The sequence below is a fragment of the Planotetraspora phitsanulokensis genome (genome assembly GCF_016863295.1).
Classification (GTDB): domain Bacteria; phylum Actinomycetota; class Actinomycetes; order Streptosporangiales; family Streptosporangiaceae; genus Planotetraspora; species Planotetraspora phitsanulokensis.
The window spans coordinates 1-96,522 of record NZ_BOOP01000042.1; the positions used below are offsets into that span (position 1 = coordinate 1).

76 protein-coding genes are annotated in these 96,522 nt (G+C 70.3%); 48 read left to right on the plus strand and 28 right to left on the minus strand.

All coding sequences use genetic code 11. The annotated features are described in order from the left end of the window. Positions 1 to 166 precede the first annotated feature (166 nt). Positions 167 to 1,321, minus strand: a complete 1,155-nt coding sequence (locus tag Pph01_RS36205; RefSeq protein WP_204077742.1) for an RtcB family protein — start codon at positions 1,319 to 1,321, stop codon at positions 167 to 169. A gap of 247 nt (positions 1,322 to 1,568) precedes the next feature. On the opposite strand from Pph01_RS36205, the gene moaA reads away from it, so the two are divergent. From moaA to Pph01_RS36220, 3 genes are read left to right on the plus strand one after another with little or no spacing between them, the layout of a single operon-like run. Beyond that, a complete protein-coding gene (gene moaA, locus Pph01_RS36210) occupies positions 1,569 to 2,558 on the plus strand; it encodes a GTP 3',8-cyclase MoaA (RefSeq protein WP_204077743.1) in 990 nt (329 codons plus the stop codon). Between the two features lie 19 nt (positions 2,559 to 2,577). Beyond that, on the plus strand, positions 2,578 to 3,300 hold the full coding sequence (gene mobA / locus Pph01_RS36215) for a molybdenum cofactor guanylyltransferase (protein ID WP_204077744.1): 723 nt from the start codon (positions 2,578 to 2,580) through the stop codon (positions 3,298 to 3,300). A 32-nt stretch (positions 3,301 to 3,332) separates the two neighbouring features. Further along, positions 3,333 to 3,590: a DUF6457 domain-containing protein gene (locus Pph01_RS36220; protein ID WP_204077745.1), complete on the plus strand. Its 258-nt coding sequence runs from the start codon at positions 3,333 to 3,335 to the stop codon at positions 3,588 to 3,590. 203 nt (positions 3,591 to 3,793) lie between these two features. Here Pph01_RS36220 and Pph01_RS43055 read toward each other — a convergent pair whose 3' ends face one another. Then, positions 3,794 to 4,069 (minus strand): DUF3099 domain-containing protein, encoded by a 276-nt coding sequence (locus tag Pph01_RS43055; RefSeq protein ID WP_239117282.1) that lies wholly within the window; start codon positions 4,067 to 4,069, stop codon positions 3,794 to 3,796. 130 nt (positions 4,070 to 4,199) lie between these two features. Here Pph01_RS43055 and Pph01_RS36230 point away from each other — a divergent pair, with 130 nt between their 5' ends. Further along, positions 4,200 to 4,415: a dodecin gene (locus Pph01_RS36230; protein ID WP_204077747.1), complete on the plus strand. Its 216-nt coding sequence runs from the start codon at positions 4,200 to 4,202 to the stop codon at positions 4,413 to 4,415. Positions 4,416 to 4,448: 33 nt separating this feature from the next. Here the strand turns inward: Pph01_RS36230 and Pph01_RS36235 are convergent, their stop codons facing one another. Continuing rightward, positions 4,449 to 5,819 (minus strand): metallopeptidase TldD-related protein, encoded by a 1,371-nt coding sequence (locus Pph01_RS36235; RefSeq protein WP_204077748.1) that lies wholly within the window; start codon positions 5,817 to 5,819, stop codon positions 4,449 to 4,451. Next, the gene (locus Pph01_RS36240) at positions 5,819 to 7,312 is read right to left on the minus strand and encodes a TldD/PmbA family protein (RefSeq protein ID WP_204077749.1); all 1,494 of its coding nucleotides are present in this window, start codon (positions 7,310 to 7,312) and stop codon (positions 5,819 to 5,821) included. The genes Pph01_RS36235 and Pph01_RS36240 overlap by 1 nt, the downstream gene beginning before the upstream one ends. A gap of 77 nt (positions 7,313 to 7,389) precedes the next feature. On the opposite strand from Pph01_RS36240, the gene Pph01_RS36245 reads away from it, so the two are divergent. Next, positions 7,390 to 8,094: a beta-ketoacyl-ACP reductase gene (locus tag Pph01_RS36245; RefSeq protein WP_204077750.1), complete on the plus strand. Its 705-nt coding sequence runs from the start codon at positions 7,390 to 7,392 to the stop codon at positions 8,092 to 8,094. A 39-nt stretch (positions 8,095 to 8,133) separates the two neighbouring features. Next, positions 8,134 to 8,898, plus strand: a complete 765-nt coding sequence (fabI, locus tag Pph01_RS36250; protein WP_204077751.1) for an enoyl-ACP reductase FabI — start codon at positions 8,134 to 8,136, stop codon at positions 8,896 to 8,898. Positions 8,899 to 8,904: 6 nt separating this feature from the next. Here fabI and Pph01_RS36255 read toward each other — a convergent pair whose 3' ends face one another. Further along, positions 8,905 to 9,927: a LacI family DNA-binding transcriptional regulator gene (locus tag Pph01_RS36255; RefSeq protein WP_204077752.1), complete on the minus strand. Its 1,023-nt coding sequence runs from the start codon at positions 9,925 to 9,927 to the stop codon at positions 8,905 to 8,907. Between the two features lie 176 nt (positions 9,928 to 10,103). Between Pph01_RS36255 and Pph01_RS36260 the strand changes: the two genes are divergently transcribed. Genes Pph01_RS36260 through Pph01_RS36285 form a run of 6 tightly spaced genes read left to right on the plus strand, consistent with a single transcriptional unit; the run spans position 10,104 to position 21,066 of the window. Further along, positions 10,104 to 11,390: an ABC transporter substrate-binding protein gene (locus Pph01_RS36260; protein WP_204077753.1), complete on the plus strand. Its 1,287-nt coding sequence runs from the start codon at positions 10,104 to 10,106 to the stop codon at positions 11,388 to 11,390. A 17-nt stretch (positions 11,391 to 11,407) separates the two neighbouring features. Further along, positions 11,408 to 12,394, plus strand: a complete 987-nt coding sequence (locus tag Pph01_RS36265) for a carbohydrate ABC transporter permease (RefSeq protein WP_204077754.1) — start codon at positions 11,408 to 11,410, stop codon at positions 12,392 to 12,394. Further along, positions 12,394 to 13,224, plus strand: a complete 831-nt coding sequence (locus tag Pph01_RS36270) for a carbohydrate ABC transporter permease (protein WP_204077755.1) — start codon at positions 12,394 to 12,396, stop codon at positions 13,222 to 13,224. The genes Pph01_RS36265 and Pph01_RS36270 overlap by 1 nt, the downstream gene beginning before the upstream one ends. Positions 13,225 to 13,272: 48 nt before the next feature. Beyond that, positions 13,273 to 17,544: a glycoside hydrolase family 38 N-terminal domain-containing protein gene (locus tag Pph01_RS43495; RefSeq protein WP_204077756.1), complete on the plus strand. Its 4,272-nt coding sequence runs from the start codon at positions 13,273 to 13,275 to the stop codon at positions 17,542 to 17,544. Next, the gene (locus tag Pph01_RS36280) at positions 17,541 to 18,284 is read left to right on the plus strand and encodes a DUF7158 domain-containing protein (RefSeq protein ID WP_204077757.1); all 744 of its coding nucleotides are present in this window, start codon (positions 17,541 to 17,543) and stop codon (positions 18,282 to 18,284) included. Before Pph01_RS43495 ends, Pph01_RS36280 begins: the two co-directional genes overlap by 4 nt. A 10-nt stretch (positions 18,285 to 18,294) precedes the next feature. Continuing rightward, complete coding sequence (locus Pph01_RS36285; protein WP_204077758.1) at positions 18,295 to 21,066, plus strand: discoidin domain-containing protein; 2,772 nt, start codon at positions 18,295 to 18,297, stop codon at positions 21,064 to 21,066. A gap of 102 nt (positions 21,067 to 21,168) precedes the next feature. Here Pph01_RS36285 and Pph01_RS36290 read toward each other — a convergent pair whose 3' ends face one another. After that, positions 21,169 to 22,047, minus strand: a complete 879-nt coding sequence (locus Pph01_RS36290; protein ID WP_204077759.1) for a hypothetical protein — start codon at positions 22,045 to 22,047, stop codon at positions 21,169 to 21,171. A gap of 577 nt (positions 22,048 to 22,624) precedes the next feature. Beyond that, positions 22,625 to 23,560, minus strand: coding sequence for an aldo/keto reductase (locus Pph01_RS36295; protein ID WP_204077760.1), 936 nt, complete (start codon positions 23,558 to 23,560; stop codon positions 22,625 to 22,627). A 35-nt stretch (positions 23,561 to 23,595) separates the two neighbouring features. Here Pph01_RS36295 and Pph01_RS36300 point away from each other — a divergent pair, with 35 nt between their 5' ends. The 6 genes from Pph01_RS36300 to mshC all read left to right on the plus strand — a co-directional run bounded on the left by Pph01_RS36300 (position 23,596) and on the right by mshC (position 28,575). Then, positions 23,596 to 24,414 carry an undecaprenyl-diphosphate phosphatase gene (locus tag Pph01_RS36300; protein ID WP_204077761.1) on the plus strand — a complete coding sequence of 273 codons (819 nt, stop codon included), beginning with the start codon at positions 23,596 to 23,598 and terminating at the stop codon, positions 24,412 to 24,414. Next, a complete protein-coding gene (locus tag Pph01_RS36305; protein ID WP_204077762.1) occupies positions 24,411 to 25,112 on the plus strand; it encodes a histidine phosphatase family protein in 702 nt (233 codons plus the stop codon). Before Pph01_RS36300 ends, Pph01_RS36305 begins: the two co-directional genes overlap by 4 nt. A gap of 9 nt (positions 25,113 to 25,121) precedes the next feature. Continuing rightward, positions 25,122 to 25,700 carry a DUF3090 domain-containing protein gene (locus Pph01_RS36310; RefSeq protein ID WP_204077763.1) on the plus strand — a complete coding sequence of 193 codons (579 nt, stop codon included), beginning with the start codon at positions 25,122 to 25,124 and terminating at the stop codon, positions 25,698 to 25,700. A 49-nt stretch (positions 25,701 to 25,749) separates the two neighbouring features. Continuing rightward, positions 25,750 to 26,511, plus strand: a complete 762-nt coding sequence (locus Pph01_RS36315; protein ID WP_204077764.1) for an SCO1664 family protein — start codon at positions 25,750 to 25,752, stop codon at positions 26,509 to 26,511. A gap of 82 nt (positions 26,512 to 26,593) precedes the next feature. Beyond that, positions 26,594 to 27,328 carry an NRDE family protein gene (locus Pph01_RS36320; protein WP_275412917.1) on the plus strand — a complete coding sequence of 245 codons (735 nt, stop codon included), beginning with the start codon at positions 26,594 to 26,596 and terminating at the stop codon, positions 27,326 to 27,328. A 35-nt stretch (positions 27,329 to 27,363) separates the two neighbouring features. Then, positions 27,364 to 28,575, plus strand: coding sequence for a cysteine--1-D-myo-inosityl 2-amino-2-deoxy-alpha-D-glucopyranoside ligase (mshC, locus tag Pph01_RS36325; protein WP_204077766.1), 1,212 nt, complete (start codon positions 27,364 to 27,366; stop codon positions 28,573 to 28,575). 6 nt (positions 28,576 to 28,581) lie between these two features. Here the strand turns inward: mshC and Pph01_RS36330 are convergent, their stop codons facing one another. Together Pph01_RS36330 and def are read right to left on the minus strand one after the other, a co-directional pair. Next, positions 28,582 to 29,451, minus strand: coding sequence for a peptidoglycan recognition protein family protein (locus Pph01_RS36330; RefSeq protein ID WP_204077767.1), 870 nt, complete (start codon positions 29,449 to 29,451; stop codon positions 28,582 to 28,584). 248 nt (positions 29,452 to 29,699) lie between these two features. After that, entirely contained in the window at positions 29,700 to 30,176 is a 477-nt protein-coding gene (gene def, locus Pph01_RS36335; RefSeq protein WP_204077768.1) for a peptide deformylase, read from the minus strand. 213 nt (positions 30,177 to 30,389) lie between these two features. Between def and Pph01_RS36340 the strand changes: the two genes are divergently transcribed. From Pph01_RS36340 to Pph01_RS36370, 7 genes are all read left to right on the plus strand, one after another. Continuing rightward, entirely contained in the window at positions 30,390 to 31,754 is a 1,365-nt protein-coding gene (locus tag Pph01_RS36340; protein ID WP_204077769.1) for an MFS transporter, read from the plus strand. Between the two features lie 179 nt (positions 31,755 to 31,933). Next, a complete protein-coding gene (locus tag Pph01_RS36345) occupies positions 31,934 to 34,048 on the plus strand; it encodes a molybdopterin oxidoreductase family protein (protein WP_204077770.1) in 2,115 nt (704 codons plus the stop codon). Beyond that, positions 34,045 to 35,448, plus strand: a complete 1,404-nt coding sequence (locus Pph01_RS36350; protein WP_204077771.1) for an FAD-dependent oxidoreductase — start codon at positions 34,045 to 34,047, stop codon at positions 35,446 to 35,448. The genes Pph01_RS36345 and Pph01_RS36350 overlap by 4 nt, the downstream gene beginning before the upstream one ends. Further along, positions 35,445 to 37,913: a nitrite reductase large subunit NirB gene (gene nirB / locus Pph01_RS36355; RefSeq protein ID WP_204077772.1), complete on the plus strand. Its 2,469-nt coding sequence runs from the start codon at positions 35,445 to 35,447 to the stop codon at positions 37,911 to 37,913. The genes Pph01_RS36350 and nirB overlap by 4 nt, the downstream gene beginning before the upstream one ends. Next, on the plus strand, positions 37,910 to 38,272 hold the full coding sequence (gene nirD / locus Pph01_RS36360) for a nitrite reductase small subunit NirD (protein ID WP_204077773.1): 363 nt from the start codon (positions 37,910 to 37,912) through the stop codon (positions 38,270 to 38,272). Before nirB ends, nirD begins: the two co-directional genes overlap by 4 nt. After that, positions 38,269 to 39,432, plus strand: a complete 1,164-nt coding sequence (locus Pph01_RS36365) for a uroporphyrinogen-III synthase (RefSeq protein ID WP_204077774.1) — start codon at positions 38,269 to 38,271, stop codon at positions 39,430 to 39,432. The genes nirD and Pph01_RS36365 overlap by 4 nt, the downstream gene beginning before the upstream one ends. Next, positions 39,429 to 40,220, plus strand: coding sequence for a sirohydrochlorin chelatase (locus Pph01_RS36370; RefSeq protein WP_204077775.1), 792 nt, complete (start codon positions 39,429 to 39,431; stop codon positions 40,218 to 40,220). Before Pph01_RS36365 ends, Pph01_RS36370 begins: the two co-directional genes overlap by 4 nt. A gap of 220 nt (positions 40,221 to 40,440) precedes the next feature. Here the strand turns inward: Pph01_RS36370 and Pph01_RS36375 are convergent, their stop codons facing one another. Then, entirely contained in the window at positions 40,441 to 41,193 is a 753-nt protein-coding gene (locus Pph01_RS36375; RefSeq protein WP_204077776.1) for a TetR/AcrR family transcriptional regulator, read from the minus strand. 120 nt (positions 41,194 to 41,313) lie between these two features. Between Pph01_RS36375 and Pph01_RS36380 the strand changes: the two genes are divergently transcribed. Beyond that, positions 41,314 to 42,693, plus strand: a complete 1,380-nt coding sequence (locus Pph01_RS36380) for a serine hydrolase domain-containing protein (RefSeq protein ID WP_204077777.1) — start codon at positions 41,314 to 41,316, stop codon at positions 42,691 to 42,693. Positions 42,694 to 43,120: 427 nt separating this feature from the next. On the opposite strand, the gene Pph01_RS36385 is transcribed toward Pph01_RS36380, so the two are convergent. Both Pph01_RS36385 and Pph01_RS36390 read right to left on the minus strand, forming a co-directional pair. Further along, complete coding sequence (locus tag Pph01_RS36385; protein WP_275412918.1) at positions 43,121 to 45,247, minus strand: prolyl oligopeptidase family serine peptidase; 2,127 nt, start codon at positions 45,245 to 45,247, stop codon at positions 43,121 to 43,123. Between the two features lie 572 nt (positions 45,248 to 45,819). Then, positions 45,820 to 46,674: a PAC2 family protein gene (locus tag Pph01_RS36390; protein WP_204077779.1), complete on the minus strand. Its 855-nt coding sequence runs from the start codon at positions 46,672 to 46,674 to the stop codon at positions 45,820 to 45,822. A 183-nt stretch (positions 46,675 to 46,857) separates the two neighbouring features. Here Pph01_RS36390 and metH point away from each other — a divergent pair, with 183 nt between their 5' ends. The 8 genes from metH to Pph01_RS36430 all read left to right on the plus strand — a co-directional run bounded on the left by metH (position 46,858) and on the right by Pph01_RS36430 (position 58,295). Then, the gene (metH, locus tag Pph01_RS36395) at positions 46,858 to 50,322 is read left to right on the plus strand and encodes a methionine synthase (RefSeq protein ID WP_204077780.1); all 3,465 of its coding nucleotides are present in this window, start codon (positions 46,858 to 46,860) and stop codon (positions 50,320 to 50,322) included. A 169-nt stretch (positions 50,323 to 50,491) separates the two neighbouring features. After that, on the plus strand, positions 50,492 to 51,133 hold the full coding sequence (locus Pph01_RS36400) for an HAD family hydrolase (RefSeq protein WP_239117283.1): 642 nt from the start codon (positions 50,492 to 50,494) through the stop codon (positions 51,131 to 51,133). Positions 51,134 to 51,404: 271 nt separating this feature from the next. Next, positions 51,405 to 51,878: a cellulose synthase gene (locus Pph01_RS36405; protein WP_204077781.1), complete on the plus strand. Its 474-nt coding sequence runs from the start codon at positions 51,405 to 51,407 to the stop codon at positions 51,876 to 51,878. A gap of 316 nt (positions 51,879 to 52,194) precedes the next feature. Continuing rightward, positions 52,195 to 53,187 carry an ABC transporter permease gene (locus Pph01_RS36410; protein WP_204077782.1) on the plus strand — a complete coding sequence of 331 codons (993 nt, stop codon included), beginning with the start codon at positions 52,195 to 52,197 and terminating at the stop codon, positions 53,185 to 53,187. A 53-nt stretch (positions 53,188 to 53,240) separates the two neighbouring features. After that, on the plus strand, positions 53,241 to 55,013 hold the full coding sequence (locus tag Pph01_RS36415; RefSeq protein WP_204077783.1) for an ABC transporter substrate-binding protein: 1,773 nt from the start codon (positions 53,241 to 53,243) through the stop codon (positions 55,011 to 55,013). 89 nt (positions 55,014 to 55,102) lie between these two features. Continuing rightward, positions 55,103 to 56,116, plus strand: coding sequence for an ABC transporter permease (locus tag Pph01_RS36420; protein ID WP_204077784.1), 1,014 nt, complete (start codon positions 55,103 to 55,105; stop codon positions 56,114 to 56,116). A 64-nt stretch (positions 56,117 to 56,180) separates the two neighbouring features. After that, entirely contained in the window at positions 56,181 to 57,206 is a 1,026-nt protein-coding gene (locus Pph01_RS36425) for an ABC transporter ATP-binding protein (RefSeq protein WP_204077785.1), read from the plus strand. 78 nt (positions 57,207 to 57,284) lie between these two features. Next, positions 57,285 to 58,295: an ABC transporter ATP-binding protein gene (locus Pph01_RS36430; protein WP_204077786.1), complete on the plus strand. Its 1,011-nt coding sequence runs from the start codon at positions 57,285 to 57,287 to the stop codon at positions 58,293 to 58,295. Positions 58,296 to 58,377: 82 nt separating this feature from the next. Here the strand turns inward: Pph01_RS36430 and Pph01_RS36435 are convergent, their stop codons facing one another. The 5 genes from Pph01_RS36435 to Pph01_RS36455 form a co-directional block, all read right to left on the minus strand. Continuing rightward, a complete protein-coding gene (locus tag Pph01_RS36435) occupies positions 58,378 to 60,918 on the minus strand; it encodes an ABC transporter permease (protein ID WP_204077787.1) in 2,541 nt (846 codons plus the stop codon). Continuing rightward, complete coding sequence (locus Pph01_RS36440; protein ID WP_204077788.1) at positions 60,915 to 61,721, minus strand: ABC transporter ATP-binding protein; 807 nt, start codon at positions 61,719 to 61,721, stop codon at positions 60,915 to 60,917. The genes Pph01_RS36435 and Pph01_RS36440 overlap by 4 nt, the downstream gene beginning before the upstream one ends. Positions 61,722 to 61,834: 113 nt before the next feature. Continuing rightward, on the minus strand, positions 61,835 to 62,518 hold the full coding sequence (locus Pph01_RS36445; protein ID WP_204077789.1) for a response regulator: 684 nt from the start codon (positions 62,516 to 62,518) through the stop codon (positions 61,835 to 61,837). A gap of 52 nt (positions 62,519 to 62,570) precedes the next feature. Then, positions 62,571 to 63,788, minus strand: coding sequence for a sensor histidine kinase (locus Pph01_RS36450; RefSeq protein ID WP_204077790.1), 1,218 nt, complete (start codon positions 63,786 to 63,788; stop codon positions 62,571 to 62,573). 133 nt (positions 63,789 to 63,921) lie between these two features. Then, positions 63,922 to 64,788 (minus strand): RecB family exonuclease, encoded by an 867-nt coding sequence (locus Pph01_RS36455; protein WP_204077811.1) that lies wholly within the window; start codon positions 64,786 to 64,788, stop codon positions 63,922 to 63,924. Between the two features lie 250 nt (positions 64,789 to 65,038). Between Pph01_RS36455 and Pph01_RS36460 the strand changes: the two genes are divergently transcribed. Further along, positions 65,039 to 66,208 carry a site-2 protease family protein gene (locus Pph01_RS36460; protein WP_204077791.1) on the plus strand — a complete coding sequence of 390 codons (1,170 nt, stop codon included), beginning with the start codon at positions 65,039 to 65,041 and terminating at the stop codon, positions 66,206 to 66,208. Between the two features lie 261 nt (positions 66,209 to 66,469). Next, positions 66,470 to 68,113 carry an FHA domain-containing protein gene (locus tag Pph01_RS36465; RefSeq protein WP_204077792.1) on the plus strand — a complete coding sequence of 548 codons (1,644 nt, stop codon included), beginning with the start codon at positions 66,470 to 66,472 and terminating at the stop codon, positions 68,111 to 68,113. Between the two features lie 39 nt (positions 68,114 to 68,152). Here Pph01_RS36465 and Pph01_RS36470 read toward each other — a convergent pair whose 3' ends face one another. After that, positions 68,153 to 68,752, minus strand: coding sequence for a TetR/AcrR family transcriptional regulator (locus Pph01_RS36470; RefSeq protein WP_204077793.1), 600 nt, complete (start codon positions 68,750 to 68,752; stop codon positions 68,153 to 68,155). A gap of 45 nt (positions 68,753 to 68,797) precedes the next feature. On the opposite strand from Pph01_RS36470, the gene Pph01_RS36475 reads away from it, so the two are divergent. Together Pph01_RS36475 and Pph01_RS36480 are read left to right on the plus strand one after the other, a co-directional pair. Further along, on the plus strand, positions 68,798 to 69,703 hold the full coding sequence (locus tag Pph01_RS36475) for a carbohydrate kinase family protein (protein ID WP_204077794.1): 906 nt from the start codon (positions 68,798 to 68,800) through the stop codon (positions 69,701 to 69,703). Between the two features lie 100 nt (positions 69,704 to 69,803). Further along, on the plus strand, positions 69,804 to 71,066 hold the full coding sequence (locus Pph01_RS36480; protein WP_204077795.1) for an aminotransferase class III-fold pyridoxal phosphate-dependent enzyme: 1,263 nt from the start codon (positions 69,804 to 69,806) through the stop codon (positions 71,064 to 71,066). 30 nt (positions 71,067 to 71,096) lie between these two features. On the opposite strand, the gene Pph01_RS36485 is transcribed toward Pph01_RS36480, so the two are convergent. Next, positions 71,097 to 72,203: a GNAT family N-acetyltransferase gene (locus Pph01_RS36485; protein WP_204077796.1), complete on the minus strand. Its 1,107-nt coding sequence runs from the start codon at positions 72,201 to 72,203 to the stop codon at positions 71,097 to 71,099. A gap of 194 nt (positions 72,204 to 72,397) precedes the next feature. Here Pph01_RS36485 and Pph01_RS36490 point away from each other — a divergent pair, with 194 nt between their 5' ends. The 5 genes from Pph01_RS36490 to Pph01_RS36510 all read left to right on the plus strand — a co-directional run bounded on the left by Pph01_RS36490 (position 72,398) and on the right by Pph01_RS36510 (position 79,435). Beyond that, positions 72,398 to 73,255 carry a tRNA (adenine-N1)-methyltransferase gene (locus tag Pph01_RS36490; protein WP_204077797.1) on the plus strand — a complete coding sequence of 286 codons (858 nt, stop codon included), beginning with the start codon at positions 72,398 to 72,400 and terminating at the stop codon, positions 73,253 to 73,255. A 210-nt stretch (positions 73,256 to 73,465) separates the two neighbouring features. Next, a complete protein-coding gene (gene arc / locus Pph01_RS36495; protein ID WP_204077798.1) occupies positions 73,466 to 75,229 on the plus strand; it encodes a proteasome ATPase in 1,764 nt (587 codons plus the stop codon). 396 nt (positions 75,230 to 75,625) lie between these two features. Beyond that, complete coding sequence (gene dop, locus Pph01_RS36500; RefSeq protein ID WP_204077799.1) at positions 75,626 to 77,143, plus strand: depupylase/deamidase Dop; 1,518 nt, start codon at positions 75,626 to 75,628, stop codon at positions 77,141 to 77,143. A gap of 30 nt (positions 77,144 to 77,173) precedes the next feature. After that, positions 77,174 to 77,734: a histidine phosphatase family protein gene (locus Pph01_RS36505; RefSeq protein ID WP_204077800.1), complete on the plus strand. Its 561-nt coding sequence runs from the start codon at positions 77,174 to 77,176 to the stop codon at positions 77,732 to 77,734. A 318-nt stretch (positions 77,735 to 78,052) separates the two neighbouring features. After that, a complete protein-coding gene (locus tag Pph01_RS36510; RefSeq protein WP_204077812.1) occupies positions 78,053 to 79,435 on the plus strand; it encodes a cobyrinic acid a,c-diamide synthase CobB in 1,383 nt (460 codons plus the stop codon). Positions 79,436 to 79,437: 2 nt separating this feature from the next. Here the strand turns inward: Pph01_RS36510 and Pph01_RS36515 are convergent, their stop codons facing one another. Then, positions 79,438 to 80,223, minus strand: coding sequence for a serine/threonine-protein kinase (locus Pph01_RS36515; protein WP_204077801.1), 786 nt, complete (start codon positions 80,221 to 80,223; stop codon positions 79,438 to 79,440). Positions 80,224 to 80,616: 393 nt separating this feature from the next. Between Pph01_RS36515 and Pph01_RS36520 the strand changes: the two genes are divergently transcribed. Next, positions 80,617 to 80,826, plus strand: a complete 210-nt coding sequence (locus tag Pph01_RS36520; RefSeq protein WP_204077802.1) for a ubiquitin-like protein Pup — start codon at positions 80,617 to 80,619, stop codon at positions 80,824 to 80,826. A gap of 49 nt (positions 80,827 to 80,875) precedes the next feature. Here the strand turns inward: Pph01_RS36520 and Pph01_RS36525 are convergent, their stop codons facing one another. The 7 genes from Pph01_RS36525 to Pph01_RS36555 all read right to left on the minus strand — a co-directional run bounded on the left by Pph01_RS36525 (position 80,876) and on the right by Pph01_RS36555 (position 90,332). Next, positions 80,876 to 83,602 (minus strand): glycoside hydrolase family 38 N-terminal domain-containing protein, encoded by a 2,727-nt coding sequence (locus Pph01_RS36525; RefSeq protein ID WP_239117284.1) that lies wholly within the window; start codon positions 83,600 to 83,602, stop codon positions 80,876 to 80,878. Next, the gene (locus Pph01_RS36530) at positions 83,574 to 84,725 is read right to left on the minus strand and encodes a Gfo/Idh/MocA family protein (RefSeq protein WP_239117285.1); all 1,152 of its coding nucleotides are present in this window, start codon (positions 84,723 to 84,725) and stop codon (positions 83,574 to 83,576) included. Before Pph01_RS36530 ends, Pph01_RS36525 begins: the two co-directional genes overlap by 29 nt. Before the next feature lie 119 nt (positions 84,726 to 84,844). Next, positions 84,845 to 86,098: a CehA/McbA family metallohydrolase gene (locus tag Pph01_RS36535; RefSeq protein WP_204077803.1), complete on the minus strand. Its 1,254-nt coding sequence runs from the start codon at positions 86,096 to 86,098 to the stop codon at positions 84,845 to 84,847. A gap of 2 nt (positions 86,099 to 86,100) precedes the next feature. Beyond that, positions 86,101 to 87,162, minus strand: a complete 1,062-nt coding sequence (locus tag Pph01_RS36540; protein ID WP_204077804.1) for an ABC transporter ATP-binding protein — start codon at positions 87,160 to 87,162, stop codon at positions 86,101 to 86,103. Continuing rightward, entirely contained in the window at positions 87,159 to 87,977 is an 819-nt protein-coding gene (locus tag Pph01_RS36545; protein WP_204077805.1) for a carbohydrate ABC transporter permease, read from the minus strand. The genes Pph01_RS36540 and Pph01_RS36545 overlap by 4 nt, the downstream gene beginning before the upstream one ends. A gap of 110 nt (positions 87,978 to 88,087) precedes the next feature. After that, positions 88,088 to 88,978 carry a carbohydrate ABC transporter permease gene (locus tag Pph01_RS36550; RefSeq protein ID WP_204077806.1) on the minus strand — a complete coding sequence of 297 codons (891 nt, stop codon included), beginning with the start codon at positions 88,976 to 88,978 and terminating at the stop codon, positions 88,088 to 88,090. Then, complete coding sequence (locus tag Pph01_RS36555; RefSeq protein WP_239117286.1) at positions 88,965 to 90,332, minus strand: extracellular solute-binding protein; 1,368 nt, start codon at positions 90,330 to 90,332, stop codon at positions 88,965 to 88,967. The genes Pph01_RS36550 and Pph01_RS36555 overlap by 14 nt, the downstream gene beginning before the upstream one ends. A 255-nt stretch (positions 90,333 to 90,587) precedes the next feature. On the opposite strand from Pph01_RS36555, the gene prcB reads away from it, so the two are divergent. From prcB to Pph01_RS36575, 4 genes are all read left to right on the plus strand, one after another. After that, positions 90,588 to 91,403 carry a proteasome subunit beta gene (prcB, locus tag Pph01_RS36560; protein ID WP_204077814.1) on the plus strand — a complete coding sequence of 272 codons (816 nt, stop codon included), beginning with the start codon at positions 90,588 to 90,590 and terminating at the stop codon, positions 91,401 to 91,403. A 28-nt stretch (positions 91,404 to 91,431) separates the two neighbouring features. Then, entirely contained in the window at positions 91,432 to 92,214 is a 783-nt protein-coding gene (gene prcA / locus Pph01_RS36565) for a proteasome subunit alpha (RefSeq protein ID WP_204077815.1), read from the plus strand. A gap of 73 nt (positions 92,215 to 92,287) precedes the next feature. Continuing rightward, a complete protein-coding gene (gene pafA, locus Pph01_RS36570) occupies positions 92,288 to 93,646 on the plus strand; it encodes a Pup--protein ligase (protein WP_204077808.1) in 1,359 nt (452 codons plus the stop codon). A 73-nt stretch (positions 93,647 to 93,719) separates the two neighbouring features. After that, positions 93,720 to 94,679, plus strand: a complete 960-nt coding sequence (locus Pph01_RS36575) for an FKBP-type peptidyl-prolyl cis-trans isomerase (protein WP_204077809.1) — start codon at positions 93,720 to 93,722, stop codon at positions 94,677 to 94,679. 107 nt (positions 94,680 to 94,786) lie between these two features. On the opposite strand, the gene Pph01_RS43500 is transcribed toward Pph01_RS36575, so the two are convergent. Further along, a complete protein-coding gene (locus Pph01_RS43500) occupies positions 94,787 to 95,884 on the minus strand; it encodes a chitosanase (RefSeq protein ID WP_275412920.1) in 1,098 nt (365 codons plus the stop codon). Positions 95,885 to 96,522: the final 638 nt, after the last annotated feature.

Consider the following 96,522-nt stretch of genomic DNA (forward strand, 5'->3'; position numbering starts at 1 on the left):
GACCCGTCGAAGCCTAGTGATGCTTTGTCCGGACTTAGTACCGCGAAAGGGGGGTGTCGGCAAGGCCTGCAGGGGTGCGGTGACCGAAGGGATCATTCAAGCGGCGGGAACGGGAGAGCGCCCCGCCGCGATCGCGACGGGGCGCTCGGCCGTTCCGGCCTGATGGTCAGCCCTTGTAGTTGAACACCTGGTGGAGGGTGTGGCGGATCTCGACCAGGTCCTTCTGGTCATCCATCACGCGGTCGATCGGCTTGTAGGCCTCCGGGTGCTCGTCGACCAGGGCCGCGGCCCGGCCGGCGTTCCACGTGCGGCCGCGCATCGCCTCCGCCAGCGACGTCGCCGTCAGCTCACGCTTGGCCCGGCCGCGGGACATCCTGCGCCCCGCCCCGTGCGAGCACGAGTTGTACGACGCCGCGCTGCCGCGCCCGCGCACGATGTACGACTGCGTCCCCATCGAGCCGGGGATGACGCCCTCGTCGCCGGTGTCGGCCTTGATGGCCCCCTTGCGGGTGATCCACAGCTGCTTGCCGTCGTGCTCCTCCTGCTGGGTGAAGTTGTGGTGGCAGTTGATCGTGCGGACCCGCCTGCCCTTGCCGGTGACCTGGAAGAGCGCATTGCTCAGCACCGTGTCCATCCGGGCACGCGAGGCCATGGCGTAACGCTGCGACCAGAGCATGTCCTCGATGTAGGCGGTGAACTCAGGCGTGCTCTGCACCAGGTACGCGAGGTCCGGATCCTCCAGCCCGATGGCCTGGCGCTTCATCGACTTCTTGGCGTCGGCGATGTGCCGGGTGGCGAGCTGGTTGCCGATCCCGCGCGAGCCCGAGTGCAGCACCGTCCAGACCCGGTCGCGTTCGTCGAGGCAGACCTCGACGAAATGGTTGCCGGATCCGAGCGTGCCGAACTGGACCGACACGGTCTTCTCCTGCTTGGGCGTGAGGTCGCTGTGCGGGCGTCCCAGCTCGCCCAGCACACGATCCACGGCGCGGTCCTCGTGACCCTTTCCCACGCCGGCCGGGATCCGCCGCTCCACCAGCGGCATCAGGGCGTCGAGCGTCTCGGGCAGGTCGGCGGCCGTCAGCGTCGTCTCGGTCGCGATCATTCCGCAACCGATGTCCACGCCGACGGCGGCGGGGATGATCGCCCCCTCGGTGGGGATCACGGATCCGACCGTCGCCCCGATTCCGACGTGCGCGTCGGGCATGAGCGCGACGTGGCCCGAGACGAAGGGCAGCCGTGCGGTCCGCGCGGCCTGCTGGATGGCACCTTCGTCGATCTCGCTGGCCCAGGACAGGAGGTTGGGCGCGACCTCGCTAGGCATGATGATCTCCTCTGTTCGTGGTCCAGTTTGCACACGTCACAGCTGAGTTCCCACTGATTTTCCGGGAAGGTGGGGGCAGCCGGGAGCAGTTCCCGCCACAAGCGTTTTCGCTCTCCGTCGCCGGATATTCTGGTTGATACGGTGACGCGCGGTGGTTGTCGGGAACAAAGCGTGATCAAGTCGGGTTGTCGCCAGGAAGACGCCGGGCCTTTAGGCTTGGATCTTCTCTCGCCATGGAGGTCCCCTCGTGCTGGTTGACTCGTTCGGTCGGACGGCGACTGATCTTCGGGTCTCGCTGACCGACCGGTGCAACCTGCGGTGCACGTACTGCATGCCGCCCGAGGGCCTCGACTGGCTTCCGAAGCCCGAGCTCCTGACCGCTGACGAGATCGTCAGGCTCGTGCGGATCGGGGTGGAAGGCCTCGGCATCACCGAGGTCCGCTTCACCGGCGGCGAGCCGCTTCTCCGGCGGGAGCTGGTGGAGATCGTCACCGCGACCGCCGCCCTGAGCCCGCGCCCCCAGGTCTCGGTCACCACCAACGGCATCGGCCTGGCGCGCCTCGCGGGGCCGCTCGCCGACGCCGGGCTCGACCGCGTGAACGTCTCGCTCGACACCCTCGACCGCGACACGTTCGTACGGCTCTCGCACCGCGACCGGCTCTCCGACGTGCTGGCCGGGCTCGCCGCGGCCGAAGCGGCGGGACTCAACCCGGTGAAGGTCAACGCGGTCCTCATGCGCGGCGTCAACGAGAACGAGGCGGTGCCCCTGCTGCGCTACTGCCTCGATCGGGGATACGAGCTGCGCTTCATCGAGCAGATGCCCCTCGACGCCCAGCACGGCTGGCAGCGCGAGAACATGATCACTGCCGACGAGATCCTCGGCGCTCTCAAGGACGCCTTCGACCTCACGGAGGACGACCCGGGCAAGCGCGGCAGCGCCCCGGCCGAGCTGTTCCTGGTCGACGGCGGCCCCCGGCGCGTGGGCGTGATCGGCTCGGTCACCCGGCCGTTCTGCGGCGCCTGCGACCGCGTCCGGATCACCGCCGACGGCCAGGTCCGCAACTGCCTGTTCGCCACCGAGGAGTCGGATCTGCGCGCCGCCCTGCGTGCCGGGGCCTCCGACGAGGATCTCGCCGAACGGTGGATGGCCGCGGTACGCGGGAAGAAGGCCGGGCACGGCATCGACGATCCGGCGTTCCTGCAGCCGGCCCGGCCCATGTCCGCCATCGGCGGCTGACGCGGTCCGGCGAGGCGTGATGAGCACGGCGCCGGAGGGCCCGGGCACGCGGGGCGTCCCCGTGAACTGCGACGCCGTGCCGTACGACGCCGTCATCCTGGCCGGTGGACGGGCCGAGCGTCTGGGCGGGCTGGACAAACCCGGCGCCCTCGTCGCCGGGCGCCCGCTGATCGAACATGTCGCCTCGGCCGTGTCCGGGGCCGGACGGCTGATCGTCGTGGGTCCCGCGCGCGACCTCACGCGTGAGCCCGCGATGGCGGACGGTGAGCCGCCGGCGGGGGAGCGCGGCGCGCTCCGCGGGGAAACCGCCGCGCTCGGCGCAGTGGTCTTCACCAGTGAGGACCCACCCGGAGGTGGCCCGGTCCCCGCCCTGCGCGCGGGACTCGCGGAGGTGCGCGCACGATGGCTGGCGCTGCTCGCCGCCGACCTGCCCTTCCTCGTCGCGGACCACGTCGCCGCACTGTTCCGCGCCGCGCGTGCGGGGGAGACGACGACGGCGGCGGCGGGAGCCGTTCTCGTCGACGACGGAGGCCGGGAGCAGTGGCTCACCGGCGTGTGGCGGACGGATGCCCTCGTCGACGCGCTGGACGCGTACGAGGGCCGGTCGCTGCACCGGCTGCTGGGACCACTCGAACCGGTGCGCGTTCATCTGCCCGCCGCGGAGGACGGGCGCGCGCCGTGGTTCGATTGCGACACGATCGACGATCTCGGCGCCGCACGCGAACGAGCAAGCGGTGCGTAAGTACGACGGACAGTCACGAACGAGGAGTGCGCATGAACGTGCTTGAGGAGTGGACCGCGCTGGTCTGCAGGGAACTCGGCATCGACCCGGCCCGGGTGGACAGGAACGCCGTGCTCGACCTGACGAGAGAGGTGGCGCACGGCGTCGCACGGCCGGCCGCCCCGCTCACGGCGTATCTGGTCGGTCTCGCGCAGGGAGCGGGGACCGCGCCCGACGACGCCGTCGCACGGTTGTCAAGCCTTGCGCGCGACTGGGAGAAGACGACCGGGGAAACATCCGGCGACGCTTAACGGACGCGTAGGGGAAGTCGGCGCGAAATCGGCCTGAATACAGAAAGGGCGACGCCGGGTGGTTACGGGGGCAAACCACCCGGCGCCGCTTTCATCGGCGTTCCGACGGGGGCCCGGAACGCCGGCACCAGCGCTCCGACGGGGGACCAGAGCGCTTGGTTATGACTCTACACCTCTGACCCATGGGTTGCGTCAAGACTTTGTCACGACCCGATCTCGCGTCGATGGCGTGGTATCTCGTTTTGGTTAGATTCCGTCATGTCCGAGGGCGGAATGACGTCCTGACCTCGTTGATTGGCCCCGACAACGGCAAGGTATGGCAAAAGGACCGCGCCCGCCACGAGGAGCGCCTTCACGGGCCACGGAGCCGGTACGGCGACGGCGAGAATGAGGCAGACGAGCCGGATGCCCATCTTGATGAGATAGCTGATCTCGCGGCGCCTGATGTCGTCGGACAGGGAGGGCTGGGCGTCCGTCACGCTGTGGACGACGGGGGCGCGCCTGAGCCTGCGCCATGGGTTCACACTTCCACGGTAGACCCAGCCGGGCTCGGGCACGTCGGCGCCGTGGCGATACGATCGCGCCCAGACGAGAGGCGAGGAGCATGCGATGACGGACCGTACGTACCGGGTGACGGAGATCGTCGGAACCTCTACGGAGAGCGTCGACCAGGCCATCCGCAATGGCGTTCGCCGGGCCGGGCAGACCCTCCGCCACCTCGACTGGTTCGAGGTGACCGAGGTGCGCGGGCAGATCGAGGACGGCGAGGTCGCCCACTTCCAGGTCGGCATGAAGGTCGGCTTCCGCCTGGAGGACGCCGGGTAGGCGCGGCCGGAGTCCCCGGCCGCGCCCGCGCCGTCAGTTCGCCTGGCTCACCGTCGACATGTTGAAGTCGGGAACGCGCATCGCCGGCATCACCGTGCGGGTGAAGTAGTCGTTCCACTCGCGGGGCAGGGTCTGCGCGCTCGCGCCGACCTCGGCCACGCGTCCGAGCAGGTCCACCGGAGACTCGTTGAACCGGAAGTTGTTGACCTCGCCGACGACCTCCCCGTTTTCCACCAGGTAGACGCCGTCTCTGGTCAGACCGGTCAGCAGCAGCGTCTGCGGGTCGACCTCGCGGATGTACCACAGGCACGTGAGCAGCAGCCCGCGCTCCGTCGAGGCGATCATCTCCTCCAGCGAGCGGCCGCCCTCGGGCCCCGTCATGATCAGGTTGTCGATCTGCGGGGTGGCGGCCAGGCCGGTCAGCTCGGCCGAGTGACGGGTCTGGAGCAGGTTCCGCAGCGTGCCGTCCGCGATCCAGTCCGTCGCGCCGAGCCGCGCGCCGTTGTCGAACACCGACTGCTCGCGGCTTGAGGCGTGCGCGACGACGAACGGCGAGCACTCGATGCCCGGATAGGCCGGGTCGCTGTACAGCCGCACCGGCAGCGGCGACAGCCGGTCGCCGACGCGGGTGCCGCCGCCGGTCCTGGAGAAGACCGTCCGGCCGTCGGCCGCGTCGCGCGCGCCCGCCGTCCAGTACAGATAGATCATCAGGTCGGCCACCGCCGTGGGAGGCAGGATCGTCTCGTACCGTCCGGCCTCGAGGTCGACGCGCCGCTTGGACCACTCGAGCCGCTGGGCCAGGCTCGCGTCGAGCGCCGCCACGTCGACGTCGGCGAAGTCGCGCGTGGCCACGCCCGTCCACGCGGACCTCGACATGTCCGCGGACTTGGCGTTGAGCTCGAGCCGTCCCGTCGGCTGGTCGTGCCGCAGCCGCAGGCCGGTCGACGAGCCGACGAACGTCGACGTCATGATGTGCTCGGCGAAGCCGTACAGCTTGCGGCCGGAGGTCTCCGCCGCCGCGAACGACTCGCCGAGCGCCGGGGCGAAGTCGCGGAAGATGTCGATGGAGGTCGGCTCGACCTCGCGGTCCCAGCCGTCCAGGGAGGTGCCCTCGATCAGCGGGCGCGCGTCGTCCGACGGCTGCGCGTCCCTGGCGGCCGCGTCCGCCGCGGCGACCACATCGGCGAGCTGGTCCGGCCGTACGGCGGCGCGGGACACCACCCCGACACCCTGCCCGGCGACGGAGATGACCGTCAGCTGCGACGAGCGGGCGACCCCGTTGGTCGTCAGCGTGTTGCCCGCGAAACGCAGGTTGGCGGTGGACCCCTCGTCCACGATCACGATGCAGTCGTCGGCCTCGCTCAGCGCGAGCGCCCGCTCGACCGTCTCCTGTGGCGTGCTCATCACTTTCCACCTTCCTGCACGGTGTTGAGGATCCGCACCCCGCGGAACAGGGCGGACGGCGTGCCGTGGCTGACCGGCGCCACCTGTCCCGGCTGGCCCTTGCCGCAGTTGAAGGCGCCCCCGAGGACATAGGTCTGCCGGCCGCCCACGGCCTCCATCGACCGCCAGAAGTCGGTCGTGGTCGCCTGGTAGGCGACGTCGCGGAGCTGCCCGGCCAGCCGCCCGTTCTCGACCCTGTAGAACCTCTGGCCGGTGAACTGGAAGTTGTACCGCTGCATGTCGATGGACCAGCTCTTGTCGCCAAGGACGTAGATGCCGCGCTCGACCCGGGAGATGAGCTCGTCGGTGGACGGCCCGCCCTCGGCCGGCCGCAGCGACACGTTGGCCATCCGCTGGATCGGCACGTGACCGGGGGAGTCGGCGAACGCGCACCCGTTGGAACGGCCGAAGCCCTTCATCAGCGCCATGCGCCGGTCGAGCTGGTAGCCGACGAGCGTGCCGTCCTTGACGATGTCGAACGACTGGCCGGCGACGCCCTCGTCGTCCCACCCGACGGTGGCCAGGCCGTGCTCGGCCGTGCGGTCGCCGGTGATGTTCATGACGGGGGAGCCGTAGTGCAGGCTGCCCAGCTTGTCGAAGGTCGCGAAGGAGGTCCCGGCGTAGGCCGCCTCGTAGCCGAGGGCCCGGTCGAGCTCGGTCGCGTGCCCGATCGACTCGTGGATGGTCAGCCACAGGTTCGACGGGTCGACGACCAGGTCGTAGGCGCCCGCCTCGACTGACGGCGCCTTGAGCTTCTCGGCCAGCAGGTCGGGGATCTCCGCGAGTTCGGCCGGGAAGTCCCAGCCGGTGCCGGTGAGGTATTCGTAGCCCCGGCCGACCGGCGGCGCGAGCGTCCGCATGTCGTCGAACCGGTCGCCGTCGGTCTTCATCGCGGTCAGCACCGGGTGGACTCTGACCCGCTGCTGCGTCGTGACGGTGCCCGCCGTGTCCGCGTAGAACTTCTGCTCCTTGACCTGCATGAGCGAGGCCGACACGTGGTCGACCGCGCCCAGCATGCCCGAGGACCACTCGCTCAGCAGGGCGACCTTGTCGCGGAGCGGCACGTCGAACGGGTCGACGTCGTAGGCGGACACCCAGGTGACGTCGGAGTACACCGGCTCGGGAGACAGCTCGATCGGTTCCCGGTTGATCGGCGCGCTCACCGCGGCCACCCTGACGGCCTCCTCGGCGGCGCGGGCGGCGGCCTCGGGCGTCAGCTCGATCCCCGACGCGAACCCCCAGGTCCCGTCCTTGATCACTCGTACGGCGAAGCCGAGGTCGTCGGCGTCCATGGACCCTTCGAGGCCGGCGTCGAACAGCCGCAGCGTCTCGGCGCGTACGCGTTCCAGTCGGAAGGCCGCGTGCTCGACGCCCAGGTCACGGGCGCGCTGGAGGGCCGCGTCCGCCAGGCGCCGAAGCGGCAGGGCGAGAAAATCGGGATCGATCTGGCGCATGTCCACGATCCTAACCCTGTGATCTTGTGCCTAGCGGACAAGTGGTTTACCGCCGGGTAGCCGATAGCGTCGATCGCATGGCTCGCTCTGTACTCGTGACCGGTGGAAATCGCGGAATCGGCCTCGCGATCGCTCGTGAACTCGCGGCCGCCGGAGACGCGGTGGCCGTAACCTACCGCTCGGGAGAGCCGCCGGAGGGTCTGTTCGGCGTCCGGTGCGACGTGACCAGCTCCGAGGACGTGGACGCCGCCTTCGCGAAGGCCGAGGCCGAGCACGGCCCGGTCGAGGTCGTCGTCGCCAACGCGGGGATCACCAAGGACACCCTGCTGCCGATGATGAAGGAAGAGACCTTCACCGACGTCATCGACACCAACCTGACCGGCGCCTACCGCATCGCGAAGAGGGCCGTCCGCCCCATGCTCCGGATGCGCCGCGGGCGGATCATCCTCATCTCCTCGGTGGTCGGCCTCCTCGGGTCGGCCGGCCAGACCAACTACGCGGCCTCCAAGGCCGGCCTCGTCGGATTCGGCAGGTCGCTCGCCCGTGAACTGGGCTCCCGTGGCATTACGGTGAACGTCGTGGCGCCGGGCTTCGTGGAGACGGACATGACCGCCGTCCTCGACGACGCCCAGCAGGAGGCGATCCGCAAGAGCATCCCGCTCGGCCGTCAGGCGAAGGCCGAGGAAGTGGCCCGCGTGGTCAGGTTCCTGGCCGGCGAGGACGCGTCGTACATCACGGGAGCGGTCATCCCCGTGGACGGCGGCCTGGGCATGGGCCACTGAGCCGCGCACCCGCGGACCGACGAGAGACTGGAGCTGAACATGGGTTTGCTGGACGGTAAGCGACTGCTGGTCACCGGCGTCCTGACCGACTCCTCGATCGCCTTCAACGTGGCGAAGCTCGCCCAGGAGGAGGGCGCCCAGATCGTGCTGACCGGCTTCGGCCGCCTCAGCCTCGTCGAGCGCATCGCCAAGCGCCTCCCCGAGCCGCCCCCGGTGATCGAGCTGGACGTGCAGAACACCGAGCACCTCGACACCCTGGCCGCCCGCGTCGGCGAGCACGTCGGGGGGCTCGACGGCGTGGTGCACTCCATCGGGTTCGCTCCGCAGACCGCGCTGGGCGGCAACTTCCTCAACACCTCGTGGGAGGACGTCTCCACCGCCCTCCACGTCTCGACGTACTCCTTCAAGTCGCTGGCCGTCGCCTGCCTCCCGCTGATGAAGGACGGCGGCGCGATCGTCGGCCTCGACTTCGACGCGACCAAGGCCTGGCCGGTCTACGACTGGATGGGCGTCGCCAAGGCCGGGCTCGAGTCCGCCTCGCGCTACCTCGCCCGCGACCTCGGCAAGCACGGCATCCGGGTCAACCTGGTCGCGGCCGGCCCGCTGCGGACGATGGCGGCCAAGAGCATCCCCGGCTTCAGCGAGTTCGAGGAGAGCTGGCCGGCCAAGGCGCCCCTCGGCTGGGACCTGGCCGACACCGCCCCCGCGGCCAGGGCCTGCGTCGCGCTGCTGTCGGACTGGTTCCCCGCCACCACGGGCGAGATCGTGCACGTCGACGGCGGCGTGCACGCGATGGGCACCTGACCGGCCTCACGGCCCCGGCGGGACCTCACCGGAACCCCGGACGATCAGCTCCACCGGCACGGTCACCTGACGCACCTCGGTCGCCGGGTCGGCGATGCGTGCCCGGAGCATGTCGATCGCGGTGCTGCCGATCGCATCGGTGTCCTGGGCGATCACGGTGAGGTCCGGCCGCAGCAGGGTGGCGAGCTCGGAGTCGTCGAAGCCGATCAGCGCCACGTCCACGGCGTCCGTGCCGAGGTGCCGGAGCACCTCCACGCTGAGCTGCGCGTTGCCCGTGACGATCGCGGTCGCGGGCGCCGGCCCGCCGAGGGCGGCCCGCACGGCCTCCCGGATGCGCCCGCTCTCGACCTGCCCCGTGTGCAGCATCGTGTCGAGGGTGCCGCCGTGCGCGGTGACGCACTCGCGGAAGGCCCTGGCACGTTCCCGCGCCGTGTAGATGCGCTCGTCGTCGCCGATGTAGGCGATGCGGTCGTGGCCGTGCCGTACGAGATGGCGGTAGGCCGTCTCTATGCCCGACCTGTTGTCGGACAGCACGCAGTCGACGTCGAGGCCGAGCACGGGACGGTCGACGGCGACCAGTGACAGGCCCGCCTCCAGCTCCGGAACCAGGTAGCCGTGGTCGTCGCCGATGGGCTCGAGCACGATGCCGTCGAACCTGCGGCGGCACATCGACTCGACGACGTGCCTCTCGAGGGTCTCGTCGTCCTCGGTGGAGGCCGCCAGGACCATCAGGTCGGCCGCCCTCGCGGCGCGTTCCACCGCGCGCAACACGGGGTTGACGTGGGACAGCTGGCGTACGGCCGCGCCGAGGGTTCCGGTGACGCCGAGGCGCAGATGCCGGGCGCGCTCGTCGGGGCGGTAGCCGAGCGTGGCGATGGCCGTCCGCACCCGCTGGACGAGCTCGGGACCCACGGTGGAATCCTGATTGACGACGCGTGAGACCGTCCGGAGCGCCACACCGGCCTCCCTGGCGACGTCGACCATGGTCGGTCTCCGGTTGCGGCGCGCGCCGCTCACCTTTCCCCCCATGAGCTCATCATCTGCATGATCGCCACTATCGGCCATTCCGGAGGTATTACGACTGTCGTGACCAACTTGTTGCAAGCCTCGCTCTTTGAAACGTCTGAGTAACACTCTACCTTTCGAGATAACGTTATCTCAGCTTGGCTTCGGGGAGCCCCTCATTGGCAAGGGAGGTCTGTGCTGTGCGCAGATCGATAGTATTTTGCCTGGTCACAACGCTTGCTGTGGCCGGATGCGGCGTCGGTGAGAAGCCGTCGGCGACGCCGGCGTCAGGCGGGAAGGTCGAGCTGTCCTTCCTGGTCTTCGAGACGCCGAACCTGAACGCGGCCTTCTGGGACGCGGCCATCGCGCGGGCCTCGGCGAAGGTCCCGGGGGTGACCATCAAGAAGCTGGTCACGCCCAACGTCGACCGCACCGGCTACGCCAAGCAGCTGGACGCCTCGGGCCACCTCCCCGACATCCTGCAGTCGGTCAACCCCGCGGGCTTCGCCGAGGCCGGGAAGCTCGCCGCCTTCACCGACGACGAGCTGAAGAACTTCATCGCCCCCACGGCGGGCGCGGTCGACGGCAAGGTCTACCAGCTGCCGTACAACACGCAGGTCATCCCGGTCGTCTACTACAACAAGGACGCCTTCGCGAAGGCCGGCATCACCGAGACGCCGAAGACCTACCAGGACCTGCTCGACGTCAGCGCCAAGCTCAAGGCGAAGGGCGTCACGCCGTTCGTCGTCGGCGGCGGCGGCGCGGACACCTGGGCCGACATGTACCCGCTGACCGGGACCGTCGCCACCGACGTCTACGCCAAGACGCCCGACTTCCTCACGCAGCGCAAGGACGGCAAGGTGAAGTTCGCCGACGCCGACTTCACCAAGGCCGCGCAGAAGGTCGCCGACCTGGCCAAGCAGGGCTACATCGACCCGGCGGGCCTGAGCCGCTCCTACGCCGACACCGAGCAGGCCTTCCGCGACGGCAAGGGCGCCATGTACCCGATGGGCTCCTGGTTCGCCACCTCGGCCGACAACAACAAGCCCGGTTTCGAGATCGGGGCCTTCCCATGGCCCTCCGACGACGGCACGCCGGTCACCCCCACCTTCACCGGTGGCGGCACGTCGGTCAGCGCCTCGGCCCCGAACGTGGATCTGGCGAAGAAGTGGGCGCTCGCGTTCGACGAGGACAAGGAGAACAACGACGCCTTCGTCAAGCTCGACGGCTCCATCCCTGCCATCAAGGGCTACACCCCGCCGACCGACATGGGCCCCGTCTACCAGGCGACCGTCGCCATCTACCAGCAGGGCATGAAGGACAACTCCATCGTCAACGCCTTCTCGCAGGAGACCGGTGACGGATCGTTGCCCCCCGGCCTCGCCGACAAGTCCGCCCTGGGCGTCCAGGACCTGATCACCGGCAAGAAGACGGCCGGGGAGTTCGCGTCCTACCTCGACGACCAGTGGACCAAGGCGACCCAGTAGGACCAGGCTCGCGTCTCATGACAGAAACCCAGCACGGCACGCGCGGCGAGGCTCGCCCCGCCGCGCCCCGTCCATCACAGAGCCCCCGGGCGGGAGGGCCCGCCGGCGCACGCCGGCGCTCGTCCGCCCGCATCGGGCCCAAGCTCGGCCGATTCAGCCTGTTCGCCCTTCCCGGGCTGCTGGCGTACGTGGTGTTCGTCCTGATCCCGATCGGCATGACCGGCTACTACAGCTTCACCAACCGCAACCCCTTCAACCCGCCGACGAAGTGGGTGGGGCTGCGCAACTACGGTGACCTGCTCGGCGACCAGGAGTTCCGCCAGGCCCTGGTCAACACGGTGATCATCACGGTGATCGTCGCGGTGTTCGCCAACGTGGGCGGCCTGCTCATCGCGATGCTGCTCGACCGGCCGACCAGGCTCTACGTGGCGCTGCGCGGCATCTTCTTCACGCCCGTGGTGCTCAGCGCGGTCGTCATCAGCGTCATCTGGCAGGCGGTGCTCACCGACGACGGCCTGCTGAACTCCCTGCTGCGCGGCGTCGGCGTCGACGACCCTCCCGGGTGGCTGTCCGATCCCGACCTCGCCCTGTACTCGATCGCGTGGATCATCACCTGGCAGATGCTCGGCTTCTGCGTCGTGGTCTACCTGGCCGGTCTCCAGGGCGTGCCGCGTGAACTGCAGGAGGCGGCGTCGATCGACGGGGCCGGACGGTTCGCCCGGTTCCGCAACGTCACGTGGCCCATGCTGGCCCCGGCCCTGACGATCAACACGGTGATGCTCCTGATCACCGGGTTCAAGGCCTACGACCAGATCCAGGTGATCACGAACGGCGGGCCCGGCACCGGCACGACCAGCACCATGGCGTTCCAGGTCGTGCAGACCGCCTTCAACGGCAACCACATCGGCTACTCCTCGGCGATGGCAGCGGTGATGCTCGCGCTGGTCGCGACCGTCTCGGTGATCGCGCTGAGGCTGCTGCAGCGACGCGAGGTGACGCAGTGATGGACGACCGTACGCACTCATGGCTGCGGCCCCTCGTGGCGGTCTTCGTCGGGGCGGTGTTCTTCCTGCCGCTCTATCTGGTGGTCGTCAACGTGTTCAAACCGGGCGCCGACATCGTGCCGCACCCGGCCGGCCTGCCCGTGCCGCCGACGTTCGACAACATCAGCGCCGTCCTGTCCCGGCCCGACAACCTCTTCACGTTCGGGCTGATCAACAGCGTCGCGGTCACCGCGCTGTCGATCACCATCCTGACGGTGTTGTCGGCCATGCTCGGCCACTACCTGGCCAGGTCGAAGCGCGTGCTCGCGAAGGTCGCCATGGTGACGCTGCTGTGCGGGCTGATGATCCCGGTGCCGGTGATCCTCGAGCCGATCACGGGCGTGCTGAAGACCCTGGGGCTGATGACCACCCTGCAGGGCCTCATCCTGGTCAACGTCGGCTACTACGTGCCGTTCGGCGTGCTGCTGTTCATGGGTTTCGTCAGGTCCGTCCCCCTGGAACTGGAGGAGGCCGCCGAACTCGACGGCGCGAGCAAGCTGCGCGTGTTCTGGCAGGTGGTCTTCCCGCTGCTGCGGCCGGCCTCGGCGAGCGTGCTCATCTTCCTCGGCGTGTGGATCTGGAACGACTTCCTGACCCCGCTCATCCTCCTCGGGCCCGACAGCGGCACCACCGTGACCGTCGGCGTCTACCGGGCCATCGGCCAGCACCAGTCGGACTTCGGCGCGGTGTTCGCCTTCATGTTCCTCGCCACGCTGCCGATCCTGATCTTCTACCTCGCCCTGCAGAAGAACTTCGTGAAGGGCCTGACCGGCGGCGCCGTCAAGGGATAGCTCCCGTTCCGCCGCCGTTACCCGTTTCCACTCGAGCAAAGGCCCTTCATGCTGACGATCGACGCCGTCGAGTCCACCGAGCTCTTCGTCGGTCCCGACGACGCCCCCCGCCAGGTCCTGCGCGTACGGACCTCGGCGACCTCGCCCACCGAGCCTCTCGACCTGACCGTCTCCGGCGGCGCCGTCGGCACGCTGTCCGGTGTGCCGGGAACGGGGACGCACGAGATCCCCGTGAGCACCGACGCGGCCCCGGGCAGCGTCGTGGAGGTCACGGTGGCGGCGGCGGGCGGGGAGGGCACGGCGTCGGGGCGGGGCACCCTCACCGTCGCGGAACCCGGCTGGACGGTGTTCCTGGTCTCCCACTTCCACTACGACCCGGTCTGGTGGAACACCCAGGCCGGATACGCCAGCGAGTGGGACGCGCTGCCGGACGCCCAGGACGTGCGGATGAGCTTCCAGTTCACCGCCTTCCAGCTCATCGACGCGAACCTGGAGCTGGCCAGGCGCGACGCCGACTACCGCTTCGTGCTCGCGGAGGTCGACTACCTCAAGCCCTACTGGGACGCCTTCCCGGAGAACCGCGAGATCCTGCGCAGGCTGGTCGCCGAGGGACGCCTGGAGATCATGGGCGGCACCTACAACGAGCCGAACACCAACCTCACCGGCGCCGAGACCACGATCCGCAACGCGGTCTACGGCGTCGGGTTCCAGCGCGACATCCTGGGCGGCGAGCCCGCCACCGCCTGGCAACTTGACGCGTTCGGGCACGACCCGCAGTTCCCCGGCCTGATGGCCGACGCCGGACTGACCTCCAGCGCGTGGGCGCGCGGGCCGTTCCACCAGTGGGGGCCCTCGCTGCAGATGGGCACCTACGACACCCCGCACGGCGACCCGTCCGGGATGCAGTTCCGCAGCGAGTTCGAGTGGATCTCGCCGAGCGGGCGCGGCCTGCTGACCAACTTCATGGCCGCCCACTACAGCGCCGGCTGGTCGATGGACTCGGCGCAGACACTCGCCGACGCCGAGGAGTCGGTCTACGGGCTGTTCCTGCGGATGAAGAAGGTGGCCGCCACGCGGAACGTGCTGATCCCCGTCGGCACCGACTACAGCCCGCCCAACAAGTGGCTGACCGAGATCCACCGCGACTGGAACTCCCGCTACACCTGGCCCCGCGTCCTGTGCGCGCTGCCCCGCGACTTCTTCGGCGCCGTCTCGGCCGAGCTGGCCGCCACCGGAGCCCGGCTGTCGCCGCAGACGCGGGACATGAACCCGGTCTACACCGGCAAGGACGTGTCCTACATCGACACCAAGCAGGCCCAGCGCGCCGCGGAGAACGAGCTGCTCGACGCGGAGAAGTTCGCCGCGCTGGCCTGCCTGGCGGGCGGCGCGGCCTACCCCGAGGCCGCCCTGGACAAGGCCTGGCGGCAGCTCGTGTACGGCGCGCACCACGACGCGATCACCGGGACCGAGTCCGACCAGGTCTACCTCGACCTGCTGGCCGGCTGGCGGGAGGCGTTCGATCTGGCCGGCCAGGTGCACGACGCCGCGTTGCGCCATCTCGCCGCGCGCGTCGACACCGGCGCCGGGTCCGGGGGCCGCGCCGTCGTCGTGTTCAACGCCATGGCCTGGCCGCGCACCGACGTCGTCCGCGTCACCGTGCCTGCCCCGTTCTATGGCCTGACGGACGAGGATGGCGCCGCCGTGCCCGTCGTCGTCGAGCGGCAGGACGACGCCGCGGCCGAGGTGGTGTTCGTCGCCGCCGAGGTGCCCTCCGTGGGCTACCGCACCTATCACCTGGCGGCGTCGGGCGCCCCCGAGGCCGCGGGCTGGCGGCCGCACGGCTCGCCGGTCATCGCCAACGAGCACCACCGGCTGACCGTCGACCCCGAGCGAGGGGGAGCCGTGCGGAGCCTGGTCGACCTGGCGACCGGCCACGAGCTCGTCACGCCCGGCGAGGTGGGCAACGAGATCGTCGTCTACGACGAGTACACCGAGCATCCCGTCTTCCGTGAGGGACCCTGGCACCTGGTGCCCACGGGGGTGTCGGCCGGATCGGCGTCCGCGCCGGCCATATCCGTCGTCGCCGAGCGTTCGGCGCTGGGCGAGCGCGTCACGGTCACGGGGGCGATCGGCACGCTCGGCTACACCCAGGTGATCACCCTGTGGCGTGGGGTGGGCCGGGTCGACTGCAGCACCCGCCTGGACGGCTTCGACGGCGAGGACAAGCTGGTACGGCTGCGCTGGCCGTCCCTCGTGGCCGGTGCGCGGCCGGTCTCCGAGGTCGGTCACGCGGTCGTCGGGCGTTCCTTCGCGCACCCCGACGTCGACGCCGCCCTGCACCCCTGGACGCTCGACAACCCGGCCTACCAGTGGTTCGGACTGAGCTCGATGGCCAGAGTCGTGCTGCGCCCCGGCGACGGCGGGCCGGTCAGGTCGCACGCCGTCGGCGTCGCCGAGATCGTGGTGCCGCGGGAGAGCGACGCCGCCGAGCTGGGCCGCGACCTCGCCGTCCGGCTCGCCCAGTCGGGCGTGACCGCGACGTGCACACACGCGGAGGGCAACAGGTACGGCCTGCTGTCGTTCGACTCCAACCTGCCCGACGCCCGGATCGTGGTGGGCGGACCCGCCGACAACGAGTTCACCGCCGCCGTCCTCGCGGCCGCGGACCCCCATTACGCCCGGGAACTCGAGCGCGCTCTCGAAGCCGAAGGACGGGCGCTGCTCTGGATCCCCGCCACCCGGCCGGTCACCGAGGTCTTCCACCCCGAGGCCGACCTCCGGGAGCCCGGCGACCTGCCGGTTCTCGTGGTGGCGTCGAGGGGCGACGTCCGGGAGGCCGTCGCGGACCTGGTCGCCGACCTCGCCGACAGCGTGATCGAGGTGAGCCAGCCGTCCGAGCTGTTCGGCGAGGAGGACCTCGACCACCGGACCGTCGCCGTGCTGAACCGGGGCGTGCCCGGATTCGCGGTCGACACGAGGGGACGCCTCCACCTGTCGCTCATGCGCTCGTGCACCGGCTGGCCCTCCGGCGTCTGGATCGACCCGCCGAGGCGGACCACCCCGGACGGGAGCGGCTTCCAGCTCCAGCACTGGACCCACACCTTCGACTACGCGGTCGCGTCGGGCACGGGGGACTGGCGGGACGCGGGCATCGTGGCACGGGCGCACGACTTCAACCACCCGCTGCGCGCCGTCGTCGAAGAGCCCCACGACGGGCGGCTGCCGTCCTCGGCCGCGCTGCTGAACGTGGAGGGCGGCGCCGTGCTGGCGGCCTTCAAGGCCGCGGGCAACCCCACCGCCCACGGCCGGGCGCGGCCGGCCGATCCGCGCGACGGCGTCACCGCCCGCCTGTACGAACCCCACGGACGCGAGGCGTCGTTCACCCTCGGCTCCCACGTGCCGTTCGCGGAGGCCGCGCTCGCCGACGTCCTGGAGGTCGAGACCGGCGAGGCCAAGACCCGCGACGGCGTCCTCCACGCCGACATCGGCCCCAGCCAGGTCGCGACGTATGTGCTGCGCGCCCGGCCGGACGACTCCGCGGAACCCGCAGGCCAGGCGGACGGGCCCGTGGAGCGGCTCGGCCCGGCGGCCGAGCCCGCCCAGCCGGTCTTCGCCCGGTTCTGGCTGCACAACCGGGGCTCGGCGCCGCTCGGCTACCAGCCGATGAGCGTCCACGTCCGCGCCGCCTCCGAGGACCCGCTCGCGGACGAACCCGCTCGGCTGCGCGTGACCCTGGCGAGCGACCTGACCGACGCGGCCGGAGAAGGGGAGGTGTCCGTCGTGGTTCCGGACGGCTGGGACGCCTCCCCCCGGGACCGGCCCGTACGGCTGGGCCCGGGCGGCTGGACGGAGTTCGACGTCGCGCTGACCCCGCCGGCGGACGCCGGGCCCGGTCCGTGGCCCGTGGCGGTCCGGCTCGAGTACGGCGGTCAGACGCACGAGGACGTCGTCTTCGTCGACGGGGACGCCCGCCCAGCCCGAGGCGGAGACGCCGGCCTGCTCGAGGTGGAGGTGCCGGCCGACGGGCTGGAGCTCACACCGGGGCGGCAGGGCTCGTGGACGGTCCGGCTGCGCAACCTGGCCGCCTTCGACATCAGGGGAGAGGCCCAGGTGATCAGCCCCTGGGGCACGTGGGACCTCGTCGGCCCCGGCGTCCATCCTGTGGAGGTGCCCGCGGGCGCCACCGCCGACCTCGTGATCGAGGCCGGCGCGCCGCTGGACGCGCGGCCCGGTACGTGGTGGGTCCTGGTGAAGTGCATGTGGTTCGGCCGGGTGTCGTACTCGCCCGCCGTCCCGTTGCGCGTGCGGGACGGCCGATGATCGCCGCGATCGTGGCGGGCAGCCCCATCACCGTCGAGGAGGTCGAGCGCCGTGTGACGCTGCTCCGCGACGGGCGGCGCGGCGACCTGCTGCCGGCGGACGGCACGACGGAGGGGCGTCAGCTCCGCCGCTGGGTGACCCAGATCATGGTCGCCGAGCGGGTGGTCGCGGACGAAGCTGCCAGGCGCGGCGTCGTCGCGACCCCGGAGACGCCGCCTCTTCGGCTCGACGCGGTCGCGAGGCTGGAGCTCGGCAGCGTCGTCGCGGCCGTCCTGTCGGAGGACCCGCTCGCCCAGGCGCTCTACCGCGACATGACGGCGGACGTCACCGTCCCCGAGCCGGACGTGCTCCGCTACTACGCCGAGAACCAGGACAGGTACCGGACCAGGACCGCCAGGCTGGTGACCCACTGGCGGGACGGCAGGCCGGTCAACGGAGGCCGGTGGTACACCGTGTCGCCGGGCGAACTGCCCGAACCGGCGGACCAGGCGGTCTTCTCCGCTCCCGAGGGCTCCCACGTGGGCCCGCTCGACGGCCACACCTTCACCGTCGGCCCGTTCCAGGGCCGCGAGATCGGCTTCGAAAAGGTGGCGCAGGCCATCAGGGCGTCGTTGCTCGCCGCGCGGCGGCGGCGGCACTTCGCCCTGTGGGCCGACGTCCACTGTGCCCGGGCGCAGCTCATGCCCGGTTTCGAACACCCCGGGGACATCGGCCACCCGGACCACACCCACCGCCATTGAGAGGCCCCCCATGAGAAGACCGCGAAAAGCAGTCTTAGCCGCAACTCTCACCGCCGCCCTCACCACCTCGCTGCTGACCGCCGGACCGGCCAGGGCCGCGACCCCCACGCCCGACCAGCAGTGGGCCCAGATCCAGCAGATCGTCGGCGCGATCAAGGGACGCTGGACCGACCAGGCCTACACCGGCGCGGTCAGCCGTTCGATGCCCGACACCGCGCTGCTCGGCAACGGCGATGTCGGCGTCACCTCCGCGGGAGGCGACGGCTACAAGACCTTCTACATCTCCAAGGGCGACTTCTGGACCGGGAATCCCAACCCGTCCTTCGTCGCGCTCGGCTCGGTGACGATCACCCCGGCGTCCGGCACGGGCGGCTCCGGCAACCTCGCGCTCGGCGCCACGGCGACCGCGTCGAGCTCCCACCCGTCCTTCCCGCCGTCCAGGGCGGTCAACGGCGGATGGGCGTCCGGCTACGAGGGCTGGGTGTCCGACATCGGCAAGCCGCAGACGCTCACCCTCGACCTCGGTACGGCTAAGACCTTCAACCGGTACGTCCTGCGGCACGATGCCGCGGCACGCCCGGCGGAGACGGCCAACAACACCAAGAACTGGACCCTCCAGGTCAGCACCGACAACTCGACCTGGACCACCGTCGACACCGTCACCGGCAACACCGCGAACGTCACCGACCGGACCTTCGCCACGCGGACCGCGCGGTACCTGCGGCTGAACATCACCGAGCCGACCCAGGGCACCACGACCGACTCGATCAACAACCCCCGCGGCCGCATCGGCCAGTTCGAGCTGTACAACGGGAGCGGCTCCACCACCCCCTCGGGGCCGTTCACCGAGGAGCAGAACATCCTGAAGGGCGACGTCGAGACGTCGATGACGATCGGCGGCACCCCCGTCTCGATGACGACCTGGACCGGCGCGACCGACAACCTCGTCGTCACCCGCATCACGTCGCTCGGCTCGTCGGCCGTGCGGCTGAAGGTGCAGACCGCGACCGGCTCCCCCGACGCGCGCTCCGGGTTCACGAGCACCTCGGGCGTCTCGGGCAACACCGTCTGGGCCACCCGCCAGACAGCGGCCGGATCGAGGTGGGTCTCCCGGGCGTCCCTCGCCAGCCGTGTCGTCGGCGGCAGCCTCGTGGGCGCGCCCACGGCTAGCGGCGCGGCGGGCACGTTCACCTTCGACCTGCCGGCGGGCCAGACGGTGAACATCGTGACCGGCGTCGCCGGAGGCGGTCCCAACCCGGCCGACCCCGCTCCGGCCGCCCGCTCACTGGCCGACGCCCAGAGCGCGGGCTCGCTCGACGGCCTCTACAACGGGCACGTCGACTGGTGGAAGCAGTACTGGCTCAAGTCGTACGTCGACCTCGACGACGACACGCTGGAGCGGTTCTACTACGGCTCGCTCTACCTGCTCGGCTCGGCCAGCCGGGCCGGCAAGACCGCTCCCGGCCTGTACGGCATCTGGGCGACGAGCGACTTCCCGCAGTTCAACGGGGACATGCACCTCAACTACAACTGGATGGCCAATTTCTACGGCGCCTACTCGAGCAACCGGCCCGAGCTCGCCCTGCCGTACTTCGACCTGGTGACGGCTTATCTGCCGGAGGCCAGGCGCAGGGCCCAGCAGGACCTCACGCGCGTCAAGCCCGACTACATCAGCAGGCGCTTCCCGAGCGGGGGCATGCCGAACGGCGTGCTCTTCCCGGTCGGCATCGCCCCGTTCGGCGCCACCGCCGACGACAACTACCACCAGCAGGTGGTGAACTCGCTGTTCACCGCGACGCAGTACATCTCCTACTACGACTACACCCAGGACCGGGCGTTCCTGCAGAACACGGCCTACCCCTTCATGAAGGAGGTCGCCGCGTTCTTCCAGAACTACCTGGAGTTCGACTCGGCCGCCCAGCGGTACGTGTTGTGGTCGGGGCCGCACGAGGGCACCTGGGGGAAGAACTCCAGCCCTGACGTCGGCCTGCTCAAGCACCTGCTGACCTCGCTGATCAACGCCAGCGTCGACCTCAACGTCGACTCCGGGCCGCGCACGACCTGGCAGGGCATCCTGTCCAAGCTGCCGCCCACGCCGAAGACCACCTACAACGGCCAGACCGTCTACGCGCTGGCCGACCCGGGCACGATCACCGGCGGCGACACCCGCGACATCCACCCCGGCGACAACACCGTCAACCTCGAGTTCGTCCACCCGGGTGAAGTACTCGGAATCAACGGGCCCGCCGCCGACAGGCAGACCGCCGTCACCACGCTCGACGTCATGAACTCCTGGGGCCAGGACAACAGCTTCCCCAAGGTGTTCACCCAGGCCGCCCGTGTCGGCTACCCCGCCCAGAGTCTCATCGACAAGCTGAAGGCCCAGATCAACGGCAAGATGGCCGCCAACCTGCGGATCCGCGATCCCTTCCACGGCCTGGAGAAGACCGGGGCGATCGAGGCGATCGACGACATGCTCCTGCAGACCGACGGCGGCGTCATGCGGGTCTTCCCCGTCTGGCCGTCGTCGAAGAACGGCTCCTTCGTCAAGCTCCGGGACAAGGGCGGCATGCTCGTCTCGAGTGCACGCGCCGGAGGGCAGGTGAGCTACGTCGACATCACCAGCCTCGCCGGCAAGGCCGTACGTCTCCAGAACCCCTGGCCGGGACGCGCGGTCCGGGTCGCCAGGGCGGACGGTTCCACGGTCGCCTTCACCACGGCCAACGACCAGATCAACTTCCCCACCCAGCAGGGGACGACCTACACCGTCACGCCGGCCTGACCTTCCAGAGGAAAGGCCGCGGACGAGCCCCCGGCCGAGGAAGGTGATGCCTCCTCGGCCGGGCCCTCACCGGCGTCCCGCCTGTGCGCCGCCGAGTGACGCTCAGGCGAGACGATGCCGCCCGGACGTCCGCGCCGGGCGGACACCACCCTCGAACGGGATCGACTCGAGCTGCTCCATCCGGGCCCGCCGCGCCGAGACCACACGCGTGGCCAGCACCGCCGACAGGAGGAGCGCCGCCGTCAGGGCCGTTCCCGCCGCGTCGTACGGCTGGGACGGACGCACCGGATCGGACTTCAGCCCGCCCTTGAGCCCGGGGATCTCCTGGTTGCCTGGCCACAGGAGGGGGATGGCGCCGTCCTCGTCGAGGTTCACACGCGGGTCCGGCGCGACGTCCTTGCCGCCCGCCGGGGTGAATCGCGGCAACTCGATCGTCCGGGCCGGTTCGGATGGAAGCGTTCCCGCGGGCGTCCTGGCCGGGGGCCGGTCCGCGGGCCGAGGCTTCGCGGGCGGCTTCGCCGGCGGCGGCGCGGCCTGCTCCCCGTCGCAGTCGCCGCCGAGGACCGGCAACTCGATGCACGCCCCCGGGGTCGGCTCCGCCCCCTCGCCGGGCGTGCCGCCGCCGGATCCACCGGAGCCCGAGCCCCCCGACCCTCCGGAACCTCCGGACGTGCCGGTCAGCGGGTCCGTCACCTTCTTGACCGTTCCCCCCACCACATCGACGGTGGAGTCGACGGTGTCGTCGACCGCCTCTCCGACCCCGCTGACGGCGCCGCCCGTCCCTTCCGTCACCCCGCCGACCACGTCGTCGACGCCCTTCGTCACGGGTGCCGTCAGACCGCCCGTCGCACCGTCGACCACGTCCGTCACCCCGTCGACCGTGTCGCCCACGCCGCCGAGGATCGAGCACAGGCCGCCCGTCACCGAGGAGATCAGGCCGCTCCCCGTGCAGTCCATCGCCTGCGCCGGTTGTGCCGCCACCAAGGGAATCCCACCAGTGAGAGCGAACGCCAATGCCCCGGCGGATATCGCGGAGGCATTACGTGCGATCCCCATCTGTCCCCTTCCGTCCCACAAACTTCGTCTCGCGCTACTCTTGCCACTCTTCGCCGGAGCACCAAGTTATGCAGCACCAAGTTGCGATTCGGTATCGATGCGTGATACGTGAGGCCGTCTCTCGTTTTTGATTGCCGCGCCTCCGGCGCGGCGGGCTCGGGGCGCCCTTTAGGCCGGGACTTCCCTCGTCACGTCCTCGCTGCGGGCGTTCCTCAGTCCAGCTCCCGGCCGCGCCCCTCGCATGATCCTGGAGCTCGATCCCCCCGGAACCCATTGCAAACGGGTCACGAAGACCTGCCTGCGGTGCGCAACCGTCACGCGAGGGGCGCGGCGGTGTCTGGACTGAGGAGAGAGTGGGGAGCGAGGAACGAGCGACCCCGAACGACGAGGGAAGACGCCGCCAAAAAGGGCGCCCCGAGCACGCGCGAGCGGAGCGAGCGCCATCAAACACTGCGCCCCGAGCCCGCCGGACCGGAGGGCCGGCAATCAAACACGAGCGCAATTAGACACTCACGTCGTCGAGGGCGTCGCGGATCTCGCGGGGGAGGGTCAGGTGCTCGGCCTCGAGCACGCCGAGCAGTTGGGCGTGGGTGCGGGCGCCGACGATGGCCGACGACACGCCCGGGCGGTCGCGGACCCAGGCGAGGGCGACGGCGAGGGGAGACACGCCCAGGCCATCGGCGGCGGTGGAGACGGACTCGACGATGCTGCGGCCGCGTTCGTCGAGATAGGGCCGGACGAACTCGGCGAAGTGCGGGGTCGCGGCCCGGGAGTCGGCGGGGATCCCGGTGCGGTACTTCCCGGTCAGCACGCCACGCCCGAGCGGCGACCAGGCCAGTACGCCCGCCCCGACGTGGTCGGCCGCGGGGAACACCTCCACCTCCGCCTCGCGGGCCAGGAGCGAGTATTCGACCTGGGCTCCCACCAGGGGTGCGCGGGACTCGCCCGCCCGCTGCCAGACCGCCGCGGCCGCGAGCTGCCATCCGGCGTAGTTGCACACCCCGGCGTATGCCGTACGGCCCGTGGAGACGGCGTGGTCGACGGCGGCGAGCGTCTCCTCCAGGGGGATGCGCGGATCGAACGCGTGCATCTGCCACAGGTCGACCTCGTCGAGGCCCAGCCGGGCGAGCGAGGCGTCGAGCGCCCGGATGAGGTGGCGGCGGGAGCCGTCCGCGCCGCCCTCGGAGGTCAGGACCGCCTTGGTGGCGATCACCAGTTCGTCACGGGGGACCACGTCGCGGATCAGCCGGCCGATCAGCCGCTCGGCGTCGCCCCCGCCGTAGACGTCGGCGGTGTCGATCAGCGTGCCCCCGGCGTCGGCGAACGCGGTGATCTGAGCCGTGGCCTCCTCGGCGGACGTGTCGCGGGCCCAGGTCATCGTGCCGAGGCCGATGCGGGACACGGTCAGACCGCTGCGCCCGACAAATCGCTGATCCATTGCGGGGTAAGACTAGCCGATAGGCTGTCCGGACCATGGACGTACTTCAGGCCACCATTCTCGGCATCGTCCAGGGGCTCACCGAGTTCCTGCCGATCTCGAGCTCAGCGCACTTGCTCATCGTTCCCAAGCTCGCCGGCTGGGCCGACCCGGGAGCCGCGTTCACCGCGGTCATCCAACTCGGGACCATGGCGGCAGTGGTGATCTACTTCTGGCGCGACATCATCCGGATCTTCACGACCTGGTTGCGCAGCCTGTGGACGCCCGAGCTGCGTCAGGATCTCGACGCGAGGATGGGCTGGTACATCGGCCTGGGCACGGTCCCCATCGGAGTCGCGGGTCTGGTCTTCAAGGACGCGATCGAGGGCCCCGCGCGCAACCTGTGGCTGAACGCGGCCATGCTCATCGTCTTCGGCCTCCTTCTGCTGCTCGCCGACCAGTTCGGCCGCAAGAAGAAGGAGCTCGGCGACCTCACCATGCGCGACGGCCTCATCATCGGCGCCTGGCAGATGCTCCCGCTGATCCCCGGCGCCTCGCGCTCCGGCTCGACGATGACCGGCGCCATGTTCCTCGGCTACACGCGTGAGGCGGCGGCGCGGTACTCCTTCCTCCTGTCGATCCCCGCGGTGGTCCTCTCCGGGCTCTTCGAGTTCCGCCACTTCGGCGACGGCGGTGGGGTGCCCGTGACCCCCACGGTGATCGCCACCGTCGTCTCGTTCATCGTGGGGTACGCCTCGATCGCCTGGCTCCTGAAGTACGTCGCCAAGCACTCCACCAACATCTTCGTCATCTACCGGGTCTTCGCCGGGACCTTCCTGCTCACTCTGCTGAGCCTGGGCGTGATCTCCTCGTGACGACCGTCCTGCTCGTACGGCACGGCCTCACGGCCATGACGGGGCCCGTGCTGGCCGGGTGGACCCCCGGCGTCCATCTGAACGAGCGCGGGCGCGAGCAGGCCGAGGCGCTCGGCCGGCGCCTGGCGTCCCTGGAACTCGACGCCATCGTCTCCAGCCCGCTGGAGCGCTGCCAGGAGACGGCCGCCGCGGTCGCCCGGAACAGGGCCGTGCCGGTGCAGACCGACGACAGGTTCGGCGAGTGCGGCTACGGCGACTGGACGGGCAGGCCGCTGAAGGAACTGGCCGAGGAGCCGCTGTGGCGGGTCGTGCAGGCCCATCCCAGCGCGGCAGTCTTCCCGGGCGGCGAGGCGCTCGCCGACGTCCAGAGCCGGGCGGTGCGGGCCGTACGGGACTGGAACGAGCGGCTGGGCGAGAAGGCGACCTATGTCGTCTGCAGCCACGGTGATGTGATCAAGGCGATCGTGGCGGACGCCCTCGGGTTGCACCTCGACCAGTTCCAGCGGATAACCGCGGACCCGGCGTCGCTCACCGCGATCCGCTACACCCCCTTGCGTCCCTTCCTGCTCAGATCCAACGACATCGGGGGAGATGTCGCCGATCTGATGCCTCGCGAGGAGGTTGCGGGAGAGTCAGACGGGGGAGAAAACCCCACCGGGAGCGACGCCGCTGTCGGCGGTGGACCAGGGACGACATAGGGTCGGGCTATGCCGGTCTTCGACTATGATCCGCCTGACAGGTTCGTGGCCGGTGCCGTCGGGCAACCGGGTGCACGGGCCTTCTTCCTGCAAGCCCGAGGTCAGGGCAGGGTCACGACCGTGGCGCTCGAGAAATTCCAGGTGGCCGTGCTCGCCGATCGGCTGGACGAGCTGCTGGACGAGGTGCTGCGCCGCAGCGGCGGCCGTGCGCCCGTGCCCGCCATGGCCCCGGCCGACCTGACCGACGAGGGCCCCCTCGACCTGCCCATCGACGAGGACTTCCGGGTGGGGACCATGGCGCTCGCCTGGGACCCCGAGACCTCGCAGGTCGTGATCGAGGCCCAGGAGGCCACCGAGGGCGACGAGGACGACGAGCCGTTCGTCATGGAGGTCGACGACGACCGCCTCGAGCCCGCCATTCTCCGGGTCCGGATCAGCCCCGCCGCCGCGCGCGCGTTCAGCCGCCGGGCCCTCGACGTGGTGGCGGCCGGGCGGCCTCCGTGCCCGTTGTGCGGCCAGCCTCTTGACCCCGACGGCCACATCTGCGTGCGCCTCAACGGCCACCACCCCGGGGGGCTGTCGGTGTGAGCGAGACCACGAGGATGGCCGCCCGCGGGGCGGCCGGGCAGGGAGCCGGATGACGGCTGAGGGCGAGCCGACCCCCGGCGACCTCGACGGGTCAGGGCTGGACGACGAGACCGCCATGCGGCTGCTGCGCGACGGCACGCTGGACGTGGCCGGCCGGCTCGTCGAGGCGACGAACATGACGTTGTACTGCTCCATACGCCTCGGCCGGCAGGTGGCCGCGTGCGTCTACAAGCCGGTGCGCGGTGAGCGCCCGCTGTGGGACTTCCCCGACGGCACCCTTGCGGCGCGCGAGGTGGCGGCCTACGAGGTGGCGGCGGCCACCGGCTGGCGGATCGTCCCGCCCACGGTCTACCGCGACGGCCCGTTCGGCCCGGGCATGGTCCAGTTGTGGATCGACACCGATCCCGAGGCCGACCTGCTGGCCCTGGTCCGCAGCCGGCACCCGGGGCTGCGGCGGATGGCGGTCTTCGACGCGGTGGTCAACAACGCCGACCGCAAGGGCGGCCACCTGCTGCCGCTGGGGGACGGGCATGTCTACGGGGTCGACCACGGTGTGTGCTTCTCGGCCGACGACAAGCTGCGCACGGTGTTATGGCAGTGGCGGGGCAAGCAGTTGTCCCGCGACGCGGTGACCATGCTGACGGGCCTGGAGCGCGACCTCGAGCGCGGACGGCTGGGCAGGCGGCTGCGTGAACTGCTGACGCCCGCCGAGGTGGAGGCCACGTGGTTGCGGGTCAAGCGGCTGCTCCAGACCGGCATCCATCCGTATCCGTCAGAGGACTGGCCGGCGATTCCATGGCCGCCGATCTAGTACTTGCGATAAATGCTCTGATTGTGCACTCTGCAGGAGTCTCTACCGATTCTGGAGGGAACGCACGTTGTGTACGGTCATCGTGAGTGTGGAGCCGGAAGCCGAGGTTCCGGTGCTCCTGGTCGGGGTGCGTGACGAGTTCGTCACGCGGCCGTGGCTGTCTCCCGACCGGCACTGGCCGGATCGGCCGGGGCTGATCGGCGGCCGGGACCTTCAGGCCGGCGGCACCTGGCTCGCGGTCGCCCCCGCCGCCCGGCGGGTGGGCGTGCTCCTCAACGGCCACGGGGTCCCCGCGCCCGAGGAGCTCCGCCGCACGCGCGGCGACCTGCCCCTCGAGGCGGCCGAGGCGGGAGAGCTCCCGCGCATCGACCTGTTCCGGTACGACCCCTTCCATCTCGTCGTCGCCGGTCTGGACGGCGTACGGCTGTGGAGCTGGGACGGTGAGCGGCTCGCCGAGGACAAGCTGCCGCAGGGTGTCCACATGCTGGTCAACAGCGGCTGGGAACGGGGCGACGATCATCCCCGGGTCGCGGCCTTCCGCCCCGCCTTCGCGTACGCGCAGCGCCCGCGATGGCTGAACGGCGGCTCCCCTGATCGATTCTGGGGAGAGTGGCTGGAGTTGGCGTCGGGCGCCGGGCTGGCCGTCGACGACCCCAGGGCGCTGATCTTCCGGCAGCGGCTGGAGGACGGCCGGGTCTTCGCGAGCCTGTCCGTCAGCCTCGTCGCGGTCGCCGAGGAGGGCGTGCGCTTCGACTTCTGGCCCACGCCGGGGGACCCCTCGTCCTGGTATCGGGTGGATACGGGTGATCCCGCCTGAGCCCAGCCCGCGGTCACGCGGATAGGCTGCACAACATGCGATCGTGGTCTGCGCCGAACATCCCCAAATTGCCCGGTTCGGGCGTTCCGCTCCGTCTGTACGACACCGCCGCCCGCGACGTTCGCGAGACCAGGCCGTCGGGACAGGCTCGGATGTACGTCTGCGGCATCACGCCGTACGACGCCACCCATCTGGGGCACGCCAACACCTATCTGGCCTTCGACCTGGTCAACCGGGCATGGCGGGACGCCGGCCACGAGGTCCACTACACCCAGAACGCCACAGACGTGGACGACCCCCTGCTCGAGCGCGCCCAGGCGACCGGCGTGGACTGGCAGGACCTGGCCGACCGTGAGATCGACCTGTTCCGTTCCGACATGGAGGCCCTGCGCATCCTGCCGCCCCGTGAGTACGTCGGGGTGACCGAGGTCGTCGACGAGATCGCCGCCCTCGTGGGCAGGCTCACCGAGCGGGGCGCGACCTACCGGCTCGACGGCGACGTCTACTTCTCGGTGGCCGCCGCGCCCAAGTTCGGCGCGGTGTCGGGCTACTCGGAGGAGCTGATGCTGGAGCTGTTCCGCGAGCGCGGCGGCGACCCCGACCGGCCGGGCAAGCGCCATCCGCTCGACTGGCTGCTCTGGAGGGCCCAGCGGCCCGGCGAGCCGTCCTGGGCGTCGCCTTTCGGCCCCGGCCGTCCCGGCTGGCACGTGGAGTGCACGGCCATCGCCCTGCGGAACCTCGGCAGTGGGTTCGACGTGGCGGGCGGCGGCTCCGACCTGATCTTCCCGCACCACGAGATGGGCGCGTGCGAGGGCCACGTGGCCACCGGAGAGTGGCCGTACGCCCGGGCCTACGTGCACGCGGGCATGGTCGCGCTCGACGGCGAGAAGATGTCGAAGTCCAAGGGCAACCTCGTCTTCGTCTCCAAGCTCCGCCCCGCGGCCGATCCCATGGCCGTACGGCTGGCGCTGCTGGCCCACCACTACCGGTCCGACTGGGAGTGGACGCAGGAGCAGCTCGAGCAGGCCGAGGAGCGCCTCGCCCGGTGGAGGGCGGCCGTGGGCCGCGCGTCCGGCCCGGACGGCCTGGCGGTGCTGGCCGCGGTCAGGGAGCGGATCGCCGACGACCTCGACGCCCCGGGGGCCCTCGCGGTCATCGACGAGTGGGCCGAGGGGGAGGGCGCCGACACGACGGCCCCCGCCCTGGTGCGGGACGTCGCGGACGCCCTGCTCGGCGTCGAGCTCTGAGCGGGTTCAGGAAGGCCGGGGGCCCGTCCACGGATGATCGTGCGGGCCCAGCCCCGGGCCGTGGTCGTAGGCCCTGAGCGGCCTCTGTAGATGCGCCTGTCCTTCGATGATGAGGCCGGGCGCGGCGAGCAGGGCGGGGTCCGGCACGGCGGGGTCCGGCAGGGCGAGGCGTGCGTCGTCCGACCGGGCCCGCCCGCCGAGCCTGCGGGCCACGTCCTCGCGGAGCTGGGGGAGGTGGGCGTAGAGGCGGTCACCGGGACACGAGGTGGCGTTGAGGTCCCGGTGCCCGATGATCGCCTTGGCGGGGTCGAGCTCGTAGACCCCGCACAACCAGGCCAGCAGGCTGGTCAGGGAGGCGAGCTGGGCCTCGGTGGGCAGGTCGTCCGTGTACGTGCCCTCGGTCTCGATGCCGAGGGTGTGCCGATTGTGGTCGGCGACCTGAGCGCCCATGACGTGCTTGCGCTCCTCGATGGCGGGCAGCGTCCTGTTGCGGCCCTCCATGATCTGGCCGCCCCGGCCGACGGTGAACTGCTCGCCGATGTCCGCCCAGTCGTTGTGGTGCATGTGGTAACGCTGGATCGCGCGTGACAGCCGGAACGCGGCGTCCAGGCTCTGGTCGCTCGTGTTGGGTGTGGCCGTGTGATGGATGACGAGCCGGTCGGGAGTCCGGTTGAGGATCACCGCCTTGGTCTTGGGCGGCGCCGCGTGCCACTCGCTGCGCGTGTAGATGCGCGGGCGGGCCGGCCCTCCGGAGAACGCCTGAGCCGACGCTCCGAGCAGGAGGCCGCCGGCCAGCCCGGTTCCCGCGAGCAGAAACGCCCGGCGGGTGACGGGCGTTTCGCGCAGCCTCGGGCCGGACTGTGAGAACGCGGGCATGACCCTCCCATGTGAGCGGTGGACTTCGGGGGTCCACATCCGGCGGGAGGTTGCGTCGATATCCCCGGCCTCTGCGCTCGCTATTCCTCTCCGCAGAAAACCGGTCCTTTGTCAGCCGATATGTCCTGGAAATATTACCGACGCCGAATATCCTGTCGTCCTGATCGCACGCTGAATACCCGGAATGGTCTCTCGTGCACATTTCACGCAGCCATTGTCCGGTAATGGGGCCCTGCGGCCGGATCGGCTCAGGGGATGGCGGCCAGGAAACGCCGCTGGTCCTCGTCGGGCAGGGCGTCGATGAACAGCACGCCGTCCAGGTGGTCCGCCTCGTGCTGCAGGACCCTGGCCAGGAGTCCGATCGCCCTCACCGTGATCGGCTTGCCGTACATGTCCCTGCCGCGGACGACCACAGAGAACGACCTGGCCCGCGGCCACCACATGCCCGGCGCGGACAGGCAGGCCTCGTCCGCGACGATCATGCGATCCGACGGTTCGAGACGCGGATTGACGATGTGCCCGGACTTGCCGTCCAGATCGAACGCGAGCACCCGGAGCGGGACTCCGATCTGGGGAGCGGCGAGCCCGGCGCGTCCCGGGCCGGCTCGCATGGTGGCGGTGAGTGACCGGACGAGGTCCCTGAGGGACCGGTCGAAGACGGTGACGGGTTCGGCTACGCTCCGTAGCACTGGATCTGCGAACATCCGGATCTGACGGACAGTCATGCACGCTCCCCGCGGCGAAGACGACACCACAACGAAAGTCCCCAGTTTGGCGTTGTACCAACCTTTGTTAAATCCGTATTGCATGGGTGATAGGTATATTTCGTACGTTACGCAGGTGCGCCACATGTAACGCCCGCACGGTCACAGAGAGTCAATGTGCGTAACGCGCCCCTCCTAGCTTCGTGATCCTCCCGATCCGACGCAGGAGGAACGATGACCGTGACCGAGGCAGCGGGGACCGCCCCGGCGAAGGGGCGCTGGATCAGCGACTGGCGTCCAGATGATCCCGGTTTCTGGGAGGGCACGGGCGCACGGGTCGCCCGGCGCAACCTCGTCCTGTCGATCCTGGCGGAGCACCTCGGCTTCACCCTCTGGACCGTGTGGAGCATCGTCGCAGTCAAACTCGGGGCGTACCGGTTCTCCACCGACCAGCTGTTCTGGATCGTCGCGCTGCCCAATCTGGTGGGGTCGGCCCTGCGCGTGCCCTACACCTTCGCGCCGGCCGTGTTCGGCGGCAGGAACTGGACGGTCGTCAGCGCGCTGCTGCTCCTGGTCCCCGCCGTCCTCCTGGCGGTGGCGGTGGGCGACTCGGGCACGCCGTACTGGGCGTTCCTCGCGATCGCGGCCACCGCGGGCCTCGGCGGGGGGAACTTCGCCTCCAGCATGGCGAACATCAGCTACTTCTACCCCCAGTCGAGACAGGGGTGGGCGCTCGGCCTCAATGCCGCGGGCGGCAACATCGGGGTCAGTTCGGTGCAGCTGCTCATGCCGATCGTGATCGGCGCCTTCGGGCTCGCCGCCGCAGGCCTGTTCTGGGTGCCGTTCATCCTCGCGGCGGCGGTCGGGGCCTTCGCGTTCATGGACAACCTGACCGTCGCGAAGAACGCCCCGAGGGAACAGCTCAAGATCATCGGCAGAGGGCAGACCTGGATCATGTCGATCCTCTACATCGGCACCTTCGGCTCGTTCATCGGCTACTCGACGGCCTTCCCGCTGCTGATCAAGTCGCAGTTCCCCGGCGAGACGTCGCTCGTGACGTACGCGTTCGCGGGCTCGCTCCTCGGCTCGCTCGTGCGCCCCCTCGGCGGCAGGCTGTCCGACCGGCTCGGGGGCGCGCGGGTGACGTTCGTGAACTTCGCCGCGATGGCCGGCGCGCTGTTCCTGGTCTGGAGCGGGCTCGAGGCGCACAGCCCCGGCCTGTTCTTCGGCGCCTACCTGCTGCTGATCGCCACGTCCGGCGTCGGCAACGGCGCGACCTACCGCATGATTCCGGCGATCTTCCGGGCGAAGGCCCTGGCGGAGGTCGCGCCGGGCGACGAAGACGCGCGCCGGGAGGCGCTGGCGACCGGGCGCAGGGACGCGTCGGCCGCCATCGGGATCATCTCGGCGGTGGGGGCGTTCGGCGGGTTCTTCATCAACCGGGGATTCGGCGCGTCGATCGCGTCCACGGGCGGCGCCGGCGCCGCGCTCATGGCCTTCGCCGCCTTCTACGCGGGATGTCTCGCGCTGACGTGGTTCTGCTACCTGCGGACCGTGGGGCTGCGGCTCGCCCCCAGCCTCGCCGCCGCGCGCCCGTGACCCCAGGCCCAGGCCTGGCCGCGGCGCGCCCGTGATCCCACGGCTTCCCGACGTCGCCGCGGCGCGCCTCGAAGGGCTCACAACCGGCCGGCCGCACGGTGAGCGCGGTTAGCGGCTTGTAGCACAGCAGTAACAGAAGGGACCCCGCTGTGAAACCGCCTGAAAGCACCATCGGACCCATGCCGATCTCACTGTCGCCTCCGGGGCCTGTGATGCCCCAGGACCAGATGAGGACGGCCACGCACTGCCCGTACTGCGCGCTGCAGTGCGGCATGCACGTCGTGGACGGACGCGCAGGAGGCGGGGGGATCGGCGTCGAGCCCCGTGAGGACATCCCCGCCAACGCGGGGAGCCTCTGCCAGAAGGGCTGGACCGCCGCGGGGCTGCTGGATTCGCCCGAGCGCCTGACCTCGCCGCGCCTCCACGGGAGACCGGTCGGCTGGGACGAGGCGCTGGACTTCGTGGCCGGGCGTATCCGCGCCGTCCAGGAGCGGTACGGGCCCGACGCGGTCGCCGTGTTCGGAGGCGGCGGGCTGACGAACGAGAAGGCCTATCTGCTCGGCAAGTTCGCCCGCGTGGTCCTGCGGACGAGCCAGATCGACTACAACGGCAGGTTCTGCATGTCGGCGGCGGCCGCCGCCGCGAACCGGGCGTTCGGCATGGACCGGGGACTGCCGTTCCCGATCACCGACATCGGCCGGGCCGGCGCGGTCCTGCTCGCCGGGGTCAACGTCGCCGAGACCATGCCGCCGTTCGTCAGGCACCTGACGAGGATGCGGGAGGGCGGCGGCCGGCTGGTGGTCATCGACCCGCGGGCTACGCGGACAGCCAAGCTCGCCGATCTCCACCTGAGGCCCGCGCCGGGGACGGACCTCGCGCTGGCCCTTGGCCTGCTCCACGTCGCGATCGCCGACGGCCACGCCGACCTGGACTATCTGGCGGGGCGCACGACCGGGTTCGAGCCGGTCCGCACCTCGGTCGCGGGCTGGTGGCCCGAGCGCGCCGAGCGCGTGACCGGCGTGCCGGTGGCCGCCATGCGCGAGGCCGTGCGGATCCTCGGTGAGGCGGAGCGCGCGATGATCCTCACCGGACGCGGCGCCGAGCAGCACGCCAAGGGCACCGACACCGTCACGTCCTTCGTCAACCTCGCGCTCGTCCTCGGCCTGCCGGGCAGGGAGGGCTCCGGGTACGGGTGCGTCACGGGCCAGGGCAACGGCCAGGGCGGCCGCGAACACGGGCAGAAGGCCGACCAGCTTCCCGGCTACCGCAAGATCGACGATCCGGCCGCGCGGGCCCACGTCGCGTCCGTCTGGGGGATCGATCCCGGCGACCTGCCGGGACCGGGCAGGTCCGCGTTCGAGATGCTCGACGCGCTCGGCACCCCCGGCGGCCCGCGGGCGCTGCTCGTGTTCGGCTCCAATCCCGCCGTCTCCGCTCCGGACGCCGCGCGGGTGGCCCGCGGGCTCGGCGCGCTCGACCTGCTCGTGGTCTCCGACATCGTGACGTCCGAGACCGCGGCGATGGCCGACGTGATCCTGCCGACCACGCAATGGGCGGAGGAGTCCGGCACGGTCACGAACCTGGAGGGGCGGGTGCTGCTGCGCCGGAGGGCGGCCGATCCGCCGCACGGCGTGCGCAGCGACCTGTCCATCCTGTCCGGCCTCGCCGAACGGCTGGCGCACCGGGAGGGCTTCCCCGCGGACCCCGGGACGGTCTTCGGCGAGCTCCGCCGGGCCTCGCAGGGAGGGATCGCCGACTACTCGGGCGTCACCTACGAGCGGATAGCAGCGGAGACGGGCGTGTTCTGGCCGTGCCCGGCGGAGGGGCCGGGCGAGGCGGCCCATCCGGGAACCCCGCGTCCCTTCCTTGAGCGCTTCGCCACCCCGGACGGCCTGGCCCGCCTCGTGCCCGTGGACCACCGGCCGCCCGCCGAGGACGTCGACGCCGACTTCCCGATCTACCTGACGACCGGCCGGGTCCTGGCGCACTACCAGTCCGGAGCTCAGACGCGCCGCATCCCCGAGCTCAACCAGGCGTCCCCGGAGGTGTTCGTCGAGCTGCACCCCGACCTGGCCGAACGGCTCGGCGTCGAGCCCGGCGGCAGGGTCCGCGTGCGGAGCCGGCGCGGTGCCGTCGAGGCCGTGGCCAAGGTAAGTCCGGTGGTCCTGCCGGACACCGTGTTCATGCCCTTCCACTGGGAGGGCGTCAACAGGCTGACCAACGCCGCCCTCGATCCGGTGTCCAGGATGCCGGAGTTCAAGGTCTGCGCGGTCGCGGTGGAGCGTGTCGCGTGAGGCTCGTGGTGGTGGGCAACGGGATGGCCGGGTCACGCCTCGTCAGCGAGGTGCGCTCGCGGAGCCGGGACGTCCGGATAGCGGTCTTCGGGGCGGAGGCGCGGCAGCCGTACAACCGGGTGCTGCTGTCCAACGTGCTGGCGGGCACCTCCACCCCCGACCAGGCCCGCCTGGTGGACCCCGCCTGGTACGGCGAGCACGACGTGACCGCGCGCCTGGGGGTCCGGGTGACCGCGATCGACCGGGATCGCAAGGCGGTCCTCGCGTCCGACGGGACGCGTGAGCCGTACGACGTGCTGGTGCTGGCCACCGGCAGCGAGCCGGTGGTGCCGCCGATCCCCGGAGCGGAGCGCGCGATGCCGTTCCGGACCCTGGACGACTGCGATCGGATCAGGAACGCGGCGACGTCGGCGCGTGGCGTGGTGGTCGTCGGAGGCGGCCTGCTGGGCATCGAGGCGGCACGCGGACTCGCCGGGCGGGGCGTTGCGGTGACGCTGCTGCACCTGGGCGATCACCTGATGGAGCGGCAACTCGACGCGGAGGCGGGCCTGGTCCTGCGGCAGACCCTCGGGGCGCTCGGCGTCCGGGTGCGCACCGGAGTGACGGTGAGCGCCGTACACGAGCACCGGGTGGACCTGTCCACGGGCGAGTCGATGGACGCCGACCTGGTCGTCCTCGCGTGCGGCGTCCGGCCGGTGGTCGGCCTCGCCCGCGACGCCGGGCTGGAGGTGGACCGCGGCGTCGTCGTCGACGACGAACTGCGCACGGACGATCCCGCGATCTTCGCGATCGGGGAGTGCGCCCAGCACGCCGGCATGGTCTACGGGCTCGTCTCGCCCGCCTGGGAGCAGGCGGCCGTCGCCGCCGACGTCATCACGGGGGCCGACCGGACCGCGCGCTACCGCGGATCTCGCATGGTGACGCGGCTCAAGGCCAGGAGCGTCGAACTGGCGGCGATGGGGGAGACCCACCTGACCGACGAGCAGGCGGAGATCGTCAGCTTCAGCCACCACAGAAACGGCACCTACCGCAAGCTCGTCATCCGGGACGGCCGGCTGGTCGGGGCGATCCTGCTGGGCGAGACGCCGGCCGTCGGCACGCTGACCCGGCTGTTCGACCGGGGAGGACCACTCCCCGCGGATCGGGCCGGGCTGTTGTTCCCCGGCGTCACAGCCGATGTCGCGGTGGCGCAGAGCCCGGTCAGGATGCCCGACTCGGCGCAGGTCTGCCACTGCAACAACGTGACGAAGGGCCAGATCAGGGCTTGCTGGGAGGCCGGCGCACGGGATCTGCCGGCCGTGACGGCCGCGACGGCGGCCACCACCGGATGCGGCGGCTGCCGTGACGCGGTGGAAGGAATCGTCGGGTGGTTGTCGGAGCAGGAAGGGGTAAGCGCATGACCTCCGCACCCGGGACCCGGGTCGTCGTCGTGGGATGCGGGCCCACCGCGCACCGGCTGGTCGAAACCCTCGTCGCCCGCGGATTCCCCGGGCCGATCACCGTCTTCGGGGAGGAGCCGCGGCCGGCGTACGACCGGGTCGCGCTCACCTCGTACCTCCAGGGCAGGAGCGCCGAGGACCTCACCTATCCCGTCCCCGACGGCGTCACGCTCCAGCTGGGCAGCAGGGTGACCGGCATCGACCGGGACGGCCTCACCGTCGTCACGGACACGGGACAGGCCGAGCCGTACGACGTCCTGGTGCTCGCCACCGGATCGGCGCCGTTCGTGCCGCCCGTGCCGGGGCGCGACCTGCCGGGTTGCTTCGTGTACCGGACGCTCGACGACCTGGACGCGATCAGGGATGCGGCGCGGGAGGCCACCTCCGGGGTGGTCGTCGGGGGAGGGCTGCTCGGCCTGGAGGCCGCGGACGCCCTGCGCGGGCTCGGGCTGCGCACCCACATCGTCGAGATGAGCGACCGGCTGATGCCCCGGCAGGTCGACGCGGGCGGCGGCGCCGTGCTCCGCGGCCACGTCGAGGCGCTGGGCCTGGCCGTCCACGCGGGCAGCGGGGTGCGGGCGATCGAGCCGGGCCCGGACGGCAGGGCCGCGCGGCTGGTGCCGCCGCAGGGCGACGCGATCGAGGCCGAGGTCGTGGTGTTCTCCGCGGGAATCCGGCCTCGCGACGAGCTGGCCCGCTCGTGCCGGCTGGACGTCGGCGAGCGCGGCGGCATCGTCGTCGACGCGGGGATGCGGACCTCCGACGAGCACATCTACGCGATCGGCGAGTGCGCGCTCGCGGGCGGGGCCGTGTACGGCCTGGCCGGGCCGTGCTTCACCCAGGCCGAGGTCGCCGCCGACCGGATCATGGGCGGGACGGCGTCGTTCGAGGGCGCGGACATGTCCACGAAGCTCAAGCTGCTCGGCGTCGAGGTGGCCCAGTTCGGGGAGATGTCCGGGGCGCTCGACGTGACCTACCTCGACCCCGTCGCGGGCGTCTACAAGAAGCTGTTCGTCAGCGACGACGCCAAGACGCTGCTCGGCGGCATCTGCGTGGGCGACGCGGCGCCGTACGACACGTTGCGGCCGTTCGTCGGCAGGGCGCTGCCCGGGTCCCCGAGCGACCTGCTCTTCGCTGGCGCCGGCGCGTCCGTCGAGCTGCCGGACGACGCGCAGGTCTGCTCCTGCAACAACGTCAGCAAGGGCAAGGTCCGCACCGCCATCGCGGAGGCCGGGCTGACCGACGTTCAGGGCGTCAAGGACTGCACGCGCGCCGGGACCACCTGCGGCAGCTGCGTGCCGATGCTCAGGCGCATCCTCGCCGAGTCCGGAGTCGACGTCGGGAAGGGACTGTGCGAGCACTTCGCCCTCAGCCGGGCGGAGCTGTTCGACATCGTCCTCGTCCGCGGGATCACCACGTTCTCCCAGCTCGTCGCCGAACACGGCACGGGACGCGGCTGCGACGTCTGCAAACCCGTCGTCGCCTCGATCCTGGCGTCGCTCGGCAACGGCCACATCCTCGACGGCGAGCAGGCGGCGCTGCAGGACACCAACGACCACTTCCTGGCCAACATCCAGAAGAACGGCACCTACTCGGTCGTCCCGCGCGTCCCCGGCGGGGAGATCACGCCGGACAAGCTCATCGTCATCGGCGAGGTGGCCCGCGACTTCGGGCTCTACACGAAGATCACCGGGGGCCAGCGCATCGATCTGCTGGGCGCCCGCGTCGAGCAGCTGCCGGGCATCTGGGCGCGGCTCGTGGCGGCCGGGTTCGAGTCCGGCCACGCGTACGGCAAGGCGCTGCGCACCGTGAAGTCCTGCGTCGGCTCCACCTGGTGCAGGTACGGCGTGCAGGACTCGGCGGGCCTGGCGGTGGCCCTGGAACTGCGCTACCGCGGCCTGCGCTCCCCGCACAAGCTCAAGGCCGCCGTCTCCGGCTGCGCCCGCGAGTGCGCGGAGGCGCGGTCGAAGGACTTCGGGATCATCGCGACGGAGCGGGGCTGGAACCTCTACGTGGGCGGCAACGGCGGGTTCACGCCCCGGCACGCCGACCTGCTCGTCGCGGACCTGCCCGCCGACGACCTGGTCCGGGTCATCGACAGGTTCCTGATGTTCTACATCCGCACGGCCGACCGGCTCCAGCGGACGTCGGCGTGGATCGAGGGGCTCGAAGGCGGCCTCGACTACCTCAGGGCGGTCGTCCTGGACGACTCCCTCGGCATCTGCGCGGACCTCGAGGCCCAGATGGAGCGGCACGTCGAGTCCTACGTCGACGAGTGGCGCGCCGCCATCGAGGACCCCGACAAGCTCCGCCGTTTCGTCAGCTTCGTGAACGCCCCCGGCATCCCCGACCCCACGATCGTGTTCGAGACCGAGCGTGACCAGATCCGGCCGGTGCCGGTCGTCCTGGAGGGAGTACGCGCATGACCTCGCTCGCCGTGACGCACGCGCCGGCCGAGGCCGGCACGTGGACGCGGGTCTGCCGCCACGCCGACCTCATCGCCGAACGCGGTGTGGCGGCCCTGATCGGCCCGCACCAGGTGGCGGTCTTCCTGACGTTCGACGGAGGGCTGTACGCGCTCGGGAACCGGGACCCCTACAGCGGGACCCACGTGATGTCCCGGGGGATCGTCGGCACCAGGAACGGCGAGCCCTGCGTGGCGTCGCCCATGCACAAGCAGGTCTTCTCCCTCGTCACGGGTGCCTGCGTGGACGACCCCTCCGTCGTCGTCCCGACCTATCCGATTCGCGTCAACGACGAAACCGTGGAGGTGAGCGTGGCATGACCGCGCTTTTGGACGATCCCCTGGTCGCACCGGAGACGGCGCCCGACGCGCTGGCCGGGTTCACCATCGGGGTGACCGCGACGCGGCGTCGCGAGGAGTTCTCCGCGCTGCTGGAGCGCCGCGGCGCCCGAGTGGTCCAGGCCCCCGCCATCCGCCTGGTGCCCCTGGCCGAGGACACCGGCCTGCTCGCCGCCACCCGGGCCTGCCTGGAGGCTCCGATCGACTACGTGGTGATCACCACGGGTGTGGGCTTCCGCGGGTGGATGGCCGCGACCGAAGGGTGGGGGCTGTCCGCCGACATCGCCCTTCACTTCGAGGCCGCCCGGCTGCTTCCCCGGGGGCCCAAGGCGCTCGGGGCGGTCCGCGCGGCCGGGCTGACCGACTTCTGGACGCCCGCCACGGAGTCGTGTGAGGAGGTGAAGGACTACCTCCTGGCCCAGGACCTCCGCGGCCGCCGCATCGCCGTGCAGCTGCACGGCGAGCCGCTGACCGGGTTCGTCGCCGCGCTGCGCGAGGCCGGCGCCGAGGTCATCGAGGTGCCCGTCTACCGATGGCTGCCCTACCGCGACACCTCGCCTCTGCGCCGCCTGGTGAGCCAGACGGTGACGGGCTCGGTGGACGCAGTGGCGTTCACCAGTGCCCCCGCGGTGATCGCGATGCTGAACGCCGCCCGTGCCGAGGGCCTGGAGGATGCGCTGATCGCGGCCTTCAACACGCACGTGGTCGCCGCCTGCGTGGGCTCGGTCACCTCCGCCCCACTGGAGGCCCGCGGCGTCCGGGTCGTCCAGCCGGAACGGCCCAGGCTCGGCGCGCTCGCGCGCACCCTCGCCCGTCACCTGCCCGTGAGCGGCGTCACGCGGATCGTCGCGGGCGGCCACGATCTGGAGATCCGCGGGCACGCGGTGGTCGTCGACGGCGAGCTCAAGCCGCTGCCTCCAGCGCCGATGTCGGTGCTCAAGCGGCTCGCCGAACGACCGGGCCACGTGGTCGCACGCGCGGAACTGCGCGTGGTCCTGCCCGGTGGCCCGTCGAGAGACTCGGCCGAGCACGCGGTCGAGATGGCGATCACCCGCCTGCGCCGGGCGCTCGGCCCCTCCGGCATCGTGGAGACGGTGGTCAAGCGGGGCTACCGCCTGGCCGTCGCGCGGGACGAACGATGACGACCACCCTCGTCCTCGCTGCGCACGGGGCCCGCGGCGAGGAGTGGGGGGCCGTCATGCGCGACCTCGCGGAGCTGGTGCGGCGCGCCCGCCCCGGGCGGCCGGTGGAGCTCGGCTTCCTGGAGCTCAGCTCGCCCGCCCTCACCGACGTGCTGGCCGCAGTCCCCGGGCCCGTGGTGGTCGTCCCGCTGCTGCTCGCCGGGGGCTACCACGTGCACATCGACCTGCCGTCCGTGATCGCGCGGACCCGCCCGGACGCGCGGGTCACCGGGCAGCTCGGGCCGCACCCGCTGCTGACCGCGGTGCTCGCCCGGCGGCTTGTGGCCGCGGGTCTCCGGTCGTGCGACGCCGTAGTCCTCGGGGCGGCAGGCTCGTCGGACCCCGCCGCCCTCGAGGACGTCCGGGCCGCCGCGCGGCTGCTGTCCGTACGGCTCTCGCGCCCGGTGACGGCCGCCTTCGCCTCGGCGGGGAGCCCCACGGTGTCCCAGGCGCTGGACCGGATCAGGTCCGGGCCCGCCCCCCGTGCCGTGATCGCGTCCTACCTGCTCGCCCCGGGGCTCTTCCACGAGCGCCTGATCGCTTCGGGGGCCGACGCGGTCAGCGCCCCCATCGGCGCCGACGAGGACGTGGCCGCGCTGGTGTGGCGGAGGTTCGACGAGGCCGTCGCCGCCGGGCGCTCCACGTCGCCGCGCCGGACGGTCCAGGCCCCATCCGTGCCGAGCCTGTCCCTGATCGCGGATTCCCCGTCGCCGGGCGGATCACGCGTCACGGGCGCATCTGACGCGTGACGGCCGGGTCGTCAGGGACCTGAACCGCACCCGATCGGTCGTGATCCGCAGGGAGTTGCCTCTTCCTGTGGCGTCGCGCTCGAGGTCGTCACGGCAGAGCAGGCCGGCCGACGTGGTGACTGGCTCCCCTTGGCAAGCAGGAAGTCAGGGGTTCGAATCCCCTGGGCTCCACCCGGAAGGCGTACCCGAACGCGGTCCGAGACGCAGGGGCAGGCGCACGTCAGACGTCGCCAATCCGCGCATGTTCGGCGGATGCATCGCCGCCTGCTGCGGACGGGCTTGCCAGGTCGCTTGGTGTGCTGTGGGCGCCGAGTTGGGCTTCGAGGCCGTCGAGGATGGCTTGGAGGCCGAACTGGAAGGTGTTGTCGGGGGTCGCGGCGTAGTCGGTGGCGGCTGTGTCGAGGCGGGCGCGCAGCCGTGGGAACTGCGCCGCGATCTCGTGAGCCTTTGCCATGCTTTCGTGCATCAGCGCCTCGGCGTTGCCGCCGTCGCGGCCGAGCTTCTTGGTGAACGAGGCGGCTGCGGCCGGGACGAGGGCGTTGCCGAGTACAAAGGTGAAGACGGTGGCTGCCGCCTGATCGGCCTGCGCACCGGTGAATCCGGCCGCCTCGTAGACGGCGTAGCCGTGGTCGTCGTGGCGGGCCTTGCCGGGGCCGAAGATCATGTACGAGCCGAAGGCCTGCACCAGCCAGGAGTGGCGGGTGAGCATCGCGTGCAGGTCGGTGGCCATCTGCGTGGCGGCTGTCCGCCAGTCCATCGTGGCCAGGTCGGGTAGCGCGATCTGGTGCCATACCTCGTCGCCGGCGAGGGTGATGAGGTTGTCCTTGCTGCCCACGTGCCAATAGACGGCGGTGGCCGCAGAGCCCAGCCGCTTGCCCAGCGCGCGCATGTTCAGGCCTTCCAGGCCTTCGTCGTCCAGCAGGTCGATGGCTGCCTTGACGATCTGTTCGCGGGTCAGCGTGTCACGCGGCATCCGCCCACCATATGCCACCCGACTCGTTTTTGCACAATGTTCAAGAAGCCACTTGCACAGCGTTCAAGTATGAACTAGCGTCCTACTTGAACGCAGTGCAAGTCGCTGAACGGAGATGAGATGTCACAGAACACGCTGGCGCAGTTCGTCGACACGACGGCCACCAAGTTCGGTGTTCCCGGCGTCGCCGTCGGGGTGTGGGTGGGCGGGCGGGAGTTGTACGCATGTCACGGCGTGACGAGCGTCGAGAACCCGCTGCCCGTCGACGCCGACACAATGTTCGTGCTGGGCTCGGTCACGAAGTCCTTCACCGCGACCGCGCTGATGCGCCTGGTCGCCGAGGGGCGGGTCGAACTGGACGCGCCGGTCAGCCGGTATGTCCCGGAGCTCGTGCTGCCGGACGAGCGGGCCGCGGCGGAGATCACCGTGTTGCAACTGCTCAACCACACCGCGGGGCTGGACTGGAGGATGAGCGCCGAGACCGGCGAGGGGGACGACGCCCTGGCCGCGTATGTGGCGCAGATGGCTGAGTCGGAGCTCATCGCGCCGCCCGGTGCCCGGGCCTCCTACAGCCAGGTGGGGTACAACCTCGCCGGGAGGATCATCGAAAAGGTCACGGGTCTGACCTATGAGCAGGCCGTCGCCTCGCTCCTGTTTGAGCCGCTGGGGCTGTCGCACAGTTCCTTCGCAACCAACGACGTCATGACCCGGCGGTTCGCGGTGGGGCACAACCTCGGCGAGGACGGAACGCCGGCCGTCGCCCGGCAATGGAAGGACACCCGCGCCAACAACCCCGGCGGTGGCGGCGCGTCCTCGGTGGTGGACCAGCTTCGATGGGCCCGGTTCCATCTCGGTGACGGTCGCGCGGAGGACGGTGCCCAGGTGCTGCCCGCCGAGGTGCTGCAGCAGATGAAGGAGCAGACGGTCGAACTGCGGGGCAGCACGCTCGGCGACGCCTTCGGCATCTGCTGGTTCCTGCGCGACGTGGACGGCGTTCGCACCGTCGGGCACGGCGGATCGGCCAACGGCCAGTTCGCCGAGCTTCTCATCGTGCCCGAACGGGACTTCGCCGTCGTCGCGCTGTCCAACGCGGGCCCAGACGGAGGCCTCGCCTTCAACCAGGCCGTCGTCCGCTGGGCGCTCGAGCACTACCTGGGGGTGGTCGAGCGGGACCCGGAGCCGCTTCCCTTTGACGAGGCCCGGGCCCGGGAGGTTGTCGGAAGCTACGACAACGACTTGATGACGCTCATCATCGCCACGAATGGGACCGGATTGACGATCGAATGCAGGATCAAACCGGAAATCCGCGCGGCCACGGACACCGAACTTCCCCCGGATCTCCCGCCGGCCGATCTCGGCCTGCTGGCCGGCGACGAATACATCGTCACCGAGGGCGGTCTGAAAGGTCAGCGCGGCTTCTTCACCCGCGACGACGGCACGGTCGTCGGAGGAGGACTCGCCGGCCGGTTGTTCAAGCGCGCCCCGGCGGCCTCCGAATAGCAGCGGTCGCGGTCGGTGCCGGGCCGTACCCGCCTGGCACTGTCCGGCGGGTGCGACCCGGCGACCAGCCACTCACACCCGACTGACGTGCCGTTCGCGCGCGCGAGCCGCAGGTCGAGGCCGGTTCCGATCATCGGAACCGGCCTCTGTAGTTCTCTGAGCCTGGATCCACCGCGATCCACCGTGAGCCACCGGTTGCCTGGCCTGACCCGCCCGAACCTCGGTCACTGCACCTCGACGGCCTTGCCGGTCACCAGCGCCTCCGGGCGTGCATCCTCACCCTTGACCCGATGATCACGTGGACAGGCCGCGACCCGCGCGCGGCGGGTCCGTCACGCCCTCCACCCCGCGGCCGAACGGCGGAAACGCTCTCGTACAGGAATCGGACCCAGAAACGATCAGCCGAGATCAAACCGTGGATCCAGGCTCAGTGTGCTTCCGCGGCGGTCTCGTGAATACGCGTGGTTGTCGTTTCCAGTGATAGACCGGTGTATTTTCCGGCGAAGGCCAGGATGTCCGCCGCCAGGGCGCGTTCTTTACTCGCGGGAAAGGCGGCGTGGGCGGTGTCGGGTTCTCGGCGCATGAGAATCGGCCGGTCGCTGCTGGTGGCATGTTGAAGGGCCGCGCACATTTTGGTGACGTGGGCCTCTCCGGTCTGCAGATCGGTTTCCGCGCCGGCAAAAAGAAAGGCGGGATAAGGAGCTCCGGGCGTGACGTTGTGGTAAGGCGAGTAGGAGAGCAGCCATTGGAGTTGTTCGGATTGGGAGGCGGTGCCGAATTCGTCGGTCCATGTGCATCCCAGGCCGAAGTGTTCGTAGCGCACCATGTCACAGAGGGGGCCTTCGGCGATGACCGCGGCGTACAGGTCCGGTCGCTGTGTTGCGGCGGCGGTGACCAGTAGTCCGCCGCCCGATTGTCCATGGATCGCCAGTTGGTCGCGGGTGGTTCGGCCGGTGTCGATGAGCCAGGTCGCGGCGTCGTTGAAGTCGCTCACCGCGCGGTGTTTGTGTGGTCCGCGGCCGGCGTCGTGCCAGCGTTGGCCTTCTTCGCCGCCTCCCCGTACACAGGCGACCGCGTAGGTGCCGCCCGCGCCGACCCATGCCGCTGCCATGGGGGAGAACCATGGGCGCATCGGCATGCCGAAGCTGCCGTAGCCGTACAGGAGGGTGGGCCGGGGGCCCTGATCCTCTTCAGCCGGGGTGAAAAGGAACAGCGTGATCTCGGTACCGTCGCCGGCACGATAGCGAACGCTGCGACTGCGGATTTCTGGAGTATGCCCGGCTGTTGTGGCGCCGGCTTCCTGCTCCGTCTTTCCGCTCGTGGCGTCATAGCGGTAGATGGTGGGGGGCGTGGTCGCGTCGCAGTAGCTGAACCATGCGTGACGTCCGTGCGGGATGGTCGTGCGCAGGGATGACACGACGCCCGCGCCGGGAAGGGGCAGTTCGCCGAGCATTCGGCCACTGGCCAGGTCGTGCAGTGTCAGGGCGGAGCTGCCGTGGCGGGTGCGTGCCACCAGAAGGAGGGGCTGCGCAAGTGCCGGGTCGTCCAGGACCAGGCACTCGTCCAAGGGAGCTTCGGGATCTTCGGCGACGAGCGTGCGCCATGCAGCCGGGTCGGTGTCGTGCCGGTGCGCCGTACAGATGCGGCCGCACGGGGCCTGGTAGTCGGTGACCAGCAGCAGATCGCCGTCCGCGAGGAAGCGTGGGAGAGTACGGGCGCGTATGGCGGGCCCGTCCACGATCTTGACGAACTGCGGGGCTTCCGGGTCGACGAGCTCCGCCACGTACACGTCGTTGTGTGAGGCGGGCCCGGACGTCGCAGTGATCGCCAGATGACGTCCGTCGGCGCTGACCGTGAGCCCGTAATAGTGGTCCGGGGCATCGTCGCCGCCGAACACCACCGTGTCGGCCTGCCAGGGCGAACCGATCCGATGCAACCTCACCCGCCGGTGCAAGCGCAGGTCGCCGGGGGCCAGTTCCTCATCGGGAACACGGCTGACGTAGTAGAACGCGTCTCCTCCCGGCAGCCAGGCGAGCGAGGTGTTGCGGGCGCGTGGCAACGGCCCGTCCACCACCTCGCCGGTACGCACGTCCAGCACCATGATGTCGCTGCCGGGCTGCTCGGCGACCTCCATTTGGACGGCCACACGCTCGCCCTCGCGCGATGGCCACCAGGCGTACAACCCGGTATGGCCGGACGGATCGATCTCCACCGGATCGACCAGCACCCGCCTGTTTCCCTCGGCGTCGACGACGAGCAGGCGCTGTTGCTCGTCCCCGCGGAGCTGCTCGGCGAGGAACATGACCGAACCCCGCGCCATCGGAGGCTCCGAGACGCCGAAGGAGGACACCTGATCCACCAAGGACGCCCACGATTGCTTCTCGTGCCATCCGGTGCGATGCGTCTGGAAGAGACGATCCTGGGCCGCCGCCCAGTCCTGCACGCACGCATCATCGCCGTCTTCCAACCACCGGTAGGGATCGGAGACCGGGAACCCGAACAGATCCTCCACCACATCGCTGCGCCGAGCGGCAGGGTAAGACAATCGCGCCACGAACGCCCCCAATGCATCGCCCGTCTGACATAGGTCGAGGTACTGCGGCCCATGCGGACCGCAGTACCCCGGCTCATTCAGTTACGACTGGCCGCGAAGAATGTCGGCCTGCCAGCCGCGCACGCCCCCGATGCGGGGAGCCGGACCGGAATCGCGATACGGTAGGTGTCCATACATGTCGGCCTCCCGAATGCGCCGATTCGCCCGGAATGGGCGATTACGAGAGCAATGTCCCCTCGGCTGCGATCGATAAACAGAGGCGTCATTCTCGACGGTGAGCGCCGAACCTCCTGGATCATCGGCACGTGCGGCGGAGAACCGGCCCGGCCATATCGGCAATTCTTCCTGTTAAATTTCGTGCAAGAGGAGAAGGCGTCCTGGTATGCCGTGTGCAGATCAATCTCGCGCAGAAGTAATTCGGCGCCTTTCGAGATAGATCCCAGGGCATCGGCCGGGCGAGCCTCAAGACGCCACGTGGTCCCCTGCCGCTGGGGCTGCCCGCGAACATCGCAAGCAGGCCGGCAAGATCTCAAGAGATCGCGCGTACCCGAGCGACATCCACGGGACACTCCCTAGCCGTCGGTGCCGCGGTCCCGGCGTCGCAGGTACCGCTCGAACTCGGCCGCGATGGCGTCGCCGCTCGCCTCGGGCAGCTCGGCCGCGTCCTTGCGCTCCTCGAGCTCCTTGACGTACTCCGCGACCTCGGAATCCTGGGACGCCAGCTCGTCGACCCCGTGCTCCCAGGCGCGGGCCTCCTCGGCCAGATCGCCGTACGGCATGGGGATGTCGAGCATGTCCTCGATCCGGCGCAGCAGCGCCAGCGTGGCCTTCGGGTTGGGCGGCTGGGCCACGTAGTGGGGGATCGACGCCCACAGCGACATGGCCTGCAGCCCCGCGGAGCCGAGCGAGTGCTGGAGCACTCCGACGATACCGGTGGGCCCTTCGTACTTGGTCAGCTCGAGGTTGAGCGCCCGGGCGAGACCGGGATCGCTCACGGACCCGGCGACCGGGACCGGACGGGTGTGCGGCGAGTCGTTGAGCAGCGCGCCGAGCAGGATCGCGAAGTCGACGCCCAGATCGTGGCAGAGCCCGACGATCTCGGCGCAGAACGACCGCCAGCGCATGTTGGGCTCGATGCCGCGCAGGAGCACCACGTCGCGCTTGGCGCCCGGCGGGCGGGCGAGCAGCAGACGGGTGGTCGGCCAGATGATCGACCGGGTGAGACCCTCGCCGAGCTCCACCATCGGCCGGGTCACCTGGAAGTCGTAGTAATCCTCCGGGTCCAGCTCGACGAGCGGGATCGCCTTCCACATCGTCTCGAGGTGTGCGATGACGCCGCTGGAGGCCTCACCTGCGTCGTTCCACCCCTCGAACGCGGCGATGAGCACCGGGTCGACGAGCTCAGGGAGCCCTTCGAACTCGATCACGCGCCGCCTCCCTAACTGGGCCACTGATTTATCGTTCAACCCAAGACTATTCGGTGAGGGTACCCGGGCGTCACCCACGAACATCACCGGGCCTTCGTTGTGCCCGGAAACACAGGGGACACGAGGCCTCCAAGGGAGATCATGTGGAATATGTCGTGACACCCAGCCGATAGGCTTTGACGCATGACCAGCAGACCCTCCTTCCGCGAAGCGCTGTCCGAGCGAGTCTTGGTCGCCGACGGGGCGATGGGGACGATGCTGCAGTCCTACGACCCCACCTTGGACGACTTCCAGGGCCACGAGGGCTGCAACGACGTGCTCAACGTGAGCCGTCCCGACATCGTCAAGGCCGTGCACGACGCGTATCTCGCGGTGGGCGTCGACTGCGTCGAGACCAACACGTTCAACGCCAACCAGGCGGCCCTGGGCGAGTACGGCATAGCCGACCGGATCTTCGAGCTCTCCGAGGCGGGCGCGCGCCTGGCCAGGGAGCAGGCAGACACGTGGTCGACGGCCGACCACCCCCGGTTCGTCCTCGGCTCCATGGGGCCGGGCACCAAGCTCCCCACCCTCGGCCACCTGCCGTACATGACCCTCCGCGACGCCTACGCCGATAACGCCGCCGGCCTGATCGCGGGCGGGGCGGACGCGCTGATCATCGAGACGTGCCAAGACCTGCTGCAGGTCAAGGCCGCCGTCGTCGGTGCGAAGCGGGCCGTCGCGGACTCGGGGCGGGATGTGCCGATCATCACGCAGGTCACCATCGAGACCAACGGCGCGATGTTGCTGGGCTCCGAGATCGGCGCGGCGCTGACCGTCATCGAGCCGCTGGGCGTCGACCTGATCGGCCTCAACTGCGCCACCGGGCCGGCCGAGATGAGCGAGCACCTGCGCTACCTGGCCAAGCACGCCCGCCTGCCGCTGTCGTGCATGCCGAACGCGGGCCTTCCCCAGCTCACCTCCGACGGGGCCTACTACCCCCTCACGCCCGACGAGCTCGCCGACGCGCACGAGGGCTTCACCCGCGACTACGGCCTCGCACTGATCGGCGGGTGCTGCGGCACGACGCCCGAGCACCTGCGCAAGGTCGTCGAGCGCAACGCCGGCAAGGCCCGCGCCGTGCGGCGGCCCCGCCCGGAGGCGGGAGCGGCCTCGCTCTACCAGCACGTCCCCTTCCGCCAGGACACCTCCTACCTCGCGATCGGCGAGCGGACCAACGCCAACGGCTCCAAGGCGTTCCGTGAGGCGATGCTCGCCGGGAACTACGAGGAGTGCGTGGAGATCGCCAGGGCGCAGGCCCGCGACGGCGCCCACATGCTCGACCTGTGCGTCGACTACGTCGGCCGCGACGGCGTGACGGACATGAAGGAGCTGGCGTTCCGCTTCGCCACCGCCTCGACGCTGCCGATCGTGATCGACTCGACCGAGCCCGCGGTCATCGAGGCCGGCCTGGAGATGCTCGGCGGCCGCGCGGTCGTCAACTCGGTCAACTACGAAGACGGCGACGGCCCCGACTCCCGCTTCACCAAGGTGATGCGGCTGGTCAAGGAGCACGGCGCCGCCGTGGTCGCGCTGACCATCGACGAGGAGGGCCAGGCCCGCACCGCCGAGTGGAAGGTCCGCGTCGCCACCCGGATCATCGAGGACCTGACCACGAACTGGGGGACGAAGGTCGAGGACATCATCGTCGACTGCCTCACCTTCCCCATCGCCACGGGCCAGGAGGAGACCCGCCGCGACGGCATCGAGACCATCGAGGCGATCCGCGAGCTCAAGCGGCGTTATCCGACGGTCCAGACGACGCTCGGCCTCTCGAACGTGTCCTTCGGCCTCAACCCGGCCGCGCGGATCGTGCTCAACTCGGTCTTCCTCAACGAGTGCGTCAACGCCGGGCTCGACTCGGCCATCGTGCACGCCTCCAAGATCCTCCCGATGGCGCGGATCCCCGACGAACACCGCCAGGTGGCGCTCGACCTGGTCTACGACCGCCGCCGGGAGGGCTACGACCCCCTGCAGCGGTTCATGGAGCTGTTCGAAGGGGTGGACGCGGCCGCCATGAAGGCCGACAAGGCGGCGGAGCTCCTCGGGCTGCCCCTGTGGGAGCGGCTCAAGCGGCGCATCATCGACGGGGAGAAGAAGGGGCTGGAGGGCGACCTCGACGAGGCGCTGACTCAGCGGCCGGCCCTGGAGATCATCAACGACGTGCTGCTCGACGGCATGAAGACTGTGGGCGAGCTGTTCGGCTCCGGCCAGATGCAGCTGCCGTTCGTCCTCCAGTCCGCCGAGGTCATGAAGACCGCGGTGGCCCAGCTCGAGCCGTATATGGACCGCATCGACGGCGCCACCAAGGGCCGGATCGTGCTCGCCACGGTCAAGGGCGACGTGCACGACATCGGCAAGAACCTGGTGGACATCATCTTGTCCAACAACGGCTACGAGGTCGTGAACCTCGGCATCAAGCAGCCGGTGTCGGCCATCCTCGAGGCCGCCGACGACGAGAAGGCCGACGTGATCGGCATGTCCGGACTTCTCGTGAAATCGACGGTCATCATGAAGGAGAACCTCGAGGAGATGAACTCCCGGGGCATCGCGGACAAGTATCCGGTTCTCCTGGGTGGAGCCGCCCTGACCAGGGCGTACGTGGAACAGGACCTCGCCGATCTCTATCAGGGCGAGGTCAGGTACGCCAGGGACGCGTTCGAGGGGCTGCGGCTGATGGACGCCTTCATGGCGGTCAAGCGCGGCGAGGAGGGGGCGCAGCTGCCCGCGCTGCGCGAGCGCCGGGTGAAGACCGGCGCGGTCCTGCAACGGACCGCCGTCGAGGACCTGCCGTCCCGCTCCGACGTCGCGGCCGACAACCCCGTGCCGACGCCGCCGTTCTTCGGCGACCGGGTGGTCAAGGGCATCCCGCTTGCCGAATACGCGGCCTTCCTCGACGAGCGGGCCACGTTCATGGGCCAGTGGGGGCTCAAGGGGGCCCGCGGCGACGACGGGGCCTCCTACGAGGAGCTCGTGGAGACCGAGGGCCGGCCGAGGCTCCGCATGTGGCTCGACCGGCTGCAGACGGAGAACCTGCTCGAGGCCGCCGTCGTGTACGGATACTTCCCGTGCGTCAGCGAGGGCGACAACCTGATCATCCTCGACGAGGCGGGGAACGAGCGGACCCGGTTCACCTTCCCGCGCCAGCGGCGCGACCGGCACCTGTGCCTGTCGGACTTCTTCCGGTCGCGCGACTCCGGAGAGGTCGACCTCATCGCCTTCCAGGTGGCCACAATGGGCAGCCGGATCAGCGAGGCGGCCGCGGAGCTGTTCGCGAAGGACGCCTACCGCGACTACCTGGAGCTCCACGGACTGTCGGTGCAGCTCACCGAGGCCCTCGCGGAGTACTGGCACGCCAGGGTCCGGTCTGAGTTGGGCATCGGCGGCGACGAGTCCCTCGCCGACATGCTCAAGGTCAACATCGCGGGCTGCCGCTATTCCTTCGGGTACCCGGCCTGCCCGAACCTGGAGGACCAGGTTCAGCTCATGGAGCTGCTCGATCCGTCGCGCATCGGCGTCACCCTGTCGGAGGAGTTCCAGCTCCACCCCGAGCAGGCCACGTCGGCGCTGATCACCCATCATCCCGAGGCGAAGTACTTCAACGTCTAGCTTTTCGGGCTCACGCGGAATGCGGGCCGAGGCGGCGGTGTTGACGCCACCCCGGCCCGGGCCGTCCTCCTCCCGGCTCCCCGGGGTGAGGAGGGCTTCGGGGAGACCTCTACCATGTTGGGTCCCCCCTCTTGCTCGACGGAGGCGCTCAGCCGGGGGAAGGGGTCTTGTGGACGCTGTGCTGTTCGACATGGACGGTCTGCTCGTCGACACCGAGCGGGTCTGGTTCGAGGTCGAGGAGGAGGTCGTCGGCCGCCTCGGCGGAACGTGGGGGCCGGAACACCAGGAGCAGCTGGTCGGGGGGTCCTGGGAGCGGACCGTCGCCTACATGCTGGCGCTGACCCGGACCGACGTCGATCCGGCCATCGTGGGGGAGTGGCTGATCGAGGGCATGGAGAGCCGCCTGTCCACGGGGGTCGTGCTGATGCCGGGGGCCGTCGAGCTCCTGCGCAGCCTCGGCGACCACGGGATCCGCACCGCGCTGGTCACCTCCTCGCTCCGGGTGATCGCCGACGCCGTCCTGAAGAGCGTCGGCCGGGAGCACTTCGAGGTGATCGTGACGGCCGACGACGTCTCGCGGACCAAGCCTGACCCCGAGCCCTACCTGACCGCGGCCGCGCTGCTCGCGGTGAATCCGGCGCGGTGCGTCGTCCTGGAGGACTCGCCGAACGGCGTGGCCTCGGCGACGGCGGCCGGCTGCCGGGTCGTGGCGGTGCCGAGCGTGCTCCCGATCGCGCCGGGCGAAGGCCGGCTCGTCATGCCCTCGCTCCTGGACGTGAACGTCGATCTGCTGCGGTCGCACATCCTCTGATCGCGGGAGCCGTACGGGCCGCTTGACGCCGCGCGCCCCGATTCCGTGCATGATCACGAATAGTGTTCGTGCCGGTCACGTCGTGTGCGGCCGGATGCGCATGATCACGGTCGTGCTGACGAGATGGCGTGCGGCCGAATGTGTACATGATCACGGCCGAGGGCTGTGAGGGCGCGCGGAGGTGTAGTTGATCATCCCCGCGCGGAGCGGCGGGCCGCGTGCCAGGATGGAAGGTGCCGTGATGTCCGGGCCGTGACTTAGGGGAACCGCCATGACCTTCGACCAGATCGCCTGGCTGCCACTCAGCGCCGGGGTGACCGCGGTGGGGATCGCGCTGAGCTATCTGGCCTTCCGCCGCAGGGGCCTCGCCGCGGGGTTGCGCGCCACCGCCTGGTCGCTGCTTCCCCTGGCGGCCTACCTCACCGGAGCCCTCAGGACGGTGTGGAACATCGGCTCCGCCGTCGTGGGCTTCGTCACGGGTCTCGTCTTCTCCCCGATGGTCTGGGCGGGCGTCGCCGTCACCGGTGTGTCGGTTCTGCTCTTCTTCGTCTCAGGCGGGATGCGGGGCCGGGCCCTGTCCCGAGCACGCGCCGGGGGCGCCGACCCGGAGGCGGCCACGAAGGCGGCGCCGCGGAAGCAGGCCAAGCCGGCCGGGCCGCAGCCCGTCGAAGGGGGCGCCAAGCCCGCGCCCGCCGACGATTTCTCCGACATCGAGGACATCCTCAAGCGGCGTGGGATCAGCTGAAAATCTCAGATGTCAGGACTTGTTACACCCATCGACGTTCTGTCACGGATCTGCGACACAACTGAAACGAGACCCCGACAATCCTTCCAAGATCAACACGAATGAGTTTCGCATGAATCACAGTTGAACAACAGGCGGCCTCAGAGTCCTGGTCACTGCAGCTCAGCGCATACATTGTGCGTTCCAGAGGCACCACACACCGGGCCTCACGCACAATGTCGTCTGCGATCCAGGGGGCCCCGACACCCATGGCCGCGCGTAGCAAGGTCAGTAAGGAAGTCAGCACCTTGGTCATGGGACCGCGCAAGGAGGGTCTATGACCGCGCCGCTGGACGTGCCCGGCTCCGAGCTCGAGGCCACGCCGGAATCCGCACTCGCGGCGGGTGAAGCCAAGGCCATTCAGGGCCGGTCGCTCGGTCAGATCGCCTGGATGCGCCTCAAACGCGACAAGGTGGCGCTCGCCGGCGGCTTCGTGGTGATCTTCCTGATCCTGGTGGCGATCTTCGCACCGGTGATCGCCGGAATCTTCGGCCAGGACCCCACGCAGTTCAACTCCGATCTCATCGACCCGGCCACGCTGGTGCCCAAGAGCGGTACGGGCATAAGCGCCGACCACCTCTTCGGGCTCGAGCCCGTCAACGGCCGGGACATCTTCAGCCGCGTCGTCTACGGCGCCCGCATCTCGCTGCTGATCGCCTTCCTCGCGACGTTGTTGTCCGTCGCCATCGGCACGCTGCTCGGTGTCACGGCGGGATATTTCGGCGGCATCGTCGACTCGATCATCAGCAAGGCGATGGACGTCTTCCTGGCCTTCCCGATCCTGGTCTTCGCCATCGCGCTCGCGGGCGTCGTCCCGGACACCGCGTTCGGCCTGACCGGCGACACTCTGCGGGTCTCCCTCCTGATCTTCATCATCGGCTTCTTCAACTGGCCGTACATCGGCCGCATCATCCGCGGGCAGACGTTGTCGCTGCGTGAGCGGGAGTTCGTGGACGCGGCCCGGAGCCTGGGCGCCCGCGGGCCGTACATCATCTTCCGCGAGATGTTGCCCAACCTCGTCGCGCCGATCCTGATCTACGCGACGTTGCTGATCCCGACGAACGTGCTCTTCGAGGCGGCGCTGTCGTTCCTCGGCGTCGGTGTCAGGCCGCCCACCCCCACGTGGGGCGGCATGTTGTCGGACGCGGTCCGGTTCTACACGGTTCCGCACTTCATGTTCTTCCCCGGCATGGCGATCTTCATCACCGTCCTGGCGTTCAACCTGTTCGGCGATGGCCTGAGGGATGCCCTCGATCCGAAGGCTCGATGAATTCTCTCGATTTCCGGTAAGTTCCCCGGCTCTACCAATCAAGGGATCCGTAGATGCAGAAAACAACGAGACTGGGCGTGGCCGCGCTGAGCGCGGTCCTCGCTCTCGGCCTCGCCGCCTGTGGAGGCGGTTCGAGCAGCACGCCGCCGGCGTCCGGTGGGGCGACGGCGGCCGGAGCGACGGGCGAGTTCAACGGCGCCCTCACCGCGGTGGTCAACCCGTCGGACAAGAAGGGGGGCATCCTCAAGTTCGCGAACGCGGGTGACTGGGACTCCCTCGACCCGGGCGACACGTACTACGGCTACTCCTGGAACTTCATCCGGCTCTACGGCCGCTCGCTGGTGATGTTCAAGTCCGCGCCCGGCAAGGAGGGCAACGAGCTGACGCCCGACCTCGCCGAGGGCCTGGGCACGCCGAGCGACGACGCCAAGACCTGGACCTACAAGCTCAAGGCCGGCATCAAGTTCGAGGACGGCACCCCCGTCACGTCCAAGGACGTGAAGTACGGCGTCGAGCGGTCGTTCGACAAGGAGGTGTTCCCCGACGGGTACACCTACTTCAACGACTTCCTGAACTGGCCCAAGGACTACAAGGGCGCCTACAAGTCGAAGGACGTCAACACCGACAGCGCCATTGAGACGCCGGACGACCAGACGATCGTCTTCCACCTCAAGCAGCCGCTGAGCAACTTCGACTACTTCGCCCAGCTTCCCGCCACCATCCCCGTCCCCAAGGACAAGGACACCGGCGCGAAGTACAAGGAGCACGTGATCGCCACCGGGCCGTACAAGTTCGACAAGAACGAGATCGGCAAGGGCTTCACGCTCGTCCGCAACGACCAGTGGGACCCGGCGACCGACCCGAACCGCAAGGCGCTGCCCGACGGTTACGACGTCGCCACCAACGTCAACGCCGACGACATCGACAACCGGATCCTCGCCGGTGACCTCGACGTCGACATCGCGGGCACCGGTGTGCAGCCGGCCGCCCTCGGCCGCGTCCTGCCCGACCCGGCTCTGAAGGCCGGCACGGACAACCCGACCGGCACCCGCCTCTGGTACACGTCGATCAACGGCAACGTCCCGCCGCTCGACAACATCGAGTGCCGCAAGGCCGTCGAGTACGCGGCCGACAAGACGGCGCTGCAGACCGCCTGGGGCGGCGAGTTCGCCGGTGGTCAGATCGCCACCAGCCTGCTGCCGCCGTCGATCCCCGGCCACGAGGACTTCAACACCTGGGTTCCGGGCGCCGACAACAAGGGTGACGTCACCAAGGCCAAGGAGGCGCTGACCGCCTGTGGCCAGCCGAACGGCTTCGAGACCAACATCTCCTACCGGGCCGAGCGTCCGAAGGAGAAGGCGGCCGCCGAGGCGCTCCAGCAGTCGCTGGGCCGCGTGGGCATCAAGCTGACCCTGAAGCCCTTCCCGCAGGCCGACTACTTCGCCCTGTACGCCGGCAAGCCGGGCTACGCCAAGGACAACAAGCTCGGCCTGGCCATGAACGGCTGGCAGTCGGACTGGCCCGACGGCTTCGGCTTCCTCCAGCAGATCGTCGACAGCCGTGTCATCCGTGACACCGGCGGTTCCTCGAACGTCAGCGTCCGCGACCCCGAGGTCGACAAGCTGATCGACCAGGCGATGGAGCAGACCGACGCCAACGCCCGCAACGGCATCTGGACCCAGATCGACAAGAAGGTCATGGATGACGCGTACATCCTGCCGAACGTCTGGGCGAAGGCTCTGCTGGTGCGCAGCAAGAACGCGACGAACGTCTTCGTCAACGACGCGTACGGCATGTACGACTACCTCGGCATGGGCGTCAAGTAACAACCCTGCACATCCGATAGATCCGCGCTACGCGTGAACGCGGCAAGGGGGCCGGCTCGTGAGAGCCGGCCCCCGGAGCCGGGGGGACTGTGGTCACATACATCATCCGGCGGCTGATCTGGTCGGTCGTGATGCTCTCCATCGTGAGCATCATCACGTTCGCCATCTTCTTCCTGGTGCCGCGCCTGGCCGGCGCGACATCGGAGGATCTCGCCGCCCGTTACGTCGGGCGTACCGCCTCGGCGGAGCAGGTCAAGGTAGCCGCTGAGAAGCTGGGCTTCAACGATCCGCTCGTCGTGCAGTACGGGCGCTTCGCCAAGGGCATCGTGGCCGGCGCCGACTACGACTACGGCCCCGGCGTCGAGCACTGCCCGGCGCCCTGCTTCGGGTACTCCTTCCTCACCCGGCTGCCGGTCTGGCCGGACCTGCTCGACCGGCTCCCCGTCACGGTCTCCCTGGCGATCGGGGCCGCGGTGATCTGGGTCATCGCCGGAGTCGCCACCGGCGTGCTGTCCGCGCTGAGACGCGGCAGCTTCTTCGACCGGGCGGCGATGGGCATCGCCCTCGCGGGCGTGTCGCTACCCATCTTCTTCACCGGAATCGTGTCGCTCGTGGTGTTCAGCTACGGCCTGCACATCACGGCACCGGGCAACACCTATACGCCTTTCCTCGACAACCCGGCCACGTGGGCGTACAACCTGCTGTTGCCGTGGATCACGCTCGCCTTCCTGTACGCCGCCGGGTACGCCCGGCTCACCCGGGCGGGCATGCTGGAGACGATGGGCGAGGACTACATCCGGACCGCGCGGGCCAAGGGCCTGCCGGAACGGGTCGTGGTCGCCAAGCACGGCCTGCGCGGCGCGCTCACCCCCATCCTTACGATCTTCGGTCTCGACCTGGGACTGCTGCTCGGCGGCGCGGTGCTCACCGAGAGCACCTATTCCCTGCCGGGCATGGGCAAGTACGCCATCGACGCCATCAGCCATCAGGACCTTCCCCAGGTCATGGGCGTGACGCTCGTCGCCGCGTTCTTCGTGGTCTTCGCGAACCTGGTCGTCGACCTCCTGTACGCCGTGGTCGACCCGAGGGTGAGGCTCGTGTGAGCGAGCGAAGCGAGCGAACGAATAAGCACGGGAGCCCGCGAATGAGGCCGACGAAGGAGGGCTCGTGAGCTTTCTTGAACTGAAGGACCTGAAGGTCCACTTCCCGACCGACGACGGCCTGGTCAAGTCCGTGGACGGGCTCTCCTTCTCGCTCGACCGCGGCAAGACCCTCGGCATCGTGGGGGAGTCCGGCTCCGGCAAGAGCGTCACCTCACTGGGCATCCTCGGCCTGCACAAGGGCGGGCGCGCCAAGCTCGGCGGCGAGATCTGGCTGGACGGCGAGGAGCTGGTCAGCGCCAGCGCCGACCACGTGCGGACGCTCCGCGGCAAGAAGATGGCGATGATCTTCCAGGATCCGCTGTCCGCGATGCACCCGTTCTATACGGTGGGCGCCCAGATCATCGAGGCGTACCGCATCCACAACAACGTCAGCAAGAAGGTCGCGCGCAAGCACGCGATCGACCTGCTGGGCCGGGTCGGCATCCCGCAGCCGGACCGCCGGGTGGACAGCTACCCGCACGAGTTCTCCGGCGGCATGCGGCAGCGGGCCATGATCGCGATGGCGCTGAGCTGCGACCCCGAACTGCTGATCGCCGACGAGCCGACCACGGCCCTCGACGTCACCGTCCAGGCGCAGATCCTCGACCTGATGCGTGACCTCCAGCGCGACTTCAACGCCGCCCTGATCATCATCACGCACGACCTGGGCGTGGTCGCCGAGCTGTCCGACGACATTCTGGTCATGTACGGCGGCAAGTGCATCGAGTACGGCACCGCCGAGGACATCTTCGAACGGCCCGAGCACCCCTACACCTGGGGTCTGCTGGGCTCCATGCCCCGGCTCGACCGCGATCGGACCGAACGGCTCCTGCCGATCAAGGGCTCGCCGCCCTCGCTGATCAACGTGCCGGCCGGGTGCGCCTTCCATCCGCGTTGCACCTTCGAGGACCGCACGGACGGCAAGGCCAAGAGCGAGGTCCCGCAGCTCGTGGAGACCGAGGGTGGTCACCTGGTGCGCTGCCACATGCCACGTGACATGCGGCGCTCCATCTGGGAGACCGAGATCAAGCCGAGCCTGGAGGCGTCATGAGCCGGCGCGGTGAGCGAGACACGACGAACGCGGCGTCCCGCCGGAGCGGAGCGCGAGTCGTCACGCGAGGAGAGACCCATGAGTGAGCCCCTGCTGTCCGTCCAGGGGCTGGAGAAGCATTTCCCCGTGACCAAGGGGCTCCTCCAGCGCCAGGTGGCGGCGGTCAAGGCCGTCGACGGCGTCAGCTTCGACGTCGTCAAGGGCGAGACGCTCGGCCTGGTGGGCGAGTCGGGATGCGGCAAGACGACGACCGGGCGGCTGATCACCCGGCTCATCGAGCCGACCGGCGGGAAGATCGTCTTCGAGGGCAACGACATCACGCACATGTCCCAGGGCCGGATGCGCCCGCTCCGCCGGGACGTGCAGATGATCTTCCAGGACCCCTACAGCTCGCTCAACCCCCGGCACACGGTCGGCGCCATCGTCGGCGCCCCGTTCCGGATCCAGGGGATCAAGACCGAGCAGGGCACCAAGAAGGCGGTCCAGGAGATCCTGGAGCTGGTCGGTCTCAACCCGGAGCACTACAACCGGTATCCGCACGAGTTCTCCGGCGGCCAGCGGCAGCGCATCGGCATCGCCAGGACCCTGGCGCTCAAGCCGAAGCTGATCATCGCGGACGAGCCGGTCTCCGCGCTCGACGTGTCGATCCAGGCCCAGGTGGTCAACCTCCTGGAGGACCTGCAGGGCGAGCTCGACCTGACCTATGTGGTGATCGCGCACGACCTGTCGGTGGTCCGGCACATCAGCGACCGGGTCGCGGTGATGTACCTCGGCAAGATCGTCGAGCTGGCCGACCGCAAGAGCCTGTACGAGTCGCCCATGCACCCGTACACGAACGCGCTGCTGTCCGCCGTGCCGATCCCCGACCCCAAGGGGCGCGGGCGGGAGCGCATCCGGCTCCAGGGCGACGTGCCGTCCCCGCTCAACCCGCCGCCCGCCTGCCGGTTCCACACCCGGTGCTGGAAGGCCCAGGAGATCTGCAAGACGGTCGAGCCGCCGCTGGAGACGGTCGCCACCGGCCACCAGGTCGCCTGCCACTTCCCGGAGAACACCACGGCGGCCGCGGAGCCCGCGGCCACCACCGCCTGACCGGACGGCGGCCCGAAGGGCTTCCGGCGGTACGGCTCCCGCGCCCCCCCCGAGCGTGGGAGCCGTACCGCCGGATCTCCGGTCACTGCGTGGCGATCGCCCGCAGCACGTCCATTCTGGCCGCCCGGCGCGCCGGCCAGACCGCCGCGAGCACGCCGACCAGTGCCGCCGCCGCCAGATAGGCGCCGAGCCGGCCGGCGGGCACGGCGAGGACATCGATGCCCTGGCCGGCGAGCGCACGCTGGACCGCCCAGCCGAAGCCGATTCCGACGGCGATCCCGAGCAGCGCGCCGAAGACCGAGATGAGCACCGACTCGTAGCGGATCATCCGGCGCAGCTGGCGCCTGCCCATCCCGACCGCCCGGAGCAGCCCGATCTCGCGCGTCCGCTCGATCACCGACAGGGCGAGCGTGTTGATGATGCCGAGGATCGCGATCACGATCGAGAGCACCAGCAGGGCGGTGATCATCGTGAGGAGCTGCCCGACGCTCGCGCGGGCCTGCTCCTTGATGTCGGACCGATCCTGCAGCGTCAGGTTGGGATAGGCCGCCAGGGAGGACTCCAGACCCCTGCGGACGGCCGCCGCGTCGGCGGCGGGGGCCTTGACGACGAGGACGGTGGAGACCCGGGAGTCCGGATAGTGGGCCGCGTGGGTGGCCTCTCCCAGAAGGTACGGCCCGGCCATGGGGTTGTCCGCGTAGACACCCGCGATCCTGATCGTCGCGAAGGCGCCGTCGGCGTACTGGGCCCGCACCGCCGACCCCGTCGTCCAGCCGCCCGCGGCGGCCGTCCCGGCGTCGACCAGGATCTCGTCGGCGCCTGCGGCGAGCGTGCCCGACTCCATCTCGAGCCCGAACGGCCCGGCCAGCTCGGCGGGGTCGCCGACGGCGGCGAACACCTGCTGATCGCCCAGTCTGACCTGGGCGTACGTCATCGGCGTCGCGCTCTTCACCCCCGGCACGGCCGCGAGGTCCGCCGCCACCGACGGGTCGAACGACCCGGGCGGCCCGAAGCCGCCGCCGGCCGACACCTGGAAGTCGGCGCCCAGCGAGCCGTCGAGCGACTTGTCGATGGAGGCCGTCATCGAGGCCGCGAGCACCGACACCGTGGCGATCAGAGCCATGCCGATCATGAGGGCCGCGGCAGTGGCGGAGGTTCGGCGGGGGTTGCGCTGCGCGTTCCCGCTGCCGAGCCTGGCCGTCGTGCCGAACAGGCGCACGAGGGGCGCCCCCAGCAGCCGGGTGACCGGCCGCGCGAACAGCGGGCTCAGCATGGCGACCGCCAGGAACACCAGCAGCGCGCCGGCCCCGACCAGCGCCAGCGGGTCCCCGCCGTCGCCCGTGAGGCCGGTCGCGAGCAGAGCGCCTCCGGCGGCGCCCAACAGCCCGCCGGCCACGGCGCGGGCGCGCAACGACCGGACCGGGGGCGCCACGTCGTCCCGCAGCGCCGCCACCGGCGGCGTCTTCGCCGCACGGCGAGCCGGGAAGAACGCCGCGACCAGGGTGACGGCGACGCCGACCGTGAGGGTCCACACGACCGTCGACGGCGCGATGACCAGGCCGGTCGTCGGCAGGTCGGCGCCCACCGCGGAGAACAGGCCACGCAGCCCGACCGCCAGCCCGGCCCCCGCGAGCAGGCCGGCGATCGAGCCGAGCAGTCCCACCCCGAGCGCCTCGCCCATGACCGCGAGGGTCACCTGGCGGCGGGACGCCCCGACGGCGCGCAGCAGCGCCAGATCCCTGGTCCGCTGCGCGACCAGCATCGAGAACGTGTTGAAGATGATGAACGAGCCCACGAAGATCGAGATGACGCCGAAGGTGAGCAGGAACGTGCTGAGGAAGCCGAGGAGCTCCTTGACGTCGCCGGCCGCGTCGTCGGCGGCCTGCTGGGCCGTGATCGCCTCGAATCCCGCGGGCACGACCGCGTTCACCCGCCCGGCCAGCTCGGCGGGGGAGACCCCGTCCGCCGCCTTGGCCACGATCCCGGAGAAGGCGCCCGGCTCGGCCAGCAGCCGCTGCGCGGTGGAGGGCTCGAACGCGGCGTAGGTGACGCCGCCCGTCTGACCTTTCGCGCCGACCTTGAAGACCCCGACCACCTCGTACGGCTCTGCCGGGCCCTTCGCGACGGCCTTCACCTGGTCGCCGGTCGTGTATCCGGTCTTCTGGGCGGTCACCGAGTCGAGGGCGACCTCATCGGGTGCCGCGGGGCCCCGTCCGCTGACGAGGGTGTAGTCCGACAGGGACGACGGCCAGCCGATCCCCATCTGCGGCGGGCCGTTCCCTCCGACGATCTTCCCGTCCCTGCCGACGATCGCCGCGAAGCCCGTGATCTGGCCGCGGGCCTCGGCGACGCCGTCCACGCGGCGGACCTGGTCGAGGACGGAGGCCGGAACCGGCTTCGCGGCGAGGTCGTCGGTTCCGCCCGTGAACGCCCGCGTGCCCTGCACCGTCACGTCAACCGTTTGCGTGCCCTCGGCGAACAGCTCGTCGAAGGCCTTGTCGGTCGTGCCGGAGAAGATCAGGGTTCCGGCCACGAACGCCGTGCCCAGCACCACGGCGAGCGCCGTGAGGCCGAGACGCAGCTTGTGCGCGGCGAGGTTCTTCAGGGTCAGCCGGAGGATCATCGGTCCAGGCCCTTCATGCGCTCCAGCACGCCCTGAGCGGTCGGCGCGGCGAGCTGGTCGACGATGCGGCCGTCCGCGAGGAAGACGACGAGGTCGGCGTAGGAGGCCGCCACGGGGTCGTGGGTCACCATGACGACGGTCTGGCCCATCTCCCGCACCGAGTTGCGCAGGAACGACAGGACCTCGGCGCCGGAACGCGAGTCGAGGTTCCCGGTGGGCTCGTCGGCGAAGATGATCTCGGGCTTGCTCGCCAGGGCGCGCGCGCAGGCCACCCGCTGCTGCTGGCCGCCGGACAACTCGGACGGCCGGTGCCGCAGCCGGGGGCGCAGCCCCACCGTGTCGATCACCGCGTCGAGCCAGGCCTGATCGGGCCGCACGCCCGCGATGTCCATCGGGAGGGTGATGTTCTCCAGTGCGGTCAACGTCGGGATCAGGTTGAAGGACTGGAAGACGAATCCGATCCTGTCGCGGCGCAGCCGGGTCAGCCGCCTGTCGTCCAGGCGGGTCAGCTCGACGTCGCCGACGAACACCTCGCCGCCGGTCACGCTGTCCAGGCCGGCGAGGCAGTGCATCAGGGTCGACTTGCCCGATCCGGACGGACCCATGATCGCGGTGAATCGCCCACCGGGGATGCCCAGGGTCACTCCGTCGAGCGCGGACACGCGGGCGTCGCCGGTGCCGTACACCTTGGTCACGCCGACCGCCCGTGCGGCCAGCGGGCCTGCGGACCGGATCTCGTCATCGGTCGTGGGCGCGGGGCCGGTGAGGTCTCTGTACGCGGAGGTCGTCAGGGGGAACGTCATGCTTCGACGCTATGGGCGCCCGTGCGCCGGGGGATCGGCCTCCGGGACCGACTCGACCTGCCCCTGCGGCAGGAGAACCCCGACCGGCCCCTACTCCCCGAGGAGTAGGCCTCTCAGGGCAGCGCGCCCGGGGTGATCAGGCCCGTCTCGTACGCGAGGACGACGGCCTGGACCCGGTCGCGCAGGCCCAGCTTCGTGAGGACGTTGCCGACGTGGGTCTTGACGGTCGTCTCGCTGACCACCAGCTCGGCGGCGATCTCGGCGTTGGACATGCCCTTGGCGATCAGGCGGAGGACCTCGAGCTCCCGCTCGGTCAGCCGGTCGACCCGGGCCGGCGTCGACTGCTGGTGCGCCGAGGGCAGCCGCATCGCGAAGCGGTCGAGCAGGCGGCGCGTGACGCTCGGGGCGACGATCGCGTCGCCCGCCGCGACCACCCGGATGGCCTGCACGAGCTCGTCCGGCGGGACGTCCTTGAGCAGGAAGCCGCTCGCGCCCGCCCGTAACGCCTCCACGATGTACTCGTCGAGGTCGAACGTGGTCAGCACGAGCACCTTCGGCACATGAACGCTCGGCGCCGCCTCCCGCACGATGCGCCGGGTCGCCTCGATGCCGTCCATGCCGGGCATGCGGACGTCCATGAGGACGACGTCCGGCAGGAGGGCGCGCGACTGGTCCATGGCCGTCGACCCGTCCCCGGCCTCCCCGACGACGGTGACGTCCTTCTCCGCCTCGAGGATGAAGCGGAAACCCGTGCGCAGCAGCGGCTGGTCGTCCACCAGCAGGACCCGGATCGTCATGATCCGGCCACCGGCGGCGCGGGGTGCCGGAGGGAGGGGGTCACCCTGTTCGTCATGCTCTGTCCTTGAGGGGGAATCGGGCCCGGACCTCGAATCCGCCACCGTCGCGGGGGCCGATCCTCAGGACTCCACCATAGAGCGCCACCCGCTCCTTGATGCCGACGAGGCCGTGACCCGTTCCGTTCGACGGCTGGGCGAGCTCCGCCGCGGCACCTCTGCCGTCGTCCTCGACGTGGACCGTCAGCTCCCCGCCCTCCTGGCGTACGGTGACCCAGGCACGGGCGGTGGGGCCGGCGTGGCGGAGGCTGTTGGTGAGCGCCTCCTGAATGAGACGGTAGGCCGCCAGGTCGAGGCCGGGGGGCAGGCCGAGCCGCTCGCCCTCGACCCAGAGCTGGGTGCGCAGGCCCGCCTCCCGCATCTGCTCGACCAGCGTGGGGAGGTCGTGCATGCCCGGCTGCGGCTCGCGCTCCGCGGGACCGTCGGTGCGCAGGACGCCGACGATGTTGCGCATCTCCGCCATCGCGGTGCGTCCCATCTCCTCGATCGCGGTGAGCGCGTCACGTGCCACGTCGGGATCGGCGTCGAGCATCCTGCGCGCGGCGGAGGCCTGGACCGTCATGACGCTGACGTGGTGGGCGACCACGTCGTGCAACTCGCGCGCGATCCGCGAGCGCTCCTCGGCCCTGGCGGCGCGCGTGTCGGCCTCCCGCGCCCGCTCCAGCCGGTCGGCCCGCTGGGTCAGCTCCGCCAGATAGGCCCGGCGCAGCCGTACGCTCCGGCCGATGACCCAGCACAGCATCATCACCACGAGGACCACCAGCTGATCCATCCACGACAGCGGCTGGGGCCCGATGGCTATGGTGACGGCGGTTCCGATGACGAAGACGGCGACCGCGGCGAGGCTCAGCGCGAGACCCCGGTAGGCCGCCACCGTGTAGAGCAGGACGAGCCCGCCGATGCCGCAGAGCCCGGCGTTGTAGCCGAGCCCGTTCAGCACCGCCTCCGGCACGCCGGTCAGCACGAGCAGCACGAACGGCCAGCGTCGCCGGAAGGCCACCGGGAGCGTGCACAGGGCCGCCGCGAACAGGCTGAACCAGTCGGGGGCGCGTACCGGCACGGGGGGCGCCCCCTGCCAGTTCGCGACCCCCTCGGTGCCCGTCAGCAGGATGAAGAACAGAGAGGCCGCCGTCAGCACCACCGCGAGGACCGAGTCGCTGATCGGAGGAAGAGCTCGGATCCAGGACCGCGGATTCACGGGGGTGGTGCGCACGTATCAAATTTAGGTCGTGACGGGACGGAGCAACCCTGCGCGCGGCGGATATCGGCCTCCTTCGCACGGAGGAGACGCGCATCACAGGCCGGGCGGCGGGCCGCCGCCGGTCCCTGCGCCGCGGCGGACCGGCCTACAACTCGTCCGTGGCGGACCGCGGCCTGCCACGTCCTCGCGAGGACGTGCCGGGCCGGTGCTCGGGCACCGGCGGGGGCGTGCCGCCGTACTCGGGGCACAGCGCCTGGTGGTCGCACCAGTCGCACAGTCGCGAGGGGCGGTGCCGCCACTCCCTGGTGCGGACGGACCGCTCGATCGCCTCCCACAACGCCTGCACCTTGCGCTCGGTGGCGCGCAGGTCGGCCTCGTCCGGCGTGTAGCGCAGGATCTCCCCGTTCCCGAGGTACATCAACTGGAGCATCCTCGGCACGGTCCCGTTGAGGCGCCACAGGGCCAGCGCGTAGAACTTCATCTGGAACAGCGCCTTGGCCTCGAAGTCCTGCCGGGGCGCCGTGCCCGTCTTGTAGTCGACCACGCGGATCTCGCCGGTGGGCGCCACGTCCAGGCGGTCGATGTAGCCGCGCAGCATCAGGCCGCTCTCGAGCACGGTCTCCACGTACATCTCACGCTCGGCCGGCTCGAGCAGCCGCGGGTCCTCGAGCGTGAAGTAGCGCTCGACCATCGTCCTGGCCTGCGCGAGCCACTTGCCGCGCTCCTCGTCGGTCTCGAACAGCCCGGCGTACTCCGGCTCCTCCGTGAGCAGACGCTCCCACTGGGGCTCCAGGAGGTCCTGCGCGGCCGCGGTCGTCCTCGCCTCGGCCGGCAGGTCGTACAGCCGCTCGAGGACCGCGTGGACGAGCGTGCCGCGCACCGCCGCGGGGGAGGGCCGCTCGGGAAGCTGGTCGATCACCCTGAACCGGTAGAGCAGCGGGCAGGTCATGAAATCACCGGCACGCGAGGGGGACAGGGCGCCGATGATCGAGCGCTCTTCGGCGAGGGTCATGCCCGCACTGTAGGCCACGCGGCCGACAACCACGGAGTCGACAAGCACGGAGCCGACAACCACGGAGTCGACAAGCACGGAGCCGACGAGCGGGAGCGGGAAGACGAGGACCGAATCGGGCGCCCGGGGAGCGCGTGCGACGAGAGACGACCCGAGTGGCGGCGCGGGTTCGCGCAGAGCGCCTGAACTCATAGGCTGATCTCACCTCGGCGCCGCGTAGCATCGAGGTCGAGGAGAGAAGGCGGCCAACATGAGTACACCTGCCAACCAGTCCCCGGGTCTGCGGATTGGCAGCCCGTTCGGCATTCCGGTGTACATATCGCCCACGTGGCTGATCGTGGCGGCCTTCATCGCCTTCAGCTTCCAGGACGTGTTCGCCGCGAGCCTTCCCGGCTACGGGGACGCCGGCGCCATCGTCGTGGCGCTGATCTTCGCCGTACTCCTCTACGCCTCGGTCCTGCTCCACGAGCTCGCCCACTGCGTGGTCGCCAAGCACTACGGCCTGCCGGTGCGGCGGATCGTCCTCTACATGCTCGGCGGAGTCTCCGAGATCGAGCGCGAGCCGGAGACGGCGGGCCGCGAGTTCAACGTCGCCGTCGCCGGTCCGGTGCTGTCCCTCGGGCTGGCCGTGATCGGGTACGCGGTCTCCGCGGCCCTGTTCGTCGAGGGATCGATCAACCCGTTGCACATGGCGGTGCATCCTCCGGTCGGGCTGATCCCCGTGCTGATCTGGCAGCTCTGGTTGTCCAACCTGATCGTCGGGATCTTCAACCTGCTGCCGGGCCTGCCGCTCGACGGCGGACGGCTCCTTCGCGCGGGCGTGTGGAAGGCGACCAAGGATCCGGGCCGCGGCACCCTCGCCGCCGCCTGGGGAGGCCGGACCGTCGCCGTGGTCATCGTGGCCCTGTCCCTGCTGCCCTACGTCGCCGCCGGGCAGATGCCGACCGGTTTCTCCTGGCTCTGGTCGGTGGTGCTGGCGGCCTTCATCTGGCTCGGAGCCTCGCAGTCGCTGCGGGTGGCGCGAGTGCGGGCCAGGCTGCCCCAGCTGCGAGCCCGGGTCCTGGCGCGCAGGGCACTTCCCGTGACCGCGGAGACCCCGCTCTCGGAGGCGCTCCGCCGCGCGGGCGACGCCGGGGCGGGCGCGATGGTCGTGGTCGACCACGACGGGCGGCCGGTCGGGATCGTGAACGAGGCGGCCATCAACGCCACCCCGGAACACCGCAGGCCGTGGGTCAACGTCGGCTCGGTGTCGCGGACGCTGGAGCCGTCGCTGGTCCTGGGGGCCGATCTCGAGGGGGAGTCACTCCTCGAGGCGATGCGCGGCACCCCCGCGGCGGAGTATCTGCTGGTCGAGCAGGGTGGCGAGATCTACGGTGTGCTGTCCACGGCGGATGTCAACCGTGTGTTCACCGGGGTCTGACGGCTCGGTAGTGAGATCGCGCCGTCACGGCCGCCTGACCCCCGGGCCCGTTCTGCCCACGGGTCCGGGCGGCGTAGATTCAGGAACGGCGTTCACCATTGGTTTGCTACGTTCTGGGATGATCGATCCGGTGCCATCAGCCGCCGCGTTCCGTGTCCCGTGGGGTGTCCCACGGGACGGATGCCGCGACGACGGCCGGTGGTCCGGGCCGGGTACCGATGGTCAGGTGGCGATTCCGGGGTATCCGGGAGGGAGAGTTCTGTGACGGAACAGGGCGTGGGTTTGATCCGCCCGATGCCGGGAGAGGGCGTGGTCGCCCATCTGAACGGCTTGCTGCTCGTCTGCGCCGCGGCCGAGCAGGAGGTGGGGGAGTTCCTGGCGGCGCTGCGGGAGACCGCGGCGACGGGCGGGGACGGCCGGGCTCTGGCCCGCCGGGTGGCCCAGGTCCTCGCCAGGGCGATGGACAGGTCGATCGCGGGGGAGCCGGTCCCCTGCGCGGTCGCCGGGCCCGCGGGAGGCGGCGTGGCCGTGCTCGTCAGCGGGGCCGCGACGGCCACCGTGTCCGCGGGGCCGGACGGAGACGTCCACCTGGCCGGCCGGGAGGCGCTCACCTGGACCGATCGGCTCATCGGCGGTCCGATCGCCAAGATCGAGCTCCGGCTGCCGGGTGCGGGGCAGGCCAGCCCCTTCGCCCGGCTCGACAGCGGGGTGGTGCCCGGCGCTGGCATCGAGCTGGATCTCACGCAGCGCGGCGACTCCGCGGTGGTTCCGCCGCTGCCGCAGCGCACGCCGCATCTGACGGCCCCGCCCCCACAGCCGGCGCCCCACATGCCGCCGCCCCACCTCCAGCCGAACCCGTTCCCGCCGATCGGGCCTCCGGACCCGCTCCCCGCGCGGGAGCCCGTCGTCCCGCCGCCGCTGCCGCCCCTTCCGCCGCTGCCGCCCGGTCCTCCGCCGGGGCCGCCTCCGGAGCCGGTGCCGAGTTCGCAGGGCCAGGGACCGGCCGGTCCGCCCGTGCCGAGCCCGCTCGACCCCCTGTCGGGCCCCTCGCTGATCTCACCGGTGTCCTCGTTGCCTCCGCTTCCCCCGCTGCCCTCGCCGGGGTCTTCACCGCTCTCCGACCACTGGACGCCCCTCGACGGGCCGCGCGACGAGGGACGGCACGGCCAGCGGTCCGAGCTCCGGCAGGACGGCCCGCCGAGCGGGCCCTTCGACCTGCCCGGGCCCGAGGCCGGCCGTGAGCAGCCGCCCCAGGAGTTCGGCCGGGAGATGCCGCAAGGCCTGGACATGGCCCAGGGTCGGGACATGGCCCAGGGTCGGGACATGGCCCAGGGTCGGGACATGCCTCAGGGTCGGGAGACGCCCCAGGGGGTGCAGGACGTCACGCAGCTCGACACCTCTCCGGATCCCGGCTCCGAGCCCGGCGCAGGGCCCATGGTCTTCGGCGTCGACTGCAAGAACGACCACTTCAACGACCCGCGCGTGCCGTACTGCGCGGTCTGCGGCATCGCGATCGACCAGCGTTCGGTGGTGCCGTACCAGGGGTCGCGGCCGCCGCTCGGAGTGCTCGTTCTGGACGACGGGATGACCCTGCAGCTGGACTCCGACTACGTGCTCGGCCGTGATCCCGAGCGTGCCGCGGAGGTGCAGACCGGCAGGGCCCGGCCGGCCAGGGTGACCAGCCCTGACGGCTCGGTGTCCCGCCGCCACCTGCGGGTCGCTCTGGAGGGCTGGGACGTCAACCTCATCGATCTCGGTTCGGTGAACGGCACCCAGATCCAGCCGCCCGGCGATCCGAACTTCTACGACATCCCTCCGGACGAGGAGGTGGCGATCCACCCGGGCACGACCGTGCGGGTCGGCGTCTCCCGGACGATGCGCTACGAGGCCCATCGGGGGGCGTGACGTGGACGGCCCGGGGACGGAGCGCGTCCCCGGGCCGCCTCAGCGCTGCTGAGGCCGGAGCCGGTCCAACTCGGCGAGGATGAGCCGTTCCAGGCGTTCCTCGGTGATCCGGGCCGGATAGAGCAGCCGGTGCACGCTCAACCCGTCGACGAGCGCGAGCAGCCGTTCGGCGACGTCGTCCAGGTCCTCGTCCGTGCGGATCTGCCCGGCCTCGGCGGCCGACTGCAGCAGGCTCACCACCAGGTAGCGCAGCTCGGCCGCCTCACGACGCTGGACCTCCAGCAGTTCGGGGCTGGTCAGGCTCCGCCCCCAGAACCCGATCTCCAGGCCGGTCTCCATCGCCCGCTCCTCGTCGAGCGGCACGTTGTCGACGAGCACCTCCCGCAGCGCCTCGAGGCCGCCGAGGCCCGACAACTTCCGCGCGAGCCGGTCGGCGATCCGCCGGTGGGAGGACTCCAGCGCCGAGAGCAGGATGTCGTCCTTGTCGGCGAAATAGTGGGTCAGCACGCCGTTGGAGTATCCGGCCTCCTTCGCGATGGCCCGGGTGGTGGCGGCCTCGATGCCGTCGCGCAGGATGATCCGGCGGGCCGCCGCGACCACCTCGTCGCGCCGCTCCTCATGATTGACGATCTTCGGCATGCGCCCCCCTGTTGTTTTAGTCGGTCGCCCGTCTATTATCCGCACATGTCGGTTGTCACGCTTGGCGTTCACATCGTGGACGTCCTGGCGCGTCCGGTGGAGTCCATCCCGGAGGGCCAGGACACGCATCTGGTGGAGCAGATCCGCATCACCGCCGCCGGCGCGGCCGCCGGCACGGCGGTCGATCTGGCGAAGATAGGCGTCCCCGTCGTCTCCCTCGGCGCGGTGGGCGACGACGACCTGGGCGACGTCCTCGTCATGATCATGAAGCGGCACGGGGTCGACGTGAGCGGCGTCGTGCGCAAGCCCGGCGAGCAGACCGCCGCCTCCATCCTGCCGATCCGGCCGGACGGCGGCCGTCCGTCCTTCCATGTCCCCGGCGCGAACCTGGGGCTGTCCCTGGCCGATCTCGACCAGGAGCGGATCGCGGGAGCGGAGATCGTGCATCTCGGCGGCATGGACGTGACGTGGGGCCTGCACGACCCGGCGTTCTTCGCGCTCCTGGACAAGATCCGGGAGAACGGGACAGTGGTCACAATGGACCTCCTGTCCAATATGCCCGACCTGATGCCGGCGGTGCGGGCCTTCCTGCCGCACGTCGACTACTTCCTGCCCAACGAGGAGCAGGCGCTCATGCTGAGCGGCGCGGACACGCCGGAGGCGGCCGCGCACGCGTTGCTCGGCGAAGGGCTCAAGGGCGCGCTGATCACGCTCGGCGGGCAGGGCAGCCTGGTCGCCACCTCGTCCGGCCACACGAGCGTCCCCGCGCTCGACGTGCCCGTCGTCGACACCACCGGATGCGGCGACGCGTACTGCGCGGGATTCGTGGCGGGCCTGCTCGGCGGCCGTGACGTCGTCGGCGCCGCCAGGCTCGGAACGGCGGTCGCCGCCCGTGTGGCGGGCGGCCTCGGCTCCGACGCGGGCCTCGACGGGCCCGTCGAGGCGCCCTGACCGTGACCGGCCGGGCCGTCCGCGTCGTCGTACGCCGGGGGCGGTCCGATCGGGCACACCTTTCACAGTGAACCATCGCTTCGAAGAGGAGAGCCGTCCCATGAGTGAGTTGTCCCGCGACGTCGCGCCTGGCCACGCGGCCGCCGGCGACGCCTCCCTGCGCGCGCGTGCCGCGAAGGTCATCCCCGGCGGCATGTACGGCCACCTCAACGCGGCGCTGCACGGCGAGAAGTACCCGCAGTTCTTCGTGAGGGCCGAAGGCGCCCGCCAGTGGGACGCGGACGGCAAGGAGTACGTCGACCTGATGTGCAGCTGGGGCCCGATGATCGTGGGGCACCGCAACCCGCGGGTCGAGGCCGCCGCCGCCGCGCAGCAGGCGTCGGGCGACTGCCTCAACGGGCCGGGTCCGGTGATGGTGGAGCTGGCTGAGCTCCTGGTGGACCTCATCCCGTCGGCCGACTGGGCGATGTTCTCCAAGAACGGCACCGACGCGACGACGCAGGCCCTGATGGTGGCCAGGGCGGCCACCGGGAGGACCAAGGTGCTGGTCGCCCACGGCGCCTACCACGGCGCCGACCCCTGGTGCACGCCCGGCCTCTCCGGGGTGACCCCCAACCAGCGGGCCGACACCATCGAGTTCACCTACAACGACCTCGCCTCCGCCGAGGCCGCGGCGGCCCAGGCCGAGGGGGACGTCGCCGCCGTCCTCGTCACACCGTTCAAGCACGACTCGTTCGAGGACCAGGAGCTGGCCGAGGCGGAGTTCGCCCGGGGGATCCGCGCCCTGGCGGACCGTCTCGGCGCCGCCCTCGTCATCGACGACGTCCGCGCCGGGTGGCGGCTCGACCTCCGGGGCTCGTGGGAGCCGCTGGGTGTGCGCCCCGACCTGACGGCCTGGAGCAAGGCCATGGCCAACGGCTTCCCGATCGCCGCGGTCACGGGCGCCGAGGCGCTGCGCGGCCCGGCGCAGACCCTGTACTCGACCGGCTCGTTCTGGTTCTCCGCGACCGCGATGGCCGCCGCGACGGCGACGATCGAGATCCTCAGGGAGACCGACGGGGTCGCCCTGATGCACCGGGCGGGCACCCGGCTCCGCGAGGGGCTCGCGGCGCAGGCGGCGTCACACGGGTTCGTCGTGAAGCAGACCGGTCCCGTGCAGGTGCCCTGGTTGTCCTTCGAGGGCGACGAGACCCTCGAGAAGGCGATGCACTGGGCCGGAGCCTGCCTGGACGAGGGCGTCTTCCTCCACGCATGGCACAACTGGTTCCTGTCGGCCGCCCACACCGACGTGGAGATCGACCGGGCGCTCCAGGGCACCGACGCCGCCTTCGCCAAGCTCAGGGCGGCGTACGGCGCCGACTGATCCCCGTCGTACGGCGGGCGCGGACGCCGGTCAGCGGGTCCGCGCCCACTGGACGTCGTCGATCCGCGTGCCGTCCGGGCCGGGGAGCAGATCCTTGACCAGCAACTCGCGGACGAACCCCGCGCGCTCGAGCACCCGGTGGGAGGCGCCGTTGTCGGAGGCGGTCCCCGCGACGAGCCTGCGGATCCCCGTGTGCTCGAACGCCCAGGACGCCAGGAGGTCCACCGCCCGGGTCATCACACCCCGCCCCTGGTACTCCGGCAGGAGGCTGTACCCCACCATGGCCTGGCCCAGTGGGGGCACCACGGCCGTGAGCTGGAGATGCCCGGCGAAGGCGCCGGTCTCGGCCCAGCGCACGGCGAGCTCGACCCGCTCGCCGGACAACCACCACATCCCGGCGTACCGGCACCGCATCGAGCTGTCGGCATGGGACGGCGGCTCCGGCGGGACGCTGAACCTGTACATCTGCGGGTCGGACTGCATCGTGTGGTAGTCGTCGGTGTCGCCGGGCAGAAGCGGCGTGAGCCGTACGACGCCGTCGGCCAGCGAACCCGAGGGGAAGCCGCCGGGGAAGAACGGCAGGAAGGGGTCGATCGGGTCGCCATGGTCGCCCGCCAGTCGCGCGAAGGCGATCGAGTCGTGCCGGACGCCGTCGCGAGTCGCGTATTCCCCGCGCAGCACTCCTTCCCATGCGAACCCGGACCGATACGCCACCAGTTGGCTCGCGATGTTCTCCACGTCGGTGATCAGCCCGATGCGGGGCACGCCGTGCGCGAAGCCCCACTCGGAGAGGGCGCGGACCGCCGCCGTCGCGGCTCCTCGGCCCCGGCCCCACGGGGCCAGCAGGTAGCCGACCTCGCTGTTGCCGAACCGGTCGGGCTGCTTCAGCACCGTGGCCCCCAGGACCTCGCCGGTGTCCCGATCGGCGATCACGAACTCGGCCCCGCCCTCGTCCCACACGACCTGCGCCGCCGAGATCCAGTTCAGCGCGTCCTCGCGGTCGTAATCCGGCGGCACCATCGGGACGAACCTGGCGACCAGCGGGTCGGCGTGCGCCCGCGCGACGGCGTCGGCGTCCTTCTCTTCGGGGATGCGGAGGATCACGGGGCCGGCCTGGATGACTTCGCGGGGGAACATGCACCATTGCTACCAGTGGGGCGCCGAGGGGGGCCAGCCGGTATCCGGTTCGGGCGCATTCCGGGCCGCGTGTGCCGTCGGTGTCTGTCGGTGTCTGTCAGTCTCCGACAGTCTCTGTCGGTATCCACGCATATCGGCGTATATCCGGCTTGCGGGCGGCAGCCGCGCCGGCAATGCCCGATAGCCTTTTCACCATGGGTTTTCGCAGGCACGGCCCGTTCCAGGCCGGAGATCAGGTTCAGCTCACCGACACCAAGAACAAGCGGCACACGGTGACGCTCAAAGAGGGCGGAGTCTTCCACACGCACAAGGGGTCGATCCCGCACGACGAGCTGATCGGCCGGCCTGAGGGCTCCGTCGTCCGGTCCTCGGGCGGCACCGACTATCTGGCGTTCCGCCATCTCCTGGCCGACTACGCCCTGTCCATGCCGCGCGGCGCCGCGGTGATCTACCCCAAGGACGCCGCGCAGATCGTGGGCATGGCCGACATCTTCCCCGGCGCCCGCGTGGTCGAGGCCGGAGTCGGCTCGGGGGCGCTGACCTGTTTCCTGCTGCGCGCGGTCGGTCCCGAGGGCTCGGTCACGTCGTACGAGCGCCGGGAGGACTTCGCGGAGGTCGCGACCAAGAACGTGGAGAAGTTCTACGGCGGACCCGTGGACCAGTGGCGACTGGTCGTGGGCGACTTCGTCGACGCGCTCGACGAGGTGGACGTCGACCGCGTGATCCTCGACATGCTCGCCCCGTGGGAGTGCGTCGACGCGGCCGCCAAGGCCATGACTCCCGGCGGGGTTATTTGCTGTTATGTAGCAACCACTACGCAGATGTCCAGAACCGTGGAAACGCTCAGAGAACACGGGAGTTTCACCGAGCCCCACGCGTGGGAGACCTTGGTTCGCGACTGGCATGTCGAGGGCCTCGCCGTACGGCCGGACCACCGCATGGTCGGCCACACGGGGTTCCTCGTCAGCGCCCGTCGCATGGCGGACGGCGTCACGCCCCCGCCTCGGCGCCGGCGTCCCGCGAAGGGGGCATATGGGGAGGGTACCGAATGAGGGTGACGATTCAGCTACAAACGGGCAAAGCCCAGTGACACGGGAACATAAGGGTGTGTTCCTTATGCTGCGAGAATAAACGCTCAATTAGGTATCAAACGGCGAACACCCAATGTAACTACACGAACACTGCCCGGCCAGGTTACGTACAGCGCCAAGATAGGTAGGGTCTTGAGTAGTCGTTCTCGACGGGGAAGGAGGTGACGGGGCGTGGCAGCTCGCGACGACGCTGAGGCTCGGGCCGCGCAGCGCGAACGGGAGGTCGCGGATCTCACAACACAGGTCTCCTTCCTGCAGGAGGAGATCACCGCGTTGCGCCGGAAGCTGGCCGAATCACCCCGGCAGGCCAGGGTCATCGAAGAGCGGCTTCATGAGGCACAGGCCCAGGTGGCGGCCCTCACGAGCCAGAATGAGCGTCTGGTCTCCACCCTCAAGGAGGCCAGAGACCAGATCGTCGCCCTCAAGGAGGAGGTCGACCGGCTGGCCCAGCCGCCGTCCGGCTTCGGAGTGTTCCTCGAGGCCAGAGAAGACGGCACGATCGAGGTGTTCACGGGCGGCCGCAAGCTGCGGGTCAACGTCAGCCCCGCCGTCGAGGCCGAGTCGCTCAAGCGTGGCCAGGAGGTCATGCTGAACGAGGCGCTCAACGTCGTCGAGGCCCTCGGCTTCGAGGACGTCGGCGAGATCGTCATGCTCAAGGAGCTCCTGGAGGACGGCGAGCGCGCGCTCGTCATCTCGCACGCGGACGAGGAGCGCGTGGTGAAGCTGGCAGAGTCCCTCCTCGACCAGCCGATCCGCGCCGGCGACTCCCTCCTGCTCGAGCCCCGTTCCAACTACGTCTACGAGCGGATCCCCAAGTCCGAGGTCGAGGAGCTCGTCCTCGAGGAGGTCCCCGACATCTCCTACGAGGAGATCGGTGGCCTCAGCAGGCAGATCGAGCAGATCAGGGACGCGATCGAGCTGCCCTACCTGCACGCCGACCTGTTCAGGGAGCACAAGCTCCGCCCGCCCAAGGGCGTGCTGCTGTACGGCCCTCCCGGGTGCGGCAAGACGCTGATCGCCAAGGCGGTCGCCAATTCCCTCGCCAAGCAGGTCGCCGAGAAGACCGGCCAGTCCGGCAAGAGCTTCTTCCTCAACATCAAGGGTCCCGAGCTTCTCAACAAGTACGTCGGCGAGACCGAGCGGCACATCCGCCTGGTCTTCCAGCGGGCCCGGGAGAAGGCCTCCGAGGGCACACCGGTGATCGTGTTCTTCGACGAGATGGACTCGATCTTCCGTACCCGCGGCTCCGGCGTCTCCTCCGATGTCGAGAACACCATCGTCCCCCAGCTGCTGTCGGAGATCGACGGCGTCGAGGGCCTGGAGAACGTCATCGTCATCGGCGCCTCCAACCGCGAGGACATGATCGACCCCGCGATCCTGCGGCCCGGCCGTCTGGACGTGAAGATCAAGATCGAGCGGCCGGACGCCGAGGCGGCCAAGGACATCTTCTCGAAGTACATCATCAGCGAGCTCCCGCTCCACGCCGACGACCTGGCCGAGCACGGCGACAGCCGTGACGGCACGATCGCGGGCATGATCCAGCGGGTCGTCGAGCGGATGTACACCGAGAGCGAGGAGAACCGCTTCCTCGAGGTGACCTACGCCAACGGAGACAAGGAAGTCCTCTACTTCAAGGACTTCAACTCCGGAGCCATGATCCAGAACATCGTGGATCGCGGCAAGAAGATGGCGATCAAGCAGTTCCTTGAGACCGGGCAGAAGGGTCTGCGGATCGCGCATCTGCTGGCCGCCTGCGTGGACGAGTTCTCCGAGAACGAGGATCTGCCCAACACCACCAACCCCGACGACTGGGCCCGAATCTCCGGCAAGAAGGGTGAGCGGATCGTCTACATCCGCACGCTCGTCCAGGGCAAGCAGGGCACGGAGGCCGGCCGGTCGATCGACACGGTGGCCAACACCGGTCAGTACCTCTGAGCACGACGACCTCAGAGGAAGGCACAGGCACTTCGGCAACAACCGTCAGCCGGCGAAACTCGCGGCGTCAGGAGCGGCGCGGTCCCTCAGGGGGCCGCGCCGCTTCGCGTCCTGACGCGTGGTCCGGCCGGGCCCAAGCGGCCGGCTGAGCGGGATCGGGCCGGCCGTCCAATCCGCTGGTCAGCGATCGGGCGGAGGCCCTGGGAGCGGGTCCGGTCGGCCGCCGGCGTCGGCGCCGAATGGGCGGGCGGAAAGCCGCCTTCCCCCTCCAGCCGCTTGTTCCGGTACAAACTCCCTAGGCATCGGTGCCGTAACTGTCTGGCAGCCGGGCATAGAGAAGGGGCTAGGCTCGGGGATATAACGGCGGAACGACAGCCTGAAACAGGCGGGGTGCGCATGACGGTTCGGCGGGTGATGGGCATCGAGACCGAGTACGGCATCGCCGTACCCGGGCAGCCAGGGGCCAACGCGATGGTGACCTCCTCACAGGTCGTCAACGCGTACCTGGCGGCGTCGGCCGCGAGGGCCCGGCGCGCTCGATGGGACTTCGAGGAGGAGAACCCGCTCCGTGACGCCCGTGGGTTCGACCTGGCCCGTGAGGTGGCCGACCAGAGCCAGCTGACCGACGAGGATCTCGGCCTGGCCAACGTCATCCTGACCAACGGCGCGCGGCTCTACGTCGACCACGCCCACCCCGAGTACTCCACCCCCGAGTGCACCAACCCCCGGGCAGCGGTCATCTGGGACAAGGCGGGGGAGCGCGTCATGCACGACGCCGCGGTCCGCGCCTCGGCGATGCCGGGCAACGCCCCCATCCAGCTCTACAAGAACAACACCGACGCCAAGGGCGCCTCCTACGGCTGCCACGAGAACTACCTCATGCGCCGGGCCACCCCGTTCGCCGACATCGTCCGCCACCTCACCCCGTTCTTCGTGTCCCGTCAGGTCGTCTGCGGCGCGGGCAAGGTTGGGATCGGGCAGGACTCGCGCGGCGAGGGTTTCCAGATCAGCCAGCGGGCCGACTTCTTCGAGGTGGAGGTCGGCCTCGAGACCACGCTCAAGCGGCCGATCATCAACACGCGCGACGAGCCGCATGCCGACCCGGAGAAGTACCGCCGCCTCCACGTCATCATCGGCGATGCCAATATGTCGGAAATTTCGACGTATTTGAAGCTGGGGACCACGGCGCTCGTCCTGGCGATGATCGAGGACGGCTTCCTCACCAACGACCTGTCGGCGGAGTCGCCGGTCGCGGCGCTGCGGGCCGTGTCCCACGACCCGACCTGCAAGTACGAGATCGCGCTGCGGAACGGCCGGAAGATGACCGCCGTCCAGCTCCAGATGGAGTATCTCGAGCAGGCCCGCAAGTACGTCGAGGACCGCTACGGCTCCAGCGTCGACGAGATGACCAAGGACGTGCTCAACCGCTGGGAGTCGGTGCTGACCCGGCTCGCCGAGGACCCGATGCAGCTGTCCAGGGAACTCGACTGGGTGGCCAAGCTGGAGCTCCTCGAGGGTTACCGCACCCGTGACAACCTGCCCTGGAGCCATCCGCGCCTCCAGCTCGTCGATCTGCAGTACTCCGACATCCGTCCCGAGCGCGGCCTGTACAACCGGCTCGTCGCGCGTGGCCGCATCCAGCGGCTGGTGACCGAGGACGAGGTCGAGCGGGCGATCGAGATGCCGCCGAATGACACCCGTGCCTACTTCCGCGGCCGCTGCCTGCGCCAGTACAGCGAGTCGGTTGCCGCCGCGTCGTGGGACTCGGTGATCTTCGACATCCCCGGCAGGGAGTCGCTGCAGCGGGTGCCCACCTTGGAGCCCCTCCGCGGCACCAAGGCGCACGTGGGCGACCTTCTCGACCGGTGCAGGACCGCCGCCGACCTGGTGGCGGCGCTGACCGGCGAAGGCTGAGCCCCCGGGCGGCCGGGCCACCCCGAACCGATGACCACACGCCTCCTGCTGATCTGTCACGCCTTCACGGCGGCGATGGCGGCGGCGTCCTTCCCCGGAGACGAGCCGGTGGAGGACCGCGACCGTCGTGGGCGTCGTGACGGGGACCTCGGCGCGGCCTACACGGACGGCCTCGCGCTGCGGGGCCCCGAGCTCCGGTGCGGCCAGACGGCAGGCATGCTGGGTCTGGTGGCCGAGCCCGTTCCGCAGTTGCGCGACTGCGATTTCGGCGGATGGCGTGGCCGTACGCTGGCCGACGTCCAGGCGGCCGACCCCGAGGGCGTGAGCCGCTGGCTCGGCGATCCGGCGGCGGCGCCGCACGGCGGGGAGTCCGTCGCCGACGTGGTCGGCCGGGCGGGCGAGTGGCTCGCTGGACTGCCCGCGGGCCGGGTGGTCGCCGTCACACACCCGTCCGTGATCCGGGCCGCGATCGTCCACGCGCTCGGAACCGGGCCGGGGGCCTTCTGGCGGATCGACGTCGAGCCGCTGAGCCGGGTCGAGCTGACCGGCAGAAGCGGGCGCTGGAACCTGCGTCTGGGCGCGCCCGTCTGAGGGTCCCCTGCCGATCACGCCGCGAGGCGTCCGGCGGTCCGCGCCTGCCGATCACGGTGCGGGGCGTCCGGCGGTCCGCGCCTGCCGATCACGGTCCGGCGCACCTGGCCAGGGCCCGGCGTGGCCGTACGTCGTACACTTCGGGCGGCCGTGCAGGCCCGGGAGCGCCGGGCCGGGAGCCGAGCAGACCTCCCCACCGGCCGCAGCCCTACCCGATCGGGGCGAGGACCCCGGGAATGGATCATCCGTGCCGCCGACCCCGCCGCCGAAACCGTCATCGAGCCCGTCACCGGTCAGGCCGTCGACCGGGAGCCGGCGATGAGCGGCGTGCCCCGGCTCGTGATCGCGGCGCCCGGTTCGGGGACGGGCAAGACCACGGTGGCCACCGGCCTGATGGCCGCCCTGGCCGAGCGCGGTATGCGCGTGTCTCCGCACAAGGTCGGGCCGGACTACATCGACCCCGGCTACCACTCCCTCGCGACCGGGCGGCCGGGACGCAACCTCGATCCCTGGCTGACCAGTGAGGACCTCGTCGGCCCCCTGTTCCGGCATGGGTCGGCCGGATCCGACCTCGCGGTCGTCGAGGGGGTCATGGGGCTGTTCGACGGGGTCGCCGCGAGCCCCGGCGGGCCGGGCCGTCACGGGCACTTCGCCTCGACGGCCCACGTCGCCCGGTTGCTGGACGCGCCCGTCGTCCTCGTCGTGGACGCCGCGGGACAGGGCCAGTCGGTGGCCGCCCTCGTCCACGGATTCGCGTCGTACGACACCCGGATCCGGCTCGGCGGGGTCATCCTCAACAGGCTCTCCTCCGACCGCCACGAGGAGATCTGCCGCGGGGCCCTCGAAGACGCCGGAGTCCCCGTGTTCGGCGCGATCAGGAAGGCCGGGGAGATCGAGACGCCGTCCCGCCACCTGGGCCTGATCCCCGTGGCGGAGCGACGTGCGGAGGCCGTCAGGACCGCCGAACTGCTCGCCGCCCTGGTCGCCGGGTCCTGCGACCTCGACGCGCTCGTACGGCTCGCCCGCTCGGCTCCGGCCTCGCCGGGACCCGTGTGGTCGCCGGCCGAGGCCGTCCGGGAGGACGGCGCGGAGCCCGACGGGGCCCGGACCAGGATCGCGGTGGCGGGCGGGGCGGCGTTCACCTTCGGCTACGCCGAGCACGTGGAGCTTCTCGAGGCCGCGGGCGCCGAGGTCGTCACCTTCGACCCGCTGCACGACGAGGCGTTGCCCGAGGGCACGCGGGGAATCGTCGTGCCCGGCGGTTTCCCCGAGGTCTACGCGAGCGATCTGTCGGCGAACGTGCCGTTGCGCGAGCAGGTGGCTGGCTTCGGCGGGCCGATCGCCGCCGAGTGCGCCGGGCTTCTCTACCTGGGCAGGGAGCTCGACGGACTCCCGATGTGCGGCGTCCTCGACACGACGGCGCGGATGACCTCCCGGCTCACGCTCGGCTACCGCGACGCGGTCGCCGTGACCGACACGGTGCTGACCCGGGAGGGCGAGCGTTTCCGCGGACACGAGTTCCACCGGACGGTCTGCACGCCGCCGGACAGGCCCGCCTTCCGTTGGCGGGGCGGGGCCGACGGATACGCCAGTGGCGGGGTCCTGGCCACCTACCTGCACCTGCACTGGGCAGGCAGCCCCCGGCTCGCGGGCCGCTTCGTCGCCGCGGCCCGGCGGGCGGCGCACCCGGCGACCCAATAAATCTACTTTGTAAAGGCGGAGGGCAGGGGTGACTCGGCCCGGCGCCCGGGCAACGTGGCCGCGATGCCCTCCCTCTTCAGGAGCTCCACGAGGAGGGCGGTCGCGTCCTCGGCCGGCATCCGTCTTTCCGGGTCGATCTGGAGCATGCCATCGAGGACCGGCCGCAGCGGACCGGCATGGCGCGGCGGGTCCGGCTCGCCGCGGTCGTCGGCGGTGACGAACGCGTCGGCCGGGTAGGGGGGCCTGCCCTCCACGCCGAAGTACAGCGTCGCCCCGAACGACCACAGGTCCGACGCCTCGGCCGGGCGGGCGCCGAGGGCCCGTTCCGGTGCGGCGTACGGTGTGGGGACGGTCGCGGCCTGCGCGGGAGCGTTCTCCGGCGTCGCGAACCCGAATCCCGTCAGCACCACGCGTTCCTCGGTGAGCAGGACCCTCGACGGCCGGATGCCGTCGTGCAGCACCCCGTTGCCGTGGGCGTACCGGATCCCGGCAAGCAGCTGGAAGCCGACCCAGGCGGCCCAGTGGATCGGCAGCCTGGACAGGTGCCGCACCGTCTCCCTCAGGGTGAGACCGCGCAGGAGCTCGGTCACCATCCAGAGCCGGCCCTGATCCTCCAGGAGGTCGTGCACGGTGACGATCGCCGGATGGGCCAGCCGTGCCGCCGCGCGCGCCTCACCGAGCGCGTGGAGCCGTGCGGAGGGCAGATCGGACTTCTCGATGTGGGCGGGCGGGCGCACCTCCTTGAGCACCACGTCACGGCTGAGCCGCTGATCGTGAGCCCGCCACATGACTCCGCCGTCCTCCCGGTGGAAAGGCGAGACGAGTCTGTACCGATCCCCGAGCAGTCGTCCTGCCCGATCTGTTTCCATCAGTTCCCCGTCCGCGCTCCAGCCGCCCCCGTGGGCCCGAGAATCCCTGCACATTGTGGTCCGGACGGGTGCCGCCGGACGCCGGGGAACGGCGTGGCGGGCATAACGATCCGATCTACAGCAGGCCGGTGCCGTGGATCATTGTGCCTGCTCTCAGGGCTTACTCCACCAGGCACCCCCACGTAAACGACCTTGTTCGGCCCGGGGCGGGCGGCCCGGGGAGAAAGATCGTGGGGGCTTGCGCGCGAATTGTCGTGCGGTTCGGGGAAAATAGAGGAAGAGGGACATCCCCGAGTAGCGGAGGTAGCACCCATGGCGACCAAGGACACCGGCGGTCAGAAGCAGACCGGCCGCCAGGAGAGCGACGTCGAGGAAGTCGAGGCGCAGGCGTCCCCGGACGTCCAGGAGCGTCAGGAGAAGCTCACCGACGACGTCGACGCGATCCTCGACGAGATCGACGAGGTCCTCGAGGAGAACGCGGAGGAGTTCGTCCGGAGCTACGTCCAGAAGGGCGGGCAGTAGAAGCAGGTCCCGTGACGGGCGCCCGCCGGACGATCGAGCGGGAGTCCGCCTACAACCACGACACCTGAACGGTCGCTATCTCGAAGGGACGGAGCGGGAGCCGTACCGATCCTTCTGCGACATCCAGCGGGGCGGCGGGGGAGCCGAGCGCGTCGGCGAGGCGCGCGCCGGTGAACCCCCCGTGGATCACGGCCTCGGTGGCCACCGGATGCTCGGCCACCAGGCGGATCTCCAGCCATCCGTCCCTCTCCCGCAACGCCGCCATCATCACCCCGTCGCCGGTGATCATGAGTCCTCGCCGCTCGGACGCGGCCGCTGACGGCCCGGAGCCGGGGACGGCGAGCAGTTCGTGCCGGAACTCCTCCGCGAGACGCGGCAGCTCCGCCTCGTGCCAGGTCCCCGAATAGGGCAGGACTGCGAAACGCGTCGAGAACGGGCCCGGACACTGGGCCGCGGGAGTCGCCACCTGCGGCCCGGCGGGCTCGTCCCGGTGGGGATTGCGGTTGCCGGACAGCAGGCCCACCGACCTGACCAGCGTCAACGCCAGCTCCTCCGCGACCTGCGGGACCCGCGCCCCGACCAGCTCGTACTCGCTGACGTGGTCGAGCAGCACCGCGAGGCCGCCGGCGGCGACGAACGACTCCGCGGGGAAGGTGGGCACGGGCTCCTCTCCGCCTCCGCCCTCGGCCGTCAGGCCACGCCGGACCACGGCGAGCTGTCCCTCCGCGAACGACTCGTCCGCCGCCGCGGGCAGCGGGGCGTGCCACCTGATCCGGTGGTCGCGGCAGCCGACGTCGAAGGACACCTCACACCGCGCGTACGGCTCGCCCGCCCGCAACTCGACCCTGGTCCGGACGTCGGTGGTCACCTGGGAGGTCGAGTGCCCGTCCGCCGGCCACTCGTAGGTCCGGACGACGTCGAGCACCGAGACGAGCGGCCCGGCGTGCACCTGCTCCACCGACACGTGGACGGGCACGTCGCGGACGCGGTCCAGCGGCGGAGGGGCGTAGTTGTAGGTGTCGCCCACGTCGCCGCCGTGAGCGACGCGTCCGACCCCGTGGACCTCGACTCCTTCGGCGCTGCGCAGGGACAGCGTGCCGTCGGCGGCCACCTGGACGCGCAGCAGCCCGTTGTCCAGCGTGGCGGCGTCCTGCTCCCCGTCGAGGACCGCGCCGGGGAGGCCCGCCCGTGGCCCGCCGAAGACCGGGCCGCGCGCGGTCAGCACGGCACGCCCGAGCGGAGGGACGGTGACGTGGGCGGCGACGGTGACGACGGGTTCCGCCAGCGTCCGGACGGTCCAGGGTCCCGGCCCCGCGTGGAGGATCGCCTGGCGCAGGTCCTCGTAGGCGTACGCCCCGGAGGCGTGGCGGCTGACCGTGACGGTGAACACGCCGCCGCCGCCCTCACCGGGCCGCTCCAGGGCCCAGGAGACGATCTCGTGGCCGAACAGCTCCCGTTCGTGCACCCGGCCGAGCAGGCGGGCGAGATCGTCCATGACGGTCTCGTCGAGGAGCGTGGGGGCGTGCTCCAGACGCTGGACCGGAGCGGCCCGGCCGTCGGCGGCCACGAGGACGGCGCTGCGCTCGGGAAGGTCGGCGAGCACGAGGCCGGACCGCTCGAACGGTGAGGGGTTGACGACCACGACCGAGTTCTTGCCCGCCGAGGCGGCGAGAGACGACCCGACGAGGTCGACGACCGCCTGGCCGATCTGCTCGGCCTCGGCGATCCTGGCGGCCACCTGCTGCGCGGTGTCGTCGGCGCCGCAGCCGGTCACGGAGTCGTGCCCGCTGCACGCGATGACGCGCCGCCACGCGAGGTCGAGCAGCCGGGCGGAGGCCGTGCGGTCGGAGAGCCACAGGGCCGACAGCGGCTCGGCGTACCGCGTGAGGACTCGTTCGGCCCGGGCCATGGCCTGCTTCAGGCCCACGCGGGCGGAGATCACGCCGGGCAGGATGTTGGCCCGCGCGTGGGACCTCAGCTCCCCGGTCACCCGCGGCAGGTCGCCGTCGTGCGTCCCCGCGGCCGCGTCCATGAACTCGCCGAGCGTGGCGACGCGCAGGCCCGCCCGGGTGATCTCCCTGGACGGGGCCGAATGGTCGGCCCCGTACATCGCGAGCAGCGGGCCGCCCGAGCGCCAGCCGTCCATGGAGGAGGCGAAGGCGGCGACGCGGTCGGGCAGGCCCTCGGGCGGGCCGCTGAGGAGCGCGACGGCGTTGCCGTACCCTCCGGGCAGGTATCTGGTCGTCACCGCGGTCCCGTCGGCGCCCGTCCAGACGAACGCGTCGCGGTCGACGTGCGCGGGGACTCCGCGCCAGAGGCAGGCCTCGCGCAGCCCGGCCGACGCCAGGATCTGCGGCATCTGGGCGCAGTGCCCGAACTGGTCGGGGAGGTAGCCGACGCGCATCGCGCCGCCGAGCGCGGCCGAGCCGCGCATGCCGTACTCGAGGTTGCGGATGAGGGTCTCACCCGAGCAGAGGAACTCGTCGGAGAGGATCAGCCACGGGCCGACGGCGAACCGGCCCTCGGCGACGAAACGGGCGACGTCGCCGCGGCGGGCGGGCCGGATCTCCAGGTAGTCCTCCACGGCGGCGAGCTGGCCGTCCATGGTGAACCGGTAGGCCGGATCCTCGTCCATCGCGGACAGGACGTCGTCGAGCATGCGGACCAGGCCCATCCGGAACCGCTGGAAGGGGAGGTACCACTCGCGGTCCCAGTGGGTGTGGGGGACGACGACGATCTCTGGACGATCATCCGAGGGGCTCGGTAAGGGGTTCACGCGCACGCTCGCTCTTCTTGACGCATTCGCCGCTGACGGGGATGCCGGCCCATTCGGCGTAGCGGCGGATGATCCGCTGGGCGATGACGATGTCCTCCAGGGCGCCCTCGAGGCCGGTGAGAGGGCGTTCCTCCTGGGTGACGAACCGGTGGAAGGCCACGAGTTGCCGTTCGAACGCCTCCGCCACGTCCCGGTAGACCGTCCGCCGCTCCGTCGTGCCGACCCGCGACAGGCAGGACAGGACGGTCGGGGCGTTCAGGAGGTACGGGGAGGGGAAGTGCAGCTCCAGCGAGCCGTGGTCGTGGTGCACCCGCACGGTCTCGTGGTAGGCGGGATAGCTCGGCAGGTGGTGCCAGCGGATGCCGTACCTGCCGGAGCCGCCGCCCCGCAGTGTCCCGCTCACCTCGATCGAGGGCGGGAAGACGTCGACGGGCCACACGGCGACGTGGTCGACCGTGTCGGGCGGGACGGTGAACATCCGCATGAGCGACAGTTCGTGGCAGACGCTGCCCAGCACGACCCGGGCGTACAGGCGCCGCAGCCGTTCCGACGACGTCCCGACCGCGGCGGTGAGCGCCCGCTCGTCGGCCTCCGCGTACGGCGCGAGCCGGTCCGCCGGGGGCTTGGTCACGCGGGCCCTGGCGAACAGCAGCTGAGACTCCTCCGAGGGATGCAGCACGGTCACGTCGAGTTGACGGATCGCGGTCGTCCCGCCCACCTCGTGCAGCGACTCCAGCATGCGCTGCGCGGCCGGGTCGTACTGCTTCATGTAAGCGACCATGAGCCGGGCGTCCGCGGGGACGCCCTCCAACTCGGCCAGGCTGTAGGCCAGAGGTTTCTCCGTCATCACCCAGTAGCCCCGGTCGAGGGCCTGCTTCACGATCGGCCCGTGGGATCCGTGGGTCAAGACGATCAGCGCGTCGAACCCGCCCGCGTCCATCATGGCGACCGGGTCGCCGAACGCCGTGGCGCCGATCTCGCGTCCCACCGTCTCCGCGTGCTCGCGATCGAGGTCGCAGACGGCGCGGACCTGGAAGACGTCGCGCCGCCGCGCCAGCAGGGGGAGGTAGACGACCTGGGCGGCCACCCCCAGGCCCACGACGGCCACCTTCACCACGTCCACGCCTGCCACCGTCCCCCCGCCGTCACGGGCGTCTCGTCCCGGTTGCCACGTGACGTTCCCACGATGCCGGTGTGATCACGCCTGCGTTCCCGCAAAGGCCGTGCCACGCGCGGGGAGGGTCAGGTGCACAGGGCCATCACCTCGTTCACCGGCGTCTCGAGCCGGTGGACTCCCGGACGCGCGGGCACGAGCACGCGGTCGCCGCGGATGACCCGCCGCGTGTCCGGCCCCCACAACACGAGCCCGTCCGCGCCGTCGACGAGGAACTCCTCCCCGTGCCGGAGCAGCAGCGGCCCGTCGGGAGACGCCGACACCGCGGTACGGCCGTCGGCCACCGCCCGCACGACCTTGTCCGAGCCCTCGCACGCCGGGTCGGCGAGCACCCACGTCGTCGGAGCCCCCGGAGGGTGCCCGTCCTCCGGCCGGTGGAAGTCGCCGCCGCCCACGACGACCAGGTCGTCCGTCCAGGCCTGGCCCCAGGCGAGCGGCGCGCCCCAGGTGCGGTCCCACCAGCTCCAGTGCCACAGCTCCGCCGTCCGCGGCCGGGTGCCGAACGGCTGCCGCCACGCGCAGTCGGCCGCGAGGGGATGGTTGACCGACAACACCCCGCCGCGGTCCTCCACGGCGCGGGCCCACTCGTCCGGCGGGCGCCGGAAGTCGATCCAGCCGATGTCGCCCCACGCGTTGGCGTGGCCGAGGTCGGTGGTGACCTCCTGGCCGGGGACGAGCAGGATGCCGGCCAGCGCCGAGGCCGAGGCCAGTTCGGCGTGATGGCTGATCGTGTTGTGGTCGGTGACGGCGAGGAAGTCGAGCCCGCGGTCGGCGGCGACGCACGCCAGTTCGTAGACGCTGAGCGAGCCGTCCGAGTGGTGCGTGTGGGCGTGGAGGTCCCCGGCCAGCCAGCGGAACCCGTCGAGCGAGGGCAGGTCCCGCCGGTCGGCCGCGGCCTGCCGGTGCGGTTCGCGCGGGGAGCGCGCGGACCGCCTCGGGTGGTGGCGCGCCGCGACCGGCGGCCGCGGGTGGGCGATCACCGTGATCTCGTACGGCAGGCCCTCGAGGGGGATGCGGTGGAGGCCGAGCAGCACCCGCCAGACGCCGGGCTCGATGTCGCCGGGAAGGTAGCCGGGGGTCGCCCACAGGGGGCCGATCGTGTACTCGGTGCGGGCCCCGCCCGACCAGCCGCGGAAGCCGTGCGGTCCCCAGCAGCCGAGGTCGATCACCCCGGCCGAGCGGTCGTGGCCGAGCCGCACCGTGAGGGCGGCGGTGCCGGCTGGGATCTCGAACGCCACCTCCTTGACCGGGCCGGAGATCCGGTCGTCGAGCGTCCACGTCCCCCGGATCGTCTCCCCGGGCGCTCCCGTGATCCAGGCCATGCTCAGGCTCCCGTGAGGAGTCGGTCGTCGCGGTAGAGAAGTGCCCGCCCGGGACGGGGGACCGCCCAGGCGGAGGCCCCGACGGCGGGCTCGTCTCCCTCCGGCACGACGACCTGGATCAGCAGGTCTCCCGAGTCGAGCGTGACCAGGTGAGCGGTGCCGAGATTCTCCACGACGGCTACCTTCCCCGAGAAGACGTCCCGCCTCCCCACTGGTGCGGATTGTGATAGATCCGCATATTCCGGGCGTAGGCCGTACACGAGCGGGCCGTCCGCGACATCGCGCGGCAGGGGGAGCACCGCGCCGGCGACGTGCAGCCGGCCCCCCTCCGCGGAGGCGGGCAGCAGGTTCATCGGGGTCGAGCCGATGAAGCCGGCCACGAACGGGTCGGTGGGACGGTGGAAGACCTCGGACGGCGTGCCGACCTGCATGATCCGGCCGGCGTTCATCACCGCGATCCGGTCGGCGAGCGCGAGCGCCTCACCCTGGTCGTGCGTCACAAAGACGGTGGTCACCGCGAGCTCGCGCTGGAGGCGCTTGAGGAACGTGCGGGCCTCCAGCCGAAGGCGGGCGTCGAGGTTGGACAGCGGCTCGTCGAACAGGAAGACCTGAGGGCGGCTGGCGATCGCCCTGGCCAGGGCGACCCGCTGCTGCTGCCCGCCGGACAGCTGAGCCGGCCGCCGCGCCAGCAGGTCGGACAGGCTGAGGCGGGAGGCCGTCTCGGCCGCCTTGGCCTCTCGCCTCTGCCGGGAGACCTTCTTGATCCGCAGGGGGTAGGCGATGTTGGACGTGACGTCCATGTGGGGGAACAGCGCGTAGTCCTGGAAGACCATCGCGACGTCCCGCCGTCCGGGAGGCGACGCCGTCACGTCGACCCCGCCGATCCTGATTTTTCCGGATGTGGGGGTCTCTAGCCCGGCGATCGAGCGCAGCAACGTCGTCTTCCCGCATCCCGAAGGGCCGAGCAGGGCGAAGAACTCGCCGTCGCCGATCTCGAGATCGAGGGAGTCGACCGCTCGGACGCCTCCGGGGAACTCCTTGGTCAGGCCGCTGAGCGAGATCACCTCTTGATCCCTCCGTGGAAGCGGAAGCCGTACCTGCGGCTGACGAAGACGTACATCACGACCACCGGAAGCGAGTAGAGGAGCGAGAACGTCGAGATCAGGTCGAGGCGCGGCGCGCCGCCCTCGGTGTAGAGCGTGTAGAGGATCACCGCGCCGGGGGCCTTGTCGGGGTCGCGCAGGAGGATGAAGGGCTGGAGGAAGCTGCCCCACACGTTGGCGACCGCCCACACCGCGATCGTGGCCAGGCCGGGCCGCACCAGTGGGATCACGATGTGCCGCAGGATCTGCAGCGACGACGCCCCGAAGACTCGGGCCGACTCCTCGTACGACGTGGGCGTGCCGTCCATGAAGTCCTTGAGAATGAAGATCGCGGCGGGGAGCAGGCCGCCCGACAGCGTGAGGATCACTCCCAGGTGGGTGTCGATCAGGTTCAGCCGCGTGGCGAGCTCGAAGAGCGGCACCATCGCCGCGGTCCCCGTGACCACGGACGACAGGAGCAGCAGTACGTACAGCAGCGCGTCCCTGCCGGGCACCCGGACCCGGGACAGCGCGTACGCCGCGAGGGCCGCCAGGACCACCACGAGCGCCGCGCTGCCGGCCGCCTGCAGGAGCGAGTTGCGCAGCGAGCTCATGACGTACGGGTTGTCGAGCAGGGACCGGAAGTTGCCGAACGTGAACTCCGGCAGCGACGTCGTGATCGACGGGTGCGCGTCGAACGGCGCGGAGGCCAGCCACAGCAGCGGCAGGGAGAAGAATCCCAGCACGACCGCGAGGAACGTGGCACGGCCGATCGTGGCGAGCGCGTGGCGAGTCATGGCCGTGCCTCCGGCACGGGGGCCCGGGGCTTCTTCGCGGCGATGCCTTCCCTCGCCGTGCCTTCCCTCGCCGTGCCTTGGTCGGTTCGCTCCCGCGCGCTCCTCGCGGGTCATGGGACGACCACCTTCCTGCGGTCGCGCAGCAGGCGCAGGTAGACGAAGGCGAAGACGAGGTTGATCAGCAGGACGAGGAACGAGATCGCGGCACCGAAGCCCAGCCGGCCGCCGCTGAGCGCGACGTTGTAGATGTACACGGGGAGGATCTCCGACCGGCCCTCGGGCCCGCCCGCCGTGAGCTGGAACGACGTGAAGTCATTGAAGGTCCACAGGCTGATCAGCAGCAGGTTGGTCAGCACGTGGCCCTTGATCCTCGGGAAGACCACGTCTCTGAGCTGCTGGAAGGTCGACGCTCCGGCGAGTCTGGCCGTCTCCAGGTGGGACGGCGGCACGTTCTCCAGCGCGGCGCCGTACAACATCATCGAGAAGGCCGTGCCCCGCCAGACGTTGAACACGATGATCGACGGCATGGGGTAGTCGAGCAGCCAGGCGAAGCCCGGTGTGTGCAGCAGTGCGTTCAGTGTGCCGTCGTCGCGGTCGAGCAGCGCGATCCAGAGGAACGCGATCACCGACGACGGCAGGATCCAGGCCAGCAGCACGAGGCCCTCGGTGATCCGCTTGACCGGCCCGGGGCGGTTGCGCAACACCCACGCGATCGCGAACCCGAGCACGGCCTGGCCGACCACCGCGGACCCGAGCACGTACTGCAGGGTCAGCCACAGCGAGTTGCGGAACCGTTCGTCCCCCAGCGCCGTGGTGTAGTTGTCCACGCCGACGACCTGCGGGTCCGCCGCGGCGAGCCCGGTCAGGCGGTAGTCGGTCAGGCCGAGATAGATGGTCCACAGCGCGGGGAAGATCAGGAAGACCCCGATCAGCACCAGGCCTGGGAGCACGAACCCGACGGCCCGTGCGCGGCCCAGGCCCGATGGGTCAGCTTGCGACATTGGCGGCGCCGCCTACCAGCGATTCCACCTTCTGCTGGTATGCGGCGGCCGCCTCGTCGACCGTCTTGCCCGCGACGACGTCGGCGGTGGCCTCCTGCAGGGCGACCGACACCTGCGGGTACACGGCCAACGGGGGCCGGTAGGCCGTGATCGGCAACACCTCGTCCGACACGAACTTCAGCATCGGGTCGACCCCGAGCACCTGGTCGTTCACGTCCGCGCGCGAGGTGATCCTGGCCGCGCCCGCGAGCTGCGAGGTGGTCGCCTTGGCCGAGTGCATGAACGACAGCAGCTCCCAGGCCAGCTTCGGGTTCTTCGAGTTCGGGTTCAGGACCCGTACGGCGCCGCCCGACATGCTGACGAAGTCCTGCCCGCGGATGCCCGAGCCCGGCTGCTCGGAGGGGATGCGGGCGTACCCGACGACGGCGTCCCGGTTCTGCATCGGGGCGACGCCGGCCTTGGGCTCGACGACGGCCCGCCAGAAGTAGTCGCCCTCCGCCAGAATGCCGATCTTGCCCTCGGCGAACTGGGCGAACGACTTGTCCCTGCCCTGGGCCTCCTGCTGCAGCTTCGGATCCCCGAGCCCGGTCGTGTAGATCTGGCGGTAGAAGCCCAGCACGTCCTTCAGCGCCTGGGAGCCGCCCGTCCACTTGCCGTCGGTGTAGATCTGCGCTCCGGCGCCGGCGAGGAGCGGCAACGCGCCCTGCATCGTCGTCGCCTCGCCCATCGCGGTGCCCGCGTTGAGCTGGATCGGCACCGGCACCCCGGCGGCCTTCAGCGCGTTGCCGGCGTCGATGATCTCCTGCCAGCTCTTGGGCTGCCAGTCGGCGGGCAGACCGGCCTTCTTGAACAGGTCCTTGTTGAAGTACAGGACGCGGCCGTCGGTGCCCTGCGGCAGGCCGTACTTCTTGCCCTCGAAGATCCCCAGGCCCTGGACGGTCTCCGGGATCTGGTTCCAGCCCTCCCAGGACTCGACCTCGGGACCGGCCACCTCGGCCAGCGGCTTGACGTAGCCGGCCTGGGCGAACTCGCCCACCCAGATGCCGTCGAGGTCGATCACGTCGGCCCCCGCGTGCGACTTGAGGTCGAGGGCGATCTTCGTCTTGTACTGCTCGTCGTCGACCCCGCTCGGCTGGAACAGGACGTGGACCTGGCGGCCCTTCGCCTTCTGCTCCGCCTCGAACTCCGGGATGACCCACCGTGTGGTCCAGTCAGCCGTCTCGGCGTTCTTTCCGCCGGAGATCGCGTTCGCCGTGATGATGAGGGTGACGCTGCCGTCCGAGGATCCGCTTCCCGTGCCGCAGGCGGCCAGGACCAGTACGGCTCCCGCCACCGCCGCGAGTACAGGTCTCATGAAGACCTCCGTCAAAGTCATGACGTGCAGACAAATCGACAGTCGCACGGGACAACTAACGAGTAAAGAAACGGTTTGGTGAAGCAGTGAAGGGCGAGTGCGGCTCCGGCGGGCAGCCGCCCCCGGAACGACGATCAAGAAACGAGGTTCGCGCTGAGCTGATCGGGAAGAGTGCAACCAGTGCGGTGACATGAGTAGGGTCGGGCGTAACAACGCACGCTTGGAGGGAGTCGCGTGGCATCTCAGCAGGCCGGGATGAACAACCTCTTCACATACACGGGGTCCTCGTCTTTCACCGAGTTTCTCGGCGCGTACGCGCCGGATCTGCTGCCGTCCCGGATGCAGGCGCCGGCCGTGCCGGTCGGTGATCAGATCCCCCATGCGACCACGATCGTCGCGGCGACCTGTGCCGGGGGAGTGGTGATGGCCGGCGACCGCCGCGCCACCTCGGGGAACATCATCTCCCAGCGGGACATAGAGAAGGTCTTCCGCACCGACGACTACTCCTGCATGGGCATCGCGGGCACCGCGAGCACGGGCATCGAGATGGCCCGCCTCTACCGCGTGGAGCTCGAGCACTACGAGAAGACGGAGGGCCGCTCGCTCTCGACCGAGGGCAAGGCCAACCGGCTGGCGACGATGATCCGGGGCAACCTCGCCCTGGCGATGCAGGGCCTCGTGGTCGTGCCGCTGTTCGCGGCCTACGACCCGGCGGAGGACGGCGGGCGGATCTTCAGCTACGACGTGGGCGGCGGGCCGTACGAGGCGCGGAACTACCACTCGATCGGCTCCGGCTCGATCTTCGCCCGCGGCTCGCTCAAGAAGCTGTACCGCGAGGGCGCCTCGCCCGAGGACACCGTGATGGCGTGCCTCAACGCGCTGTACGACGCGGCCGACGACGACTCGGCGACCGGCGGCCCCGACGTGACGCGGAAGATCTGGCCGGTGATCGCCGTGATCACCGCGGACGGCTTCCGCCGCCTGCCGGACGAGGAGGTCGCGGAGCTCGTCCAGGCCATGCTCGCCAGGCGGATGGAAGAGCCCGACGGACCCACCGCTCCGCTGCGCTAACTCGAAGAGAGGAACACCCCCGGTGTCCATGCCCTTTGGATATGCCTCACCCGAGCAGATCATGCGGGACAGGGCGGAGTATGCGCGAAAGGGCATCGCGCGAGGCCGCAGCGTGGTCGTCATGCAGTATGCCGACGGCATCCTGTTCGTGGCGCCCAACCCGTCCAAGGCACTCCACAAGATCAGCGAAATCTACGACCGGATCGGCTTCGCCGCGGTCGGGCGGTACAACGAGTTCGAGTCGCTCCGCCTGGCCGGAATCCGCTACGCGGACATCAACGGCTACACGTTCAACCGCAGCGACGTCACCGGCCGGGGTCTCGCCAACCTGTACGCCCAGCAGCTCGGCATGATCTTCACCGAGTCCATCAAGTCCCTGGAAGTGGAGATCGTCGTCGCGGAGGTGGGCGAGTCCCAGGCCGAGGACCAGATCTACCGGCTGACCTTCGACGGGTCGGTGTTCGACGAGCAGGGCATGGCGGTCATCGGCGGCCAGGCGGAGGCCGTCGCGAGCCGCCTCAAGGAGCGATACAAGGACAACATGCCGCTTCCGGAGGCGCTCGAGGCCGCCCTGGTCGCGCTGACCGAGCCGGGAGGCGAGCGCCCGCCCGCCACCCAGCTCGAGGTGGCGGTCCTCGACCGCGGCCGCGAGCACCGCAAGTTCCTGCGCCTCACCGGTCCCCGTCTCGAGCGGCTGCTCAAGACGGCCAAGTCCGAGACGAAGCCGGATAAGCCTGCCGCCGAAGACGTCTCGCTGCCGGAGCCTCCGACCGCTCCGGACGGAGACATCGACACCGGCTCGGCCGAGTAGCCACCACGGCCGGGCCCGGCGATTACCAGGTGATCCCTATCCGGTTGTCACATTCGGGGAATAGGGTTAGGTGATGGATCGACGCATCTTCGGGCTGGAGAACGAGTACGGCGTCACCTGCACGTTCCGCGGGCAGCGCAGGCTGTCACCGGACGAGGTGGCGCGGTACCTGTTCCGGCGAGTGGTGTCCTGGGGCCGATCGAGCAACGTGTTCCTCCGCAACGGCGCCCGGCTGTATCTGGACGTCGGCAGTCATCCTGAGTACGCCACCCCTGAATGCGACAACGTCGTGGAGCTGGTGACCCACGACAAGGCGGGGGAGCGCATCCTCGAAGGTCTCCTCGTCGACGCCGAGAAGCGTCTGCGCGAGGAGGGCATCGCAGGAGACATCTACCTGTTCAAGAACAACACGGACTCCGCCGGGAACTCCTACGGCTGTCACGAGAACTACCTCGTGGGGCGGCACGGGGAGTTCGGGCGCCTGGCCGACGTGCTGATCCCCTATCTCGTCACCCGGCAGATCATCTGCGGGGCCGGCAAGGTGCTGCAGACGCCGCGCGGCGCGGTCTACTGTGTCTCCCAGCGTGCCGAGCACATCTGGGAGGGCGTCTCCTCGGCTACCACCCGCTCGCGTCCGATCATCAACACGCGTGACGAGCCGCACGCCGACGCGGAGCGGTTCCGCCGGCTGCACGTCATCGTGGGCGACTCGAACATGAGCGAGACGACCATGCTCCTCAAGGTCGGCGCCACCGACCTCGTCCTGCGCATGATCGAAGCCGGCGTCGTGATGCGGGACCTGTCGCTCGAGAACCCGATAAGGGCGATCCGCGAGGTCTCTCATGACATGACCGGCCGGCGGAGGGTGCGGCTGGCCAACGGGCGCGAGGCGTCGTCCCTGGAGATCCAGCAGGAGTACCTGACCAAGGCGAGGGACTTCGTCGACCGCCGCGGCGGCGACGAGACCAGCAAGCGGGTCCTGGAACTGTGGGAGCGGACGCTCCGGGCGGTCGACACCGGCGACCTCGACCTCGTCTCGCGGGAGATCGACTGGGTCACCAAGTACCAGATGATCGAGAGATATCGGCAGAAGTACGACCTTCCGCTCTCTTCGCCGCGAGTCGCTCAACTCGATCTCGCCTATCACGACGTCCACCGCAAGCGCGGCCTGTTCTACCTGCTGCAGAAGCGCGGCGCCGTCGAGCGGGTGGCGAGCGACGTCAAGATCTTCGAGGCGAAGTCGGTCCCGCCGCAGACCACCCGGGCCAGGCTCCGCGGCGAGTTCATCCGCAAGGCCCAGGAGAAGCGGCGCGACTTCACCGTCGACTGGGTCCACCTCAAGCTGAACGACCAGGCCCAGCGGACCGTGCTCTGTAAGGACCCGTTCCGCAGCGTCGATGAAAGGGTTGACAAGCTCATCGCAGGGATGTGATCTCCTTACGTCGTTCCGACAGCGGGTTCGGGTAGTGTTACCCGAGCCTTGCTGTCTGTCTGAGGGAATTCACATGCGCCGCCGTACGGCAGTAGTCGCCGCCGCCTTGCCTTTGTTGCTCGCCGCGGCCTGTGGGACCGCGGAGAAGACCGCGTCCCCCAGCGCCGGCGGGGGTACCGCCGCCGCCGCGGGTCTGAAGGTGGCGGGCGAGGCGGGCAAGAAGCCGACGGTGACGTTCCCGGCAGGTCAGCCGCCGCTGACGTCGTCGTCCCTGAAGGTCCTGGACGGCTCCGGCACCGCAGCCAAGGACGGCGACGTCCTCACGGCCAAGGTGACCGTCTACAACTGGGACGGCAAGGAGAACAAGTCGTCGGGCTCCGACTACGACCAGGGGCACTCCGAGTTCGTCACGGTCAGCCCGCAGCTGCCCAAGTCCCTGCACGAGGCCCTCGTCGGCGCCAAGCCGGGCGGCCGGGTCGTGGCGGTCGTCGCCAAGGACAGCCTGTCGCCCGACCAGATCACGCAGGCGAAGGACCAGGGCACCGACTTCAACACGACCTCGCAGGTGCTGGTGGTCGACGTCGAGTCCGCCGCGCCGAAGGCGGCCCAGGGCAACGCGGTGGACCCCGCCGTTGAGGGGATCAAGCTCGAGAACCCAGGTGGGGACAAGGCACCGACGCTGACCACCAAGACCGACGCCAAGGCGCCGAAGGACCTCGTGGTCAAGACCGTGATCAAGGGCTCCGGGCCGCAGGTCAAGGCCGACCAGATGATCCTCGCCCACTACACCGGCAAGATCTGGGGGACGGACAAGGAGTTCGACTCCAGCTGGCAGCGCGGAGAGCCGGCCACGTTCGCTCTCGGCCAGGTCGTGAAGGGCTGGTCGCAGGGGCTCACCGGCGTCCCGGTCGGCAGCCGCGTCCTGATCTCCATCCCGCCGGACCTCGGGTACGGCAAGGAGGGCAACGCCCAGGGAGGCATCAAGGGGACCGACACCCTGGTCTTCGTGGTGGACGTCCTCGGCGCGGTCTGACGCTCCCGTAGAACTCAGAAAAGGCTCCTCCCCGTGCGACGGGGAGGAGCCTTTCTCGTTGGCCCTTGGTGGGCCCTGTTGGCCTTCTAGGGCCTTTTAGGGCGGGCTCAGCTGTTGATGCTGTAGCTGTCGCCGTAGACCTTCCACTTGAGCGGCGGGTTGAGGTCGAGGTTGCCCGCCTTGAGGAAGACCCGCTGCGCGGTGTCGACCCGGCTCGTGTCGCTGTGGGCCTCCTCGGTCTTCATCGCCGCCTTGCGGGCGTCGAGGAAGGCGTTGAGGTAGGCGACCTCGTCGCCGCCCTGCGCCGGGGTCTTGGCCTTCCTCATGGCGGTCTTGCGGATGCCGCCGAAGCTGACCGGGTCGTTGCCCGGACCGTGCATGACCATCGCGTCGTAGTAGATGAACTGGCCGAGCGCGCGCAGACCGTCCGACTTCGCCTGCTTCACCGCCGGATTGAAGTAGACGCGGTCGCGCTCGTCGTTCTGCGCCTGCTGGAAGGCCGGGTCGGCCGCCGCCTTGCGCCAGTCCTTGGTGAAGTTCGGGTCCAGGCCCTTGTGGGAGTCGGTGCCGTCAACCTTGCGCAGCGCGGGCAGGTACGGCGCGAGCACGTTGCCGGGCTTGCGCTGGGCGTAGAGCTCGACGAGCTCCAGCATGTCGCCCGTCCCGGAGCAGAATCCGATGATGCCCGCCGTGTAGCCCCGGCCGTCGTCGATGTCCTCGATGTACTTGTACTGGGCCTTCCAGTCGAGTGAGGAGTTCTCCGCGCTGGAGACGAGCTCCATCGCGATCTCCTTCTTCTTCGGATCGGACAGGTCGACGGAGGCGGCCTTGGCCTTGTTCGTGCTCTTGGATTCGCCCGTGGACTTCGTCGCGGGTCTGTCCCCGGGTTTGTTCGCGGACTTGTTCGTCGACGCGGGCGTGTGGGTGGGCGCGGGCTTGGAGCCGCGCGTGCCGCTCGCGGCGGGCGTCGCGGGTGCTGCCGGTGTCTCCGTCACGTTGCCGGCGTCGTCGGCCGCCGGGACGGCCGCGGCAGGTGAGTCCGTCACGGGGGCGAGCGCGGCGACCTTCGCCGGGTCCACCTTGGCCGCAGTGGCGTCGGCCGCTCCGCATCCGGCCGCTGACGTCACCGGGAGTACGGCGACGCTTACGGCGAGCAGGAGGGCGCCTCGCCGGGGGGTACGCCTGCTCGTCGGCAGGTGTGTCACTGTGTCTCTCCGTTTCTCCGCCGATCTCGCCGGCGTCCGAACGGCGGTGTGGGGGAGCACAGTGCGACGTTGGGGGATGCGCGCGGCTGAGAGGGGGTGGCGGCTGCTGGGGGAGGAAACCCTGGCAGGTTAGTTAGTAAGGTTTCCTAATGAAATCAGGGCGACGTGAATGCTGTCAACGTCCAGTTTTACTGGAGTGATGACAGGTATCTGCTGTTGTTTGACTTATCTCAGGGTTATGTGCAGGTTAAGGCTTATGGCACCCGGCGTGAGTTGGCGCGGGTGGGGCTGTCACGGCCCCGTGTTCCCTCGTCCGCCTGTTCGCGGGGAACGGCCTGGCGGAAATGATGTCGCGATATCGGCTTTTCGATGGAGATATCAGGTAGACGCGGTTGTCTCCGTTTTTCTTCAGGGGATTTCCGTCGATTAAAGATCTCGTTTTGTGTCACCCCGAACAACTCGCACAGGCGTCGCAACCGCCCAACCAGCGGACATCCCGGCTCGATGCTTGGTCGCATCCGTTCACAGCCCCCAATCCGCCTAAAATCCGAAACGGTCGACTTATGCGAAATGAGCCGACAAGGACTCCCGGTCGGCCGGGTCGCCCAATTACTCGCCGGTATTAGTTGCCCGGCATT

Bases quoted from the DNA above. Each gene is read 5' to 3' on its own strand.
- Pph01_RS36205 (WP_204077742.1), bottom strand. From the start codon at position 1,321: ATGCCTAGCGAGGTCGCGCCCAACCTCCTGTCCTGGGCCAGCGAGATC.
- mobA (WP_204077744.1), top strand. From the start codon at position 2,578: ATGAGCACGGCGCCGGAGGGCCCGGGCACGCGGGGCGTCCCCGTGAAC.
- Pph01_RS36220 (WP_204077745.1), top strand. From the start codon at position 3,333: ATGAACGTGCTTGAGGAGTGGACCGCGCTGGTCTGCAGGGAACTCGGC.
- Pph01_RS36230 (WP_204077747.1), top strand. From the start codon at position 4,200: ATGACGGACCGTACGTACCGGGTGACGGAGATCGTCGGAACCTCTACG.
- Pph01_RS36235 (WP_204077748.1), bottom strand. From the start codon at position 5,819: ATGAGCACGCCACAGGAGACGGTCGAGCGGGCGCTCGCGCTGAGCGAG.
- Pph01_RS36240 (WP_204077749.1), bottom strand. From the start codon at position 7,312: ATGCGCCAGATCGATCCCGATTTTCTCGCCCTGCCGCTTCGGCGCCTG.
- Pph01_RS36245 (WP_204077750.1), top strand. From the start codon at position 7,390: ATGGCTCGCTCTGTACTCGTGACCGGTGGAAATCGCGGAATCGGCCTC.
- fabI (WP_204077751.1), top strand. From the start codon at position 8,134: ATGGGTTTGCTGGACGGTAAGCGACTGCTGGTCACCGGCGTCCTGACC.
- Pph01_RS36255 (WP_204077752.1), bottom strand. From the start codon at position 9,927: ATGGGGGGAAAGGTGAGCGGCGCGCGCCGCAACCGGAGACCGACCATG.
- Pph01_RS36265 (WP_204077754.1), top strand. From the start codon at position 11,408: ATGACAGAAACCCAGCACGGCACGCGCGGCGAGGCTCGCCCCGCCGCG.
- Pph01_RS36270 (WP_204077755.1), top strand. From the start codon at position 12,394: ATGGACGACCGTACGCACTCATGGCTGCGGCCCCTCGTGGCGGTCTTC.
- Pph01_RS43495 (WP_204077756.1), top strand. From the start codon at position 13,273: ATGCTGACGATCGACGCCGTCGAGTCCACCGAGCTCTTCGTCGGTCCC.
- Pph01_RS36280 (WP_204077757.1), top strand. From the start codon at position 17,541: ATGATCGCCGCGATCGTGGCGGGCAGCCCCATCACCGTCGAGGAGGTC.
- Pph01_RS36285 (WP_204077758.1), top strand. From the start codon at position 18,295: ATGAGAAGACCGCGAAAAGCAGTCTTAGCCGCAACTCTCACCGCCGCC.
- Pph01_RS36295 (WP_204077760.1), bottom strand. From the start codon at position 23,560: ATGGATCAGCGATTTGTCGGGCGCAGCGGTCTGACCGTGTCCCGCATC.
- Pph01_RS36300 (WP_204077761.1), top strand. From the start codon at position 23,596: ATGGACGTACTTCAGGCCACCATTCTCGGCATCGTCCAGGGGCTCACC.
- Pph01_RS36310 (WP_204077763.1), top strand. From the start codon at position 25,122: ATGCCGGTCTTCGACTATGATCCGCCTGACAGGTTCGTGGCCGGTGCC.
- Pph01_RS36315 (WP_204077764.1), top strand. From the start codon at position 25,750: ATGACGGCTGAGGGCGAGCCGACCCCCGGCGACCTCGACGGGTCAGGG.
- mshC (WP_204077766.1), top strand. From the start codon at position 27,364: ATGCGATCGTGGTCTGCGCCGAACATCCCCAAATTGCCCGGTTCGGGC.
- Pph01_RS36330 (WP_204077767.1), bottom strand. From the start codon at position 29,451: ATGCCCGCGTTCTCACAGTCCGGCCCGAGGCTGCGCGAAACGCCCGTC.
- def (WP_204077768.1), bottom strand. From the start codon at position 30,176: ATGACTGTCCGTCAGATCCGGATGTTCGCAGATCCAGTGCTACGGAGC.
- Pph01_RS36340 (WP_204077769.1), top strand. From the start codon at position 30,390: ATGACCGTGACCGAGGCAGCGGGGACCGCCCCGGCGAAGGGGCGCTGG.
- Pph01_RS36345 (WP_204077770.1), top strand. From the start codon at position 31,934: ATGCCGATCTCACTGTCGCCTCCGGGGCCTGTGATGCCCCAGGACCAG.
- nirB (WP_204077772.1), top strand. From the start codon at position 35,445: ATGACCTCCGCACCCGGGACCCGGGTCGTCGTCGTGGGATGCGGGCCC.
- nirD (WP_204077773.1), top strand. From the start codon at position 37,910: ATGACCTCGCTCGCCGTGACGCACGCGCCGGCCGAGGCCGGCACGTGG.
- Pph01_RS36365 (WP_204077774.1), top strand. From the start codon at position 38,269: ATGACCGCGCTTTTGGACGATCCCCTGGTCGCACCGGAGACGGCGCCC.
- Pph01_RS36370 (WP_204077775.1), top strand. From the start codon at position 39,429: ATGACGACCACCCTCGTCCTCGCTGCGCACGGGGCCCGCGGCGAGGAG.
- Pph01_RS36375 (WP_204077776.1), bottom strand. From the start codon at position 41,193: ATGCCGCGTGACACGCTGACCCGCGAACAGATCGTCAAGGCAGCCATC.
- Pph01_RS36380 (WP_204077777.1), top strand. From the start codon at position 41,314: ATGTCACAGAACACGCTGGCGCAGTTCGTCGACACGACGGCCACCAAG.
- metH (WP_204077780.1), top strand. From the start codon at position 46,858: ATGACCAGCAGACCCTCCTTCCGCGAAGCGCTGTCCGAGCGAGTCTTG.
- Pph01_RS36405 (WP_204077781.1), top strand. From the start codon at position 51,405: ATGACCTTCGACCAGATCGCCTGGCTGCCACTCAGCGCCGGGGTGACC.
- Pph01_RS36410 (WP_204077782.1), top strand. From the start codon at position 52,195: ATGACCGCGCCGCTGGACGTGCCCGGCTCCGAGCTCGAGGCCACGCCG.
- Pph01_RS36415 (WP_204077783.1), top strand. From the start codon at position 53,241: ATGCAGAAAACAACGAGACTGGGCGTGGCCGCGCTGAGCGCGGTCCTC.
- Pph01_RS36430 (WP_204077786.1), top strand. From the start codon at position 57,285: ATGAGTGAGCCCCTGCTGTCCGTCCAGGGGCTGGAGAAGCATTTCCCC.
- Pph01_RS36435 (WP_204077787.1), bottom strand. From the start codon at position 60,918: ATGATCCTCCGGCTGACCCTGAAGAACCTCGCCGCGCACAAGCTGCGT.
- Pph01_RS36440 (WP_204077788.1), bottom strand. From the start codon at position 61,721: ATGACGTTCCCCCTGACGACCTCCGCGTACAGAGACCTCACCGGCCCC.
- Pph01_RS36445 (WP_204077789.1), bottom strand. From the start codon at position 62,518: ATGACGATCCGGGTCCTGCTGGTGGACGACCAGCCGCTGCTGCGCACG.
- Pph01_RS36455 (WP_204077811.1), bottom strand. From the start codon at position 64,788: ATGACCCTCGCCGAAGAGCGCTCGATCATCGGCGCCCTGTCCCCCTCG.
- Pph01_RS36460 (WP_204077791.1), top strand. From the start codon at position 65,039: ATGAGTACACCTGCCAACCAGTCCCCGGGTCTGCGGATTGGCAGCCCG.
- Pph01_RS36470 (WP_204077793.1), bottom strand. From the start codon at position 68,752: ATGCCGAAGATCGTCAATCATGAGGAGCGGCGCGACGAGGTGGTCGCG.
- Pph01_RS36475 (WP_204077794.1), top strand. From the start codon at position 68,798: ATGTCGGTTGTCACGCTTGGCGTTCACATCGTGGACGTCCTGGCGCGT.
- Pph01_RS36480 (WP_204077795.1), top strand. From the start codon at position 69,804: ATGAGTGAGTTGTCCCGCGACGTCGCGCCTGGCCACGCGGCCGCCGGC.
- Pph01_RS36485 (WP_204077796.1), bottom strand. From the start codon at position 72,203: ATGTTCCCCCGCGAAGTCATCCAGGCCGGCCCCGTGATCCTCCGCATC.
- Pph01_RS36490 (WP_204077797.1), top strand. From the start codon at position 72,398: ATGGGTTTTCGCAGGCACGGCCCGTTCCAGGCCGGAGATCAGGTTCAG.
- dop (WP_204077799.1), top strand. From the start codon at position 75,626: ATGACGGTTCGGCGGGTGATGGGCATCGAGACCGAGTACGGCATCGCC.
- Pph01_RS36505 (WP_204077800.1), top strand. From the start codon at position 77,174: ATGACCACACGCCTCCTGCTGATCTGTCACGCCTTCACGGCGGCGATG.
- Pph01_RS36510 (WP_204077812.1), top strand. From the start codon at position 78,053: ATGAGCGGCGTGCCCCGGCTCGTGATCGCGGCGCCCGGTTCGGGGACG.
- Pph01_RS36515 (WP_204077801.1), bottom strand. From the start codon at position 80,223: ATGTGGCGGGCTCACGATCAGCGGCTCAGCCGTGACGTGGTGCTCAAG.
- Pph01_RS36520 (WP_204077802.1), top strand. From the start codon at position 80,617: ATGGCGACCAAGGACACCGGCGGTCAGAAGCAGACCGGCCGCCAGGAG.
- Pph01_RS36535 (WP_204077803.1), bottom strand. From the start codon at position 86,098: ATGGCCTGGATCACGGGAGCGCCCGGGGAGACGATCCGGGGGACGTGG.
- Pph01_RS36545 (WP_204077805.1), bottom strand. From the start codon at position 87,977: ATGACTCGCCACGCGCTCGCCACGATCGGCCGTGCCACGTTCCTCGCG.
- Pph01_RS36550 (WP_204077806.1), bottom strand. From the start codon at position 88,978: ATGTCGCAAGCTGACCCATCGGGCCTGGGCCGCGCACGGGCCGTCGGG.
- Pph01_RS36555 (WP_239117286.1), bottom strand. From the start codon at position 90,332: ATGAGACCTGTACTCGCGGCGGTGGCGGGAGCCGTACTGGTCCTGGCC.
- prcB (WP_204077814.1), top strand. From the start codon at position 90,588: ATGAACAACCTCTTCACATACACGGGGTCCTCGTCTTTCACCGAGTTT.
- prcA (WP_204077815.1), top strand. From the start codon at position 91,432: ATGCCCTTTGGATATGCCTCACCCGAGCAGATCATGCGGGACAGGGCG.
- pafA (WP_204077808.1), top strand. From the start codon at position 92,288: ATGGATCGACGCATCTTCGGGCTGGAGAACGAGTACGGCGTCACCTGC.
- Pph01_RS36575 (WP_204077809.1), top strand. From the start codon at position 93,720: ATGCGCCGCCGTACGGCAGTAGTCGCCGCCGCCTTGCCTTTGTTGCTC.